We start from the raw sequence: 111,848 nt of genomic DNA, 5'->3' as shown, positions 1-111,848 counted from the left end.
CCCGGCCGTTCGCCGAGGCCGTCGCCTACGCCCGCGGCGAGCTGGCCGACGCCTTCCGGCTCCGTCAGCACCTGGACGACGCCCCCTACGAGGAGGAACGGATCCGCCGGCACGCCCTGGACGAGATCTGCTCCCGCTGCACCAGCGCCAACCGGCGCCTCGACGCCGAGTCCGAGGCCTTCGACCGGCTCCGGGACCTCAAGGCCAACGCCGCCGGCATCCTCGACCGCGCCGAGGCCACCGCCCGCGCCCTCGCCCCGCGCCTCGCCGCCGCCGAGGCCGCGCTCGCCGCCCTCGCCCGCTGCCGCGCGCGCAGCGCGCTGGCCCCCGTCGCGGAGCACGTCGCGGAGGCCCGCGACCGGCTCTCCTTCGCCGACACCGCGCTCGCCGAGGCCCGCACGGCCCTCCTGGTCGCCGACCCCGACCACGCCGCGGTCTCCGTGCGCGCCGCCGAGGCCGCCCTCTCCCAGGCCGCCACCCTCACCGCCGCCGTCCTCCGCCACACCCACGCCCTCACCGCCGCCACGACCCGGCTCCACGCCGTCCTCGCCGAGGCCGCCCACCGGCCCGACGCGGCCCCGGCCCTGAAGGCCGCCCGCCGCGCGATGGCCCACGGCCCCTACGACCCCCGCGAGGTGCTGCGCCTCCTCGACGAGGCCATGACCATCGAGGCGCGGGCCGCGCGCACGGTGCTGGCCGCCCGCGCGGAGGTGTCGGCGGCACGCGACTACATCAGCACCCACCGGGGCGCGATCGGCTGCCGGGCGCGCACCCGGCTGACGGAGGCGGAGCGGCACATCGCCCTGTGCGGCGACGACGTGCCGACCGCCGTCGCGAAGGCGACGCGCGCGATGGCCCTCGCGCAGCAGGCGCGGGCGCTGGCGGAGGACGACGTCGTCACGTACGGCACGTCGTACGACGCCGAGTCGACCCCGGAGCCGGCACGGGTGCTGGGCGGGGCGCTGCTCGGGGGAATCATCCTGGCGGGGTTGCTGCCCGCCACGTTCGGCGGCGGGGCGACCAGGGGCCGGCTGGCGGGGTGAGGATGCCCCGGTCCCGCCCTTTCACCGTTTCCTGGGGCAAGCCCCAGCCCCCCGTTCCGCGCTGACGCGCCCCGTAAGGGGCGCGGGGAACTGCGCGACCAGCCACGACGCACCCGCAGTCAAACTCAGTACAGGCTCAGCAACGCCTCCACCGCGTCCGGCGCGGGCGAATCCCCATCGGGGAGCCCCAGCTCGAACCACACGGTCTTGCCGTGGGGGATGCGACGGCTGCCCCAGGCGGCGCTCAGCAAGCCCACCAGCTGCAGCCCCCGCCCCCCCTCGTCCGTATCCCGCGCCCGCCGCCGCCGAGGCTGCACGTGCCCGCTGTCCCAGACCTCGCACACGAGCGTCCGGTCCAGCAGCAGCCGCAGCCGGATCTCGCCCTCGCCGTACCGCAGGGCGTTGGTGACCAGCTCGCTGACCAGCAGCTCCGTGGTGTCGACGAGATCCCCGAGCTCCCAGCCCTCCAGCTGCTCGCGGGCCAGCTCACGGGCCCGGGCGACCGAGCGGGGCTCGGGCGGCAGGGTCCAGTCGCCGACGCAGCCGGGGCTCAGGCCGCGCAGCCGGGCCATCAGCAGGGCGATGTCGTCCTCGCCGTGGTGGGTGTCCAGGGCGCTGAGGACGTGGTCGCAGACGTCCTCCAGGGGCCGCTCGGGGTCGGCGAGGGCCTCGCGGAAGGCGTGGAGGCCCTCGTCGAGGGGATGGTCTCGGGACTCGACGAGGCCGTCGGTGTAGAGGGCGAGCAGCGCCCCGTCCGGGAGCTCGATCTCGGTCTCCTCGAAGGGCTCGCCGCCCACGCCCAGCGGCATGCCGGGCGGCACCTCCAGGAGCATCGCGGGCTCCCCGGCCTCGACGAGGACGGGCGGCAGATGGCCGGCGTTGGCGACCGTGCAGCGCCGGGTGACCGGGTCGTACACGGCGTAGACGCACGTCGCGAGGTAGACCTCGGAGAGGTCGGCGGGGCGTACCGAGCCGCGCACGCCGCGCGAGGCGGACTGCTTGCCGCCGGGGCGGCCGAGGCCGTGGGCGATCTCGTCGAGGGCGGAGAGCACCTCGGCCGGCTCCAGGTCGAGCATGGCCAGGGTGCGGACGGCCGTGCGGAGCTCGCCCATGGCGACGGCGGCCCGCAGGCCGCGGCCCATGACGTCGCCGACGACGAGGGCCGTGCGGTGCCCGGGCAGCTCGATGACGTCGAACCAGTCGCCGCCGACCTCGGTGGCGGCGTTGCCGGGCAGATAGCGGCAGGCGATCTCGACGCCGGCGGCCTCCGGGTCGCCGGGGGGCAGCAGGCTGCGCTGGAGGATCAGGGCGCGCTCGTGCTCACGGCGGTAGAGGCGGGCGTTGTCGATGCAGACGGCCGCGCGGGCGGCGAGCTCGACGGCGAGGGCCGTGTCCCGCTCGCCGAAGGGCTCGCTGCCCTTCGTACGGGAGAACTGGATGATGCCCAGCACCGCGTCCCGGGCGACCATCGGCACGGCGAGGGTGGACTGCACGACGGCGCCGAGCCCGTCGCCGTCCTCGCTCTCACGGCCGGGCACGACCTGGACGTGGGCGGTGCGCAGGGCCTGGGCGCACGGCGAGTGGAAAGGGTAGCGGTGGACCTCTCCGACCTGGACGGGCTTGGCGCCGGTCCCGGCGACCGGCGCCCCGGAGACGGCGCTGGAGTAGGCCACGCGGCGCAGCTCGGCGCTGCCGTCGGCGAGCCCCGGCGGGGCCTCGTCGCCGGCGAGCAGGCCCTGGTAGAGGTCGACGGAGGCGAGGTCGCAGAACTGCGGGACGGCCACGTCGAGGAGTTCGCGGGCGGTCTTCTCCAGGTCGAGGGAGTTGCCGATGCGGGCGCCGGCCTCGTTGAGGAGGGCCAGGTTGCGGCGGACGCCGGCGGCCTCGCGCTCCGCGCGGCGCCGCCCGGTGACGTCGGTGGCGATCGCGGCGACCCCGATGGGGCGGCCGCTGCCGCTGTGCAGCCGGTAGAGCGAGACGGACCAGCGGCGGCGTTCGTTGTGGCCGGGCACGGGGCCGACGAGCTGGATGTCCGCCACCGGTTTGCCGGTGTCGAGGACCTGGCGCAGGGCGGCGGTGAGCCGGTCGGCCTCGGTGCGGGGCAGGAAGTCGTGCGGGGTGCGGCCGCGGTGCCAGGCGGCGGGGCGGCCGAAAGTCTGGGCGAAACTCTCGTTGACGCGCAGCAGGGTCAGGTCCGTGCCGAAGAAGAAGAAGCCGAGCGGAGATTGGCCGAAAACGGCTTCCGAGGCGGCGATGTCCGTCTCTATTCCGCGCAGCGCCCGGACGTCGACGGCGACGCAGAGCGCGGCACGGTCGCCGCGGCCGTTCTCACTGGGCATCACATAGATCTCGGCGAGGCCCTCCTGCGGGTCGTCCCGCTCGCCGCGCTGATAGGGCACCAGGCCCGTCCAGGCCCGGCCGTCGAGCCCGCCCTCGGTGAGGAAGGGCGCGGCGGGGGCCCGCCCGCGCCGGCCGTCCCGGACGGGGGCCAGGACCTCCAGGGGGTCCCGGCCGACGGCCTGCCGGGCCGTTATTCCGAAGAGCTCGGCGGCCCGCTCGCTCCATTGGTCGATCCGGCCGTCCGGGCCGAGGGAGAACGACGCCACGCGGATGTGGTCGTACAGGGAGCCGGGCGGACTGTTCTGCCACATGACCGTGGCGTCCCTGCTCTCTGGCCTGCCCGCCGTACCCGCTGGCTTTTCGCTCACGTGCCCGTCCCCTCCGGCTCTCGTGCTCGCACCGGCATCAGAAGGCCGAGTATCCAGCACAGGGGGCCTTCGGAACACGGACTTCACGATCACAGCACGGTCTCAACCCGCTATGTCTTCCCACCGGGTTACTAACCAGGCAGGGACAGCTCGAACCACACCGTCTTCCCGGTGTTGCCCGGGCGGGTGCCCCAGCGCCGGGAGGCCAGGGCGACGAGCTGGAGTCCGCGGCCGCCCTCGTCGTCCGCGTCGGCGACGCGTTCGCGGGGCGGGTCGGGCAGGGGGTCGGAGACTTCCACCAGAAGGGTGGGCCCCGCGTGGGAGTACATCCGCACCCCGATGGGGCCGCTGGCGTACCGCAGGGAGTTGGTGACGAGCTCGCTGACCAGGAGGACGGTGACGTCGGTGACGGAGTCCAGGCCCCATTCGCGCAGGGTGTCGCGCACGAGCGTGCGGGCGGTGCGGACGGCCGCGGCGTCGGCGGGGAAGCTCCACTCGGCGAAGCCGGGCGTATGTGCCAAGGTCCCCGTGCTGTCGCTCACGCCGACCACTTCCCAGACCGCTGACCGCAGACCTCTGACGTCTTCGACGCCTCTGGCCCTGACCCGTGGCCGCCTCCGGCATGTCCGCCTTTGGGGCCAATAATCAGCACATACCCGGTATAGGGGTCCGGCTATCTTCTTCAGCCGGGTCCAGGGGTGGCGGTTGCCGCATTCGGCGTAGCGCTCACGCGTCCGCCCCGGCGCGCAGCCGGGCCGCGGCCTCGGCGACGGCGGGGCGGTCCTGCTCCAGCCAGTCGACCTCGTCGACGCGCTCGGGGGTGAGCCAGCGCAGCTCGTCGTGGTCCTCCAGGGGGCGGGGCTCGCCCGCCAGCAGCCGGGCCGTCCACACCTGGAGGACGTAGCCGGGCTTCAGGGGCCATTCTCCGGCGATGCGCCCGACCGGCTCGGTCTCCACGCCGAGCTCCTCCCGGAGCTCCCGTACGAGCGCCTCAGGGGCCGTCTCGCCGGGCTCCAGCTTGCCGCCGGGCAGCTCCCAGCGGCCGGCCAGCTCGGGCGGGGCGCTGCGCCGCGCGGCCAGCAGCCGCCCCTGGTGAAACACCGCTCCCGCCACCACCACACGCACCGTCGTCATGGCGGTAAAGCGTAGACGCCGGGTGGTACCGAGATCTCTCGGTACCACCCGGCGTCCGGGAGGCCGTGGGCCCAGGTGACCGTGGGGGCCTAGGTGACCGTGTGGCCGACCCGCTCGACGACGTACAGCCTGCGGCTGCCCTCCGTGTCGAGCCGGTCGGCGACGCGCTCCGCTTCCGTCCTGGTGGCGTAGCGGCCGACCCGGTAGCGGTTGCCGTTCTCGTCCTGGCGGATCACCAGCCAGGGCAGGACCGGCCCGGTGTCAGTCATCGCTCCTGCCCTCCCGTCCCGCGCGCACCGGCGCACGCCCGTCGGTGAATCCTCCGGGGGTTCCCGGAGAAACCGCAGTACGCATATGCCCGAGCCTACGCCCGACCTTTACGCACCGGATACGGGTTTTCACGAAGAGGTACGCATTCGGCCACCCGTGGGGATTACTTGCTCTCGGCGAGCTCCGGCTCCTCGGCGGCCTCGGCCACCTCGGCGGCCAGGATTTCCTTCTCGACCTGCTCAAGCGTGGGGTTGCGCCACGCGCTGCGCACGCCCCACACGTAGAAGGCCAGCGCGATCAGGACAACGACGGCGATGTCGACGCCCTGCGGCAGGTAGCCCTTGCCGCCGAACTCGGTGCCGCCGGCCCAGGAGACCACGGCCATGACGAGCAGGTAGGCCACCATCCAGGAGCCGGCCTTCAGGTGCGGCTTGAGCTCGGCCCACGGCTTGCGCAGCTCGTACCAGGCCCAGATCGGCAGACCGATGGCCATGATGAAGATGACCTTGCCCGTCAGCGGCCAGCGGGCCCAGTACATGACCAGCGAGCCGAAGATCATCGCGATGGGGGCGATGACCGGCATGGCCTTCAGCTTGACCGGGCGCTTCATGTCCGGGGCGATCCGGCGCAGCGACATCACGGCGACGGGGCCGGTGATGTACGAGATGACGGTGGCGACACCGACGATCTCGGCGATCGAGCCCCAGCCGCGGAAGACGGCCAGGAAGATGAAGGAGATCACGAGGTTGAGCAGCAGGGCCGGCTTCGGGACACCGGTCTTGGGGTCGACCTTGCCGAAGACCTTCGGCAGGTGGCCGTTCTCCTGGACGCCGTTGATCATGCGCGAGGTGGTGGCCGCGTAGATCATGCCGGTGCCCGACGGGGAGATGAAGGCGTCTGCGTAGAGCAGCAGCGCGAGCCAGTTCAGGCCCCAGGTGATGGAGAGGTCCGCGAGCGGGGACTTGTAGGCCAGCGTGTTCCAGCCACCGGAGAGGTCCGCGGCCGGGACGGCCATCAGGAAGGCGACCTGCAGCGCGATGTAGATCACCAGGGCGATCAGGATCGAGCCGATGACGGCCTTCGGCAGCGACTTTCCGGGGTTGCGGGCCTCGGCGGCCATGTTCAGCGGCGACTGGAAGCCGTTGAAGGCCCAGACGATGCCCGCGACGGCGACGGCGCTGAAGACGGCGCTCCAGCCGTTGGGGGCGAAGCCGCCGTGGGCGGAGCCGATGTTGCTGGTGTCGAAGTGCGCGAAGACCAGCGCGCCCGCGGTGAGCACCGGGACGACGACCTTGAACACGGTGATCGCGTTGTTCGTCTTGGCGAACAGGGTGATCGCGAACCAGTTCAGGAAGAAGTAGAAGACCACCAGCACGCTCGCGGCGGCGAGACCGGTGCCGGTGAGCTCCTTGCCGTCGAAGAGGTGCTCGGCCCAGCCGAACTTCCACGAGCTCATGTACTGGATCGAGGCGGTGGCCTCACCCGGGATCACGGAGACGATCGCGATCCAGTTGGCCCAGGCGGCCATGTAGCCGGCCAGCGAGCCGTGCGAGAACTGGCCGTACCGCACCATGCCGCCCGCCTTGGGGAACATCGAGCCGAGCTCGGTGTAGGTGAGGGCGATGGTCAGCGCCACGACGGCGCCGATGACCCAGGCGAAGATGGCGGCCGGCCCGGCGAGCACGGCGGCACGCTCGGCACCGAACAGCCAGCCGGAGCCGATGATCGACCCGAGGCCGACGGCGGTCAACGCCGTCGTGCCGAGGGTCCGGCGGTAATTCGAGTGGGAACCCTGTTCGGTGCTCAAACCCCGGATCTCCTTTGCTTTCTACTCCCCCACGGCAGGACACAAACCGCGCCATCGTACGAGCGATTTGGCCGAGTTGGTTCTGCCAAAAGGCCCTGACCTGGGCCTATGTGAGGTTTGCAACACCGGGAGCCCCCATTTCAAATGGGGGCGAACCGGGACACAGGGCGCAGTTCCTACCGGCCGGTACGGTCCGGGGGGCGGGGTTTTGCGAGTTCGAAAACTTACTTGGGAGTCAGCAGGGAACCGTTTCACGCACCGTTCACGTCTACTTCACCGGCAGGTGGTAGGCGACCCGGTACCGCTCGGCGAGCATCACGACGTCGGCCGTCTCGACGGGACAGCCGCCCGCGAAGTACGTCCGCGAGACGACCACCACACAGTGCCCGGGCACCCCGCCGAGGGCCAGCGTCTCCCCGGCCAGCCCCGGCCGGGCGCTGACCTCCTCGGTGACGTTGTCCACGACAATGTCGATGGCGGCCATCCGCTCCACCACGCCCCGGCCCGCCAGCGGCCCCTCCTCGGGCAGCATCACCGGTGTGCGCCCGGTGACGGCCAGCGGCTCCCAGGAGGCCGAGAGCATGCACGGCTCGCCCGCGGAGCGGAAGAGGTAGTCCGTGCGCATCACCCGGTCGCCGGGGCCGATCCGCAGCCGCCGGGCGATCCGCGGCTCGGCCGCGACCTGCTCGCTGCGGGACTCCCAGGTGCCCTTGACCCGGTCGTCCCCCTGCTCCTGCCGGAACGGCGTGGACTCCCCCGCCGCCCGGTACCCCGTGCGCACCACGGGCCGCGAGACGGGCTGCTCGCGCACGTACGTCCCGGAGCCCGACCGGCCCTCGACCAGGCCCTCGGCCATGAGGACCTTGCGGGCCTCCAGGGCGACGGTGTCGGAGACGCCGTACTGCTCCCGGATGCGCGCCTGGGAGGGGAGCCGGGTATGCGGCGGCAGCTCGCCGGCGACGATTTTCTGCCGTAGATCACCGGCTACTCGAAGGTATGCGGGCTGGTCACCGAAGGCCACGTCCACTCCCAAGGGGTTGACAGTCCGCAACAGCTTGGCAACCGTAGGTTGCGATCCGCAACCTTAACCCAAGGATTCACAGAAAGTAGCGAAGTCCAGCTCAGAAAGGCCGAGTTGAGATCACGGGGCACATGCGGAGGGCACTCACCCGCGGCATTCCCGCAACTATGCGCAAACCCTCCGCCACGTTGCGGGCGGACATACGGCCACTTACCGTGATCTTGCGATGCTCTCGGTCATCACTGCTGGAGGTGCGGTGATCGTGCGGTGATCCCTCGGAGGGCGGCGGCACTCGCCCTCGCGGCCTTCGTGTGGTGGACGGCGCAACCGGCGTGGGCACAAGCCGCCGAAGCGACCGCCTGCCCGGCGATCCGGCAACCCGAGAAGATCGATCTCCGCTACAAGCTCACCTTCGACCAGCACCACATCGACTTCGTCGAGGTGCGACAGCTCACGAGCGTCGACATCCCGGCAGGTCAGTGGCCCCTCGCGAACGACCTGACGCTCAGCGCGGACAGCCCCAAATACCGGAACGCCATGCGCTGCCTCCTTCACGCGAACGCGGCGACGAAGAAGTTCGGCAAGTGGCATCCGGAGTGGCACGACGTCTCCGAGGCGACCAAGCAGCAGGATGTGGTCGCGGTGCGTTACGAGTCATGGAACCTGATCGGAAGCGCCGGTCAGTTCGAGGTGGGCCCGTGGACGGTCGACGCCGAACCGGACAAGGACTGGAAAGTCGCCCTCCACTCGCCGGACGTCCTGAGCGGGGCCTCGCGGAGGACGGTCGAGATCGACCCGGGCGGCCTGGAGATCAGCGACGCCCCCGGGGCGTCGAGCGCGAACGAGGCCCGGCGGGTGTGGACCGCACCGGGCCCGGACACCGCGGCCTCGGTCGCGCGGCCGAAGCAGCTCACGCCCCTCAGCCGTCACGATTCCTTGATCGCGTATCTGGGCGTCACCTCGTGGTGGGTCTTCGGCTCGGCCTTGATCGCCCTGTCGGCATGGCCCTTCCGCAAGAAGAAGAACGGTGACGACGACAGGACCGCTGCCGGAACCCTGGCCGACACGGCCATGCAATGGGCCGGGCTGAGTGCGGCCCTCGCCCTGACATTGGCCCTGCTGCTGCAGCTCTACCCCGCCACAAGCCGTTGGCGCGCCCTCATCGGAATCTCGTCGGGGCTCGCTCTCGTCCTCCTCGCGCAGCCATGGCTTCCCCTGACGGTACGCTCCGACGACAGCGAGAAAAAGGCGACGACGAGACGCGCGGTGTTCGTCACCGCATCCGCGGCCGCGGCGATCGGCCTGCTGGTGATCGTCTCTCCCCGGCTTTTCGGCCTCTCGTCGAAGCTCATACCGACGGCCCCGCCTCCTCCCCTGGCCATCGCCGGATTGGCGCTGCTGGAAGCGTCGATGCTGTGGCTGTGGTTCACCGCGATGGCCGCATGGGGCTGGCGTTTCGCACGGGACGGAAAGCTGGGCGGCTCGCCGACCGAGAACGGCCGGAACGCACCCGGACGCCACCTTCGCCGGGCCACGGCGACCGGAGCGGCACTCGCCGTGATCGCGGCCCTGGTGGTGCTCTGCCATGCGCTGTCCTTCGAAACCAGATGGCGGCGCGCCGACTGGCTGGGGGAAGCGGATGCGCTCTTCGGCAACGACCACGCGGGCGTCCTGGGCCAGCAGCTGGCGGAATTCCCGTCCTTCGGCCCCCTGTGGGCGTACACCCACACGTCCGTGCTGACGGCGATCGCGCTCGTGGCATTGCTCCATCTCAGCTCCTGGGCCGGATCCGGAGCCAAGTCCCTCGGGCCGAAGGGATGGGATCTGCTGTTGGTGGCCGCCATCTTCGCCGTCGTCCTCGCGTTGCGGGTGGCGAAGTTCGCGGGAAGCGCGGCGAATTTGTACGGACTCTGGCTGCCCCTGAACATGCTCGCGCTCTACGCCCTGGTGAAGGCCGGCCGCAGATGGTCGGTGCTGGGTCGAGTGGACCGAAAGGCAAGGAAATGCCTCGCGGCGAACACCGCGGACGCGGCGAAAGGCGAAAGCCGCGTCGCGGCGGAGCTGAGCACCCGTGCGGGGTACCAGCGGCTGATGGGCGACGCCCGCCGCTGCCGTGAACTGCTCCACCGGCTGCATCTCGTCGATCACGGGCACGCGGAGAGCACCAGGAGACGGACTCTGGAGAATCAGCTCAGCGAATTGCACCACTGGCGGCCGGCCGAATGCAGCCGCGACTGCCTGCCGGATCCCGTGTCCGTGGTCGACGTCGCCCTCTGCTGGGGCCCGCGCCGGCGCTGGTGGCGCAACGCCCTCAACGCGGCACGCTGGGCCGCCGTCTTCGGCGTCCTCCCGAGCATGGTCACGGTCTGGTACGAGAACGCCTACGACCCGGACCACTGGGCGCTCACGCTCGACCTGCCGACGGGCGTGCCGGACGTGGTCTGGAGGTTCCTGACCCAGGAGATCTCCTTCGCCGGCGCGGGGCTGGTCCTGGGCGCGTTGTGGCGGGTACTGCCCGGAGAGCGCGGCCCGGTGCGGGCGCTGAGCCTGTTCGTCGCCTGGCTCGTCCCCATCGGCGTGGTCGCCGCCTTCAGCCACGGCATCGACCGCAGGGCCCTGGGCCTGGCCCTGCTGAACATCGTCCTGATGCTCATGGTGCTGCCCCTGACGAGCATGTGGATGGACACCGACACGTTCAGCCGTGAACGGCCCTACTGGACGAAGCGCCTGAACCTCCTGGCGTCGGTCTACCAGGTGCACGGCCTCTCCGGGCAGATCGCCTTCCTGGTCATGCAGATGGCGGCCGCGGTGACGATCTGGCGGCAGATCGCGACGGGGTAGCGAAGGGGACCGCCCTCGTGGTTGTCGCATGACCGCACTGCCCGACTGCATGCGCCCGCCGCGCGCGAGTCGGGCAGGCCGGGGCGCGACTGATCAGGCTCGGGTGACCGGTGCCTGCAGTTCCGTCACCCAGTCGTCGCGGTTCTCGGGGCACTCCAGGTTGATCTCGCGGGGGTATCCGGTCGGCTGGTAGCCGTTGGCGTCGATCCAGCGGGCCAGGGCCTGGGCGGTGGGGAGGACGGTGTCCATCGAACCGCGGTGCACGATGGTCGCCGCCTGGTCGAGGGACGGCAGGTCGAGGACGCGGAAGTCGCCGTCCTGGAGAGGGGCGGAGACCTGGACGGCGGCGTGGACGGTGATCCTGCCGCCGCCCTCCGGGGCGTCCTCGTAGTAGGCGACACCGGGGCCCGTGGGGGCGATACCGGCCGCCTCCAGGAGCCGGAACAGCTCGTCGTAGAGCGGTCCGATGACCGGGCTGATGTCCTCGGGCCCGAAACTCGCGGCGGTCGCGGTCAGCTCCGCCACCCGGACGGAAGGGACGCTCTTGATGACAACGTCGTTCGTGGGCATGTGCCCCTCGCTCTCGATCGCTCGGAGCCTCGCCTCGACCTGGATCAGCCGTGCTCCCGCGGCGGCCATCGCGGTCTCCAGTTCGGCCCGCCGCAGCCGCAGCATGCCGCGCAGTTCCTCGGCGCTGACCTTCTCGTCCACGATGTCCCGGACCTGCTGGAGAGTGAATCCGAGGTCCTTGAGCGCGATGATCCGGTTGAGGCGCGCGAGCTGGGCCGCTGTGTAGTAGCGGTAGCCGCTGGCGGGGTCGACATGAGCCGGACGCAGCAGTCCGGTCGCGTCGTAGTGACGCAGCATCCGGACCGAGACGCGGCCGAGCCGGGCGAAGTCTCCGATGATGAACATGATGTCTCCGAGCTGACCGCCTGACACGGTGTGAGGGTCAAGAAGCTACGTGGCAGCCGGGGGAAAACCCGAAGGGGCCGGACCCGTGAGCGGGTGCGGCCCCTTCCGGTCGGGCGCGTCAGACGTTGAAGCGGAACTCCACCACGTCCCCGTCGACCATCACGTACTCCTTGCCCTCCATGCGGGCCTTGCCGGCGGCGCGGGCCTCGGCGACGGAGCCGGTGGCGACGAGGTCCTCGAAGGAGATGACCTCGGCCTTGATGAAGCCCTTCTGGAAGTCGGTGTGGATGACACCGGCCGCCTCGGGGGCCGTGGCGCCCTTCTTGATGGTCCAGGCGCGGGATTCCTTGGGGCCGGCCGTCAGGTAGGTCTGGAGGCCCAGCGTGGCGAAGCCGACGCGGGCCAGCGTGGCCAGGCCCGGCTCCTCGGCGCCGACGGACTGGAGGAGCTCCATGGCGTCCTCCTCGTCCAGCTCGGCGAGGTCGGCCTCCAGCTTGGCGTTGAGGAAGATGGCCTCGGCCGGGGCGACCAGGGCGCGCTGCGCGTCCTTGAAGGCGTCGTCGGTCAGCTCGTCCTCGTCGACGTTGAAGACGTAGAGGAACGGCTTCGCGGTCAGCAGGTGGAGGTCGTGGAGGAGCTCGGCCTTCTCGGAGCCCTGGACGATGCCGGCGGAGAAGAGCGTCTCGCCCTTCTCCAGGAGCTCCTTGGCCGCCTCGACCGCCGCGACCTTCGGGGCCACGTCCTTCTTGATCCGCATTTCCTTCTGCAGACGCGGCAGGACCTTCTCGATGGTCTGCAGGTCGGCGAGGATCAGCTCGGTGTTGATGGTCTCGATGTCGTCCTTCGGCGAGACCTTGCCGTCGACGTGGACGACGTTCTCGTCCTTGAAGGCGCGGATGACCTGGCAGATCGCGTCCGACTCACGGATGTTCGCCAGGAACTTGTTGCCCAGGCCCTCGCCCTCCGAGGCGCCGCGCACGATGCCGGCGATGTCGACGAAGTCGACGGTGGCGGGCAGGATCCGCTGCGAGCCGAAGATCTCCGCGAGCTTGGTCAGCCGGGCGTCCGGGACGCCGACGACGCCCACGTTGGGCTCGATGGTGGCGAACGGGTAGTTGGCCGCCAGCACGTCGTTCTTGGTCAGGGCGTTGAACAGGGTCGACTTGCCGACATTCGGCAGACCGACGATTCCGATCGTGAGCGACACGTGGCGACTTCCCGTTGTTCCCGTAGTAGCGAGGGTTCCGCGCCCCGTGACGCGCCCGGTCATCCAGTCTACGGGTCCGCGTCGCCGACCGGCCCCGGACGGAGGATTATCCGAACGCATGCCCAAGGTGGCGCAAACGGCGTGTCCAACGTGGGATTCCCCCGGCCCGCCTGCCTAGTTTGGTCGCGTGGAGCAACCGAGCACGCGCATCCCCCAGGGCAAGGTCCGCCGCGGCTCCCCCGTGCCCCGGCCCGCCGCGCCCCCCGGCCAGCGGCGGGGCGCCACCGCCCGGGGGCCCGCCACCGGGCGCTCCCCCTCCGCGCTGGACCGCCTGCCGGCCGCCCGGCTGACCGGGCTCGGCAGCGGGCTGCTCACGGCGCTGGGCATGCTCACGATCGGCGGCCTGGACGCGCTGGTGGGCGGCTCGCCCCGGATCTACGGCGTGTTCTTCCTGCTCGGCAGCGCGGCCTGCGCCCTGTGGGTGCGCCCGGCGGAGCTGATGACCGCGCCCGTCAGCGTGCCCATCGCCTTCGCGGTGGGGGCGCTGCCCCTGAGCGACGGCACGGGCGGCCTCGGCGGCCGGGTGATGAGCCTGGTGACCCTGCTGTCGCTGAACGCCGGCTGGCTCTACGCGGGCACCCTGCTGGCCACGCTGATCGCGCTCGTCCGCCGGGTCTTTCTCGTCAGGCTGCGGCGGCGGGAACGACTCCGGCAGCGGCAGCGGCCATCGCGGCCCCCACGATCCCCGCGCTGTTCTCCAGCCGAGCGGGGACGACCTCGGCGCTGACGCCCTCCAGCAGCGGCAGGAACTTCTCCGCCTTGCGGCTGACCCCGCCGCCGATCACGAACAGCTCGGGCGAGAAGAGCATCTCCACATGGGCGAGGTAGCGGCTGACCCGCTTGGCCCAGCGGCTCCAGTTGAGGCCCTCGTCCTCCTTGACCCGCGTGGACGCCCGCGTCTCGGCGTCGTGCCCGTGCAGCTCCAGATGCCCGAGCTCGGTGTTGGGCACCAGGCTGCCCCCGGTGAAGACCGCGCTGCCGATGCCCGTGCCGAAGGTCAGCACGATCACCGTGCCCGTGCGCCCCCGGCCCGCGCCGTGGGACATCTCCGCGAGCCCGGCGGCGTCGGCGTCGTTGAGGACGGTCACGGGCGCGCCGACGCGCTCGCCGAGCAGCCCGGCGGCGTCCTGGCCGAGCCAGCTCTTGTCGACGTTGGCGGCCGTCCGGGTCGTCCCGCCGACCACCACGCCGGGGAACGTCACGCCGACCGGCCCGACCGGCAGCCCGAAGTGCCGGACCACCTGCCGGACGCAGTCGGCGACGGCGTCCGGCGTGGACGGATGCGGCGTGAGCACCTTGAAGCGCTCTTCCGAGAGCTCACCGCGCGCCAGGTCCACCGGTGCGCCCTTGATGCCCGATCCGCCGATGTCCACGCCGAATACGTCCATGCCCAGCAGCGTAGGCGCGGACGGGGTGGTTCACCCCTCGACGGCGGCCCGGGCCTCGGCCCGCAGGTCGCGGCGGAGCTCCTTGGGGAGGGAGAAGGTGATGGACTCCTCGGCGGCCTTCACCGTCTCGACGTCCTCGAAACCACGCTGGGCGAGCCACTCCAGCACGCCCTCGACGAGGATCTCCGGCACGGAGGCACCGGAGGTGACACCGACCGTGCTCACACCCTCCAGCCAGGTCTCGTCGATCTCCTCGGCGTAATCCACCAGGTGCGCGTCCCGCGCGCCGGCGCCGAGCGCCACCTCGACGAGCCGCACGGAGTTCGAGGAGTTCTTCGACCCCACGACGATCACCAGGTCCGCCTCGGCGCCCATCTGCTTGACGGCCGTCTGGCGGTTCTGCGTGGCGTAGCAGATGTCGTCGCTGGGCGGCGACAGCAGGTTCGGGAACCGGCCCTTCAGGGCGTCCACCGTCTCCATGGTCTCGTCGACCGAGAGCGTGGTCTGCGACAGCCACACGACCTTGTCCGGGTCGCGCACCTCGACCTTGGCCACGTCCTCCGGGCCGTCGACCAGCGTGATGTGGTCGGGCGCCTCGCCGCTGGTCCCGATGACCTCCTCGTGGCCCTCGTGGCCGATCAGGAGGATGTCGTAGTCCTCCTTGGCGAAGCGGACGGCCTCCTTGTGGACCTTGGTCACCAGGGGGCACGTCGCGTCGATGGTGGCGAGCTTGCCGCGCTCGGCCTCCTCGTGCACCACGGGGGCGACACCGTGGGCGGAGAAGATGACGATGTTGCCCTCGGGCACCTCCTCCGTCTCGTCGACGAAGATCGCGCCCTTCTTCTCCAGGGTCTTCACCACGTACTTGTTGTGGACGATCTCGTGCCGCACGTAGACGGGGGCGCCGTACTGCTCGAGCGCCTTCTCGACGGCGATCACGGCACGGTCCACGCCCGCGCAGTAGCCACGGGGGGCGGCGAGCAGAACCTTGCGGGCGGGGGAAGCTGTCATGCGGTCCATCGTAAGGGCCCGCCCCCACCGGCGTGGCCCGGCCACCGCCCGGTCGGGGCGCCCGAATACTGACCCCATGGCCACCCCTCCCCCCTTCGCCGACGAGGGCACGCTCCATCGCGCCCTCGGCTTCCGCGACCTCGTGGTCTACGGCCTGCTGTTCATCGCCCCCATGGCACCGGTGGGCGTCTTCGGCACGCTGTCGGCGAAGTCGCACGGGGCGGTCGCGCTGGTCTACGTCATGGCGACGGTCGCGATGGCCTTCACGGCCCACTCCTACGCCCGCATGGTGCGCGTCGCCCCGCAGGCGGGCTCGGTCTACACCTACGCGCGCGTGGGCCTCGGCGAGGGCCCGGGGTTCATCGCGGGCTGGATGGCGATGCTGGACTACCTGCTGATCCCGGCGGTCGCCTACCTCTTCTCGGGCATCGCGATGCACGCGCTGGTGCCGTCCGTCCCGTCATGGCTCTGGACGGCGGCGGCGGTGGCCGTGACGACGGCCCTGAACCTGTGGGGGGTGCGGGCGGCGGCAGCGGTGGGGTTCGTCGTCCTCGCGGTGGAGCTGGCGGTGCTGGCGGTCTTCGTGGTCACGGCGGTTCTCGCCCTGGCGCAGGACGGGCCGCGCCGGGGCTGGCTGACGCCCTTCACGGGCGAGGGGGACTTCGACGCGGGGGCGGTCCTGTCGGCGGTATCGGTGGCGGTCCTGTCCTACCTGGGCTTCGACGCGATCGCGGCCTTCGCGGAGGAGTCGGCGGGCGGCTCGCCGAAGGTGGCGCGGGCGCTCGTCACGTGCCTGGCCGTGGCCGGGACCCTCTTCGTCCTCCAGGGCTATCTGGCGGCCCTGCTCGCCCCCATGTCCCCGGCCGAGCTGGCGGCGCGGCCGGCGGGCCAGGGCGCGGCGTTCTACGCCACGGTCGACGCGGCGACGGGCCTGTGGCTGCACCACCTGGTGGCGGCGAGCAAGGCGCTCGGCGCGGCCTTCGCCGCGCTGGCGGGCCAGGCGGCGGCGGGGCGCCTCCTCTTCGCGATGGCCCGCGACCGCCGTCTGCCCGGCCGCCTGGCGAAGGTCGACCGCGCCTCGGGCGTCCCCCGGCTCGCCGTCCTGGGCGCGGCGGCGGTCACGCTGCTCGCGGCGGTGTGGGCGGCCCAGCGGCCCGACGGGCTGGACCGGCTGGTGTCGGTGGTGGACGTGGGGGCGCTCACCGCGTTCGGGTTGCTGCACGTTTCCGTCGTGGGGTGGTGCGCGCGACAAGGCGCGGAGCGCCTGCTGTCCCGGCACGTGGTGGTGCCGCTGCTGGGGCTGGCCGTCGTGACCGCGGTGATCGCCACGGCGGCGACGGCCGCCCAGCTGGTGGGAGCGGTCTGGCTGGGCGCCGGCCTGCTCGTCCTGGCCGGCCAGGCGGCGCGGCGCCGCGGGGTGCCTGCCGGCTGATTTCCGGGTGCCCCCCAGTAGGGGTGCCCGCGCCTGGCGGCGCGGGTTCTACCCCACCCACCCGCCCGCCCGATCGCCCGGAACCGGATCGCTCAGCCAGGGGGCTGGGGTGACGTGAGGGGGCGGGGTGGGGTGGACGGGCCCTGGTAGGGGCGTGAAGAGCTCTTCGCCGCTGGAGCCAAGTGCGGGGCACCCCGTACCGAAGTGGCAGGGGCCGCGAAGAGCTCAGCCCCGTAAGGGCCCGTCCGCCCCACCCCGCCCCCGACCCACCAACCACCTGTCACCCACCCCCGCTACGCTCAACCGCATGGCCGCCCAAACGTCCCCCGACGCCCCCCTCCCCGTCGGGGAGGTGTCCCGCCTCATCGGCGGGTGGATCGACCGGCTCGGCGCCGTCTGGGTCGAAGGACAGATCACCCAGCTCTCCCGCCGCCCCGGCGCCGGCGTCGTGTTCCTCACCCTCCGCGACCCCTCCCACGACATCTCCCTCTCCGTCACCTGCTACCGCGCCGTCTTCGACCGCGTCGCCGACGTCGTCTCCGAGGGCGCCCGCGTCGTCGTCCACGCCAAACCCGAGTGGTACGCCCCCCGCGGCCAGCTCTCCCTCCGCGCCGCCGAGATCCGCCCGGTGGGCGTCGGCGAACTGCTGGCCCGCCTCGAACAGCTCAAGAAGTCCCTCGCCGCCGAGGGTCTCTTCGCCGCCGAACGCAAGCGCGCACTCCCCTTCCTCCCGCAGCTCATCGGCCTCGTCTGCGGCCGCGCCTCCGCCGCCGAGCGCGACGTGCTGGAGAACGCCCGCCACCGCTGGCCGGCCGTCCGCTTCGAGGTGCGCAACGTCCCCGTGCAGGGCGTCCACGCCGTGCCGGGCGTCATCGAGGCCGTCCAGGAGCTGGACGCCCACCCGGACGTGGACGTGATCGTCGTGGCCCGCGGCGGCGGCAGCGTCGAGGACCTCCTGCCCTTCTCGGACGAACAACTCGTCCGCACCGTGGCCGCCTGCCGCACCCCCGTCGTGTCGGCGATCGGCCACGAGCCTGACACCCCGCTCCTCGACCTGGTGGCCGACCTGCGCGCGTCGACGCCCACGGACGCGGCGAAGCGGGTCGTCCCGGACGTGGGCGAGGAGCTCACCCGCGTCCGCCACCTCCGCGACCGCGCGCTGCGCTGCGTCGAGTCGCTGCTGGACCGCGAGGAGCGGGGCCTGGCGGCCGCGCGGGCGCGCCCCTGCATGGAGCGCCCGCACCGCATGGTGGACGAGCGCGCGGAGCAGATCGACGCGCTGGCCGCGCGCGGCCGCCGCACGCTGGGCCACCTGCTGGACCGCGCGGCGTCCGAGCTGACGCACACCCACGCGCGCGTGGTGGCCCTGTCCCCGGCGGCGACGCTGCGCCGCGGCTACGCGGTGCTGCAGCACGAGGACGGCCGGGTCGTGCGCGCGGCGACGGAGGTCGGCCCGGAGGAGGAGCTCCGCGCCCGGGTAGCGGAGGGCGAGTTCGCGGTACGGGCCGTGGAGCCGGCGCCCGACGCGACGGACGAGCCGGCGCCCGCTGTCACACCCCCCGCCTAGGCTGTGGGCCATGGCGACGACAACGGACGCGGGTACGACGGACGACGCGCTGGGCTACGAGCAGGCGCGGGACGAGCTGATCGACGTGGTGCGCCGGCTGGAGGCGGGCGGCACGACGCTGGAGGAGTCGCTGGCCCTGTGGGAGCGGGGCGAGGCGCTGGCGAAGGTGTGCCGCCGCTGGCTGGAGGGCGCGCGGGCGCGCCTGGACGCGGCCCTGGCGGAGGAAGAGGCGGAAGAGTCGGCGGACGCCACGAGCTGACCGGCTCCCCGGAACAACACCTTCTCGATCCTGTGAGCCGGGTCTCACACACCCCCGATTTAGTTGAACCTTCACCCATCTAGTTGTAGATTCAACTTCATCGGCCGGGCGACCCCGCCCACCGGTAAGCCGCAAGGCGCACACGCAAGCCGCACTCCCCCGAGAAGGTGCACCCCCATGACTCTCGCCCTCGACGCCGCCGCCCAGGACCTGCTCTTCCGCGAGGCCCACACGGCCAACACCTTCACCGACGAGCCCGTCACGGACGAGCAGATCCAGGCCGTCTACGACCTGATCAAGCTCGCCCCCACCGCGTTCAACCAGTCGCCGCTGCGCGTCGTGCTGGTCCGCTCGGAGGAGGCCCGCGCCCGCCTCGTGCCGCTGATGGCCGAGGGCAACCAGCCCAAGACGGCCGCCGCCCCGCTGGTCGCGATCCTCGCCGCGGACAACGAGTTCCACGAGGAGCTGCCCACGCTGTTCCCGCACTTCCCGCAGGCCAAGGACGTGTTCTTCAGCGAGCGCCCGGTCCGCGAGCAGGCCGCCGCGATGAACGCCACCCTGCAGGCCGCCTACTTCATCCTCGGCCTCCGCGCCGCCGGCCTGGCCGCCGGCCCGATGACCGGCTTCGACTTCGCGGCCGTGCAGAAGGAGTTCCTGGACGGCGACCACAGCCCGCTGATGATCATCAACATCGGCAAGCCGGGCGAGGGCGCCTTCCACCCGCGCTCGCCGCGCCTGTCCTTCGAGCAGGCCGTCACCACGGTCTGACGTCGAACACCGGACGACGAACGACGAACGACGAACGACGAACGCGAAAGCCGTGGCCCGAAGGCCACGGCTTTCGCGTTCGTCCGCCTACCCCTTCGCGGGAGCCTTCAGCGCCGCCGCCATCTCCTTCAGCCGCTCCGCGCCCGCCGTCCCCGTGACGACGGTCGTCACACCGGACTCCCGGCGCACGAGCGCGTCGTACTTCGGCCCCTCGTAGCGCTGCCAGACGCTGTCGCCGATCTTCTCCGTGGCGTGGGTCTTCTCCGCGCGCTGGCTCACGTTCTCGATGAACGGGCCGGCCGGGGCGTCGCTCTGCTCGACCGCCACGTACTGCCGCTGCGGGTCGAGGAAGCCCAGGTGCCAGGCCGAGCCCTCCTTGTCGCCCGGCTTGTACGACACGGACGTCGCGCGCCAGCCGTCGCCGAGACCCTCGGGGGCGGCCACCGCGTAGGGCGCCGCGCGCCGGGCGGTGTCCAGCTCCACGCGGTAGTTCACCGTCCTGACGGGGTCCTTCTTCTCGTCATGGGGAATGAAGAGATAGCTGAATCCCGCTACGGGAACCACGACCGCCATCGAGAGCAGCATGTTCCGAATCGTCTGCGTCTTGCCGTTCCTACCTGCCACGCCCCCATCGTCCCCCATGCCGTGATCGATCTTGACGGCGACCTGCCCGCACCCCCTGGCCCACCCCCGACCCCATGCCCTTGACGCCGCTCATGCGTGGGGCCCTCTGCTCAATCTGGCAGTCAGCAGATAAAGTCATCATCACCCTCACCCTCCTGACCCAATCGGGGTAAGGAGGGGCCCTACGGCCGCCGCCGTACAGAAAGGTGCGCATCCGATGTCCGATCACCATCTGCCGTCCCAGCTCGAGGTCAGCCCGGAAGCCCCGGACCGCAACCTCGCGCTGGAGCTCGTCCGGGTCACCGAGGCGGGTGCCATGGCTTCGGGCCGCTGGGTGGGCCGCGGTGACAAGAACGGCGCGGACGGCGCGGCCGTGCGCGCCATGCGCTCGCTGATCCACACCGTCTCCATGAACGGTGTCGTCGTCATCGGCGAGGGCGAGAAGGACAACGCCCCGATGCTCTACAACGGCGAGCGCGTGGGCGACGGGACCGGCGCCGAGTGCGACGTCGCCGTGGACCCCGTGGACGGCACCACCCTCACCGCCAAGGGCATGGCCAACGCCGTCTCCGTGATGGCCGTCGCCGAGCGCGGCACCATGTTCGACCCGTCCGCGGTCTTCTACATGGACAAGCTGGTGACCGGTCCCGAGGCCGCCGACTTCGTCGACATCGACGCCCCGGTCGCCGTGAACATCCGCCGGATCGCCAAGGCGAAGCGCTCCGCCGTCGAGGACGTCACCGTCGTCGTCCTGGACCGCCCCCGGCACGAGGGCCTGGTCAGCGAGATCCGCGAGGCGGGCGCCCGGATCAAGTTCATCTCCGACGGTGACGTCGCCGGCGCGATCATGGCCGCGCGCGAGAACACCGGCATCGACCTGCTGCTCGGCGTCGGTGGTACGCCGGAGGGCATCATCGCGGCCTGCGCGATGAAGTGCCTCGGCGGCACCATCCAGGCCAAGCTGTGGCCGAAGGACGACGAGGAGCGCGAGCGCGCCCTGGCCGCCGGCCACGACCTGGACCGCGTCCTCCACACCGACGACCTGGTCAGCGGTGAGAACGTGTTCTTCGTCGCCACCGGCATCACCGACGGCGAGCTGCTGCGCGGCGTCCGCTACCGCGCCGAGACGGCGACGACGCAGTCGCTGGTCATGCGCTCCAAGTCGGGCACGATCCGCCTGATCGACTCCGAGCACCGGCTCTCGAAGCTGCGCGCCTACAGCTCGGTCGACTTCGAGCGCCCCAGCTGATCGTCCCGTCGTCCTGACCGGGCACACCACGGGCCGGGCCCCGCCGTCAGTCGGCGGGGCCCGGCCCGTTGGCGTGAAAAAAGGCGCGGGCTACCCCGCCGCCGCGATACGCGTGGCGCGCTGCAGCTCGGCCTCGCGGCGCCGGCGGCGGGCCAGCACCACGCGGCGCTCGGCTGCGGTGAGACCGCCCCACACCCCATAGGGCTCCGGCTGGAGCAGCGCGTGCTCCCGGCACTCCACCATGACCGGGCAACGGGCGCATACGCGTTTGGCGGCCTCTTCACGGGAAAGGCGGGCCGCCGTGGGCTCCTTTGATGGTGCGAAGAAAAGCCCGGCTTCATCCCGGCGGCACACCGCCTCCGAATGCCAGGGGCCGGCCTGTTCCCTGGCGGAAATCCGCTGGGCCGGAACGGCGGCTTCCTGCAGGGGCTGATGCGGTAGCAGCACGGTCTACTCCTGACGACGGCTTTGCTTGGCCGATTGAGTCACCTTTGCCCGTCTCGACGCGCACGGCCATTCGCACCCGCAGCCGTACGAGAGACGATGCACCAAGCTTTACCCGCTGTGCGCGAGCTTATTCACACCGTTGCCATGACCGGAATGACGTACGGACGCCGCCGGACTCGGCGGAGCGCCCGTACCGGAGGTCACCCCGAGGTCATCCCGGGGACTTCCGGAGGTTCTTCAGCCGCTTTCCGCGCTTGGTCTTCGCCTCCACACTGCCGAAGACCGCCGTGCCCCTGACCACGACGATCGGGGCGTCCGGATCCGGGGACTCCGACGTCCGCACGTCGAAGGTGCCGAAGACACCGGCGCCGGCACCGTGCACGGACACGTTCTCCGGCACCTTGATCTCGACACTGCCGAAGACGCAGTTGACGTTGACGACGATCTCCCGCTGCTCGAAGACCGCCTCCGTCAGATCGATGTCCACCCCGCCGAACAGCGCGAAGACATTGGTGCGCGGCCGGGGGCGCCAGCGCCCCTTGCGGGTCGCGCCGGCGAAGACGGCGACCAGGCTCTCCGCCTCGCTCACGGCGGGGCGCACGGAGGCGTCGTACGGGCGCGCGGGAGCCGGGGCCGCGGCGTGCCGCGCGCCGACGGGCAGATCGCGCACCAGCGGCTCCAGCTCGCCGACCGTCTTCGCCTCGTACGCCGCGCCGACCCGCTCCGCGTGCTCCTCGGCCGTGAGCCGGCCCTCGGCCAGCGCCTCACGGAGGATCTCGGCGATCCGGTCACGGTCGGCGTCGGAGGCGCGCAACGCGACGGGCGCCGCGGCCTCGGGGCTCTTGCTCAGCGACACCCGGTTCTCGGGGGAAGACTCGTCCACGGACAGCAGCGTAAGCCAGACGCGATAGATCGCGACAGTGGGCGGCGCGACGAACTGAGCCTTACCTCACAAACTCACCACGTCGTCCGCCCCCTACCCTGAGAATTGCGCTGTCGACGACGCCAGCCACCGTTTTCCGCAGAGTGAGTGAGGAATCTCCGCGATGTCTGCCGGCCCCGAGTTCGCCTACACCGACCTCCTGCCCCTGGGCGAGGACAACACGCCGTACCGTCTGGTCACCGCCGAGGGCGTATCGACCTTCGAGGCCGACGGCCGTACGTTCCTGAAGGTCGAGCCGGAGGCGCTGCGCAAGCTCGCCGCCGAGGCCATGCACGACATCTCGCACTACCTGCGCCCGGCCCACCTGGCCCAGCTGCGCAAGATCCTGGACGACCCCGAGGCCTCGCCCAACGACCGCTTCGTCGCCCTGGACCTGCTGAAGAACGCGAACATCGCGGCCGCCGGCGTGCTCCCGATGTGCCAGGACACCGGCACCGCGATCGTCATGGGCAAGCGCGGCCAGAACGTCCTCACCAAGGGCCGTGACGAGGAGGCCCTCTCGCGCGGCATCTTCGACGCCTACACCAAGCTCAATCTGCGCTATTCGCAGATGGCCCCGGTGACGATGTGGGACGAGAAGAACACCGGCTCCAACCTGCCCGCGCAGATCGAGGTCTACGCGACCGACGGCGGCGCCTACAAGTTCCTCTTCATGGCCAAGGGCGGCGGCTCGGCCAACAAGTCCTTCCTCTTCCAGGAGACGAAGGCCGTGCTCAACGAGGCGAGCATGATGAAGTTCCTGGAGGAGAAGATCCGCTCGCTCGGCACGGCCGCCTGCCCGCCGTACCACCTGGCGATCGTCGTCGGCGGCACGTCCGCCGAGTACGCGCTGAAGACCGCGAAGTACGCCTCCGCGCACTACCTCGACGAGCTGCCGGAGGAGGGCTCCCCGCTGGGCCACGGCTTCCGTGACAAGGAGCTGGAGGAGAAGGTCTTCGAGCTGACGCAGAAGATCGGCATCGGCGCCCAGTTCGGCGGCAAGTACTTCTGCCACGACGTCCGCGTCGTCCGCCTCCCGCGCCACGGCGCGTCCTGCCCGGTGGCCATCGCGGTCTCCTGCTCCGCCGACCGCCAGGCCGTCGCGAAGATCACCGCCGAGGGCGTCTTCCTGGAGCAGCTGGAGACGGACCCGGCGCGCTTCCTGCCCGAGACCACGGACGAGCACCTGGACGCGGACGGCGACGTCGTCAAGGTCGACCTCAACCGCCCGATGGACGAGATCCTCGCCGAGCTCACCAAGTACCCGGTGAAGACCCGTCTGTCGCTGACCGGCCCGCTGGTCGTCGCGCGTGACATCGCCCACGCGAAGATCAAGGAGCGGCTGGACGCGGGCGAGGAGATGCCGCAGTACCTCAAGGACCACCCGGTCTACTACGCCGGCCCCGCCAAGACCCCCGAGGGCTACGCCTCGGGCTCCTTCGGCCCGACCACGGCCGGCCGCATGGACTCCTACGTCGAGCAGTTCCAGGCGGCGGGCGGCTCCATGGTCATGCTCGCCAAGGGCAACCGCAGCAAGCAGGTCACGGACGCGTGCGGCACCCACGGCGGCTTCTACCTCGGCTCGATCGGCGGCCCGGCGGCGCGGCTGGCGCAGGACTGCATCAAGAAGGTCGAGGTCGTCGAGTACGAGGAGCTCGGCATGGAGGCAGTCTGGAAGATCGAGGTCGAGGACTTCCCGGCGTTCATCGTCGTCGACGACAAGGGCAACGACTTCTTCGTCGACCCGGCGCCGGCCCCGACGTTCACCTCGATCCCCGTGCGGGGGTAGTCGCACCCTGCGGCGGGCGTTTCCTCAGGGGGCTGCCGCCCCCTGAGGACCCCCGTCAGGGGCTACGCGAAGCGCTGTGACGGCGACCCGTCACACTTCTGAAGCCGGACCGGCTCCTTGGCCCCTGCCAGGCTCAGGCACAGGTCCTGCGCGGCCGCGGGCCGGAACGTCCCGCCGGACAGGCTGAACCGCTGGTTCGCCCCACCGTGGCAATCCCACAGCACGACCGCCGCCCCGGCGGCATACGTGCCGCCCGGCACGTCCACGCACCGGTCGTGCGTCAGCGCCGTGTGCAGCGAGCCGCGCTGCCCGTCGAACCACCACTGCTGGTTCCGGGCCCCGGAGCAGTCCCAGCCGCCGACCTCGGTCCCGTTGGCGGAACCCGCCCCGTAGGCGTCCACGCACGTCCCCGTGGCCGCGCTCCTCAGCGGCCGGAACGCGTCGTCCCACGCGCCCTCGTGCAGCACCGGCGACCCCGTGCTCGCCGGGTCCGCGCAGCTCGCCTCGCGCAGGCCCGAGCGGTAGAGCTGGGTGAGGCAGGACGCGAAGGCCGCGTGGCCGCGCACGTTGGGGTGGAAGGACTGCCGCACGGAGTTCTCGTTCGGCGGGAAGGGGTTCGTCACGTCGACGTACAGCCCCCGGGCCCAGGTGTTCTCCATGCACACCTCGTGCCCGTGGAAGAGCCGCGAGTTGTCGAGGTAGGTCGCGCCCGTCTCCCGCGCGGCCTTCCTCATGCCCCGCTCGAACGCGGGCACCGCCGTGTTCCGTCCCCACGCGGAGTCCGAGGTGTAGCCGACGCAGCCGCCGGGGAGCTTGCCGGGGTAGTCGGGGTTGTCCTCGATGTCGGGGCCGATGGGGCTCGGGTAGCCCATGACGACGAGCTTGTAGTCGCCGTCCGCGTAGCCCGCGTCCGTCATGACCTTGCGCAGGTCGCGGACGGTCGCCTCGACCTTGGGCACCAGGCCGTCGACGCGCGCCTGCCAGCCGGGCGCGTACTTGGGCTCGCACGGCCCCTGGAGGGTCAGGTAGCGGGTGACGCAGTCGGTGATGACCGGACCGAACTGGAGGTCGTCGTTGGCGCCGGCGACGAGCAGCACCAGCTTCACGCGCGTGTTGCGGGCCTTGACCGCGAGCGCGTCGCTCTGCACGAGCTCGTCCGCGTACTGCCTGCCGCCGCCGATGCGGATGTTGCCGGTGGCCGCGCCGGAGCAGGCGACGTTGTAGGTGACGTCCGCGGGGATGCCGGTGCGGTGGATGGCGGAGTCGGGCGAGCGGTGGCACCAGTTGTCCGGGCCGTTCGTGCCGGGCTCGTACGTGCCGACGCCCTCGCCGGAGATCTCGCTGTCGCCGAGGGAGAGCAGCGAGGACTTGCGCTGTGCGAGGGGGCGCTCGGCGGCGTCGCCGTAGAGCTTGACCGCCTCGGCGGCGCGGATCCTCTCCAGTTCGGGCGACAGGGGGGTGGACGCGGCCGCGCCGCGCGACCGGTCGGCCGCCGGGGCCGCGGTGGCGGACGTGACGGACAGCCCGCCGAGCGCCGCCGCGAAGGCGGCGAGCGCGGCGAGGGAACAGCGCAGGGTGGGTCTGCGTGTCCGGGTCATGGAGCCTCCCCGAGTTCTGTTGTTACTCGCGGTATTTAGTAGCCGCGAGCGACTTTTGGGAACACGGGGATCAGGACAAACGCTGTGACCGGCAGGAGGTAAGCGATGATGACCGACAGTGGGACGCCCGACAGCGGGACGACCGGCAGCGCGCGGTACCGGATCGAGCACGACTCCATGGGCGAGGTGAGAGTCCCGGCGGACGCCAAGTGGCGGGCCCAGACCCAGCGCGCCGTGGAGAACTTCCCCATCAGCGGGCAGCGCCTGGAACGCGCGCACATCGAGGCGCTGGGCCGGATCAAGGCCGCGGCGGCCAAGGTCAACGCCGAGCTGGGCGTGATCGACGAGGACGTGGCGGCGGCGGTCGTGGCGGCGGCCGGCGAGGTCGCCGAAGGCCGCTGGGACGACCACTTCCCCGTCGACGTCTTCCAGACCGGCTCCGGCACGTCCTCGAACATGAACGCCAACGAGGTCATCGCCACCCTCGCCACGGAGCGCCTGGGCCGCCCCGTCCACCCCAACGACCACGTCAACGCGAGCCAGTCCTCCAACGACGTCTTCCCGTCCTCCATCCACATCGCCGCGACGGCCGCCGTGACCGGCGAGCTGATCCCGGCGCTGGAGCACCTCGCGGCCGCCCTGGAGCGCAAGGCCGAGGAGTTCGCGGAGGTCGTCAAGGCGGGCCGGACGCATCTGATGGACGCCACGCCCGTGACGCTGGGCCAGGAGTTCGGCGGCTACGCCGCCCAGGTCCGGTACGGCGTCGAGCGGCTGCGCGCCTCGCTGCCCCGGCTCGCCGAACTGCCCCTGGGCGGCACGGCCGTGGGCACCGGCATCAACACCCCGGCCGGCTTCTCCGGCGCGGTCATCGCCGAGGTGGCCCGCACGACGGGGCTGCCGCTGACGGAGGCCCGCGACCACTTCGAGGCGCAGGGCGCGCGGGACGGCCTGGTGGAGACCAGCGGGCAGCTGCGCGTCGTCGCCGTGGGCCTGACCAAGATCGCCAACGATCTGCGCTGGATGGGCTCGGGCCCGCGCACCGGGCTCGCGGAGATCGCCCTGCCCGACCTCCAGCCGGGCTCCTCGATCATGCCGGGCAAGGTCAACCCGGTGGTCTGCGAGGCCGTCCTGATGGTCGCCGCGCAGGTCATGGGCAACGACGCGACCGTCGCCACGGCGGGCGCCGCCGGGAACTTCGAGCTCAACGTGATGCTCCCGGTGATGGCGAAGAACCTCCTGGAGTCCGTCCGGCTGCTCGCCGCCGTCTCCCGGCTGCTCGCCGACCGCACGATCGACGGCATCACCGCCAACGTCGAGCGGGCGCGCGAGTACGCCGAGTCCTCGCCCTCCGTCGTCACTCCGCTGAACCGGTACATCGGCTACGAGGAGGCCGCGAAGGTGGCCAAGAAGTCCCTTGCGGAGCGGAAGACGATCCGGGAGGTCGTGCTCGAATCGGGCTATGTGGACCGCGGGCTGCTGACGACGGAGCAGCTCGACGAGGCGCTCGACGTCCTGCGCATGACCCGCCCGTAGCCGAAACCCCTCCGCTCGTCCCTGCGGTATTCGTCACGGCGCATGGGTGTCCCCGGCACCTAAGATCTGCGCATGGCAGCGGAGACCACGGACACGACGGGAACGGCGGGCGCGGGTGGCGGCGGCGGGAACGGCCGCTGGGCACCGGGCGACCAGATCCTCTGGCGCTACCGAGGCAACGCCAGACCCGGCACCGGGGGCGGCATCCACATCTGCCGTCCCGTCACCGTCGTCGAGGACACCGCGGAGCTGCTCGCGGTGTGGATGGCGCCCGGCACGGACTGCGTCAAACCGCTGCTCGCCGACGGGACGCCCGTCCACCGCGAGCCGCTGGCCACGCGCTACACCAAACCGCGGACGACGTCGGTGACCCGCTGGTTCGGTCCGGGCGTGCTCAAGCTCGCCCGGCCCGGCGAGCCCTGGTCGGTCTGGCTCTTCTGGGACCTCGACTGGCGCTTCCGGAACTGGTACGTGAACCTCGAGGAGCCGCTCGCGCGCTGGGCCGGCGGCGTGGACTCCGAGGACCACTTCCTGGACATCGCCGTCTACCCCGACCGCAGTTGGGAGTGGAAGGACGAGGACGAGTTCGCCCAGGCGCGCCGGGCCGGGCTGATGACGGACGCTCAGGCGGAGCGGGTGCGGGCCGCGGGGCGCGCCGCCGTCGAGCTCGTCGAAGCCTGGGGCCCGCCGTTCACCGCCGGCTGGGAGCGGTGGCGGCCCGACCCGGCGTGGCCGGTGCCGGCGCTCCCCGAGGACTGGGACCGCGCGCCGGTGGACCGTGCGCCGGCGCGCGCCCCGGGCGTGAACCCGGTGTGAACCCAATGTGAGCAGGATGCGAGCCGGTGGGGCGACAGCGTGTGAATCGGGGCCCGAACCGCTTGCCGACTCCCCGCGCGGCAACCGTAGGATCGGCCTCCGCGATACTTCGGTCAGTACGGCACTGCACGACCCGGCACACCGGCACAACGGACAGACAGCACAGCCACAGTCAGCAGGAGGGGCGGAGCCGTGAGCGGTGACGACCAGCGGGACTACGACGGCTTCGCCCTGTTAGGGCTGGACCGCACCGGCCAGGCCGAGGCGTTCGACGCCATCGGCGACCGTTACGACGAGGCGTTCCCGCACAAGGACGGCCAACTGGCCGCCGGTGAGTGGCTGGCCGGGGCGCTGCCGCCCGGCTCCCGGGTCCTGGACCTGGGCTGCGGCACGGGCCTGCCGACGGCCCGGCAACTCGTGGACGCCGGCCATGAGGTCGTCGGCGTCGACCTCTCCCCCGGCATGCTCGACCTCGCCCGCGCCAATGTGCCGGACGCGACCTTCCACCTGGCCGACCTCGCCGATCTGCGCGACGGCCGGCTGGGGGTCTTCGACGGCGCGGCCGCGTTCTTCTCCCTGCTGATGCTGCCGCGCCCGGAGATCCCGCACGCCCTGCGGATGCTGCACGGCCTGCTCAGACCCGGTGGCCTGCTGGCCCTCTCCATGGTCGAGGCCGACGTCGACGACTACGCGATCCCGTTCCTCGGCAGCACGATCCGGGTATCCGGATATCTGCGGGACGAACTGCGCCAGGTCGTGCGTGACGCGGGATTCGACATCGCCGGGGAGAGCTCGCGGGCGTACGCCCCGGCGAGCACGGACGTACCACCCGAGATCCAGCTCTTCCTCGACCTGCGCCGCGTCTGACCCACGTGTGCCCGCCCGCCCCCGGGCGGGCGCACGGCCCCTACGGATGGAACCCCACGCGTGACGGAGCACTCCAACTCCCACGGAAGACCACGGCCCGCGCCGCGCTCCGGCGCCGACGCGCCGGGCGCGCCCGAGCACGCCGCCGTGCCCCGGCAGGGCGGCGCCCCGGCCGCCGAAGCGACCCCGGCGGCCCGCGGCGCCGCACACCCGGCCCCGGCGCCCCACGAGGCCCACGGCCCGGCGGCCACCGCCGATCGCGACGACGAACCGGCCCGCCGGAGCCCGGGCGTCGACGCCGACGTGCCGTCCGCGCCCCCGGCAGGCGAGCCCCACGCCGTCGCCGAACCCGATGCCGGTGCCGACGAGCCGACGGACGAGACCCACGCCCCGGCCGGCCCCGACGACGACGGACAGGGCCCCGGCCCCGAAGGCCGCGAACGACCCACGCCCGGCACCGACGAGCCGGCCGGCGCCGGAGGCCGGGCGGGCCGTCGCGCGGGCCGGAAGGCGACGGCCGCCGGCGCCGGGGGAACCGGCAGGGCCGGTGGCGGCGAGGCCCAGGGCGCCGCCTCCGGCGGCGCGCGCCGTGAGGCGAGCGGTGACGGGGCCGATCCCGGCATACCGCCGCACGGCGGCAGCGGCGGCGGGGGCGGCATCGGGCCCGCCGACAACGCGCGGGAGCGGGCCGGGACGTCCGGCGGCGGGGAGCGGCTGCGGTTCGTCGGGGCCGCGACGCGGCGGATCGCGCGCGGCATCGATCTGGACGAGATCGTGCTGGGGCTGTGCCGGGCGACCGTGCCGACCTTCGCCGACGCCATCCTCGTCTATCTGCGCGACCCCCTGCCCGTCGGCGACGAACGCCCCGTGGGCCCCGTCGTGCTGCGGCTACGCCGCACCGACCGGCTCCCCGAGTACGTCCAGGCCGGCGAGACCGCCGCCGAGGGCGAGGCCCCCGCGCCCGACCCGGGGCCGGAGCTCGCCGACTCGGCGGCGGAGCGCTGCGAGGTGCGCATAGGCGGGCCGCTCGCGGAGGTGCTGCGGGGTGTCAGGCCCGTCTTCGGGGACTCCTCAGCCGCGCGGGCGGCCCTGCCCGAGCTCCTCGGCGAAGGCCGGCACGTACCCGACCGGCACCGCACCATCCTGGCGCCGCTGCGCGGCCGCCGCCGGGTGATCGGCGCGGCCGTGTTCGTCCGCCGCCAGGACCGGCCCGCCTTCGAGGGCGACGACCTGCTGGTCGCCGCGCAACTGGCGACGCACACCGCCCTCGGCGTGGACAAGGCCGTCCTCTACGGCCGCGAGGTCTACATCGCCGACGAGCTCCAGCGCACCATGCTCCCCGACTCCCTCCCGCAGCCCACGGGTGTCCGGCTCGCCAGCCGCTACCTGCCGGCCGCCGAAACCGCCCGGGTCGGCGGCGACTGGTACGACGCGATCCCGCTGCCGGGCAATCGCGTGGCCCTGGTCGTCGGCGACGTCATGGGCCACTCCATGACCTCCGCCGCGATCATGGGCCAGCTGCGCACCACCGCGCAGACCCTCGCGGGCCTGGACCTGCCGCCCCAGGAGGTGCTCCACCACCTCGACGAGCAGGCGCAGCGCCTGGGCAGCGACCGCATGGCCACCTGCCTGTACGCGGTCTACGACCCGGTCGCCCACCGCATCGTCATCGCCAACGCGGGCCATCCCCCGCCGGTCCTGCTCCACCGGGGCGGCCGGGCCGAGGTGCTGCGGGTGCCGCCGGGCGCGCCGATCGGCGTGGGCGGGGTGGACTTCGAGGCCGTGGAGCTGGACGCGCCCGCCGGGGCGACGCTGCTGCTGTACACGGACGGCCTGGTGGAGTCCCGGATACGCGACGTGTGGACCGGCATAGAGCAGTTGCGCGAGCGGCTGATCGACACGGCCCGGCTGACCGGCCCGAACCCGCCGCCGCTGGAGCCGCTGTGCGACGAGGTGCTGGGCATGCTCGGGCCGGGCGACCGGGACGACGACATCGCCCTGCTCGCCGCCCGCTTCGAGGGCATCGCGCCCAGCGACGTCGCGTACTGGTTCCTCGACCCGCGCCCCCAGACGCCCCGCCAGGCCCGCCGGCTGGCCCGCCGGGCGCTCGCCCGCTGGGGCCTGGAGGAGCTGACGGACGGGGTGGAGCTGCTGGTCAGCGAGGTGATCACCAATGCCGTGCGGTACGCCGAGCGCCCGATAACGCTGCGGCTGCTGCGTACGGACGTGCTGCGCTGCGAGGTGGGCGACGACGTGCCGCAGTTGCCCAGGCTGCGTCAGGCCCGGCCCTCGGACGAGGGCGGCCGGGGGCTGTACCTGGTGAACAAGATGGCCCGGAGGTGGGGTGCGACGCGGCTGAGCACGGGGAAGGTGGTGTGGTTCGAGCTGCCGCTGCCGGCACACGGACGGTGACGCGAGCTCGCCGGTTCCGGACAGAGTCCGGACCCCTGTTGCCGACACTTTGTCGGCGCGGTTGACTGGCTCGGACGGAGGGCGGCTCCTCACGCGCCCTCACCGGTCCCCGTCCCGGGAGGCGTCCCCATGTCCGACTCGGCGCAGAACACCCCGTACACCACGAACAACGCCGGCGTCCCGGTGGAGAGCGACGAGCACTCGCTCACCATCGGTGACACCGGCCCCATCCTGCTCCAGGACCACTACCTGATCGAGAAGATGGCCCAGTTCAACCGCGAACGGGTCCCCGAGCGGGTGGTCCACGCCAAGGGCGGCGGCGCCTACGGCACCTTCGAGGTGACCAATGACGTCAGCCAGTTCACCAAGGCCGATCTCTTCCAGCCCGGCCGGCGGACGGAGATGCTGGCCCGCTTCTCGACCGTGGCGGGCGAGCAGGGCTCCCCGGACACCTGGCGGGACCCCCGTGGCTTCGCCCTCAAGTTCTATACGGCACACGGTAATTACGACCTGGTCGGCAACAACACCCCGGTCTTCTTCGTCCGCGACCCGCAGAAGTTCCAGGACTTCATCCGCTCCCAGAAGCGCCACCCGCGCACGGGCCTGCGGAACAACGACATGCAGTGGGACTTCTGGACCCTCTCGCCGGAGTCGGCCCACATGGTCACCTGGCTGATGGGCGACCGGGGCATCCCGAAGACCTGGCGGCACATGAACGGCTACAGCTCGCACACGTTCATGTGGGTCAACGGCGGCGGCGAGAAGTTCTGGATCAAGTACCACATCAAGACCGACCAGGGCATCGACTTCCTCACCCAGGCGGAGGCCGACGAGCTGGCGGGCTCGGACGCCGACAAGCACCGCCGGGACCTGTACGAGGCCATCGAGGGCGGCAACGCCCCCTCCTGGACCATGTACGTCCAGGTCATGCCGTTCGGTGACGCGGCGGACTACCGCTTCAACCCCTTCGACCTCACCAAGGTGTGGCCGCACGGCGACTACCCGCTGATCGAGGTCGGGCGGATGACGCTCGACCGCAACCCGGAGGATTTCTTCGTCCACATCGAGCAGGCCGCCTTCGAGCCCTCCAACCTGGTGCCCGGCATCGGCCCCTCGCCCGACAAGATGCTGCTGGGCCGGCTCTTCTCGTACCCGGACACCCACCGCTACCGGATCGGCCCGAACTACGCCCAGCTGCCGCCCAACCGCCCGCACTCGGCCGTGAACTCGTACGCCAAGGACGGCCCCATGCGCTACGAGCCCGCGAACACGGCCCGCCCGTACGCGCCCAACTCCTACGGCGGCCCGGCCGCCGACACCGACCGTTTCGGCGAGATCGCGGGCTGGGCGGCCTCGGGCGAGATGGTGCGCGAGGCGTACAAGCTCCACCGCGAGGACGACGACTGGGGCCAGGCCGGCACGATGGTCCGCAAGGTCCTCGACGACGCGGCCCGTGAGCGGCTGGTCTCGAACGTCGTCGGCCATCTGAAGGCGGGCGTGAGCCGCCCCGTCCTGGACCGGGCGTTCCAGTACTGGCGCAACATCGACAAGAACGTCGGCGACGCCATCGCCACCCGCGTCAACGGGACCTGACCGTTCCGCCCGGAAACGGACCGGCCGCCCTTCCCCCGTGGGGAAGGGCGGCCGGTTCGTCCGGGTCACGGCAGCTGTTGCTGTCCGGCCCCGTTGGAGTGGACGTCGGGGTCCGGCTTGGTGGTGTCGGTCGGACGGGTGGTGCCCGTCTTCGTCGGGATCGGCGGGGTGGTCGGCGTGTGCTTGTCGCCCGTCGGCGTCGGGTCCTTCGACGGCGTCTGCTTGCCCGACGAGGACGGGTCCTTCGACGGGGTCTGCTTGCCCGAGGCGGTCGGCGTCGGCGTGACCTTGCCCTGGCTGGGCGTGCCGGCCGGGGTGCGCGGCGGGGGCGGCGGCGCGTAGCCGTCCTCGGTCTCCAGGTCGAACTTCGACTCGTCGTCGTCACCGAAGACGGCGGAGTTGTACGCGTTCCAGATCTTCGCCGGGTACGTACCACCGTTCACTCGGCCGCCGCCACCGGTGTTCATCAGGGTGACCTGCTTGCCGCCCTGCCCCTCGCCGAAGAGGCCGACGGTGGTGACCAGGCCCGGGGTGTAGCCCGCGAACCAGGCCGACTTGTCGTCGTCGGACGTACCGGTCTTGCCCGCCACCTGGTAGGCGCCGCTGGCGACGACCTTGGCCGTACCGTCGTTGACCACCTGGGTCATGACGGAGGTCAGGCCGTCGGCGGTGTTGCGGGAGACGACACGGTCACCGACGGCGTGCGGCAGCGAGAACTCCTGGCCGCCCTGCGTGGCCGACTTGATGACGCTCGGCGTGACCTTCTTGCCGTGGTTGTCCAGCGTGGCGTAGACGCCGGCCATCTCCATCGGGCTCGCGCCCATGGCACCGAGCGCCATGGCCGGGGTCTCCTGGAAGTCGCCCTTCATGCCGAGCTCGGTGGCGGTCTTCTTGACCTTGTCCATGCCGACGTCGACAACCATCTGCGCGAAGACGGAGTTGACCGAGTCGTTCATCGCCTGCTGGACGGTGATCGGACCGTAGCTCTGCTGGTCCTCGTTCTCCGGCGCGTAGCCGCCACCGCCGGGGCCGACGACCGGCCGCTGGTTGGTGCCGTCGTAGATCGTGCTCGGCGTGACCGGCCGCTTGTCCTGGGTCTTGGACTCGTTCTGGAGGGCGGAGGCCAGGATGATCGGCTTGAACGTCGACGCGGGCTGGTAGTCGGCGCGGGTGGCGTTGCTGATCTGGTGCTGGACGAAGTCCTGGCCGCCGTAGAGCGCCACGACCTTGCCGGTCTTGGGGTCCACGGAGACCGCGCCGGCCTGGACGTGGCCGTCGACCTCACGGGACTTGGGGTCCAAGTCGTCGATCAGCTGGTCCTTGACGGCCTTCTCCAGGGCCTTCTGCTTCTTGGAGTCGATGCTGAGCGTGATGGTCCAGCCGCCCGCCGCGAACTCGCTCTCCTTGCGGCCCTGGGCCGCCAGGTCGCGGATGATCTCGCGCTTGGCCGCCTCGACCAGGTAGCCGTTCTGGCCGGAGAGGCCGAGGGCCGCCTTGGGCTTGCCGGGCTCCTTGAACGTCATGCGCTGACGCTCGTCGGGCTTGAGCCACTTCTGCTCGACCATCTTGTCGAGGACGTAGCCCCAGCGGGCCTTGGCGTTCGCCTTGCCGGCCTCGGTGGCGGTGGCCCAGTCGTACTGGCTCGGCGCCTGCAGCAGGGCGGCCAGGTAGGCGCCCTCCTCCAGGGTGACCTTGTCGATGTCCTTGTTGTAGTACGCCCGCGCGGCGGCCTGGATGCCGTAGGCGCCCCGGCCGTAGTAGCTGGTGTTGAGGTAGCCCTCGAGGATGTCGTCCTTGGACTTCTCGTCCTGGACCTTCAGCGAGATGATCAGCTCCTTCACCTTGCGGGTGACGGTCTGACGCTGGTCCAGGTAGTAGTTCTTGACGTACTGCTGGGTGATCGTCGAACCACCCTGCTTGCCACGGCCCATGACCGTGTTGACGATGCCTCGGGCGGTGCCCTTCAGGTCGACGCCGGGGTCGTTGTAGAAGTTCTTGTTCTCCGCGGCGACCACCGCGTGCTGAACGACCACGGGGACCTTCGACAGCGGGACTTCCTCGCGGTTGACCTCACCGATGCGGGCGATGGTCTTGCCGTCGCTGGTCTTGTAGATGTTGCTCTGCAGCTTGGCCGCCGAGTTGCCCTTCGGCACGTCCACGTAGAGGTAGAGCGCGTAGAACGTGCCCAGCCCGAGGGCTATGACGGCCACGAAGTAGGCCAGCAGCATCTTCCATGTGAAGAACCGGCGTATGCCCTTCTTCTTGGGCTTCCCGCCGCCCTGTGCAGGGCGACCGCCCTTCTTCTGCGCCCGTCGCGCGTCCGCTCGGCCCATCTCTCCCGTAGCTCCAGTCCGTCCGCCCCCAACCCAGCTCACGAAGCTAACACCGCAACTGTCATCAAACGCCCATCGATCACGGCAATAACGGACGTGACATACAGCACCCCGGTTGGCGGGAACCGGGCACGGAGTCGTGCGGAAAACCGTACAGGGCCTCGATCCCCCGCTTAATGTGCTATCACTTTGATAGGGCCGCACGGCGGCTCTCACGACCGACCGAAACGGGGGGACCCTCATGTCCGAAGCCATCACCACCGCGACCTCGCGACCACGCGTCCAGGAGCACCCCGCCGCCGACATAGGCGGCGGCACGGCCCTGACGGTGGGCCTCGCGGGCCTGCTCGCCGGCGTGGGCACCGTCGCCGCCGGCGCCGTCACCAGCTCCCACGTGGCGACCGGGGTGACGGTCGCGCTGGTCGCCGGCGGCATCCTGATCGGCCTGGCCTCGCTGGTCGTGCTGTCCGGGCTGTGCACCGTCGCACCGGGCGAGGCCCAGGTCGTCCAGCTCTTCGGCCGCTACCGGGGCACCATCCGCACCGAGGGCCTGCGCTGGGTCAACCCCTTCACCAGCCAGGAGAAGCTCTCCACCCGGGTCCGCAACCACGAGACCCCCGTACTGAAGGTCAACGACGCCTACGGCAACCCCATCGAGCTGGCCGCCGTCGTCGTGTGGCGGGTCGAGGACACCGCGCAGGCGATGTTCGAGGTGGAGGACTTCCAGGAGTTCGTCGCCACCCAGACCGAGGCGGCCGTCCGCCACATCGCCATCGAGTACCCCTACGACGCCCACGACGAGGACGCCCTCTCCCTGCGCGGCAACGCCGAGGAGATCACCGAGAAGCTGGCCGTGGAGCTCCACGAGCGCGTCGAGGCGGCCGGCGTGCGCATCATCGAGTCGCGCTTCACCCACCTCGCCTACGCTCCGGAGATCGCCTCGGCGATGCTCCAGCGCCAGCAGGCGGGCGCGGTCGTCGCGGCCCGCAAGATGATCGTCGAGGGCGCGGTGGGCATGGTCGAGATGGCGCTGGAGCGCATCACCGAGCAGGACATCGTGGAACTGGACGACGAGCGGAAGGCGGCGATGGTGAGCAATCTGATGGTGGTGCTGTGCGGTGACCGGGCCGCCCAGCCCGTGCTGAACACCGGCACCCTCTACCAGTGACGGAGGAAGCGGAGCCGGACCGGCCCGCGCGGCGGCCGCAGCAGCGCAAACAGGTGCTGCTGCGGCTCGACCCGTCGGTCCACGACGCGCTGGCCCGCTGGGCGAGCGAGGAGCTGCGCAGCGCCAACGCCCAGATCGAGTTCCTCCTGCGCAAGGCCCTCGCGGACGCGGGCCGGCTGCCCAAGGACGTGACCGCGATCCGCAGACGCGGGCGTCCACCGAAGGCGGAGTAGCGGTCCTGACGCGGCCGTACGCACCGGAGTGCGTACGGCCGCGCCGGCCGCTCCGGCCGGGACGCGCGGCAGGTCCTCGCCCGGGCGGCGTAAGGCGCCGCCACCGGTCCGCAACCGTCTGACCAGCGCGTATCCCTCGTCGGCGCCCAGCCCCACACCTCTATACACACCGTGTATACACGCGGTGTAGAGTCGCCCGCATGTCCATCGCGCACACCCTTCTCGGCCTCCTGGAGGCCGGCCCCCGCCATGGCTACGACCTCAAGCGCGCCTTCGACGAGCGCTTCGGCCACGACCGCCCCCTGCACTACGGCCAGGTCTACTCGACCATGTCGCGGCTGCTGAAGAACGGGCTCGTCGAGGTCGACGGCGTCGAAGCCGGCGGCGGCCCCGAACGCAAGCGGTACGCCATCACCGACGCCGGCGTCACGGACGTCGAGCAGTGGCTCGGCCGGCCCGAGAAGCCCGAGCCGTACCTCCAGTCGACGCTCTACACCAAGGTCGTCCTCGCCCTGCTGACCGGCCGCCCCGCCGACGCCGTCCTCGACGCCCAGCGCGCCGAGCACCTGCGGCTGATGCGCGACCTGACCCGCCGCAAGAGCTCCGGCGACCTCGCCGACCAGCTGATATGCGACCACGCCCTGTTCCACCTGGAGGCCGACCTGCGCTGGCTGGAACTGACGGCCGCCCGGCTCGACCGGCTCTCGAAGGAGGTCCAGGCATGATCCCCGCCGGTTCCCTCCTCGCCGCCTCCGGCCTGCGCAAGGCGTACGGGCTGACGACCGCGCTCGACGGCGCGGACTTCTCCATCCACCCCGGCGAGGTCGTCGCCGTCATGGGCCCCTCCGGCTCCGGCAAGTCCACGCTCCTCCACTGCCTCGCCGGCATCCTCCGCCCCGACGCCGGCACCGTCCGCTACGACGGCCGCGAGCTGTCCGCCCTCTCGGACGCCGAGCGCAGCGCCCTGCGCCGCACCGAGTTCGGCTTCGTCTTCCAGTTCGGCCAGCTCGTACCCGAGCTCACCTGCCTGGAGAACGCCGCCCTCCCGCTGCGCCTGACCGGCACCAAGCGCAAGGACGCCGAGGCCGCCGCGCTGCGCTGGCTGGAGCACCTGGAGGTCGCCGACGTCCGCCACCACCGGCCCGGCCAGATATCCGGCGGCCAGCAGCAGCGCGTCGCCGTCGCCCGCTCCCTGGTCACCACCCCACGCGTGATCTTCGCCGACGAGCCCACCGGCGCCCTCGACTCCCTCAACGGCGAGCGCGTCCTGGAGCTGCTGACCAAGGCCGCCCGCGAGACCCGCGCCGCCGTCGTCCTCGTCACCCACGAGGCGCGCGTCGCCGCCTACTCCGACCGCGAGGTCGTCGTCCGCGACGGCCGGGCACGCGACATGGCGGGTGTCCATGGCGCCGCCTGAGCCCACGGCGGGCCCCGGCTCCCCGGGCTCCGGCTCCCCAAGCCCCGACTCCCCGGGCCCCGACTCCCCAAAAACTGGCCGCCCCCGCCCCACCGGCCCCACGGGCCCGGCCGCCTGGGCCCGCGACCTGGCCATGGGCGCCCGGTTCGCCGTCACCGGAGGCCGCGAGAGCCTGCTGCGCACCGCGCTCGTCGCCATCGGAGTCGGCCTCGGCGTGGCCCTGCTGGCGATCGCCGCGTCGGTGCCCCACCTGTCCGCCGCCCGGGAACACCGCGAGAACGCGCGCTCCGTGAACGACGAGGGCAACAGCCGGAGCATCAAGGCGAGCGACCGCACCCTGCTCTACCAGGCGGTCACCACCGACTTCCACGACAAGCCCCTGGAAGGCGCCCTCCTCCAGCCCGAGGGCCCCCGCGCGCCGCTCCCGCCGGGCGTGTCGGCCCTGCCCGCCCCCGGCGAGATGGTCGTCTCCCCGGCACTCGGTGACCTGCTGCGCTCCGCCGACGGCAAGCTGCTGCGCGAGCGGTTCCCCTACCGTGTCGCGGGCGTCATCGGCGACTCGGGCGTCCTGGGCCCCGACGAACTCTTCTACTACGCGGGCAGCGACCGGCTCCGCCTGGACGCGCCCCACGGGCCCGGCATCCACGACGCCACCGTGCGCATCGACCGGTTCGGCCACGAGGAGGGCGGCGAGCCGCTCAGCCCGGTGCTCGTGGTGCTGATGAACATGACGTGCGTGGTGCTGCTGCTGCCGATCGGCATCTTCATCGCCACGGCCGTCCGCGCCGGCGGCGAACGCCGCGACCGGCGACTGGCCGCGCTGCGGCTCGTCGGCACCGACATCCGCGCCACCCGCCGGATCGCCTCCGGCGAGGCGCTGTGCGGCGCCCTGCTGGGCCTGGTCGTCGGCGCGGGGGCCTTCCTCGTCCTCCGCGACTTCGCCTCCGGCATCACGATCCGGGACGTCGCCGTCTCCCCCGCCGACCTGGTCCCGTCCCCCGCCCTGGCAGCGCTGATCGCCGTCGCGGTACCGGCCGTCGCCGTCCTCGTCACCCTGATCACCCTGCGCCGCGTCACCATCGAACCGCTGGGCGTCATGCGCCACACCGCGGCCCGGCGCCGCCGCCTCTGGTGGCGCCTGCTGATCCCGGCGGCGGGCCTGGCCCTGCTGCTCCCGCTCTTCGGCGGCGTGACGATGGACCCGTACGCGGGCGACTCCAGCACCTACCAGGTGGCCGGCGGCGGCATCCTCGTCCTGATCGGCATCGCGGCCTTGCTGCCCTGGCTGCTGGAGGCCGGTGTGGCCCGCTTCCGGGGCGGCCCGGTCTCCTGGCAACTGGCCACCCGGCGTATCGAGTCGAACCCCGGCCCGGCCGCCCGCGCGGTCGGCGGCATCACCGTGGCCATGGCCGGAGCCATCGCCATCCATATGCTCTTCGCGGGCGTCCAGGGCGAGTTCGAGGAGGGCCTGCCGACGCACTCCCGGATGTCGGGCGTCTACCGGGGAAGCACACCCGCCGAGGTCCGGAGCTACACCAACAGCTTCCGCGCCACCCCGGGCGTCCGGGAAGCGCTCGTCACCGTGGACCAGTTCGCGCACAAGAGCAACGACGCGGCGAGCAGCGCCACCGGTGTGACCGTCGGCGACTGCGACACGCTGCGCCGGCTGGCCAAGCTGGACTCCTGCCGGGACGGCGACGTGTTCGTCGCGGACGCACCCGAACCCGGACTCGGCCGCTCGGCGGAATTCCCGCCCGGGACCCGGCTGTTCATGGAGGACAGGCCCTACGGGAGCGACAGACGCAACGGGCGCGAGCCCCGGACGTACGAGTGGACGATCCCCGCGTCCGCCCGGGTCGTCCAGGGGCTCAAGGACCCGACGGGCATGTACCACCACGGCGTGCTGGCCACCCCGTCCACCATCGACTTCGCGGCCCTGCCCGACCCCACGACCATGGTGGCGATCCAGCTCGAACCGGGGAACCTCGAAGCCGTCGAACGCGTCCGCAACACGGCCGCCGCCATCGACCCGTTGATGCGCGTATACCGCATGGGCGGCGTGCGGAAGGAATCCAACTACGCCATGCTCCAGCAGGCTCTGCTCGTCGGCACCGGCCTCTTGCTGGCGCTGATCGGCGCGGGTCTCACGGCGACGACGCTGGAGCAACTGCGCGAGCGCAGACGCCTGATGTCCACGCTCGCGGCCCTGGGCGCACGGCGTACGTCGGTCATCGGCTCGGTGCTGTGGCAGACCGCGATCCCCGTGGTCCTGGGCACGGCCCTCGCGGTGGCGGGCGGCCTGGGCCTGGGCTGGGTGATGCTCCAGGTGGTCAACGGCACGGTCCGCGACTGGCTCGACTTCCTGCCGGTGGTGGGGGTGGGCGTAGGCATGATCGCCCTGGTGACGACCCTCTCCCTCCCAGCCGTCCACCACATGACCCGCCCGAACGGCTTGAGAACGGAGTGAGTGGGATGCGGGCCACTGGCCCGCATCCGCCCCGTAAACCTCAGCCCCCAACCACCCGCACGGGCAACCTCGCCAACTCCTTCCGCAACGCCGCGGCGAACGCCTCGAACTCCCCCTGCCGCGCCGCCCCCACCCGCATCGCCAACGCGATCCGCCGCGAAGGCGCCGGCTCCGCGAAGTACCCCGTCGCGAGCCGGTCGCTCCGCCCCGTCTCCACCCGCAACGCGGTCCGCGGCAGCAGCGTGACACCCAGCCCGCCCCCCACCAGCTGCACGAGCGTGGAGAGCCCGGCCGCACTGGTGGTCGTCTGGATCCCGTCCGTGCGCCCGGCCTCGTGGCACACGTCGAGCGCCTGGTCCCGCAGGCAGTGCCCCTCGTCGAGCAGCAGCAGGTCGAGCTCGCGCAGCGCCTCGCGCGGGATGTCGTGCCGCCCGGCCAGCCAGTGATCACACGGCGTGACGAGGACGAAGTCCTCGTCGAAGAGCGGGATCTCGCTCACGCCGGGCACCCCGAGCGGCACGGCGAGCAGCAGCAGGTCGAGCCGCCCCTGGGTGAGCCCGTCCAGCAGCGAGGACGTCTGCTCCTCGTGGACCTGGAGGTCCAGGTCCGGGTACGAGTCGTGCACGAGCCGCAGAACGATCGGCAGCAGATAAGGCGCGACCGTGGGAATCACCCCGAGCCGCAGCACCCCCGTGAACGGCGCCCGCGCGGCATCGGCTTCCTCCATCAGCGCGCCCACCGCGTCGAGGACCGTGCGGGCGCGGGCGGCCAGCCGCTCACCCGCCGGGCTGAGGAGCACCTTTCTCGTCGTACGCTCGAGAAGCTGAATGTCGAGCGTCTCCTCCAGGGCCGAGACGGCGCTGGAGAGCGCGGGCTGGCTCATGCCGATGGCCGTGGCGGCGTCGCGGAAGTGGAGATGCTCGGCGACGGCCACGAAGGCGCGCAGCTGCGCCAGGCTGGGCTGGCGGGGGCGCGCCGGAGACCCTCCGGGCCCTCGTTCCGGCCGCCCCTGGGTTATGGACGACGACATCACTGATAACCACCTCCGATCAACATCACCCAGTCTAGCTATTTCCGCTATCAATGCCTCCTGTGGCACTGTGGTTCCTGTCCAACCCGCAGGAAACCCCACGAACGGGAGGTTTCCTCGTTGCAAGGAGAGCGCGTGCTCACTGTCGGTGACAAGTTCCCCGAGTTCGACCTGACCGCCTGTGTGGACCTCGACGCGGACAAGGCCTTCGCGCAGATCGACCACAAGACCTACGAGGGCAAGTGGAAGGTCGTCTTCTTCTGGCCGAAGGACTTCACCTTCGTCTGCCCGACCGAGATCGCCGCGTTCGGCCAGCTGAACGACGAGTTCGCCGACCGTGACGCCCAGATCCTCGGCGTCTCCGGCGACTCCGAGTTCGTGCACCACGCCTGGCGCAAGGACCACAAGGACCTGCGCGACCTGCCCTTCCCGATGCTGGCCGACGCCAAGCACGAGCTGATGCAGGCCTGCGGCGTCGAGGGCGAGGACGGCTACGCCCAGCGCGCCGTCTTCATCGTGGACCCGAACAACGAGATCCAGTTCGTCATGGTGACCGCCGGTTCCGTCGGCCGTAACCCCAAGGAGGTCCTGCGGGTCCTCGACGCCCTGCAGACGGACGAGCTGTGCCCCTGCAACTGGAACAAGGGCGAGGACACCCTCGACGCCGTCAAGCTCCTCTCGGGCGAGTGAGCTGATCTCCCATGGCCCTCGATGAGCTGAAGTCCGCCATACCGGACTACGCCAAGGACCTGAAGCTGAACCTCGGCTCGGTCATCGGCAACTCCGACCTGCCGCAGCAGCAGCTGTGGGGCACCGTCCTCTCCTGCGCGATCGCGACCCGTTCGCCGATCGTCCTGCGCGAGCTGGAGCCCCAGGCCAAGGAGAACCTCTCCCCGGAGGCGTACACCGCCGCCAAGGCCGCTGCCGCGATCATGGCGATGAACAACGTCTACTACCGCACCCGGCACCTGCTGTCGGACCCGGAGTACGGCAACCTGCGCGCGGGCCTGCGGATGAACGTCATCGGCAACCCGGGCGTGGAGAAGGTCGACTTCGAGCTGTGGTCCCTGGCCGTCTCCGCCATCAACGGCTGCGGCATGTGCCTCGACTCCCACGAGCAGGTGCTGCGCAAGGCCGGCGTGAGCCGTGAGGTGATCCAGGAAGCGTTCAAGATCGCCTCGGTCCTCCAGGCCGTCGGCGCCACGCTGGACGCCGAGGCCGTGCTGAACGGCTGAGCCTTCGCTCCACACGGAACGGGCCCCCGACCGACCGGTCGGGGGCCCGTTCCGTCATGCGCGGCGACGCGCGTCAGGAGGAGACCTCCGGTGGGGTCTCCTCCTTCGCGTACGCCCGTAGGTATCCGACGACCGTATTGGTCACCGCCACCAGCGGCACCGCGACGACCGCGCCGCCGATGCCCGCGGTCATCGAGCCCGCGGCGACGGCGAGGACCACGGCCAGCGGGTGGACGCGCACGGCGCGGCCGAGGATGAAGGGCTGGAGGACGTGGCCCTCGATCTGCTGCACCGCGAGCACCACGGCGAGCACCATCGCCGCCGTGAAGACGTCCCGCGTGACGAGCGCCACGACGACCGCCAGGGCGCCGGAGACGACGGCGCCGACCAGCGGGATGAAGGCGAACAGGAAGATGAAGACGGCCAGCGGCACATACATGGGCACCTTGAGGAAGTAGAGCCCTATGCCGATGAAGATCGCGTCGATCAGGGCCACTATCACCGTGCCGCGCACATAGGCCGTCAGCGTCGCCCAGGCGCGCGGGCCCGCGCCCGCGACGCCCTCGCGGGCGGCCTCGGGCACCAGCTTGAGGAGCCACTGCCAGATGCGGGGGCCGTCGTAGAGCAGGAAGAGCGTGCTGAACATCGCGAGCAGGATGCCCGTGAGCACCTCGATGATGACCTGCACGCCCTCTATGCCGGCGGAGGTGATGTCCTTGGTGCTGGTGCCGATGGCCTCGCTGAGCTTGTCGGCGATGTTGTTGATCTGGCCCTGGGTGACGTGGAACGGGCTGTTGAGCAGCCAGCGCTTGAGCTCGGTGATGCCGTGCTGGACCTGCTTGGACAGGTCGTCGAGGTTCTCCGTCACCTGCCAGACCACGAACCAGCCGACCAGGCCCATGACCACGAAACCGGACAGGAACGTCAGGGCCGTGGCGAGCCCGCGCGGCACACCGCGCCGCTTGAGCAGGGCCACGGTGGGCTGGAGCAGGGCGGTGATCAGCAGTCCGGCGACGAAGGCCAGCACCACCAGCCGCACCGCGCTGATCACCCGCATCAGCACCCACAGGGTGCCCGCGAGCACCAGCAGCCGCCAGCCGACCTCGGCCGCGACCCGGACGCCCCAGGGGACGGCGGCGACGGGATCGGGACGTGCCGCGGGCGCGGCATGGGCCACCGGGACGGACGGCGGCACGGCTCCGGCACCGGATCCCGTCGCCGGATCGGGCACGGGACCGGATACCGGTCCCGCCGGGGCGGCCCCCGGCGCGGAGGGCGAGGCGGCGGCGGACGGGGAGACGGGCGTGGCGGCGGACGCGGCGGACGCGGGCATCGGCGTGGCTACGGCACCGTGCACGGCCCCGGACACCGGGCCGGACGCCTGGCCGGCCGCGGGCTGCGCCTCGGCGGTCGCCTTGCGGGCCTCGAGCCGTTCGCCGAGCCGTACCAGACCGGAGCCCAGCCCGCCCAGCCATTGTGGCAATCTGGACATTTTTCTTCCTCTACCCCCACTCCCCCGTGGCCATACCCGTCGACGTTACCTGGCCGGTGGGACAACGAAGCCCCCGACCTTCGCAGGTCGGGGGCTTCCGCTGGTCAAGAGGCGGCGGCGGGGCCTAGTACCACTGGTTGGCCTGCCAGAACGACCAGGCGCCACAAGGGCTGCCGTAGCGCTCGTTCATGTAGCTGAGGCCCCACTTGATCTGGGTGGCCGGGTTGGTGCGCCAGTCGGCGCCCGCGGACTCCATCTTGGTGCCGGGCAGCGCCTGGACGAGACCGTAGGCACCCGAGGAGGCGTTGGTGGCGGTGTAGTCCCAGGTGCTCTCGTTGTTCACGATGTTGCTGAAGCACTGGAACTGATCGCCCGGGACCATCTGCCGGGCCATCGCCTGGACCTCGGCGACGGAGTAGGAGCTCTTGGCCGCGAAGGACGAGGCATCGCGGGTGGCGGAGCGGCTGGAGACCTGCTCCTTCTCCTCGCGCTCCTTGGCCTTCTTCTCGGCCTCTTCCTTCTCCTTGGCCTCGGCCGCTTCCTTCTTCGCCGTGGCGTCCTCGGCGGCCTGCTTGCGCGCGGCCTCCTCGACGTCCTTCTTCGCGGCGTCGTCGGCGACCTGGGCCTGCGTCTCCGCCTGCTGCGTGAGGGAAGCGGTCTGCGCCTGGACGTTCTGTCCCGAGGGGATGGCGGCGAGAAGCGTCGTGTCCGCTGCGGTGGCCTCGACGTGATCCGTCGTGCCCTGATCGTTGCCCGCTGCGACACCGACGACGGCGCCCACGGTGGTGACCGCGGTGGCGGATGCCACGGCGAATCCCCGGACAGAAATCCGGCTCACACGTTTTCCTTCCAGCATCGCCCGCATAGGTGACCTCGCGGACGCGACGTGCCCCTGGCGCGGGCCTCCGTCAGTACCGGTCCTGATGAGGACCGGCCGGTCACTGGAGGCACTGACCCGGTGGGCCCTCCTTGCGGAGGTCCGCGAACGCTCGGGCGGCATACGGCGACGCTGTTCTGTTGTCCGTTCCGCATCGCCCCCGGAGGGGCTCAAGTGCCGTATGCGGGGCCTGACAGGAAGCAGACTCTGCCTGAACGCCACGCTCCGAGGCAATTCTTGGTCACGTGGGAAAGCTCACACCCCGTTTATCCCTACGGCTTTACGGAAACAGCGGCGGCGCACGACGGCGCGCGGCTAAGCTCCTCGGCTTCGCCGCGCGCCCGCCGGGACGGAGCCGGTCAGATCCGACCGTCCTCCAGCAATTCGGTCACCAGCGCCGCGATGGGCGAACGCTCCGACCGCGTCAGGGTCACGTGCGAGAAGAGGGGATGCCCCTTGAGCTTCTCGACCACGGCGACCACGCCGTCGTAGCGCCCGACGCGGAGGTTGTCGCGCTGGGCCACGTCATGGGTGAGCACCACCCGGGAGTTGGCCCCGATCCGCGACAGGACCGTGAGCAGCACGTTCCGCTCCAGCGACTGGGCCTCGTCGACGATGACGAAGGCGTCGTGCAGCGAGCGGCCACGGATGTGGGTGAGCGGGAGGACCTCCAGCATGCCCCGCCCCACGACCTCCTCGATCACCTCGGAGGTCGTCACGGCCGAGAGGGTGTCGAAGACCGCCTGGGCCCAGGGGCTCATCTTCTCGGCCTCGCTGCCGGGCAGATACCCCAACTCCTGCCCGCCCACCGCGTACAGCGGCCGGAACACCATCACCTTGCGGTGCTGACGGCGCTCCAGCACCGCCTCCAGGCCCGCGCACAGCGCCAGGGCCGACTTGCCCGTGCCCGCGCGGCCGCCCATGGAGACGATCCCGATGTCCGGGTCCAGCAGCATGTCCAGGGCCACCCGCTGCTCGGCGCTGCGGCCGTGGATGCCGAACGCCTCCCGGTCGCCGCGCACCAGCCGCACCTCGCCGTCCGCCGTGACCCTGCCGAGCGCCTTGCCGCGCGCGGACTGGAGCACCAGCCCGGTGTGCACGGGCAGTTCGGCGGCCTCGGGGACGTACACGCGCTCGGCGGTGAAGAGTTCGTCCACCTGCTCGGCGGTGACGGTGAGCTCCGCCATCCCCGTCCAGCCGGAGTCGGTGATGGCGAGCTCGGCGCGGTACTCCTCGGCCAGCAGTCCGACCGCGGACGCCTTGATGCGCAGCGGCAGGTCCTTGGAGACGACGGTGACGTCGTACCCCTCGGCCTGGAGGTTGCGGGCGACCGCGAGGATGCGCGAGTCGTTGTCACCGAGGCGGAAGCCGGCGGGCAGTATGCCCGGATCCGAGTGGTTGAGCTCCACCCTGATCGTGCCGCCGAGCTCGCCGGTCGGGATCGGCGAGTCGAGCCGGCCGTACCGCACGCGGTACTCGTCGAGCAGGCGCAGCGCCTTGCGGGCGAAGTAGCCGAGCTCGGGGTGGTGCCTCTTGGCCTCCAACTCCGTGACCACCACGACGGGCAGCACGACCTCGTGCTCCTCGAAGCGGGACACGGCTCCTGGGTCGGCCAGCAGGACGCTGGTGTCGAGGACATAGGTGCGCCGGTCGCCATCACGGCGCTTCTTGCTGTTCACCACGGGTGGACGAACCCCCTCGTGCTTCAGGTAAGGGCGCACCGCCGTTGTGAGAAACGGTGGCGCGGGAGATGGGCCGGGGCCTGGCCCTCCAGGGTCGCCGGTCGTCATCCGGCCCACCGTCCTTGCCGTGCGGGCGCTCCGGCCCGCTCGGTCCGCACGGTCGTCGTCCTGGTGCAAAGGGCCTCCCGGGCGGGCGGCCCCGTGCCGCCCACTGGCAGAGCGACGGTCGCGGTTCCGACCGTCGGCCTGCTGGGGATATTCCCGCTGTACCGCGTGAGCATGCAACGGCATATGCGTCGCGCAGGTGAACGATTGATCCGTCGTTACCCGTACGTCAGTTCGTCAGACGTGGGAACGGGCGTTCCGTCAGCACCCGTATGCGGGGACGTAGCCGGGCCCCTGCCCGGCCGCCTGTTCGGCCGTCTGGTTCAGCCGCCGTAGCGGCGGTGGCGCGCGGCGTAGTCGCGGAGCGCGCGGAGGAAGTCGACCTTGCGGAAGGCCGGCCAGAAGACCTCGCAGAAGTAGTACTCGGAGTGGGCGCTCTGCCAGAGCATGAAGCCGGACAGCCGCTGCTCGCCGCTGGTGCGGATGATGAGGTCCGGGTCGGGCTGGCCGCGCGTGTAGAGGTGCTTGGTGATGGCGTCGATGTCGACGGTCTCGGCCAGCTCCTCGTGGGAGACGCCGTTCTCCGCGGCTTCCAGGACCAGGGAGCGGACCGCGTCCGCGATCTCCTGCCGGCCGCCGTAGCCGACCGCGACATTGACCAGTATGCCCTCGCGGTCGATCGTGTCCTGCTCGGCTTCCTTGAGGACCGACTGGGTCCGGGCCGGGAGGAGATCGAGGGTGCCCACGTGGTGGACGCGCCAGCGGCCGTCCGCGGCCAGGCCGCGCACCGTGTTCTCGATGATGCCGAGCAGCGGGCTGAGCTCCTCGGCCGGGCGGTCCAGGTTGTCCGTGGAGAGCATCCACAGCGTGACGACCTCGACGTCGGTCTCCGCGCACCAGCCGAGCAGCTCGGAGATCTTGTCCGCGCCCGCCTGGTGGCCCTGCTCGGTGGTCCGGCCGTCCGCGCGCGCCCAGCGGCGATTGCCGTCGAGGATGACACCGATGTGCTTGGGCACCTGGGCGTGGTCGAGGCGGCCCTCCACCCGGCGTGCGTAAAGCCTGTACACCAGGTCGCGCAACTTCACTCTTCCTGCCCCTCCATGCCACGGCGGTCGCCCCGAGGGCGCCACACTACTGCCAGCGTGTCGCGAGGACCCAACTCGGCCTGTCACAGGACCGTGATAGTCAGATGCACATGACCGATCCCTCGCTCTACCGCGCGGCCGAAACGCGCTACGACTCCATGGAGTACCGGCGTACGGGCCGCAGCGGGCTGAAGCTGCCTGCCATCTCCTTGGGACTGTGGCACAACTTCGGTGACGACCGCACCCTCGACTCGCAGCGGGCCATTCTGCGCCGGGCCTTCGACCTGGGCGTCACCCACTTCGACCTGGCCAACAACTACGGGCCGCCGCCCGGTTCGGCCGAGCTCAACTTCGGGAAGCTCTTCGCCCAGGATTTCCGGCCCTACCGGGACGAAATCATCATCTCCACCAAGGCCGGCTATCTGATGCACCCCGGCCCGTACGGCGAATGGGGCTCGCGGAAGTATCTGCTGTCGTCGCTCGACGCGTCGTTGCGCCGGATGGGTGTCGATTACGTCGACATCTTCTATTCGCACCGTTTCGACCCGCACACCCCGCTCGAGGAGACGATGGGCGCCCTGGCGTCGGCCGTCCGGCAGGGCAAGGCGCTGTACGCGGGCATCTCCTCGTACAACTCCCAGCAGACCCGTGAGGCCGCCCGGCTGCTGCGCGAGATGGGCGTGCCCGCGCTGATCCACCAGCCGTCCTACTCGATGATCAACCGCTGGACGGAGGACGACGCGCTGCTCGACACCCTGGAGGACGAGGGCATGGGCTGTATCGCCTTCGCGCCCCTCGCCCAGGGCCTGCTCACGGACAAGTACCTGCTCGGCGTCCCGGAGGGCTCCCGCGCCTCCCAGGGCAAGTCGCTCGACCCGGGGCTGCTCACGGAGGACGTGGTGCGCCGGCTGAGCGGCCTGAACGAGATCGCGGCGCGGCGGGGGCAGTCCCTGGCCCAGCTGGCGCTGAACTGGGTGCTGCGGGACGAGCGGATGACCTCGGCGCTCATCGGCGCGTCCAGCGTGGCGCAGCTGGAGGCCAATATCGCCGCGCTGGGCGCCGCCCCGCTGGACAAGGCGGAACTGGCCGAAATCGATGCCCTGGCGGTCAGCACGGAGGGCGTGAACATCTGGGCCCGCCGGGGAGATTCCTAGTTCGTCAGCGGCCGGAATCCCGGTCCGCGTCCTCTTCGGGATACCCGGCGATGGTTGGCCAGGCCATGATCATCGCATTGGCGTGGCACAACTCGACACGGAGAGTGACGAGGGGGAAAGAAAACGGGCCGGTCCGTGGGGGGGATACGGACCGGCCCGAGGGGGGGTTTCCACCATAACCGGTCCGAGGCCCTCCTTGCTGCATCGGCGGGGGTGACAATGCGTGGCGTGCTGACTTGCGGCCAAGAAGTTGATCTTGTGCGGGCCGTTTTGCGGAGCCGGGTCGAGCCCCCTCGAACCCTTCATTGCTGGGCTGAAGGCGCAGAACCGGCCATCCGGTCGCTATCCGGAATCCGGCCCACCGCTCCTCTGAAAATGTCTTGCAAAGTCATCATCGGCTTGACGTGATTCCGCATTCCGGACGTCATTGACATCACGGCGAAGTCACGGGGACATCACGCGAGCCTCTCGACGGGCTTCGGACGAACCTCCGGCGGGCTCCCGATGGGCCCTCGCCGCCCTGAAGGGAAGGTCGGGAGCGAGGGTGAGGGCGCCGATCACGGCCATACCGGCCCCGAGCCACAGCGGCGCGCGAAGACCGAAATCGGCTATCGCCAGTCCGCCGACGAACGACCCGATGATGATCCCGAAGGTGATGAAGGACGAGTGGACGGTGTTGACCAGCGGCCGGGCATTGCCGACCCGCTGCACACGCGTCACCATCGCCGGATTCATGGTCACGCCGACCAGGCCGATGCCCATCATGAACACCACCGTCGGCGCCTTGAGATGGGCCAGCAGTGCGAATCCCGTGAGAAAGACCAGGTTAAGGACTAGACCAAAGAGCAGGACGGTCACGGTGTGGCGATCGGCGAGCCGCCCGACGATGTTGTTGCCGATCACGGTCGCGGCCCCGTAGCCGATAAGCAGCAGCGGGACGGTGCCGGCGCCGAATCCCGTCACCTCGGTGAGGATCGGGTTGAAATAGGAGAACGCGCAGAACGTCGCGCCGATGACGCAGGTGCTGGTGGAGAGGGCACGCCAGAGCCCGCGATTCCGGAAGACTCCCATCTCCTCGCGGAGACTCCCGCCGTCCTCGGCGTGTGGCACGTCCGGCACCCCGGCGAGCGTGCACAGCGCCGCGAGGAGGGCGAGGCCCGTGATGACCCAGAAGGCGGCGCGCCAGCCGAGCCGCTCCCCGATCACCGTGGACATCGGCAGCCCCAGCAGCGTGCCCAGCATCAGGCCGTTCATCAGCACGGCCACCGCCCGGCCCCGCACCTCGGGACGGGTCAGCTGGGCGCAGAGCGAGATGGCCGTGCCGAAGAACGCCTGCGAGGCGACACCCGTGATCACACGCGCCGCCACCATGACCCCGTAGCCGGAGGCCGTGGCGGCCAGCGCGTTGCCGAGCAGGAAGACCACGAAGAGCACGGCCAGGGCCCGCTTGGGGCGCAGCCTCAGCACGGCGACGGTCAGGAGGGGCCCGCCGAGGGACATGGCGGCCGCGAACGCGGTGATCAGATAGCCGATCTGCGGGATGGTCGCGTCCAGCCCGTCGGCCATTTGCGGCATCAGTCCGGCGACGACGAATTCGCTGGTCACCATGGCGAAGATGCCTAGTGCCAGTACGTATACGGCTCGGGGCATGGCAGCTCCCTGATTCTTGTTTTGTATCGGTCAGTTCAAAATTCGGGCATGCGCGGGCGCGCGCGGACGGGGGTGAAGAAGGCGATCGGGTGTCAGATCGCGTCGAGGGCGGTACGGGCGATGGCGCGCAGCGCCGCCTCGCCCGCACCGGCGCGGGCCGCGACCCGGATGCCGCCGACGGTCGCGGTCACGAAGTGCGCGAGCGCGCTCGCGTCTTTCGCCGGGTCGATCTCGCCGGCCCGCTGCCCGGCCTTCAGGGCCGCGGTGAGCGTGTCGTGGCGGCGGGCGTAGTCACGCTCCAGCTCGTGCGCCACCTCCGGGTCGCGCGAGGCCAGTTCGACGGCGGTATTGACGTAGAGACAGCCTCGGCCGCCGCCGTCCGCCCCGGCCTCCTCCGCGAGGACGTTGTCCAGCAGGGCGCGGACCTTCTCGCGGGCGGGGACGTCCTCCTCCAGCAGCGCTGCCAGTTGATCGCTTTTGCGACGCATGTACAGCGCGAGGGTGCGGAGGAAGAGGTCACGCTTGCTGTGGAAGGTGTTGTAGATGCTGCTGCGGCCCAGACCGGTGGCCTCGCACAGATCCTGGGTCGAGGTCGCCTCGTATCCGGCGGTCCAGAACGCCTCCAGCGCGGCGTCGACCGCCCGCTCCTCGTCGAACTTCCTCGGTCGGGCCATGAAGTGACCGTAACAGCTTTTGGATCAGTCGGTCCAATACTGGTGCGCCCGCTAGACGACCTGGAAGTCGCCCATCATGGCCATGTCCTCGTGTTCGAGGTTGTGACAATGCAGCATGTAGCGACCCCTGTAGCCGGCGAACCGTGCGAGAACCTCCACCACCTCGTACGGACGGACGTCCACGGTGTCCTTCCAGCCCGCGTCCGCGGCGGCGGGCGGCCTGCCGCCCCGGGCAACGACCTGGAACTGGGCGAGGTGGACATGCACGGGGTGGTGGAAATCGCTGCTGAAACGCCACCGCTCCACACTGCCCAGGCGCGGGGATGCCAGCACGGCGCCGGTGCGGAACGGCCGGCCGTTGATGGTCCACATCTGCCGGTCCTCGCCGCCCTCGCCGGTGGGGGTCCGGCGGAAGTCGAAGACCCGCACCGGCATCGCCGCGCTCGGCGAGAGCCTCTCGAAGGAGGCGGCGAGCCGGGCCGGGACGCGGCTGTCGTCCCGCTCCCCGCGCCGTCCCCGGCGCACGACGTGGAACCGCATGACGTCACGCATGCCGCCCTCGGCGGCGGAGTTGCGCAGGGTGATCCGGCTGCCGACGGGAAAGCCGGCGAAGTCGACGACGACGTCGCAGCGTTCGCCCGGCGCCATGTCGACCGCGGCGAGTGACTGGGGCGCGGCCAGCAGCCCACCGTCGCTGCCGATCTGGACGAACCGGCCGGGCCTGCCTTCGTCGGCTTCGAGGCGGAGCCGGTAGCGGCGGGCGTTGGAGGCGTTGAGGAAACGGAAGCGGTAGCGGGTGGCGGACACCTCAAGGACGGGCCAGGGCGCGCCGTTGACGAGCTGGACGTCGCCGAGCACCCCGTCGGGAAAGGCGTCGTGACCGTGCCCGGGGGCGCCTGCGGGGGCGGGGGCGGGGGCGGGATAGCGAAAGGAACCGTCCTCCTCGAAGGAGCGGTCGCACAGCATCAGCGGGACGTCGCGGTCACCGCCAGGCAGCGGCAGCCTCGCTTCTTCCTCGTCGCCGATGAGGAAGAAGCCGGCCAGGCCGCGCCAGACCTGCGGGGCGCTGAAGTCCATGCGGTGGTCGTGGTACCAGAGCGTCGCGGCCCGCTGCGGCAGCGGGTACTCGTAGGTGCGGTAGCCGATGGATACCCGCCCGTCATGCTCGTCCCCCATGCTGTCGTGGGCTTGGCTCGGACCGCCGGGTGAGCAACGGGCGGGCAGGAGCAGGTCGGTGGGGTAGCCGTCGGACTCCGGAGGGGTGACGCCGCCGTGCAGATGCGTCACGGTCGGGACGGCGAGGCTGTTGCGCACCCGGAGTACGGTCCTGCGCCCCGAGCGGGCGACGAAGGTCGGGCCGGGGAAGATCCCGTCGTACCCCCACACCGTGGTCTTCCGGCCCGGCAGGATCTCCATGCGACCCTCGCGCTGCTCGACCTCGTAGACGTCGGCTCCGCCCTCGCCGCGTACCGGCCGGGCGACCGGCGGAACCGGCAACGGGACGCCGAACGGCTTGGGCGGCGGCCCCTCGCTCGCCAGCACCCGGCCCGTCGACGCCCCGGCCAGGCGGGCCCAGCCCGCCGCACCAACGGTCATCGCCGCGCCGACCCCGGCCGTCAGGCCGAGGAACCCGCGCCGGCTGCTCAGCCTGCCCAGGCGCCTCATCCGGCCACCTCCAACGGCCGGCCCGTCTGCTGCGCGGCGCGGGTGCTGGCGTGGGTGCGGGTACTGGCGCGGGTGCGGGTGCGGGTGCTGGGCCGGTGGGTGAACGCCCAGCAGGCCAAGGCCGTCGCGCAGCCGAAGACGGCCATCCCCAGCGGTATGTGGCCCGCGAGCACGCGGGCCTCGCCGAGCCCCCGCTGCACGCTCACCAACGCCACCAGCACCGCGCTCGCCACCACGGGCCAGCCCGGACCGCGCAGGCGCCGCCACACCAGCAACGCCGCCACCGTCTCCAGGACGGTCAAGGCGCTCAGCACGTCGGCGTTGGCCGCGTGCCAGGCCAGGAGGTCGAGATTCCCGGTGACGAAGAGACCGGCCAGGGCTGCCTGCGCGAGCGTGTCCAGCAGCACGAGCACGGCCGTGGCGCGCAGCAGCCGCAAGGGCCAGCGACGCCCGTACCCCTTCCGCACGCTCACCGGGACCGGGCCTCGTCACCCTGGGCCCGCCCGCCCTGCTCGCTCCGCTCGTACGCCTGGAAGCCGTCCTCGACGCCCAGGAAGATCTCGCCGAAGGTGAGGTAGCCCTCGGCGATGACCGGTGTGTCGCGCAGGGCCTCGATCAGGAAGTAGTACGCGCCCAGGTCCTCCGTCTCCAGCACGACGAAATCCGAGAAACGGCCGCTGAACGCCTCGGCGTCGAAGAACCGGGCCCGGACGCGGTCGGCGTAGGCGGCGAAGGCGGGCTCCAGATGCGCCTCGCGCATCGCGTTGCGCTGCTCGCGCGACAGCGCCAGCCACCGCTCGGTGACGGTGTAGGTGAGGACGATGCCGTACTTCATGGGACTCCCCCGACAAGCATTTGCTAACGGTGTTAACTTTCGAGGGAAAGGTAAAGTGATAGGCGTTAACTTTGTCAAGGGAAGCGTCGAGGGAAGGCGGGCCGAGCCCCATGTCCAGCACCACGGGAGCCCGTACCGGCCGCAAGCACCGCGTTCGCGAGGAGGCGCTGGCGGAGATCCTGAGGACGGGGCGGCGACTGCTGGTCGAGGAAGAGCCGGGGGCCGTCACGCTGCGGGCCATCGCCCGCGAGATGGGCATGACCGCGCCCGGCCTGTACCGCTACTACGCGGGCCACCGCGACCTGATCCAGGCCCTGGCCTCGTCCCTCTACGACGAGCTGGCCACCGCCCTCGCCACGGCCCGCGACCGCCACCCGGCCGACGAGCCCGGACGACGGCTGCGCGAGGTGTGCCGCGAACTGCGCCGCTGGGCGCTGGACCACCCCCGCGAGTTCGGCCTGCTGTTCGCCAAGCCGGACGCCGACGCCGACACCACGCCCGGCACCACCGCCCACGACTCCAGCTGGCGCTTCGGCGGCGTCCTCCTCGACCTGATGGTCCAGCTGTGGCGGAACGGCGGCGTCCAGCCGCCGCCCACCGCCCTGGACCCCGCCTGGGCGGCCCAACTCGAGGAGGTCCGCGAACACCTCTCCGGCGAACCCGTGCCCCTCGACGTCATCTACGTCTTCGTCGCCTGCTGGGCCCGTCTGTACGGAGCAGTCGCCGTGGAAGCCTTCGGCCACCTCGACTTCGCCCTCACCGACCCCGAACCCCTCTTCGAGCACACCCTCGACGACATCCTGACCACACTGGGCGCCACCCCCGACGCCGACCACCGCTGAGAACCGCTGCAATACTGGGGCATGCAGGAAGAGACGGCACGCTCCGCGATCGACACGTTCATCTCCGCGTTCAACGCCTCGGACGACAGCTATGTGACTGCCCTGCTCTCCCAGGCCCTGACCTCGGACGTGGTCTTCTGGGGGCCGTTGGGTCGCAGCGAAGGAATCGCTGCGGTCGAGCGGTTCGTGCTGGACATCCGGCGCCACCCGGCGGGGACCGGCACGATGGTGCGCTGCTCGGCGGTGGACATGCCCGACGAGTGGGCCCGGTACCAGTGGGTCTTCACCACGCCCAATGGAGGCCCCCGCCTGGCGGGAACGGACGTCGTCCATCTGCGGCGAAGCCTCATCGACCAGGTCATCGTCTTCGCGGGGGAGATCGAGCCGTCCGCCTCCTGAGTCGCCCTTCTGCCGCTGTCCCTCGCTTCAGCCCTTGGCTCGTAGGGCGCCTGCCAGGACGCCGGCCCAGGCGCCTGCGATCAGGAATGGGCCCAGGGGTATGGACGCGCCTCGGGGGACGCGGCGGGTGACGCGTAGGGCGTTGCCGTAGCAGGAGGCGAGGAGCATGCCTGCCAGGGCGCCCTGGAGCAGGGGCCACCAGCCGTACCAGCCGAGGGCGCAGCCCAGGCCCGCGGCGAGTTTCACGTCGCCGAAGCCCATGCCGCTCGGGTGGAGGAGGAACAGCACGAGATAGCCGCCGCCCAGCGCCAGCCCGCCCAGGAGGGCGTGGGGCCAGGAGCCTGCCGCGCCCGGTATCAGCGAGGCCGCTCCGAGCAGGAGCGCCGTCCCCGCCGCCAGGGGCAGGGTCAGGACGTCCGGCAGGCGGTGCACCTGCCGGTCGACGCCCGCCAGCACCACCCCCACGGGCACCGCGAGCAGCCACACGGCCAGCTCGGGCCGTATCCCGACCGCTGCCGCGAGCCCCCCGCACACCACGGCCGTCATGACCGCCGGCCACCACGGCGGCGCCGGCGCGCCCGGCCCGTACCTCTCTCCGCACACGCCGCAGCGCGCCGCGCCCACCCAGCCGCCGACGGCGTGCCCGCACGGGGCCGTGGATCTCCACCCCTCCTCCGGCTCCACGGCCAGCCGGAACCGCGCGCGCCGTGTCAACACCCCGGCGAGGGCGCCATACACAGCGGCAACGGCGATCAACACAACGTCCATGCCCCGAGGTTACGTACGTTCGCCGATTCTCGCCGGGGCCTGTGGATAACCTTGGCGCATGGCCCGCCACCAGGACGGTTTCACTCAACTCCACGTCGTTTCCAGCGGGATGATCACACCGCTGGAGATCGCCGCCTCCTACCGGGCCCGGACACGCGGCCTCCTCGGCCGCGATTCCCTCACGGGCGCCCTCCTCCTGACCCCCGCCTCCGGCGTCCACACCTGGCGCATGCGCTTCCCCATCGATGTCGCGTATCTGGACCGGCACTTCACCGTGCTCACCGTTCGCACCATGCGACCCGGGCGCCTCGGGCTTCCCCGGATCAGGGCCCGTCACGTCCTGGAAAGCGCGGCGGGCGCGATGGCGGAGTGGGGCCTGGCGCCCGGCGTGCGCGTCGAGATCCTGCCGTCCGGCTGACCCCCGGGCCCGCCACGGCCCCTCCCCGCCCCCCGTCTGCGCCGGGCACGGAACGGGTAGTACGGATTTATCCGGCACGTCCCTTCTGTGTGCGCGCCTCACGAGGAGCCAGTCACCATGAGCGCTACATCCCCCGGCCCTGACGCCCTCCTGCGAATCGCCTCCGGCTTCATGACCGCGAAAGTCCTGCTCACCGCCAGTTCCCTCGGCCTCTTCTCGGAGCTGGCCGAGCGCCCGCTCACCGGCGACGAACTACGCGCCCGCCTCACCCTTCACCCCCGTTCCGCGCATGACTTCCTCGACACCCTCGTCGCCCTCGGCCTCCTGGAGCGCACCGGCGGTGCATACGCCAACACCCCCGCCACCGCCCGCTACCTTGTCCGCGGCGAACCCACCTATCTCGGCGGATTCCTGGAGATGACCGATGCCAGGATGTACGGGCTCTGGGGCCGGCTCGAAGCGGCGCTGCGCACGGGCGAGCCGCAGAACGAGATCGAGTCCGGCGACGAGGACATCTACGCCACCCTCTACGCCGACCCCGATCGCCTCGCCGCCTTCCAGCAGGCCATGACGGGGCTGTCCATGGGGTCCGTCCTCGCCCTGGTCGACGCGATCGACTGGTCCCCCTACCGCACGGTCGCGGACATCGGCTGCGCCGAGGGCTTCCTGCTCACCAGGCTGCTCCGCCGCCACCCACACCTCCGGGGCACCGGCTTCGACCTGTCCGCCGTCGCGCCCGCCTTCCAACAGCGGCTCGCGGAGTCCGGCCTCACAGACCGGCTCGCCTTCCGCGCCGGGGATTTCTTCACCGAACCGCTGCCACAAGCGGACGTGCTCATCTTCGGCCACATCCTCAGCAACTGGGACCTCCCCACGTGCCGGACGCTGCTGCGCAAGGCCCACGAGGCGCTGCCGGACGGCGGACTCGTCGTCATCTACGAGACGCTCCTCGACGACGACCGCCGGGAGAACGTCGACGGTCTGCTCATGAGCCTCACCATGCTCCTGGAGACCCCCGGCGGCTTCGAGTACACCGGCGCCGACTGCCGGGGCTGGCTGGCCGACGCCGGATTCCGCGAGAGCCATGTGCGGCATCTGTCCGGGCCCGAGTCGATGGTGATCGGCAGGAAATGACCCTCGGCGTCCCTGGCCAGGCTGTTATCCGCACCGCCCCCTGGCCCCCCGGCCGTCGCCCGTCCCACCCGTCACCCGTCACGCCGACGTGCCAGCAGCGCCCACGCCCCCAGCCCCAGCAGCAACGTCGTCCCCGTGCCGATCCCCACATAGCCGATCGTCCGCAGCCACTCCTTGCGCGGGCCGGTGCCGGCCGAGGCCACCAGTTCCCCTCCCACGCCGCCCTCGCCGCCCGGGTGGCCGCCGCTCCCCTGCGACCGTCCGACGCCCTGGTCGGCCTTGCGCGCGCCCGCGACGTCCACCCGCAATGTGACCGGCACACCCGCCCCACGTGAGCCCTGCCGCACCTTCGGGCTCAGACTCACCTGGAGGTAGTACCAGCCCGCGAAACGCATGCCCCGCACGACCTCACCACCGCCACCGGCACCACCGCCGTACGCCGCCGGGGGCGTGGCCAGCGAGACGGTGGCCGGTTTGCCCTGGTAGCCGGTGGTCTTGTTCATGACGAAGCCGCGCGCGGCGTTGTTCAGCCCCAGCCGTACGCCGCCGATCACCATCGGAACCCCCTTGTCCGCCCCGCCGAACTCCGCGTCCGCGAAGAGTTGTTCCCCGGCGTCGACCGATACGCGGTAGAACCGCGTGTCCCCGGGCCTGAGCTCGTCGCGCCACGTCCCCGGGCGCAGTTCGGCGGCGTCGTTGAAACCCGTGCCGCCCGCGATGCCCTCCGCCGCGCCCTGCGGCGGCTTCGGCGGCGCCTGCGAGCTCCACGCCCCCGGCGCCGACAACGTATCGGCGGATTCCGTGCGTTGCGGCGGCTCCGCCACGTACTTCAGCTCGATCGGTACGGCCGAGGCGTCCCCGCCCAGCGCGTCCCCCCGCTCCACGACGAACCGGTACGAACCCGGCGCCCCGCACGCCGCGCCCGGCTTCACCACGCGTTCCGCGTAGTCCGCGACGGGGTACGCGCCGCCGACCGACAGGAACGACCGGTGCCGCACCGTCCCGCACTGCGTCCCGTCCGGCGCCTGTAACGACACGTCGATCCCGTCCCGCAACCCCATCGCGCTCCCGGCCTTCGGTACCGCCACCGCCGACACGTACGCGCTCGACTGAGCGTCCAATTCGACCGTGTAGTACTTCGTTTCCTTCGGCTTGATGCTGTCGGTATACGTACTCGCGCCCGCCTTCAGCTCAGGACCGCGATCAGCGCTGTTTTCAGCTCCCTGCACGGCAGTCGCCCCCGAAGCCATCCGGTACGCCGCCGGCTCATCCGCCGCCCCGGCCGCCTCCGCCTTACCCGCAGCCCCGACGAGCACTCCGAACGCCGTCGCCACCACGACGAGCCCGCCCCTCATGTCCCGCCTCCCTCACCGCTCCCCGCTCGGGCGGCCCCATCCTGCCCTGCCATCCCGCATACGCGCGACCGCTCCAACTCGTATACGGTGAACGATCAGTTCCGGCCAAACGTGTGGCTGGATTGATCCGTATCTCTCGGTAAGGAAACCTATGCGTCGTCGCATATCCGCACTTGTCCTGACCGCCGTCATGGCCGGCACCGGTGCCGCCCTCGTCACCGCCCCCACCGCCCAGGCGGCCGCCATCACCTGCGACGTGGCGAAGCTCCACCGCGACGCCGACGTCCTGAAGCAGAAGGCCGCCCGCCAGAAGCGCGCGGGCCAGCGCGAGGCCGCCCGCCGCACCCTCGCCCAGGCCGACGCCCTCATGCGCCGCGCCGCCCAGTGCGACGCCTCGGAGCGCAACGCGTCGCACCACTTCTGACAGGTTGCCGCCCAGGGCCGAACCACCGCGTCGCGGTGAACCGACCCTGAACCTGCGGCACCTTCTGTCAGCAGAGCGCCGCCGCGTAGTCGGCTGCCCCTTGGCGTGGGAGGTTCACCCATACCCGGGTGCCCTCCCGCGCCGGGGCCGGGCGGATCACCCCCCAGCTCCCCTTGCACTCGTGCACCACGCACGCGAGGAGATAGAGCATCTTGCTGCGGCGCGCCGCGCACTTCGCGGACCCGTCCGGATCCACGTGCCGCGTGTGCGGATCCCACACGACGATCCTCACCCCTTCCTGCTGCCAGCCGACGGACAGGCACAGGACCTGTCCGGGCTCGAACAGCGCCGCACACGCGACGAGTTCGCCGGTTGCCTGGAGGGCCGGTGGCAGCAGGTCCGCCAGCCCGTGCGCGGTCAGCGCGTTGTGCACGCTCGTGCGGGCCACCGCGACCGCGTGCGGTTCGCCCGGGATGGCGTAGCTGTAGGCGAGCGATTCCGGGGAGCGGGTGGTGGGGGTGAGTGAGAGGTGGTCGGAGGGGTCGGTTGCGCTCGGGGTGACGGATGGGCAAATGCTTGCGGATGGCATGGCGACGACTCCCGTGTGGGTGGTCTGAGCTTGCGGAGTTCGCACGCGCGCTGCGGCGTACGCCGGTGGCTTGTCTCCCTGACGCGGGCACGTCCCTCCCAGGGACGGAGAGTTCGGGCATGCCCACGTGATGCGCTTCCGGCTGCGCCGGGCTTCTGCGGTGCACTACCGAAGCTAACGAGTGCGTGACACGCGTGCCACGCCGGAGGTGGCTATTACCCCTATCGGGTGAGGTGTTGACGTCCGTGCACGGCCCCACAGCGGCGCGCTGTAGGAATGGACCATGCCACCCAGGAAGACACCCACTGAACGGCAGAAGCGGCTGGGCGCCGAGCTGCGCAGAATGCGTCTGGCGGCAGGCCTCTCCACCGACTACGCAGCCGGATTGCTGGGCATCGACCGCACGAAGATCTCCAACATCGAGGCCGGTGTGCGTGTCATCACGCCCGATCGCCTGAGGACGTTGGTCTGCAACTACGCATGCGATGACCATGCCTACATGGCCGCCCTTGAGGCCATGGCCGCAGACCGCGAGCGTGGCTGGTGGGAGCGGTTCCGAGGATCTCTGCCAGCAGGTTTGCTGGACATCGCCGAGTTGGAGTGGCACGCCGCACGGGTACGCACTTCACAGGTCATGCACCTGCCCGGCCTCCTCCAGACCGAGGAGTACGCGCGAGCGATCTTCGAGGCGGTGCTTCCGCGTCTGCCAAGGCTGGAGGTCGAGCTGCGTGTGGCTCATCGGATGGAGCGGCAGCAGATCTTCGAGCGCGACAGGCCCCTTGAGTACGTGGGCTACATCCACGAAGCAGCGCTGCGCATGCAGTTCGGCGGCAGGAAGGTGACCAAAGACCAGTTGAACTACCTGCTCAGCGCATCCGAGCGCGATGGCACCGTCCTGCGCGTACTGCCCGTCGAAGCAGGAGCGCTCCCAGGTGCCGGACACGCCACCTTGTACGCCGAAGGGCCGGTGCCCCAGCTGGACACCGTCCAGCTCGACCAAGCCCACGGCCCGGAATTCCTGTTCGCGGAATCACAACTCGCGAAGTGCCGTGCGCACCTCGACTGGATGGATGGAGCTTCGCTGGACCCTGCACGGTCCCAGGACTTCATTAGAACCATCGCACGCGACTTGTGAGGAATGCATCCATGAACCACATCACTTGGGAAGCCCCCTACTGCGGCGAGGGCAACAACTGCTTCCGAATAGGAACCGACAGCGCTGGCCACGCCTACATCGCCGTCGCCGGTGCCGAAGACCGCTACCTCACCGACAGCCGCGAGGCGCTGCGCGCCCTCATCCGCGACATCAAGGCGGGCAAGGCCGATCACCTCCTCTAGCGCGACCGGAAACCCTTTGCCCGGGCCAGGAGGCAGTCGGTACCGTCCGGTCTCGTTCTCCGGCCCTGGTGCTTGTCCGAGGTCGCCGCCGTCCTCGACACCACCAGGTCGGTCGACTGGGCGGACGACTTCCCCGCCGAAGGCGACAGCGGCCTGGCGGTGGGCTCGATCGGACCGTTCTGGCCGCCCAGTGAGGGAACCCTCGAAATCGGATACGGCATCGTGGCCTCCCGCCGAGGCCGGGGCTACGCCCCCGAGGTCACCCGGGCTTTCGCCGGGGTCGGTGGCGTGCCGCCGGCCCCCGCGTGGCAAGGGCGCCGTTCAGGCCGCTCCCAGCTCCAGCCGGTCCCGCAGCCCCGCGGCCGTGAAGGCGTCGGCCAGATGCGTGCGCCCCTCCGTGAAGTGGCCCCAGCTGTCGAAGTGGACGGGCACCACGCGTCCGGCGGCCAGGATGGCGGCGGCCTCGGCGGCCTGGGCGCTGTCGAGGGTGAGCAGAGCACCGTCGAGCAGCGCGGTGCGGGCGGCGCCGGCGAAGAGGACGGCGGTGTCGACGGGGGCGAAGCGGTCGGCGATCCGCCGGACCACGTCCAGCGAGGCGTTGTCACCGCTGACGTAGACGGTGGGCAGGTCGGGGGCGGTCAGGACGAAGCCGATCACCTCGCCCGTGACGGGCTCGCAGCCCTCGGGACCGTGCTGGGCCGGAGTGGCGGTGACGGTCAGGGTGCCGCCGTCGGGGCGGGGCAGGTCGACGGTCTCCCAGGGAGCCAGGCCCCGGGCGGTGCCGCCGAGGCGGCCCGCGCCGCCACGGGTGGTGAGGGTCAGGGGGACGTCGGCCAGCAGCGCACGGCCCGAATGGTCGAGGTTGTCCGGGTGCTCGTCGTGGGAGAGCAGGACCACGTCGATCGGGGCGAGTCGGGCCGGGGTGACGGCGGTGGGGGCGGTCTTGGTGAGGGCGCGGCCGTCGCCTATGGGGTACTCGCCCGGGGCGTCGAAGGTGGGGTCGGTGAGGAACCGCAGGCCGCCGTACTCGATCAGGGCGGTCGGGCCGCCGAAGACGCTGACGGAGGTCTGCTCGGTGGGCCTGCCGGTTTCCGACGTCATGTCATTTCCTCACGGGTTGAAGGAATGTTTTCCGTGAGGTGACGGTAGGCGAGCCTCACGGAAACGCGCAAGGCTTAACATGAGAACCATGAAGGACGCAGCGCCCGACGAGCCCGCCCCGCCGCCCGCACCCGGCGCGGAGCAGTACCCCGCACTCGACTTCGCCAACACCGCGCTCGCCCTGCCGGGCGGCCTGTTCCCGGACCTCCTCGGCTCGCCCGAGGCGGCGGCGCGATGGCTGGCCGAACGCGACCTCGTGCCGGCCGGCACCGAGCTGCGCGAGGTGTGCGCGATCCGGATACGCGCCCTCCGGGATCAGCTACGGGCCCTGCTCACCTCCAGGATCGACGCCCTGCCCCCGCCGGACGGGACCCTGCGCGCCGTCAACGACGCGCTGACCGCCGCCCCCGCGGCCGCGCTGCTGCGCTGGGATCCCACGCGGGGCCTGCACCGTGTCCAGGCGCATCCCACCGAGCAGGTCGTCGACCACGCCCTCGCGGTCCTCGCCGCCGACGCCGCCGACCTGCTCACCGGCCCCGACGCCGGACGGCTCGCCGCCTGCGGCTCGCCGCCCTGCCGGCGCTACCTCCTGCGCACCCACGCCCGTCGCCACTGGTGCTCGGTGCGTTGCGGCGACCGTGCCCGCGCGGCCCGTGCCTACGCGCGACGCACTCGGAGCGAGGGCGCGTGAACCGGTGCGCGGTGGCGGGCCTTGGAATACGCCCCTGGTCCTAGGCCCAAAAGGCGAGCCGGTCCCGTCGATATACAGAGGCGCGGACCGCACTCCACCGCCTACCGTCGAGCCGTACGGAATGTTGAACCCGAAAGGGTTGGACCCAAAGGGATGGACCATGACGCAGGCCGACTCCGGACGCGGGTGGCACGGTGATCAGCTGGACCTCGATGCCTACCTGGCCCGTATCGGGTACGAGGGGGAGCGGGCGCCGACGCTGAAGGTGCTGCGGGGGCTGCAGCGGGCGCACGTCACGTCGATCCCGTTCGAGAACGTCAACGCCGTGCTGGGCGTGCCCGTGCTGCTGGATCTCGAGTCCGTGCAGGACAAGCTGGTGCGCGGCCGGCGCGGAGGCTACTGCTTCGAGCACGTCGTGCTGTTCGCCGCCGCGCTCGAGCGGCTCGGGTTCACGTTCACCGGGCTGATAGGCCGGGTGACGATGGGTGCGCGGAAGGTGCTGCCGGCCACACACGCCCTGCTGGCGGTCACGGCCGCGGACGACGACCGGCTGTGGCTGTGCGATGTGGGATTCGGCGCCGGGCCGCTGGGACCGGTCGAGATCGCCGACGGGGTGGAAGCCGACCTCGACGGATGGCGGTTCCGGATGGAGCGGCGGGACGGCACGTTCGGCATCGACGACTGGTGGCTCCACCAGTACCGGGCGGACGGCTGGGAGGACCGGCACACGTTCACGCTGCGACCGGCGTACCCGATCGACTACGTGGTGGCCAGCCACTACGTCGGCACGCACGCGCGCTCGCCGTTCGTGAAGCGCCTGTTCGCCCAGAAGTTCAGCACCACACGGCACCACCGGCTCGACGCCACGACGTGGACCACGTTCCGGCCCGACGGTTCGTCGACCGAGCGGAAGGTGGAACCCGACGAGCTGGGGCGGGTGCTGGATGAGACGTTCGGAATCGTGCTCGGCACGGAGGAGCTCGCACGGCTGCGCGAGGAAGGGCTCGACTCGGACTGACCCGGGAGAGCCGGGACCCCTACTTCCTGGGGAAGCTCACCTCCACTCGGCGGTTCTTGCGCCGGCCGTCCTCCGTGGCGTTGTCGGCGATCGGGTACTGCTCGCCGTAGCCGCGGATCTCGTACTGGATCGTGGCCGAGCCCAGGTCCTTGGCCAGCTCGCGCTGGACCATGTTGGCGCGCTCCTTGCTGAGGGAGACGCCGTGGTCGGCGTCGCCGAGGTTGTCCGTGAAGCCGAAGACGCGCAGGGCGGTGGCCTTCTGCTTCTTCACCTCGTCCGCGATCGCGCGGATGCGGGCGCGGGCCGCGTCGCCCAGGTCGGCGCTGTCCTTGTCGAAGATGACCTCCGCCTGGAGGGCGAAGGTGACGTCGACGTTGGTGTCCTCGCGGCGCTCGCCGCCGTCGTCCGTCTCCACGACCGACTTGATGTCGAGGACGCGCCCCGGGGCGAGCTTCCTGCCCGGCCGGAGCTTGAGGCCCGGGGCCGTGGGGTCGAGTCTCACCGGCGGGGTGGTGTTCGCCTGGCGGCCGGGGCCCGCGTCCGCGTACGCGTTCACCGCCGCCGGGCCCGGCATCGTGACAGCGAAAGCCAGCGTCACCGCCAGGAATGTCCCCAAGGGAATCGCTGCCGGAGTCACGCCGCTCACCCCGCTCACCCCGAGATCCTGATCCGCACGGACGGCATCGCCGGCAGCTGGAAGTCCACGTCCGTGACGGACGCGGGCGGCGCCGGGAACTGGGCGAAGACGGGACGGCTCTCACCGGGACGGATGTTGACGAGGCCCGTGGTGCACAGGCACTCGCCGTCCGTGTCGCGCAGGACCAGATACCGCTTCTTCCCCGCCGAGTCGATCAGCGAGGCGCCCGAGACCGAGGACTGCGACTTCATCTCCGTCTCCTTCGAACGCCAGGTCAGCGGCGTGTACGGCTTGCTGCCCCGGTTGGCGACCGTGCCGTTGACGGTGACGAAGCCGCCCTTGTCGCGGACGGCCGACGTGAGGGTGACGACCACGCCGTCCGGGCCCTTGATCTCGCCCAGCTTCGCGCCGCCCGACGACGACGCGGGCTCCTCCGACGACTTCGGCCCGGTGTCGGCGCCGGAGCCTCTCGCCGCGTTCAGGTCGATCGTCTTCTTTCCGTCATCGTTCCCCTCACCTCCGCAGCCCGCCAGGGCTAGGGATATGACGACCACAAGGGCCGCACCTGCGATACGAGAGCTCATGGTGCCGTTCCTTCACTGGTCGGACGGACGGTGGGATCACTCTGCGAGGCGTACGGCGAACAGGTCCGTCGCCTTCACCGTCGCCTCGGGACGCCTGGGGTCGATCACCAGCACCTTCCCGCCGTCGCAGGTGAGGTCGATGACCGGAGGAGGGGACGGGGAGGGGCTCGGGGATGGGGATGTCGTGGGTGCGGATGTGGGCGTAGGGGCGGGTGTCGGTGTGGGGGGTGCCGGACGGGCGTCGCAGCGCGGGGTCACCGTCGCCTTCGCCGTCGCCGTCGCGCGCTTGTCGCCCGTACCGGGGACGACGGACTCCCCCACCGTCCGCTCCGACGTGACCGTCACCGTGAACGAACCCGGCTCACCGCCAGGGTCGCAAGTGATCGTCGGCTGGGCGCCGTTCAGCCGTGCGTAGGACTCCGCCGCCTCGCAGGCCCGGCCGTCCCGGCCGCCCCGGCCCGCCAGCCAGTCGACCCAGCCACCGGTGCCCCCCGCGCCGCCCGTGCCGACCGCCAGCAGGAAGCCCGTACGGAGCTGGTCGCGGTAGTCCTGGGCGGCGGCCAGGGCGGCCGCGTCGGCGGCGGTCTGGGCGGCGTTCTTGACGGCGCCCGCCCGGCCGACGGCGAAGAAGGCGAGCGCGAGGAAGAGCAGGGCCGCCACGGCCGTGATGTACAGCGGGAACGCCTGCCCCGCGTCGCCGCCGTGGAACCGCCGCTCGGCCGGCCGGTTCAGCCGGTGATGCGGCTGATCTGGTTGGTGATCGCCGTCGCGATCATCGTGCCGAAGTCCGTCGTCGTCAGGACGAGGATGATGGCGACGACCACGGCGATGATGCCCAGGTACTCGACCGAGGTCTGCCCCCGGTCCCGGTCCCGGGTCCAGTTCCAGTCGTCTGCCGACAGTCGCTGGATTACCTTGAGCCTCATGTTCTCCTCCTAGGGAGATCTCCGTACGGACCGTACGGTCCCGTTCCCTTCCCTCACCGGGAAGTTGGGACACCATCTGTCTCACCCCCGTTCGGCGGCGATGCCCTCGGACGTCGACGCCGACGACTGTCCCACATCCGATTGCAGGCGCGAAGGCCCTTCACGCTCTTCCCTCAACTCCCCCAACGGATGGACCGGGTGGTCCCCGGCGGGCTCGGAGCAGGGGGCGGCGTGGTGCGGGGATATGTGTATGTGCTGCGAGGCGTGCGTCATGGCGGTGGTTCTCCTCTCACAGGTGGTGATCACCAGTTGGCCCTCACTCCCCCGTGATGGAGCCGAAATCCGTGCCCGAGCCCAGGAAGAACCCCGCGATCAGCAGGATCACCGTGCCCGGGACCATGAACGTCGTGATGACCATCGTCGCCTTGGGCACCGCCCTGGCCGCTCGCCGCCGGGCCAGCTGGGCGTCCGTGCGGCGCATGTCCTTGGCGATGCCGATCAGGGTGTCGGCGATGGGCGTGCCCAGTTCCTCGCCCTGCTGGAGGGCGGTGACGAACTGGGCGACCTGCTCGGAGTCATTGCGCTTGCGCAGCTCGTCGAAGGCCTGGCGGCGGGCGACGCCCATGTCCAGCTGACGCAGCACGATCCGCAGCTCGTCCGCCCACGGGCCCTCGTAGTGCTCGGCCACCCGGTCGAGCGCCTGCCGGAAGCTCAGCCCGGCGCTCACGACGACGGCGAGGACGTCGAGGAAGTCCGGCAGGGTCCGTTCGATGGCGGCCCGGCGCTCCCGCACGGCGGCCCTGATGCCGACCTCGATCCAGAACAGGCCGAAGGCGACCATCAGCACGGCGAGCAAGGGCTGGCCCTTGGCCAGCATCACCAGCGCCCCGACGAAGCCGAGCGCGCCGTAGACGGCCCGGCGGGCCGCGTAGCGGTCGACGGTCAGGCCGGCCGGGTTGCCGGCGCGGTCGATGCGGCGCCGTACGGCCGCGACGCGCTTCTCCCCCATCAGGCGGAGCACCAGCGGCGCGTGGCGCATGCCGAGCCGGTCGACGGCCGAGCCGACGGCCGTGGTGCGCGTGGAGCCGACTTCGAGGGCCAGGACGAGGTCCGGCGGCAGCCTGGCCTCGCTGCGGACGAGCGCGATGCCGTAGCAGGCGCCCACGACGGACACGCCGGCCAGCAGCGCCAGCAGGATTCCCACGCCGTTCATCTCCCCACGTCCCGAGTCCCCACGTCCCGGGCCCGGCTCATACGTCGATCCTCGACATCCGGCGGATGAGGAAGAACCCCACCCCGTAGAGGCAGAAGGCCGCCACGACCGCGGCCTGCCCCAGCCAGCTTCCCGTCATCCTGTCCAGCGATCCCGGTGCGATGCGGTCCATCAGCAGCAGCGTCCCGATGCCCATCAGCGGTACGACGTAGGCCGTGACCGTCACTTGCGAGAGCTGCGTCCGCACCTCGCGCCGGGTCTCCTTGCGCTCTTCGAGGGTGGTGGTGAGATTGCGCAGGGAGCTGACGACCGTGCCGCCCGCGCGATGGGAGAGGACGAGCGTGGTCACGAGCACCACCAGTTCGCGGGAGGGCAGCCGCCGGGCGAGCTCGCCCAGGGCGTCGTCGACGGAGTGGCCGACGGCGAGCCCGTCGGCGACCTTGGCGAGCTCCTCGCCCGCCGGGGCCTCCATCTCCTCGGCCGCCATGCCGAGGGCCGTGCGGAGGGCGAGCCCGGCCTGGGTGGCGTTGGCGAGGATCCGGGAGAGCTCGGGAAGCTGGTTGATGAACTTCTCGGTGCGTTTGCGCCGCTGCCACACCAGGAACGCGTGGGAGGACCAGACGGCGACGGCGGCCGCCAACGGCCCGAAGAACGGCGCGAGGAGCAGCGCGGCGGCGATCCACAGCGCGGCCGCCGCGCCGATCGCCGCGGCGGTGAACTCGCCCACGGTGATGTCCAGTCCGGTCGCCGCGATCTCCCACTCCAGCCGTCGGCCGGGGCGGGTGGCCCTCAGCCACCGGTCCAGGCGCCGGAAGGGCCGGGCGGGGCCGGCGGGGGGTGGGGCGGGGGCGTCGGAGAGCCGGTCGACGAGCGCCTGGTGGCGGTCCCTGCCGGTGACGTACGTCCGTACGCCCGCGACGGCCAGCGTCCCGCACAGCGCGGTGGCGCCGACGGTCAGCAGCGCGAGCTCGTCCAGGTGGTCCATGTCCGCTTCCTCGACTACCTATTCCCTCTGATGCCTTGCCGGCTCTGTCCGGTTCCTGTTCCCGCTCCGGTTCCTGTTCCGGTCCCCATTCCTGCTCCCCGGACGGTGAGTTCCTGGGGGAACGCGGCGACGCCGAAGGCCGGTGGGACGGGCTCGTTCGCGAGCCGTAGCCGCTCGGCGGCGCGTTCGGGGAGCGGGAAGTGCGTGAACGCGCCGCGTACGACGCGGTCGGCGCCGATGGGCTCGGCGTCGAAGCGGGCGACGGTGACGAGGCGGTGGTCGCCACGCCCGTCGGTCCCGTACCCGTCCGTGGACGCGGTCAGCAGGGCGATCTCCGCGATGCGGCGCGTGCCGTCCGCGTGGCGGACGAGCTGCACCAGACAGTCCACGGCGCTGTCGATCTGGTCGCGCAGCGCCTCGTAGGGGATCTTGACCTCGGACATCGACGCCAGCGTGCGCAGCCGCATCAGCGCGTCCTCGGCGCTGTTGGCGTGGACGGTCGCGAGGGAGCCGTCGTGGCCGGTGGACATGGCCTGGAGCATGTCGAGGGTCTCCCCGCCGCGCACCTCGCCGACGATGATGCGGTCGGGGCGCATGCGCAGGGAGTTGCGGACGAGGTCGCGGATGGTGATCCGGCCCTTCCCCTCGACGTTCGGGGGGCGGGACTCCAGGCGGATGACGTGCCGCTGTTGCAGTTGCAGTTCGGCGGCGTCCTCGACGGTGATGATGCGTTCGCCGTCCGGGATGAGGCCGGAGAGGGCGTTGAGGAGCGTCGTCTTGCCGGCGCCGGTCGGCCCGGAGACGACCACGTTGAACTTCGCCCGGACGAGCGCGGCGAGCAGCATCAGCATGGGCTCGTCCAGCGTGCCCATCGCGATCAGCTCCTGGAGGGTGTACGCGCGGGGGAAGCGGCGGATGGTGAGGGTGGCGCCGTTCAGCGCGAGCGGCGGGATGATGACGTTGACGCGCTCCCCGGTGGGGAGCCGGGCGTCGACCATCGGATTCGACTCGTCCACGCGGCGGTTGACGGTGGACACGATCCGCTCGATCGTCTGCATCAGCTGCTCGTGGGAGGCGAACCGTACGGGGACGGGCTCGACGCGGCCGGCGCGCTCGACGAAGACCTGGTCGGGGCCGTTGACCATGATCTCGGTGATGGACGGGTCCTCCAGGAGCGGCTCCAGCACGCCCAGGCCGAGGGCCTCGTCGACGACCCTGCGGATCAGGCTGTCGCGTTCGGCGGTCGACAGGACGGGGCCCTCGCGGCTGATGATGTGGCCGAGCACGCGCTCCAGGCGCGAGCGGCGCTCGTCGGCGGCGAGCGCGGACATCTCGGCGAGGTCGATCTCCTCCAGCAGCTTGGCCCGGTAGACGGGGACGAGATGGCCGGGCTCCCGGCCGTCGGGGCGGGCCTCGGGGGTGGCGGTGATGCGGGCGCGGAGGCTCATGGGGCGGTCCTCGCCAGGGGACAGGCCATGGTGGCGCTGCGGGTGACGGTGAAGCCGGTGCCGGGGAGGAGGGGCGGGACGTCGACGGTCACGGTGGCCGTCGCCCGGTCCTCGCCGGGGGCGCAGGAGGTGGCGTCGACGTCCGCCCTGGCCGCGACCCAGGGGCTCACGGCCGCGCGGGCGGCTGCCGCCGGGGCGGTCTTCGGGGTGTCGACGGTGGCGGTGCGGGCGGCCGCGCGGGCGGCGGTGCCGGCTTGCTGGGTGGCGTAGGCGGCTATGCCCAGGTAGGCGGCGGCCAGGGCGAGGCTGAGGAGGAGGGGGAGGAAGCCGAGGAACTCGATGGAGGCCGATCCTTCGTCCGGGGAGTGGTTTTCTCCCCGGACCCGCCCCTTCCCGTTTCTTCCAGGGGCTCCGCCCCCGGACCCCCGCTCATCGAACGCCGGAGGGGCTGGATTCATCAGTCCTCCCTCGCCACGCCCGCCGTGCTTTCCACCGTCCATGGCCAGTCGGCGGCGCCCGGGAAGAGGAGCGGGACCTTCACGCGGACGCTCGCGCTGTAGACCCCGGCCGCCGGGCCCGGTCCGCAGGACGGTTCCGTGTGCCAGGACTTCGGCATGTCCGCGCGGGCCGCCGCCGCGCAGTCGCGGCCGACGACGCCCGCGCGGGCGCCCTTGTCGGCGGCGTGCCCGGCCAGGGAGTAGCTGTAGCCGACCAGGACGCACTGCCAGACGACGGCCAGCGCGACGAGGATCAGCGGCAGGATCCCCACGAACTCGACCGCGACCTGACCCCGGTCGCCGAAACGGTCTCCGAAGCGGTCGCCGGAACGGTCGCGGCGCCGGAAGCGGCCGCCGGCCGGGGGGACCGGGGAGAGCTGCTCCGGGCCCGTGCCCGGGCCCGGGCCCGTGCCCCCGCCGGTGGGGGTCGTGGCAGCGCCGCCCTCTATGGCACGGCGCCTCCGCAGGCCGCCCAGCGCTGCCGGGCGTTCGGCGGCGCCCGTCCGGGCCGGGGACGTGGCCAGGCCCAGTTCGCCGGCCAGGGTCCACAGGGCCTGGCGGACGCCGGAGCGGGCGTCGAGGTCCTGCATCCGGCCGGAGTCCACGGCGCCCTGGAGCTCCTTGTAGCCGGCCGGGATGGTCGTACGGGCGGCGCGGGTGCCGGTGGAGCGGGCGATGAGGGGCGGCTGGATCTCCGCGTTGCGGGTGTGGCGGTTGACCACGGTGGTCGTCTCCTCGGCCGTACGGATCTGAAGCCGTTCCCAGAGCCGGACCATGCGCTTGGCCGCCCTGACGGACACCACGTCCGGTGTGGTGACCAGTAACGCCAGGTCGGCCGCCTCGATGACGGCCGCGCCCGCCGCGGTGATCTGGGTGCCGCAGTCGGCGACGACGAGGTCGTACCGGCCGCGCAGGGCGGCGGTGATCTGCCGGGCGGCGGGTTCGCCGACGTCCTCGCCGCGTTCGCCCTCGGCCGGGGCGAGGAGCAGGCCGAGGCCGGTGGGGTGGGGGAAGACGGCGTCCGCCAGGACGCGCGGGGTGATGTCGCTGATACCGGCGAGGTCGGCGATGGACCGGCGGAACTGGACGTCGAGGTAGGAGGCGACGTCGCCGGACTGGAGGTCCAGGTCGGCGAGGGCGACGGCCCGGCCGGCGGCGGAGGCGGCCAGGGCGAGCTGGACGGCGGTGACGGTCGTGCCGACGCCGCCCTTGGCGCCGACGACGGCGACGAGCGTGCCGCCCGCCCGGTCGGAGGCGGCGCTTCCGTCAGCGGTTCCCTCGGCCGCCGCGCCGAGATGACGGCGGACCCCGCCGGCCCAGTGCGCGGCGGCCTGGACGCGGGCGCCCAGTTCCTCGTAGGTCGGCGGCAGTATGGCGAGGCCGCGCGCGCCGACGTCCATGGCGGCGGCGTAGAGGGCGGGCCCGGCGTCCGCCGACATGAGGATCACGCCGGTGGCGGGGAAGCGCAGGGCGATCTCGCGGACGATTTCGAGGGCGGGCGCGGGCCCGAGGCGTTCGTGCACGAGGACGACCTCGGGCAGGTGGGCGATACCGCCCGCGCCCAGCGCGGCGAGCGCCTCCAGCAGGCGGGCGGAGTCGCCGACGCCGGGCAGGACCGCCACGCCGGGAAGTCCGGCGAGCACTCCGGCGACGGCACGGGCGGTGCCGGGGTCGCCGACGGCCGGGAGGATTCTGATCGTCACCGGGAGCCTGCCTCCTCCATCCACACTCGGGTCCTCGAATCCTCGGGTCCGGCTACTTGTCACCGTCGAGGGTGTACGTGCGGTCGCCGCCGCCGACGGGTTCCTGGCTGCCGGGGGCGACGAGGGCGAGCCGGACGTGCGAGGCGAACGACTCGGCGTAGGCGACGCGCTGGGCGTCCTTGGTGTCCAGGGCGAAGGTGATCGGCACGGCCTCGCCCGCCTGCCGGGTGGTGGCGGCGGACCGGCTGTCGCCGTCCCGTTTGAAGGGCGTGAGCTTGCCGACGTCGATGACCTGGGCGCCGCTGACGATCACCTTGGAGACGGGCTTGGCGCCCTGTTCCTTGGCGTCGAAGGTGGCGTAGATGTTGACCCGCGCGCCCGGCTGGATCTTGCCGGCGACGCCCGTGGCCGCGTCGATCATGATGGCGATCTCCTGCTTGCCGGGGGCGAGGGCGGGCCGGGCGACGATCATGTCGCTCTGGAGCAGCGAGCCCTTCCGCAGCGGGGTGACGGCGATCTTGCCGTGGACGGCGGAGAGGTCGGTGACGGCGGTGACGGGGAGCCAGCGCCTGGGCATGGAGATCTTCTCGAACTCGTCCGTGTCCAGGTCGCGGTAGGCGGGGATGTCGGTCTTCAGCCGGTACGCGGTGATCTCGGGTCCGGTCTTCGACTCGGCGTCGTGGATGACCGAGAACACCCCGGCGAACGCGCCGACGGCGCAGAGGGCCGACAGGAGCAGCAGGACGATGCCGCGTCGCTGGCGTGAATTCATGGGGTGACGAACCTCGTTCGGACCGGGGTCGGGGGCGGGACGGGCATCTGGACGAGCGTCGGGACGGGCATCGGGGCGGGCATCGGACGGTCGCGCCCGCTCAGCGGCCGCTCGTCGCCGGGGCGGCGTGGCGGGCGCCGGGCCCCCGGGCGGCGGGCGGGCCGAGGGCGTGGGAGTGGGCGGTGCGGTCGCCGGTCGCGCCGGGCTCGCCCGTCGCGGCGTCCGCGCGCGGCACGGGCGCGGAGCAGAAACCGCAGCGGTCACCGATGAGTTCGAGGCCGCACCAGCGGCACTCCTCACGGCGCACGGAGGTGACGAGCTGGTAGAGCACGGACGGGTCGGGGATGGCGGCCGCGAACTCGACGGCCCGCCGGTTCCCCCACCAGCGCCGGGAGTCGGCGGGCAGCGGGAGGATCTCCTGGACGCCCTGGACGCGCCAGCCCGGGGCGAGGGTGTCGGTGACCCAGTCCTCGCCGGTGGCGGAGCGGGGGCGGGAGCGGGCGACGGTCAGCCGGGTGGCGAAGCCGGGGCCGTCGGGGGTCTCGCCGGGCCCGGTGCGCAGCAGTCTGCGGGCGGGGTTGACGAGGACGCCGAAGCGGGTGCCGGGGACGAGGGAGCTGACGTGCGCGCCGATGCCCACGTCCACGCGGTCGCAGCGGGCGACGGAGGACAGCTGGGCGCCCGCGTAGATGTAGTGGGTGAGCAGCCGGGCGGCGGAGGCGAGCACGCCGGGGCTGAGGTCGGAGACCGACAACTGCCGTAACTGCCGGGCCAGGACGCCGACGGCGAGCGGTGGCAGGGCGACGGGCAGCAGGGCGACGCGGTCGCTCTCCAGGACCGAGCGCACGGTGTGCAGCCGGCGGACGTAGGCGGCGGGGAGGGAGTCGGGGTAGAGGACGACGAGGTGCCCGCACTGTTCGAGCAGGAGGGCGGCCTGGGTGACGGCGGTCTCCAGGGGCTGCTCCTCGGGGGGCCGCAGCACGGCGGCCGCCGGGACGGGCCCGCCGGGCGGGGGGAGCACCAGATCGGAACTGGTGACCGCTATCGCAATCGGCACGTCGGCTTCCCCGTTCACTCCGGCCGCGGGGGCTCCGGCGGTCGCAGATCGATACTGCCCAGTGCTGGCGCCTCCGCACTTTATCCACGAATGGAGCGGCTGAGAACAGTTCCTCGATGTTTGCCCCACGGGGTGGTGGCGGTGGTGCCGAAGCCTTGACGAAAGCATTGGTCTGGACCACATTGGCGCCACGGACGGTGGCCACCGTTCCGTATGAACACCCCCCCATCACACCTCATAACAGCGTCAACTTCCTTCCCACCGGAGGCAGTAGTGGAACGCATACCCCGCCATCGGCACCGGCCACGTTCGCCCCGCCCGCCCCTCAGACGCCGACTCGGACGACGCTTCGGTGGCGCCCTCGCCGCCGTCGCGCTCGCGGCCGGCGGCCTCGTGGCCCTGGGCGGTACGAGCGCGGGGGCCGCCCGGGCCGCCGCCCCGGCCGCCGACGGCCCGAATCTCGTCAAGAACCCCGGCTTCGAGTCCGGCCTCTCCTCCTGGAGCTGTACCGGCGGCAGCGGCACGACGGTCGCCTCCCCCGCGCACTCCGGCTCCGCCGCGCTCCGGGCCGCCCCCACCGGCTCGGACACCGCCACGTGTGCGCAGAGCGTGAGCGTGCGGCCCAACTCCTCGTACACGCTGAGCGCGTGGGTGCGGGGCTCGTACGTCTACCTCGGCGCGAGCGGGACGGGCACCACGGACGTGTCGACGTGGACGCCGAACGCGGCCGACTGGCAGCAGCTCACCACCGGTTTCACAACCGGAGCGAACACCACCTCCGTCACGGTGTTCACCCATGGGTGGTACGGGCAGCCCGCCTTCTTCGCCGACGACTTCACCCTCACGGGTCCCGGCGGCGGCGACCCGGGCGATCCCGGCGGCCGGGTGCCCGACGCGCCGGTCGGGCTGACGGCGGGCGCTGTCACCGCGTCGTCCGTGGCCCTGACCTGGCAGGCCGTGCCCGGCGCGACCGGCTACACCGTCTATCGGGACGGCGCCAGGGCACTGTCGACGACCGCCACGTCCGCCACCGTCACCGGGCTGGCGGCGGCCACCTCGTACCGCTTCCAGGTGACGGCATCCAACGCCGCCGGCGAGTCGGCCGCCTCGGCGGCCGTCACCGCCACGACGGCCGGGGGCGGGGGCGGCACCCCGGGCGTGCCCCGGCACGCGGTGACCGGCTACTGGCAGAACTTCGACAACGGCGCCACCGTCCAGAAGATCGCCGACGTCCCGGCCACGTACGACATCATCGCCGTCGCCTTCGCGGACGCGACGACCACACCCGGGGCCGTCGACTTCGCCCTCGACCCGGCGTTGAAATACCCGGAGGCGGCGTTTAAAGCGGACATCGCCGCCAAACAGGCGGCGGGAAAGTCCGTCGTCATCTCCGTCGGGGGCGAGCGGGGCGCGGTGAGCGTCAACGACGCGGCGTCCGCGAACAACTTCGCCGACAGCGTGTACGCACTGATGCGGAAATACGGCTTCAACGGCGTCGACATCGACCTGGAGAACGGGCTGAACCCGACGTACATGACGCAGGCGCTGCGCGCGCTGTCGGCGAAGGCGGGCGACAAGCTCGTCATCACGATGGCGCCGCAGACGATCGACATGCAGTCGACGTCCTCGGCCTACTTCAGGACCGCGCTCGACATCAAGGACATCCTGACTGTCGTCAACACGCAGTTCTACAACAGCGGTTCGATGAACGGCTGCGACGGGAACGTGTACGCGCAGGGCTCGGTGGACTTCCTGACCGCGCTGGCGTGCGTCCAGCTGGAGGGCGGGCTGGACCCGTCCCAGGTGGGTCTGGGGGTGCCCGCCTCACCGCGCGGAGCGGGCAGCGGGTACGTGGCGCCGTCCGTGGTCAACGCGGCCCTGGACTGCCTCACCAAGGGGACGGGCTGCGGTTCGTTCAAGCCGCCGCGTACGTACCCGGGGCTGCGGGGCGCGATGACGTGGTCCACGAACTGGGACGCCACGGCGGGCAACGCCTGGTCGGACGCGGTGGGGGCGCACGTCCACGGGTTGCCGTAGGCGAGCGCGCGCCGGGCGGGCTGGGCCTCCCGGCCCGCCCGGCACCGCAGGGGCGAGCCGGTCAGCGGCGGGTCAGCTCCTCCCCCGCCGGCTTCGGGAGCTCGCAGCCCGGCAGGTCGAGGTCGACCTTGTTGCCGGTGCCGACGCACTTGGTGATGCCGTACGTCTGCTCGGCGTAGTTGATGCCCCGGCGGACGGTGACGGTGCCGTTCTCGTCGACCTCGCACGGGTTGTTCATCGTGCAGCGCTCGCCGTTCTCGTTGCCCGTGTTGTTGATGGCGACGACCTTGCCGGAGTTCGCGTCGATGACGGGCGAGCCGGACGTGCCACCTATGGTGTTGCAGGACGGCGTGTAGCGGAGCGAGTCCTTCCAGGTCCAGTCGGCCTCGCGGAGCTGGTGGACGAACCCGTCGACGTTGCAGGAGTAAATGCGCTTCCAGTAGCCGGAGACGACCTTGATGGGCGTGCCGGCGACGGGGTGGTCGCCCGAGAGACGGAGGGCGTCGATGCCGTACTGCTGCTTGATCCGCGCGTAGGTGGTGTTCAGCTCGTAGAGCGTGACGTCGGTGTCCGTCATCGTCGCGTACGAGACCTTGGTGGCCTGCAGCGTGGCAACCTTGCCCGCGGTGGAGTTGAGCAGGCCGAAGGTGCGGCTGGAGGGCTGGTCGACGAGGACCTCGCCGGGGCCGGGCATGCCGGTCTCCAGGCAGTGGCCGTTGGTCATCACGAGGGCGGGGTCGTTGTCCGCCGAGCTCGGCATGCGGATCAGCGAGCCGGAACAGTTGCTCAGCGCCACGGTGCCGGCGAAGTCGACGGCTTTGGTCTTGGCCTTGGCCTGGGCGGCGGCCGGTGCGGCCGGCGCGGCCGTGGCGGGTCCGGCGCCGACGCCGGCGACGGTCGCCCCGGTGAGCAGCAGCGTCGTGAGCGCACCGACGAGAGGTCGTCTCATGGGGGGTGGTCCTCTCCGTTCAGAAGTGCATCCGGTTTTGACGTGTGCATTGTTGGGGCCGTTGTGGGCGCCCGGCAATCAAGCGGTCTGAAGTGGTGGGGAAGTTGGCTTGTTTCCCTCGCACACTTCTCCTTGACCTGCTCATGACATCCCTCGAACACTGGGGAGGATCGACACAGCGAACACCCCCCTCATTCGTCGCACGAACGCCCCTCAGGAGGCCGCATGCGACCCCACACCCCCCGTACCCGCAGGAGCCACGGCCGGTGGGCCGCCGCCACGGGCGCCGCCCTGCTCACCCTGGCCATGGCCGCCCCGGCGTCCTCGCACGGCGCGGACCGCCCGGACCGCTCGAACGGAACCTTCTCGAACGGCACCCGGACGGACGGCACTCACGCGGATGAGATCCGTGCGAACGACACCCGCTCGTACGAGGTCGCCGGGCCGAGAACCGCCGCCCAGCGCACCGCCGTCGCCGCGACCGGCGTCTCGGTCGACGCCGTGCGGAAGGACTCCGTCGTCGTCACCGCCAACGCCGCGCAGGCCGAGCGCATCCGCGCCATGGGCCACCGGGTGACGGCCCTGCCCGGCGCCCCGGACCGCGGCCGCGCCGCCCGGCCGTACGACTTCCCGCCGGCGGACTCGAAGTACCACAACTACGCCCGCGCCATGGCGGAGATCGACGCGGACATCGCCGCGTACCCGTCCCTCATGAGCAAGCAGGTCATCGGCAAGTCCTACGAGGGCCGGGACATCATCGCCGTCAAGGTCACCAACGGCTCGGCAACGACGGACGCCGCCAGGCCCGAGGTCCTCTTCACCCACCACCAGCACGCCCGCGAGCACCTGACCGTCGAGATGGCGCTGTACCTGCTCAAGGAGTTCGGCTCCCAGTACGGCAAGGACGCGCGCGTCACCAAGATGCTCGACAGCCGGGTGATCTGGATCGTGCCCGACGTCAATCCCGACGGCGGCGAATACGACATCGCCACCGGCACCTACCGCGGCTGGCGCAAGAACCGTCAGCCCAACGCCGGTTCGAACTCCCGGGGCACGGACACCAACCGCAACTGGGACTACAAGTGGGGCTGCTGCGGCGGCTCGTCCGGCAGCACCGGCTCGGAGACCTACCGCGGCTCCGGCCCGGAGTCGGCCCCCGAGGTGAAGGTCGTCGCGGACTTCGTCCGCAGCCGCGTCGTCGGCGGCAAGCAGCAGATCAAGGCCGCCATCGACTTCCACACCTACAGCGAGCTGGTGCTCTGGCCGTTCGGCTGGACGCACGACGACACCGCGCCCGGCATGACGCAGGACGACCGCGACGCGTTCGCGACCGTCGGGAAGTCCATGGCCGCGAGCAACGGCTACACGCCGGAGCAGTCCAGCGACCTGTACATCACGGACGGGTCGATCGACGACTGGCTCTGGGGCAACCAGAAGGTCTTCGCCTACACCTTCGAGATGTACCCGGACGCGAGCGGGGCGGGCGGCGGCTTCTACCCGCCGGCGTCGGTCATCGACCGCGAGGTGGCGCGCAACCGGGAGGCGGTGCTCCAGCTCCTGGAGAACGCGGACTGCATGTACCGGTCGATCGGGAAGGAGCAGCAGTACTGCTCGTGAGCGACTGACCGGCTAACCGGTCAACCCAGTACCGCGAGCGCGTCGATCTCGATCAGGAGGCCCTTCGGCAGGCCGACGTAGACCGTCGTCCGGGCCGCAGGGGCCTCCTTCAGGTCGGCGAAGTAGTCGTTCCAGATCTCGTTCATCTCCGCGAAGTGCTCCGTGTCCGTCAGATAGACGCGCAGCATCACCACGTCCTCCCAGCTCGCGCCGCCCGCCTCCAGCACGGACCGGACGTTGGCCAGCGTCTGGAGCGTCTGCTCGCGCAGGGTCGGGCCGGCGACGACGGGGCCGTCCTGCCCGGGCTCGGCGGGCAGGAAGCCGACCTGCCCGGCGACCTGGAGGATGTTCCCCTTGCGCACGCCGTGCGAGAACGTGGCGGGCGGGGTGGTGTGGCCGGCGGGGGTGACGGCGGTCTTGGAGATCTTGTCGCTCATGGCATCGCTTTCGTCGGGGAAACGGTGGACGGGAGTGAGATTCCGGAGTACTCGGCGCTGATCGCGTCCGCTGTGCGGCGCAGCAGCGGCAGCAGGGCGAGGAGTTCGTCGGAGGAGACGACGACGTTGGGCGCCGACACCGAGCAGGCGGCGACGACCCGGCCGTCCGGGCCCCGGACGGGAGCGCCGACACAGTTGATGGACTCCTCGTGGCCGCCGAAGTCGGTGGCCCAGCCGCGTTCCCGTACGGCGGCCAGCTCCTGGAGGAAGGCGGTGGCGTCGGGGGTGGAACGGGCGGTGTAGGCGGGGTAGTCGAGGCGCGCGGCGACGGCGCGGCGCTCGGGCTCGGGGAGGTCGGCGAGGAGCAGCTTGGCCACGGCCGCCACGGTGATCGCCACGGGCTTGCCGATGCGGGAGTACATCCGTACGGGGTAGCGGCTCTCGACCTTGTCGATGTAGAGGACCTCGTCCTCCTCGTACACCGCGAGGTGGACGGTGTGGCCGCACTTCTCGTTGAGGGCGACGAGGTGGGGGTGGGCGATCTCCCGGATGTCGAGGCTCTCGACGGCCTGCTGGGCGAGGGCGAAGAGGCGGGCGCCGAGACGGTAGCGCTGGTCCTGCTGCCGGTAGACGATGCCGTGCTCGTGGAGGGTGCGCAGCAGGCGCAGCGCGGTGGACTTGTGCACGCCGAGGCGGCCCGCCACCTGTTCGAGGTTGGCGGGGCCCTCCGCGAGCAGCGGCAGGATGCTCAGGGCGCGGTCGACGGTCTGACTCATGTGCGGGGGTTGTCCTTCGTCCGTGTGTCCGTGGTCCAGCCCGGGCCGAGTCGCAGTCTTCCCCAGGCGGCGGCGTCCAGTCCCGCCAGGGCGTCCGCGAGGGCGGCGGGCGGCGGTTCGGCGAGGTCGCCGGGGACGGTGAGGGCGGCGGCGGCCATGAGGTGGCCGTACCGCAGGCGTGCGGGCAGCGGGAGTCCGCGCAGGGTGGCGGAGAGGAAGCCGGCCGCGAAGGCGTCGCCCGCGCCGACGGGCGCGACGACGTCGACGGCGGGCGCGGGCACGGAGACGACGGCTTCACGGGTGTGGGCCGTGGCCCCGGCGGCGCCCTGTTTGACGACGAGCACGGCGGGTTCGGGCAGGGCGGCCCGTATCGCGTCGGGGCCGCCGTCGATGCCCCAGGCGGCCTCGGCCTCGTCCTCGCCGACGAAGACGATGTCGCAGGCACGGGCGAGCTCGGCGAGGACGCGCGGGCTCGTTCCGGTGTTCCGCCACAGCGCGGCGCGGTAGTTGACGTCGAAGGAGAGCAGCGGGCCAGGGCCGGGGCCCCGGACGACGAGCTCGCGGAGCAGGGCGAGGCAGTCGGTGGAGAGGGCGGCCGTGATGCCGGTGAGGTGGAGGATCCGTCCGGCGTGGGCGGTCGTGCGGGGGATCAGGGCGGGCGACATGGCGGAGGCGGCCGATCCGGCGCGGTAGTAGAGGGTCTCGGCGTGGTGCGGGGCGGTCGCGCCGGTGGTCGTGGGCCGCTCCCCCGCCGTCCGGAAGTACACGCCGGTGGGGCGGGCGGGGTCGTACTGGACGTGCGTGGTGTCCACGCCGTGGGCGGCGACGGCGGCCACCAGGTGGGTGCCGAAGGCGTCGGCGCCGACGCGGCTGATCCAGCGGGCGCGGTGGCCGCTACGGGCCAGGACGCAGGCGACGTTCGACTCGGCGCCGCCGATGCCGCGGTCGAAGGACGGCACGTCGGCGAGGCGTCGCCCGGCCCCCGCCGGGCCCGGGCGGAGGACGACCATCGACTCGCCGAGGCACACGACGTCGGGGCCGCTCACCACATCCCCCTACCGTTGACCCGGCACTTGCGGGGATGTTAGACACCCTGCAGCGCCACACGCAATGAACGTTGCGGTAATTGCAACGCACCCACCGCACCGCACCCTCGCACCTTTGGGGAGGCCCCATGGCCAGCACGGCCCGCACGGCCGGCACGCCCGCCGCCATAGCCACCGACGCCGTCGCCGGGCTCGCCCGCGAGCGGGTGGACCACCGGTTCAAGGGGCTGCCCCCGGACGCGGACGGCCGGAGCGTCGGCGAGCTGGCGGCCGAGCGGCGCTCGCTGTTCACCGGCGGCTTCACCACGCCCGTGCTGGCCCTCTCCGCCGAGGCGCTGGACCACAACCTCGGGCTCATGGAGCAGTGGTCCGCACGGCACGGCCTGGCCTTCGCGCCGCACGGCAAGACGTCGATGGCCCCGCGGCTCTTCGAGCGCCAGCTCGACCGCGGCGCCTGGGGCATCACCGCCGCCACCCCCGCGCAGGTCCGCGTCTACCGCGCCTTCGGCGTGCGGCGGATCTTCCTCGCCAACGAGGTCGTCGACGCCGCCGCGCTGCGCTGGCTCGCGGCCGAGCTGGCCGCCGACCCGGAGCTGCGGATCGTCACCTACGTCGACTCCGTGCGCGGCGTCGAGCTGATGGACGCCGCCCTGCGCGACGCGGGCGCGGGCCGCCCGCTGGACGTCGTCGTGGAGCTGGGCGCGGAGGGCGCCCGTACGGGCGTCCGTACGGAGGCGCAGGCCGAGGCCGTCGCGGACGCGGTGGCCGCCACCGGCACCCTGCGCCTGGTCGGCGTCGCCGGCTACGAGGCCGAGATCCCGGACGCGGACGCCGAGACCGTCGACGCGTGGCTGCGCCGGCTGACGGGGCTGGCGGTCGCCTTCGACAAGGCGGGCCGCTTCGCCGGGGTCGAGGAGATCGTGGTCAGCGCGGGCGGCAGCGCGTGGTTCGACGCCGTGGCGAGTGTCTTCGCGGAGCTTCCGGCGCTGTCCGCGCCGGTGCTCAAGCTGCTGCGCTCCGGCGCGTACGTCACCCACGACGACGGCCAGTACCGCCGCAAGACCCCCTTCAACCGCCACCCCGACGAGGGCGCCCTCCACCCCGCCTTCCGCCTCTGGGCCCAGGTCGTCTCCCGCCCCGAGACCGGCATGGCCTACCTCAACGCGGGCAAGCGCGACGTCTCCTACGACCTGGACCTCCCGGAACCGCAGGTTGTCCGCTCCGCCCGCGACGGCTCCCTCCGCCCGGCCACGGGCCTGACCGTCACCCGCCTCGCCGACCAGCACGCCTTCGTCTCCCTCACGGGCGAGGAAGCGGAACGGCTGGAGGTCGGCGACTGGGTGGGCCTGGGCCTGTCGCACCCGTGCACGGTCTTCGAGAAGTGGCCGCTCATCCCGCTGGCGACGGCGGACGGGACGGTCACGGAGTACGTCCGAACGTTCTTCTGACCGACGTTGCCCGGTTGTGGGCAGTCGTTCCGCTGGGGCGGAACGGGTGGGCACAACCGGGCCACCGGCCCGCAGGGAACCCGCATGGACCTCGTCATCCGCGACGCCCGCGTCATAGACGGCACCGGCCGCCCCTCCTACCGCGCCGACGTGGCCCTTTCCGAAGGCCGGATCGCCGAGATCCACCGTCCGGGGGTGGGCCCCAGACCGTGGGCCCCCCGCATCCTCGACGCGACGGGCCTGGCGCTGGCGCCCGGCTTCATCGACATGCACGCCCACAGCGACCTCGCCCTCCTGCGCGACCCCGCCCACACCGCGAAGGCCGCGCAGGGCGTGACCCTGGAGGTCGTCGGCCAGGACGGCCTGTCCTACGCGCCCGTCGACGACCGCACCCTCGCCGAGGTGCGCGCCCAGATCACCGGCTGGAACGGCGACGGCGCGGACGTCGACTTCACCTGGCGCACCGTGGGCGGCTACCTCGACCGCCTCGACCACGGCTTCGCCGGCGAGGGCATCGCCGTCAACGCCGCCTACCTCGTCCCCCAGGGCACCGTCCGCATGCTGGCCGTCGGCTGGGAGGACCGCCCGGCGACGGCCGCCGAGCTCGACCGGATGAGGCGCCTGGTCGCCGAGGGCCTGGAGCAGGGCGCGGTGGGCCTCTCCTCCGGGCTCACCTACACCCCGGGGATGTACGCCGACGACGCCGAGCTGACCGAGCTGTGCCGGGTCGTGGCGGAGTACGGCGGCTACTACTGTCCGCACCACCGCTCGTACGGGGCGGGCGCGCTCCGGGCGTACGCGGAGATGATCGAGCTCTCCCGGACGGCGGGCTGCGCCCTCCACCTGGCGCACGCCGTCATGAACTTCGGGGTGAACGAGGGCCGCGCCCCCGAGCTGCTGGCCCTGCTGGACGCCGCGCTGGCCGACGGCGCGGACATCTCCCTCGACACCTATCCCTACACCCCAGGCTCCACCACGCTCGCCGCGCTGCTCCCGGGCTGGGCGGGCGAGGGCGGCCCGGAGGCGATCCTGGCACGGCTGCGCGACGACGCGACGGCGGCCAGGATCCGGCACGCGCTGGAGGTGACGGGTTCGGACGGCTGCCACGGGGTGACCGTCGACTGGGAGAGCGTGGAGATCTCGGGCGTCTCGGACTCGGCCCTCGCGCCCTATGTCGGCCGGAGCATCGCCCGCTCGGCGCGCGAGCGCGGCGAGGAGCCATGGACGACGGCCCGCCGGCTCCTGCTCGAAGACCGACTGGGCCCCACGATCCTCCAGCACGTCGGCCACGAGGGGAACGTCCGCACGATCATGCGGCACGCGGTGCACACGGGCGGCAGCGACGGGATCCTGCACGGCGCGAAACCGCATCCGCGCGCCTACGGAACGTTCCCGCACTACCTCGGCCACTACGTCCGCGAGCTGGGAGTGCTCTCCCTGGAGGAGTGCGTGGCGCATCTCACGTCGCGTCCGGCGGCCCGGCTGAGGCTGCCGGACCGGGGCTCGATCCGCGAGGGACACCGCGCCGATCTCGTTCTCTTCGATCCGGAAACGGTTGCGGCCGGTGCCACTTTCGAAGCCCCACGGACGCTTCCGACCGGCATTCCTTATGTCCTGATTGCCGGACGCTTTGTGATGGAAGACGGACGCCGGACGGACGTACTGGCCGGACGGACAGTACGGCGCACGCCGACGAGCTGACCAGGGCGTTACGGGCGAGGATGCCGTGACGGGAGTGACGGAAGAAAGCGCGCGCACGGCGTGTGGCGCCCCCGTATGGTGGCCGTCATGCAGGTGATCCAGTCAACGAAGCTCGCCAACGTCTGCTACGAAATCCGTGGCCCGGTGCTCGAGGAGGCCATGCGGCTGGAAGCGGCAGGTGAGCGCATCCTCAAGCTGAACACCGGCAACCCCGCGATCTTCGGCTTCGAGTGCCCGCCCGAGATCCTCGAGGACATGCTGCGCAACGTGGGCGACGCCCACGGCTACGGCGACGCCAAGGGCCTGCCCGCCGCCCGCCGCGCGGTGGTGCAGCACTACGAGACCAAGGGCATCGAGCTGTCCGTCGAGGACGTCTACCTCGGCAACGGCGTCTCCGAGCTGATCCAGATGGCGATGCAGGCGCTGCTCGACGACGGCGACGAGGTCCTCGTCCCCGCGCCGGACTACCCCCTGTGGACCGCGTCCGTCTCCCTCGCGGGCGGCACGGCGGTGCACTACCGCTGCGACGAGCAGTCGGACTGGATGCCGGACCTGGCCGACATCGAGAGCAAGGTGACGGACCGCACCAAGGCGATCGTCATCATCAACCCCAACAACCCCACGGGTGCGGTCTACGACGACGAGATGCTGCGGTCCCTCACGGAGATCGCCCGCCGTCACAATCTGATCGTCTGCTCCGACGAGATCTACGACAAGATCCTCTACGACGGCGTCACCCACACCCCGACCGCCGCCATCGCCCCGGACCTGCTGACCCTCACCTTCAACGGCCTGTCCAAGGCGTACCGGGTGGCGGGCTACCGCAGCGGCTGGATGGCGGTCTGCGGGCCCAAGGCCCACGCCGACAGCTACATCGAGGGCCTGACGATCCTCGCCAACATGCGGCTGTGCGCCAACATGCCCGCGCAGTACGCGGTGGCCACCGCGCTCGGCGGCCGGCAGTCGATCAACGACCTGGTGCTGCCGGGCGGCCGGCTGCTGGAGCAGCGCGACGTGGCGCACGAGCTGCTCACCCAGATCCCGGGCGTCACCTGCGTCAAGCCGAAGGGCGCGCTCTACGCGTTCCCCCGGCTGGACCCCAAGGTCTACAAGATCAAGGACGACCGGCAGATGGTCCTCGACCTGCTCCGGGCCGAGAAGATCATGGTGGTCCACGGCACGGGCTTCAACTGGCCGGAGCCGGACCACTTCCGCCTGGTCACCCTGCCCTCCGCCAAGGACCTGGCGGACGCGGTCACCCGGATCGGGAACTTCCTGGACGGCTACGGACAGCCGTAAAGCCACCCCACCCTGTTAACGAGACAACTTTAGACTGGGTCTAAGTTAGGATGGCCTTCAGAGGTAACTCAGGAGGCCATCCATGTACGAGCCGACCCGCACCAAGCACACGGTTTGCACGCACGGGCCGCACCGCTCCCGCGAGGAGGAGCTCACCATCCGGCTCGCCGGCCACCTCACGGCCCTGCTCACCGTGACGGACGAGCTCCGCGCGCTGACCCCGTCGCCCGAGCTGGACGACGCCGCGCGCCGACTGGCCCTGCGCGTGCGGCACCTGCGCGGCAGCGCCCCGCTCCGCGCCCGGCCGACGACCCCCACCGCCACCCCGCCCCGCGTCACCGCCCTCCACCAGCGCGCCCACACCCTCGCCGGCCAGGCCCTGGTCGTCGCCACCCAACGCGGCGACGCGACGGGCGCGGCTCTGGCGGCGGAGCGCCTCCACGCCCACGCGACGGAACTGGGCATCACGGACGGGATGTAGCGCCCGCGCCGACTTCCGAGCAGGGCAGAGCGGGTGCGGCGCGGTTGGGGGAGCAGGTCACGAGGGCGACGGAGTGGAAGACGGTGCCGTTGAGGCAGTGGCCGAGGGATACGTCGCCTCCCCAGCTGCTCCGTTCCATGGAATGGCGACGGCCCCGCCCGTCGGTCGCGAGGGCAGGGCCGTCAGTTCAGGTGGGGCCGGTGGATCAGGCGGACAGTTCGAACCTCGGTGGGCGGAAGCCTTGAAGGTGGGTGCTCCGGCTTCCCTGGGTCCGGAGCGATGCCCTCACCGCCCAGGGCGGCACCCCAGCCAAGGGGCGGACCGGGGGAGAGAACCTGAGCACGCCGGCCCAGACGGGACACGTCCTGTCCCTGTTCAAGCCTTGTCCGGTCGGGGGCCGACCTGTCACTCCGCCGGGGAGACGGACCAGTGACAGGAACCATCACGCCGCAGACGTTCCCCGGCGTGGGCACTGTCCCGCGTGTCGGTACACCGCCACGGGCGGACCAGCAGCCCGCTCAATGGTTCCCCTGCGGACCGGATCGAGAGGCTTCACGTCGCGGCGGCAGACGGAGCACTTCGCTCCCTGGGGCGCGTAGGTCACGTACTCCCATTCTTCGGTCCCGGCCGCCATCGCGTACCCCTTCACTGCCGTCTGTGTGTGTCAGGAGTCGATGGTGTCCGGGTCGGGGCGTCGGGATCTAGCCGGTTTCCTGTTCGTGCAACAACTCATCCCGGATACGCACCAGCATGGCGCGCATGTCGTCACCGGACAGAGCCGTCGACGCGAAGCGCTCGAACTTCTCGACATACAAGGAAACATCCCGGGGATCGGTGACAACGATCTCGGCGTGGATCGTCTCGACCGTCACTGTCCTGTCGTCCCGGATGACGAATGCGTGGTTGGCGATGTCCTGCTGTGGCACCGACAGGGGAACGGTCCGAATGTCGATGTTGGGGAGGCGCGAGAGGGAAACGAGTCGGTCCAGTTGTTCCGCCATCCTGGCGGCCGACACAATCCGCCATCGCAGCACGGACTCGGTGATGACGAAGTGGAGGTCCTTGGCTGAGTCGTAGAGCACCTGCTGGCGGTCGATCCTCGCACTGATGGTGCGGGTGAGAACCTCCTCGCCAAGGTTGTGCCGGGCAAGAATGGCCCGGATGTATTCGGGGGTTTGCAGCAGGCCCGGGATCAGGGCTGGTTGAAAGAGGCGCAGCACGGCCATCCGGTCCTCCAGCGATCTCGTCTGCTCCTGCGCCTTGTGCACGCCCATCCGGCGGACCAGGCGCCAGGCCGTGGTTTCCGTGGACGCCGCCCGGGCGACCTCCAGGTACTCGGCCTTGACCTCGTCCGAGACCCCGATGGCGGTAAGGATGCGTTCGACGTCCGCCGGGGACGGTGCGGCCTTGCCCGTTTCAATCTTGCTGAGCTTGCTTGTGGACATCACAGCGCTGCGGGCGACGGTTTTGGCCTCCTTTCCGGATGCCTGCCGAAGCGCCCGCAGCGCTGCTCCGAGCTGCCCTTTGTTCACGCGCCGGCGTGCTTCTCCCACCAGTCGGAGAACGGCTCGGCGTGCGCCAGCGCTGTATCCCGGATGGTGACGAAGTCTTGTGCCCGGCTGTCAGGCATCGTTTCCCGCCCTGAGACGGCTCCCGTGTCGTCGTAATGCATGACGACTGCCGTCCTCTCGTCGAAGAGCCAGAAGTCTTCTGCTCCTTCGAGCGGGTTGGGCTTGTCCGTCGCATCGAGGATGAAGAACTCTTCACCCCCGATCACGTTCTTCCGGTACCCCCAGCCCAGTTCGAACCGCAGATACGGTGTGAGAGGACGCGACAGAATGTGCACGCGATAGACGCGCTTACCGAGGCGAGTGAGGGTCCGGAGCTCCGACACCCATGCTTCGTTGTAGTCGTCGGGCTGAGGCTGCCCGGAGAGGAAGGCTCGGTAGGCGTCCACGTTGCCCGATCCGCTGTAGTCGGCGAGGGTCTCCAGCCTGAATGCTTCCCGCTCGAAGGAGTCGAACAGCTCCCCGAGAGTCTTAAGCGTCACGAAGGCCCTTCCGGATCAGATCGAACACGAGCTGCATCGGGATCTCCACGAGGGTCTCGTGCGCCGGAATTTCCAGCCCGTGATCGGTAGGCGTCTCCCCCTGCACCAAGAAGGTGTCCCTGTCCGTGGCGTAGATGGTCGGGCAGTCCTTGATGTCGCACGTGCTCACGAGCTTGGTGACCTTCACGCGGCTCCCTCCCCGGTCTGCTCCGGTGTGTCCGGTTCGATGCTTCCGACCTCACAGGGTGAGGCGCAAGCGGTTCCGGTTTCCGAAACGGGAAAGCGGGGCGGGAGGGGGTGAGCGGCGGCGCGTCGTAGCCTCACCGCTACCCGCATGGGCGCAGCGCCGCTCGTGCTGTCGCCACGCCCCATGTGGCAGCAGAATGGGGCGTCTCCGTGGCGGTCGGGGTGGTGGTTTCCGCTGCCTGTTCCCGGCGGCAGGCCGGGCACAAGGTCTCCTCCGCCACCGGGCGGAACAGGCGCGGCTGGACGTGCTCGCCCCGGCATTCGCGCATGCTCGCCACGCGCGGCTCGATGGCAGGGGTTTCCTGGACCCGCTGCTCAGTGAACGACGGCATCGGCGGCAGCTTGCGCGTCAGGCGGTTGCGGGCGAGGGCCGCTGCCGAGTGGACGCGTTCGGGAAGTCCCGAGGTCAGCGCCTCACGGAGGTCGGTCAGCGAAGCGCCGCGCAGGAACCACTCGGCGGCCAACGGGGCGAGCTCGGCCACCTCCCGCCCCGTCAGGCGAAGTTGGCGTTCGCGGTGCGAGACGGAGGAGAGCGCCAGGGCGCCGCGCTCGATCAGCCGGGAGGGTCGGGAGGGAGGGTTCTGCGTGTTCTCCTCAGTGTTGTTTTGGGAGCGACCGACGGACCGGTCGTCCGGCTCACCGATGGCCGGTTCCACGGCCGTCGGCGGCTCGGCGGGACGGCCCCCGTCCCGAACCACCAGCGCCTCCTCGGCGCTCAGCGGTACGTTCGAGACGAGCTGCCTGGTCGCCCAGCGGCCGTGCGGGCCCTGGCCGCGCCACTCGTGGACGTACCCCTCCGTGATCAGCTCCCGCTTCGCGCGCTGGAACGCCGTCTTCTTGATCCCCGCCCGCTTCGCCGTCTCCGACAACGGCTGGTCAACGCCGTCGGGGAGCGAGAGCTGCCAGATCAACAGGCGTACGGCTTCGGCCGATAGACGCGGATGGCGGATGATGCCGTTCGAGACCTGCGTGAAGAAACGCGCAGGAGGGATAGCATGCTTGTGCATTCGCGAGTCTCCTTGGGATAGCACCTCGCGGGTGTAGACCCCCTTCGCCGGTTGCAGCCGGCGTCGGGGGTCGCTTCGTTACCGTACGAAGCGACCCGATTACCGCGACCGTAGCGCATCCCCACACTCGGACGCGGACCTTCCGGTGGAACTCAGGCAGTCCGACGACACGGCTGTGCCCCGCCCGGAGGCGGGGCACAGCCGTCGGAACGCCGGCGTCAGGGCGCGGGCGTCAGCCCAGTCGCTGGACCAGCGCCCGGTACTCGTCCCACAGTTCCTTCGGCGTGTGGTCGCCGAAGGTCTCCAGGTGCTGGGGCACCAGGGCCGCCTCCTCGCGCCAGACGTCCTTGTCGACCGTGAGGAGCAGGTCGAGGTCGGCCTCCGGGATGTCGAGGCCGTCGGTGTCGAGGGCGTCGCGCGTCGGAAGGATGCCGATGGGGGTCTCGACGCCGTCGGCCGTGCCGTCGAGGCGCTCGACGATCCACTTCAGGACGCGGCTGTTCTCGCCGAAGCCCGGCCAGACGAAGCGGCCGCCCGCGTCCTTGCGGAACCAGTTGACGTAGTAGATCTTGGGGAGCTTCGACTGGTCCTTGCCGGCGCCGACCTTGATCCAATGACCCATGTAGTCACCCATGTTGTAGCCGCAGAACGGCAGCATGGCGAACGGGTCGCGGCGCAGCTCCCCGACCTTGCCCTCGGCGGCCGCGGTCTTCTCGGAGGCGACGTTGGCGCCGAGGAAGACGCCGTGCTGCCAGTCGAAGGACTCCGTCACCAGCGGGACGGCCGTGGCGCGGCGGCCGCCGAAGAGGATGGCCGAGATCGGGACGCCCTTGGGGTCCTCCCACTCCGGGGCGATGATCGGGCACTGCGACGCCGGGACGGTGAAGCGGGCGTTGGGGTGGGCGGCCGGGGTGTCCGAGGACGGCGTCCAGTCGTTGCCCTTCCAGTCGATGAGGTGGTCGGGGGCCTTCTCCGTCATGCCCTCCCACCACACGTCGTCGTCATCGGTGCGGGCGACGTTGGTGAAGACGGCGTTGCCCCAGAGGGTCTTCATGGCGTTGGCGTTGGTGTGCTCGCCGGTGCCGGGAGCGACGCCGAAGAAGCCGGCCTCGGGGTTGATGGCGTAGAGGCGGCCGTCCTCGCCGAAGCGCATCCAGGCGATGTCGTCGCCGATGGTCTCCACCGTCCAGCCGGAGACGGTGGGCTCCAGCATGGCGAGGTTGGTCTTGCCGCAGGCGGAGGGGAAGGCGGCGGCGACGTACTTCGGCTCGCCGTGCGGCGGGGTGAGCTTGAGGATGAGCATGTGCTCGGCGAGCCAGCCCTCGTCCCGGGCCATCACGGAGGCGATGCGCAGGGCGTAGCACTTCTTGCCCAGCAGGGCGTTGCCGCCATAGCCGGAGCCGTAGGACCAGATCTCGCGTTCCTCGGGGAAGTGCGAGATGTATTTGGTGGAATTGCAGGGCCAGGGCACGTCCTGCTCGCCCTCGGCCAGCGGGGCGCCCAGGGTGTGGACGGCCTTGACGAAGAAGCCGTCGGCGCCGAGCTCGTCGAGGACGGCCTGGCCCATGCGGGTCATGGTGCGCATCGAGACGGCGACGTAGGCGGAGTCGGTGATCTCGACGCCGATCGCGGAGAGCGGCGAGCCGACGGGGCCCATGCAGAAGGGCACGACGTACATGGTGCGGCCGCGCATGGAGCCGCGGAAGATCCCCTGCTCACCGGAGAAGATCTCGCGCATCTCCGCCGGGGCCTTCCAGTGGTTGGTCGGGCCCGCGTCCTCCTCCTTCTCGGAGCAGATGAACGTACGGTCCTCGACGCGCGCCACGTCGCTGGGGTCGGAGGCGGCGTAGTAGGAGTTGGGGCGCTTGACCGGGTCGAGTTTCCGGAAGGTCCCCTTGGCGACGAGCTCCTCGCACAGGCGCTCGTACTCGGCCTCGGAACCGTCGCACCAGACCACCTGGTCCGGCTGGGTGAGGGCGGCGATCTCGTCTACCCAGGAGATCAGCTCCTGGTGGTTGGTGGGGGTGGTGGGAGCCGCACTGGTGCGCGCCACGATCGCTCCGTCCCGCCGGAACCCGCTGTCCGGCGTCGCTATTGAGGGTGGAACGGCCCATGGGCACCGGGGATCGCCGGTGCCGGACCGTCTCTGCACATTGGTTGCCCCTTGGGGGCCGCGACCCAGACGCTTCGTGACCGCTCATCCGGTGCCGCCCGCACTCATTTGATCATCCGACTCATCATCCGATCTGTCCAGGGGGCGCCCCCGTGACCATCACCACCCGATACCCGCCCGTAACCTACGGTTGCGTAGGTAGCATGACGGCCATGACACCCGCGCCCGACACAGCGCCCTCTCCGTCCTCCGGTTCCCCCGGGGCGCCGCATGCCGCAATCCTGAACGCCAGTTCGTCCGATTCCGGTTCGCCAGCCGCCGACGTCACCGGCGTGGCCGAGGCCGTCGCCGCGGCGGCTCCGGCCAAGCCACGGCTGCGCGGCTGGCTGCACGCCGGGATGTTCCCCGCGGTGCTGGTCTCCGGCGTCTTCCTCACCGCCCTGGCGGACAGCACCCGGGGCAGAATCGCCTGCGCGGTCTACGTCCTGACCGCCTGCCTGCTGTTCGGCATCAGCGCGCTCTACCACCGGGGCGACTGGAGCCCGCGCGCGGCGGCCGTGCTGCGCCGGCTCGATCACGCCAATATCTTCCTGATCATCGCGGGTACCTACACACCCCTGACCATGCTGCTCGTCCCCGGCGGCCGGGGACGGCTGCTGCTCTGGGCCGTATGGCTCGCCGCCGCCGCCGGAATCGCCTTCCGCGTCTTCTGGGTGGGCGCGCCGCGCTGGCTCTACACCCCCTGCTACATCGCGATGGGCTGGGCCGCCGTCTTCTTCCTGCCGGACTTCCTCCGCAAGGGCGGCATCGCCGTCCTCGTGCTGGTGATCGTCGGCGGCCTGCTCTACTCGGCGGGCGGCGTGATCTACGGGATCAAGCGCCCGAACCCCTCACCCCGGTGGTTCGGGTTCCACGAGGTGTTCCACTCACTCACGCTCGCCGCGTTCATCACCCACTACGTGGGCATCTCGCTGGTGGCCTATTCGCACGCCTGAGCGCGAGCCCGGGTGGGCACGACGCACTCTGCGGCCCCCGCGCGGCGGCCGCGGCCTCGACGCCGCGGCCACCCGCCACGTCAGCCCGCCCACGCCGGCCACGACCACGGCCAGCACGGCGACCTCCCCGACGAACACGTACCCGGTGACGCTCAACACGGCCACCAGCAAAGCGGCAACGGTCATGACATACCCCCTCCATCACCTTTTGGCTGACTCCCCGCTCCCCTGCCCCGCACACAGCGTCACACACCCCACTGACAATCAGCGTCCCGTCAAAGCCGGCCACTCCCGCGCTCGGTGTGGTCCGTGAAAAGACCGATGCCGGAGAATGCGGCCATGGCCACAGCCCACTCCTCCCCCGCGGCGCCGACCGCGCCCGTCCTCGGGCTGCGCGAGCGGAAGAAGATCCAGACCCGCCGCGCGATCCGGGGTGCCGCCTACCGCCTCTTCGAACGGCAGGGGTACGACGCCACGCCCGTCGACCAGATCGCCGAGGCCGCCGACGTCTCCACCAGCACGGTCTTCCGCTACTTCCCCACCAAGGAGGACATCGTCCTCACCGACGAGTACGACGCGGTGATGGAGGCCGCGATCCGCTCGCGCCCGGCGGACGAGCACCCCGTCGAGTCCATCCGGCACGGCGTCACCGGCGCCGTCCGCCAGCTCGTCGAACGCGACATCGCCGAGCTGCGCCAGCGCACCCGGCTCGTGCACGAGGTGCCCGCGCTGCGCGGCCGGACGGCGGAGGGCATGGCGGAGTCGGCCCGCGTGCTCTGCGCCGTCCTGGCCGGGCGCACGGGCCGGTCGCCCGGCGACCTGGAGCTGCGGGTCGTGGTCGCCGCCGTCCTCGGGGCGATGCAGGAGGCGACGATGCACTGGGTCGAGCAGGGGCAGACGGACGACTTGCCGTCGTTGATCGACCGCGCGCTTCGGGTGCTCGCCCGTGGGCTGACGCTTTAGCGCTCCGCCGGGAACGCGGTCCGGTCGCTGCGGGCCGGTGGGGGCTGGTCGCGCCCGCGCGGCGGTAGCCGCATATCGACACTGCCCCGCGCCCCTTCGGGGCGCCCCGGACCCCCTCAGCCGCCCAGTTGTCCCGACAAAGCCTCCGCGTCCGTCGTCGGGGCGTCGCACGTGAAGGCGCGGCATACGTACGCCGCCGGGCGGGCGTCCAGGAGGGTGCGGCCCGCGAGGAGGGGGATCTCCTCCGAGCCCGGCTCGCCGACCGCGACGACCAGGCCCGGGGCCGTCGACAGCAGCGCGGTGCGGTGCAGCCGCGCCGTCGCCGGGTGGTCCGCCGGGCCCACCACGGCCACCTCGCGGGGCCCGTCCAGCAGCGCCTCGGCGACCGCCAGGCCCCAGCTGATGAAGCGCGGCGCCTTCGGCCCCAGCGCCGTCACCACGCCGAGCGCCTTCTCCGCCGCCTCCCGGTGCCGGGCGCTGCCCGTGTACGCGGCGTACGACAGGAGCGCCCCGGCCGCCGCCGTCCAGCCCGACGGCGTGGCGTTGTCGGTGGGGTCCTGCGGGCGGCGGATCAGCTTCTCGGCGTCGTCGGCGGTGTCGAACAGCGCGCCGTCGGGCGTGGTGAAGCGGTCCAGGACGGTGCCCAGGAGCAGCCCGGCGAAGTCGATCCACACGCCCTCGCCCGTGACGCCGGCCAGCGCGAGGAAGCCCTCGGCGACGTCCGCGTAGTCCTCCAGGACGCCCGCGTGGGTGCCGGGGGCGCCGTCCAGCGAGGTGCGGGCGAGTCGCCCGTGCCAGTCCATGTGGACGCGGACGATCAGGTCGGCGGTGTCCGTGGCGGCCTGGATCAGGTCGGGACGGTCGAAGTAGGCGCCGGTCTCGGCGAGCGCGGCGATGGCCAGACCGTTCCAGGCGGCGACGATCTTGTCGTCGCGGCCGGGCCGGGGCCGCCGGTCGCGGGCGGCCAGCAGCCGCGCCCGGACGGACGCGACCTTCCCCGCCTCCCACAGCCGCTCGGTGTCGGGGAGCTGGAGGACGGACGCGCCCTCCTCGAACGTGCCCTCCTCGGTGACGCCGAAGTGCTCCGCCGCGAGCGCCGCGTCCGCCTCGCCCAGCACCTCGCGCAACTGCGCGGGCGTCCAGACGTAGTACGCGCCCTCGACGTGCCGGCCGCTGCCGTCGTCGCTGTCGGCGTCCAGCGCGGAGGCGAAGCCGCCCTCGGCCGTGCGGAGTTCGCGGATCATGAAGTCCGCCGTCTCCAGGGCCACGCGCCGGGCGAGCTCCGAGCCGGTGGCCCGCCAGAGGTGGGCGTACGCCCGGCAGAGCAGGGCGTTGTCGTAGAGCATCTTCTCGAAGTGCGGGACCGTCCACGTGGCGTCGACCGCGTAGCGGGCGAAGCCGCCGCCGAGCTGGTCGTAGATCCCGCCGCGGGCCATGGCCTCGCAGGTGGCCGTGGCCATCTCCAGGGCGGCCTCGGAGCCGGTGCGCACGTGGTGGCGCAGCAGGAACTCCAGCGTCATGGACGGCGGGAACTTGGGGGCGCCGCCGAAGCCGCCGCGCGTGGCGTCGAAGTCGCGGGTCAGCCCGAGGAGGGCGGCGTGGAGCTCCTCCGGGCCGGGGGGCCGGACGGCGTCCACGGCGAGGGAGCGCTCGGAGAGGTCGCGGACGATGCGCCGGGCGACCTGGCCCACCTCGTCGCGGCGGTCGCTCCAGGCGGCCCGGACGCCCTCCAGGACCTGCCGGAAGCCGGGCATGCCGTGCCGGGGGCCGGGCGGGAAGTAGGTGCCGAAGTAGAAGGGCTCGGCGTCGGGGGTGAGGAAGACGGTCATGGGCCAGCCGCCGTGGCCGGTGGCGGCCTGGACGGCCTCCATGTAGACCGCGTCGACGTCCGGCCGCTCCTCGCGGTCGACCTTGACGGAGACGAAGTGCTCGTTGAGGTAGGCGGCCGTCGTCTCGTCCTCGAAGGATTCGTGCGCCATCACATGACACCAGTGACAGCTCGAATACCCCACGCTCAGGAGCACGGGCACGCCTCGGCACCGCGCCTCGGCGAATGCCTCGGGCGACCAGGGCCACCAGTCGACGGGGTTGTCGGCGTGCTGGAGGAGGTAGGGGGACGTCTCGTGCGCCAGGCGATTGGGCATGGGCCCATCCTCGCGCACGAGGGGCTCCGGGGCGGGCTCCGGCGGCGCCGGACGGGCCGCTGGGCCCGTCCGGTCATGCCGTCGTGAACGCCACCGTCACGATGCCGCCGTGAACGCCGCCGCCGTCAGGCCGTCGTCTTGCCGGTCTCGCCCGACGGGTCGGGCGCCTCCTCGAAGTCCACCCGCTTCATGTGCTTGTTCATGGACTTCATCAGAAACCACACGGCCCCGCCGATGACGGCGAAGACGATGAAGCCGAGGACTCCGGGGGTGACCTTGTTCTGGTCGAGATCCGCGGCGGCAAGCGTAAGGGCGCTCATCATCATGGGGTCAATTGTTGCGGATGCCCGCGAAGAGGTCGTCCTCGGGGAGGGAAGTGTCGACGAGGGACTTCGCCAGCTCGTACTCCTCGGTCGGCCAGACCTCGCGCTGGATGTCCATCGGCACCCGGAACCAGCCGCCGTCCGGGTCGATCTGCGTGGCGTGGGCGATCAGGGCCTTGTCGCGGATCTCGAAGAAGTCGGCGCACGGCACGAACGTGGTCAGGGTGCGCTCGCGGCCCATCTCGTCCCAGCGCTTGAGCCACTCGCCGTACGGGGACTCCAGGCCGCGCTCGATCAGCGCGTCGTGGAGGGCCTGGGTGCGCTGACGGTTGAAGCCCTGGTTGTAGTAGAGCTTCTGCGGCTGCCAGGGCTCGCCGGCCTCGGGGTAGCGCTCGGGGTCGCCCGCGGCGTCGAAGGCCACCATCGAGATCTTGTGGGTCATGATGTGGTCGGGGTGGGGGTAGCCGCCGTTCTCGTCGTACGTGGTGATCACGTGCGGGCGGAACTCGCGGATCAGCTTCACCAGCCGGCCGGCCGCCTCCTCGACGTCCTGCAGCGCGAAGCAGCCCTCGGGCAGCGGCGGGAGCGGATCGCCCTCGGGGAGACCGGAGTCGACGAAGCCCAGCCACTCCTGCTTGACGCCGAGGATGTCGCGGGCCTCGGCCATCTCCTTGGCGCGGACCTCGTGGATGTTCTTCTCGATGTACGGGTCGCCCTGGAGCTTGGGGTTGAGGATGGAGCCGCGCTCACCACCCGTGCAGGTGGCGACCAGCACGTCCACCCCCTCGGACACGTACTTGGCCATCGTGGCCGCGCCCTTGCTCGACTCGTCGTCGGGGTGGGCGTGAACGGCCATCATTCGCAGCTGCTCAGTCAACGCTCGGTCCTCAGTCACTGGTCATGGCCCCTCCCATTGGACATCCGGGGCGCCTCCTATAGTGACCGAAGCGGGACGCGTTTCATTCCGCGTTCACAAATCGGCGCCCAGGAGGAACGATCATGGCTGCGGAGCGCGATGCCCTGCCCGAGGGCCGCTACGGCCGCTCGGCGGACGAGCGCGCCGACCGCAAGCTGAAGATCGTCGGGGCGGTGCTCGGCGCGGCGCTGCTCGGCTTCGTCGGCTGGGCCGGTGTGCACTACATCACCTCGTCGGAGGTGACCGGTCAGCTCATCCGCTCGAAGACCGTCTCCGACACGGCCGTGCAGGCGGTCGTGGAGGTGCGCAAGGAGAAGGACGCCGTCGCGGTGTGCACCCTGCGCTCGCTGGGCGCGGACGGCGGCGAGGTGGCCCGCAAGGACGTGACCTTCGACCGGCGCGAGGACCACTTCAGCCAGCTGGTGGAGATCCGGACGACGGCCCACGCCAGCGCCACGGAGCTGGAGGGCTGCCGGACCGCCTCGCGGGGCTGACACCGCCGGGCGTACCGCCGAGTGTTACCCGGAGATACCGCGCTGACCTGCGTTAACAGGATTCTTGCGCGTTTTCTCCCGCTTACTCCTTCCCCCCTTCGGGACGTAATTGTTAGGCTCGTGGTTTCGCCCCGCTTTGAAGGTGCACCCTTCTGAGTAGGGCGTTCATTTGTATCGAGATGCATCCCCAGCATTCCCCAGTACCGACGAGGAGCACCTGTGACCCAGACCAGCGACAACGTCACCTGGCTGACTCAGGAGGCGTACAACCAGCTCAAGGCCGAGCTGGAGTACCTGTCTGGTCCCGCTCGCACCGAGATCGCCGCGAAGATCGCGGCGGCCCGCGAGGAAGGTGACCTGCGAGAGAACGGCGGGTACCACGCGGCCAAGGAGGAGCAGGGCAAGCAGGAGCTCCGCGTCCGGCAGCTGACGCAGCTCCTCGAGAACGCCAAGGTCGGCGAGGCCCCCGCCACGGACGGCGTGGTGGCCCCCGGCATGGTCGTCACCATCGCCTTCGACGGCGACCCGGACGACACCCTCGACTTCCTGCTGGCCTCCCGCGAGTACGCCAGCTCGGACATCGAGACGTACTCCCCGCAGTCCCCGCTCGGCAGCGGCGTCAACGGCAAGAAGATCGGCGAGGACGCCCAGTACGAGCTGCCGAACGGCAAGAAGGCCATGGTCCGCATCCTGGAGGCCAAGCCCTACAGCGGCTGAGCGCCCCCGGAGCGACGCGCCGGAGCCCCGGACCCGTGCACGGGTCCGGGGCTCCGGCGTATCCGCACCGCGTTCACGCCGTCGCCGAGCGGTATTTCCGCACCGACAGCGCCCGGAAGACCCCGATGATCAGCAGGGACCAGAGCACCGACGCCCACACCGGGTGCTGCATCGGCCACGCGGCCGGCACCGGATAGCCCTGCGGCACGTTGCCGAACAGCTCCCGGGCGGCCTGCACGGTGGCGCTGAAGGGGTTCCACTCGGCGATGGTGCGCAGCACGGTGGGCATATTGCCCGAGGGCACGAAGGCGTTGGAGATGAAGGTGAGCGGGAAGAGCCAGATCAGCCCGCCCGAGGTGGCCGCCTCCGGGGTCCGGACGGACAGCCCGATGAGCGCGCCGATCCAGGAGAACGCGTAGCCCAGCAGGAGCAGCAGGGCGAAGCCGCCGAGCGCCTTGAGGACGCCCTCGTGGATCCGCCAGCCGACGATGACCGCCACGATCGCCAGGACGACGAGCGTGAGGGCCGTCTGCACCAGGTCGGCGAGGGTGCGGCCGGTGAGCACCGCGCCCCGGGCCATGGGCAGGGAGCGGAAGCGGTCGATGAGGCCCTTGTGCATGTCGTCGGCGATGCCCGCGCCCGCGCCGGCCGTGGCGAAGGTGACGGTCTGGGCGAAGATGCCCGCCATGAGGAACTCGCGGTAGGTGCTCGGGTCGGTGCTGCCGCCCACGGCGATCGAGCCGCCGAAGACATAGCTGAACAGCACCACGAACATGATCGGCTGGACGAGGCCGAAGACGACGACCTCGGGGATCCGGATCATGCGGATCAGGTTCCGCTGGGCGACGACCAGGGAGTCGCGGACGGACTGGACGGCCGCCCCGCCGCGTGCCGCGGGCACGGGCCGCCGGGGCAGGGTGGTGCCGGTCACGGTCATGGCCCCGCCACCTCCTTCGCCTCTGCGGGACCGGGCTCGGAACCGGGCTCGGGGCCGGATGCGGAACCGGTCCCCGATCCGCCCGGGCCGGGTTCGTCGCTCGCGGCCGCGTGCCCGGTGAGCGAGATGAAGACGTCGTCGAGGGTCGGGCGGCGCAGGGCGATGTCGTCGATCTCGATGCCGCGCCCGTCCAGCTCCCGGATGACCTCGGCGAGCAGCTTGGCGCCGCCGGAGACGGGGACGATGACCTTGCGGGTGTGCTCCTCGACGGTGGGCTCGCCCTTGCCGAAGGCGCGGATGACGCCGAGGGCGGGGGCGATGTGCTCGCGCTCGTGGACGACCAGTTCGACGCGCTCCCCGCCCGTGCGCGCCTTGAGCTGGTCGGAGGTGCCGCGGGCGATGACCCTGCCGTGGTCGATCACGCAGATGTCGTGGGCGAGGTGGTCGGCCTCCTCCAGGTACTGCGTGGTGAGCAGCAGGGTCGTCCCGCCGGCGACGAGCTCCTGGATGACCTCCCAGAGCGCCTGGCGGTTGCGGGGGTCCAGGCCGGTGGTGGGCTCGTCCATGAACATCACGGGCGGGCTGACGACCAGGGCGGCGGCGAGGTCGAGGCGGCGGCGCATGCCGCCGGAGTAGGTCTTGGCGGGCCGGTCGGCGGCCTCGGCGAGGTTGAAGCGCTCCAGGAGCTCGCCGGCGCGGGCCTTGGCGTCGCGCCCGCTGAGCTGGTAGAGCCGGCCGACCATCCGGAGGTTCTCACGGCCCGTCAGGTATTCGTCCACGGCGGCGAATTGGCCGGACAGGCCGATGGCGTGCCGGACGTCGTTGGGTTTCCTCAGTACGTCGATGCCCGCCACCACGGCTTTACCGCGGTCGGGTTTGATCAGGGTGGTGAGCACGCGCACGGCGGTGGTCTTGCCGGCGCCATTGGGGCCGAGCAGTCCTAGAACGGACCCTTCCGGAACGTCGAGATCGACGCCGTTCAGAGCCGTGACGTCGCCGAAGGTCTTGACCAGGCCTTCGGCGTAAATAGCGCCTGGCATGGATGTTCTCCCCGTTTGGGTGACGTAATAGTTGATTTTACGTTCATCGGTGGCGATCCGCCCTCTGAATGAATGCCACCGGATAATGCGTGACCCTTACTTCCGGATATCGGGGGCGGCCCGGATATCCGGGGACGGTCAGGAGGACAGCGGATAACCGGCGGTGCGCAGGGCCTGGCGCACCTCCGCGCGGTGCTCCGGGCCCGCCGTCTCCAGATGGAGCTCGACCTCGGCCTCCGTCAGCCCCAGGCGGGGGTCGGTGCGTTCGTGGGCGATGTCGACGACGTTGGCGTTCGCGGCGGAGAGCACCTCCAGCAGCGCGGCGAGCGCCCCGGGGCGGTCCGGCAGCGGCAGCCGCAGCGACAGGTAGCGGCCCTCGGCGGCCATACCGTGGCGCAGGACGCGCTGCAACAGCAGCGGATCGACGTTGCCGCCCGACAGCACGGCCACCACCGGGCCCCGGTCCCGGAACGAGCCGGGGTCCGCCAGCAGCGCCGCCACCGGGCTCGCGCCCGCCGGCTCGACGACGAGCTTGGCCCGCTCCAGACAGAGCAGCAAGGCGGCGGCGATCCCGTCCTCGGAGACGGTGCGCACCTCGTCGACCAGCCGCGCGACGATCCGGAACGGCACCTCGCCGGGGCGGGCGACGTTGATGCCGTCCGCCATCGTCGCCGGGTCCGCGACCGCCACCGGGTGGCCGGCGGCCAGCGACGGCGGGTACGCGGCGGCGCCCGCCGCCTGGACGCCCACGATCCGCACGTCCGGCCGCAGCGCCTTGACCGCCACCGCGATCCCGGCGATCAGCCCGCCCCCGCCGACCGCCACGACGACGGTGCGCACCTCGGGGCACTGCTGAAGGATCTCCAGCCCGACCGTGCCCTGACCGGCCACGATGTCCGGGTGGTCGTAGGGGTGGACGAGCACCGCGCCCGTCCCTTCCGCCCACGCGCGGGCCGCGCCCAGCGCCTCGTCCAGGCCCTGCCCGTGGACGCGCACCTCGGCGCCGTACTCGCGGGTCGCGGCCATCTTCGGCAGCGGTGCGCCCTCCGGCATGAACACCGTCGACCGCACCCCCAGCAGGGAGGCGGCCAGCGCGACGCCCTGCGCGTGGTTGCCGGCGCTGGCGGCGACGACGCCCGCCGCGCGCTCGGGGGGCGTCAGGGCGGCGATCCGCGCATAGGCGCCGCGGATCTTGAACGAGCCGGTGCGCTGGAGGTTCTCGCACTTGAGGCGGACGGGCGCGCCGACGAGCCCGGACAGATGGCGGCTGCTCTGCAGGGCGGTGACCCGGGCGACCCCCGACAGCGTCTCCCGCGCCCGGCGCACATCGTCGAGGGTCACCGGACGTGCGGCCATGTCCTCAGTATCGCGCCGCGGCACGGGCCCGGCCGGAGCGGATAAATGGGGCATACAGCAAGGACGTAAGGGGCGATCCGGGCGGCGCATACATACATACCGACCGGTTTGCGGAGCACTGGTACAACAGCGTGCGGGGACGCGTACTCTGTCCCCCATTCTCAGCGATTCCAGCTCCGCATCCCCTGCCCGCCGTACGAAGTGAGCCCCAGGCCATGCCCACCTCTCAGGACATGACGACCGACCTCGCCCCCGGTGTCCTCGACGCCCTCCAGCACCAGGTGGCCGTCTTCGCCCGCCGCGCCGAGCAGACCCGGCTCGGGGGCGTAGGCCGGGTCCACAACTCCATGGACCGCGCCGCCTACCTCCTGCTCAACCGCCTCGACCAGGAAGGCCCCATGGGCGTCAAGGCGCTCGCCGCGGGCATGGGCATCGACTCCTCGACCGTCACCCGCCAGGTGGCGCCGCTCGTCGACACCGGTCTGGTCAAGCGCACCTCGCACCCCGAGGACGGCCGCGCCGTCGTCCTTCAGCTCTCCCCGCGCGGCAAGGCCCGCCTGGAGGAGGTCCGCGCCTCCCGGCGCGAGCTGATGGCGCTGTGCACCCAGGGGTGGTCCGAGGACGAGCGGGACGTCTTCTGCACCCTGCTCACCCGCTTCAACTCGGCCCTGTCCGACATCCACTTCACCCAGCCCCAGCAGGTTCCGCCGGCCTCTTGACCGGACCGCGCGGCTGTCCTCTTCTGGAGGGGTGCGAGCCTCTTCTGGAGGGGTACGAGAGCGGCGGGACGCCCGGGAGCGCCGCCGCGCCCGGGAGTTCGAAGCGTTCGCCGGCGGCGCGGGCGGCAGGCTGCTGCGCACCGCGCTGCTGCTGACCGGCGACCGGGAGGCCGCCGAACGACTGCTGACCCGCGCCCTCGCCCGCACGTACGCCGCCTGGGACGGCCTCGGCGGCGAGGATCCGTACGAGCGCACCCGCCAGGAGCTCGTGGCGCGCTATGCCCGCTCCCACTCGGCGAGGTGTCATCGCCCGGGTGACGGGGACGGGCCGTTGGCCCGGCTCACGTCGCGGGAGCGGCTGGTGGTCGTCCTGCGGCTGTACGAGGGGGTCGCCGAGGAACAGACGGCGGCGGCGCTCGGGGTGTCCGTGGAGCGCGTGCGCGCGCTGTGCGCGCGGGCCGTCCTCACGGTGGCCGCGTGAGCGGCCAGGACCGCCGGGAGGCGGAGGTCCGGCGGCTGCTGGACGGGCCGCGGCCGGCGGTGCCGGCGGAGGTGGTGGCACGGGCGGCCGCGCGGGGCGCGCGCATGGTGCGCAGACGGCGCGCGCTGCGGCGGGCGGGGTGGGTGTTGCTGCTGCTCGCCGTGGTGGCGTTCGGGGTGTGGGCGGCGGCCGAAGAGCCGTGGCGGGCGCGGCCGTCGGGGACCGCGCCACCGTTGTGGGGCGGGGACTGAGGATGCCCCGGTCCCGCCCCTTCTCCCCCAGCTACCGCTGGGAGGTGCCCCCAGTTTCCCGGGGGCTCCGCCCCCGGACCCCCCGCTCCTCAAACGCCGGAGGGGCTGAGAATCAGCCCCTCCGAAGAACGTCAGCCGAGCGCCTGCGTCAGGTCGGCCAGCAGGTCGTCGGCCGACTCGATGCCCACCGAGGCGCGGACCAGGTCCGCCGGGACCTCCAGCTGGGAGCCGGCGACCGAGGCGTGCGTCATCCGGCCCGGGTGCTCGATCAGGGACTCGACGCCGCCCAGGGACTCGCCCAGCGTGAAGAGCTTGGCGCGGTTGCAGACCTCGACGGCCGCCTCCTCGCCGCCCGCGACGCGGAAGGACACCATGCCGCCGAAGGCGCGCATCTGCTTGGCCGCGACCTCGTGCAGCGGGTGCTCGGGCAGGCCCGGGTAGTAGACCTGCGTCACCTTCGGGTGCGAGACGAGCAGGTCCACCACGCGCTCGGCGTTGGCCGTGTGGCGGTCCATGCGCACGGCGAGGGTCTTGATGCCGCGCAGCGTCAGCCAGGAGTCGAAGGGGCCGGCGACGGCGCCCATCGCGTTCTGGTGGTAGGCGAGCTCCTCGCCCAGGCCGGTGTCCGCCGTGATCAGGGCACCGCCGACGACGTCGGAGTGGCCGCCCATGTACTTGGTGGTGGAGTGGACGACGACGTCCGCGCCCAGGGACAGCGGCTGCTGCAGGTAGGGGCTGGCGAAGGTGTTGTCGACGACGAGCTTGGCACCGGCCTCGTGGGCGACGCCCGCGACGGCGGCGATGTCGGTGATGCCGAGCAGCGGGTTGGACGGGGTCTCGACCCAGACCGCCTTGGTCTCGGGCCGGATGGCCGCGCGCACGGCGTCCGGGCTGGAGGTGTCGGCGACCGACCACTCCACGCCCCAGCGGCTGACGACCTTGGCGAAGAGACGGAACGTTCCGCCGTAGGCGTCGTTCGGGATGACCACGTGGTCACCCGGCGCGAGCAGCGTGCGCAGGAGGGTGTCCTCGGCGGCCAGGCCCGAGGCGAAGGCGAGGCCCCGGACGCCGCCCTCGAGGGCCGCCAGGTTCTCTTCCAGGGCCGTGCGCGTGGGGTTGGCGCTGCGGCTGTACTCGTAACCGCCGCGCAGACCGCCGACGCCGTCCTGCTTGTACGTGGACACTTGGTAGATGGGCGGTACGACGGCCCCGGTCAGCGGGTCCGCTTCCTGCCCGGCGTGGATCGCGAGGGTCTCGAAGCTGTGCTGGTCGCTCATTCACCCGAGAGTAGTGCCCGTTCGCCCGATCGCTCCTGTTCACTTGTAACCGGCAGATGAACGATTCGCCGGTTTGTCACGTTGTACCGTCGTCCAGCCTCTTCCTTCGGCCCGTCCGGCTTCTTCCGTCAGCCTCTTCGTTCATCAGGACAGTTCATGGAGATTCTGCTTATCCTCCTCGCCGTCACCGTGATCTGCGGTGTCGTGGTGGCCCCCGCGATCCGGCGGTACCGGGCCGTGCGAGGTGTCGTCCAGGGCGCCGAGGCGGCCACGGACCCGGTCGGCGGGCTCGGCCTCGTCCCGCCCGAGCGGCTCGACGTACGGCTGCCCGGCCCGGACGAGGAGCTGCTGGCCGCCGTGGCGGAGGCCCGCCGCACCCAGGACTGGAAGCCGGCGGCCGACCTGCTGGCCCGGACGCCCGCCACGGGCGACGCCGAGCTGCGCTGGCAGCGGGTGCAGACGCTGGCCGGCGCGGCGGCCCAGGAGCTGGCCGAGGCGCCGGGCACGGGCGGGATGTGGCTGCGGCACTGGCGCGTGGTGGCGCCCAAGGACGCGGGCGGCGCGGCGGTGCAGGCGGAGTTCCTGGTCCAGCAGGCGATGCGGAACCCGTCCTCGCAGGACTTCCGGATGATCCTTGAGGAGGCGCGCACGGTCTGCTCCGAGGCGGCCCTGCTGGCGCCGGGCGACCCCGTCCCGTACATCGTCGAGCTGGGCGTCGCCCGGGGGATGGGCGCGAGCGAGGCGGAGTTCCAGTCCGTCTGGGAGACCGTGACCACCCGCGCGCCGGGCCACATGGGGGCGCACCTGAGCGCGCTGCGCTACTGGAGCGCGAAGTGGCACGGCTCCCGGGAGCAGGCCGAGTCCTTCGCCCGGCGCGCGGCCTCCACCGCGCCGGAGGGCAGCCTGCTGCCCGCGCTGCCGCTGTTCGCGGTCTTCGACCACCTGCCCGACGTGCAGCTGGTGCGCGGCCTGTTCCAGAGCGCGGTGGTCGGCGACGCGATCGAGGCCGCCCAGTACGCGGTGCACCACGCGCCGGAGAACCACCCGGTGCTGCCGCACGTCCGGCACCTGCTGGCGTGGTTCCTGGTCCGGGCCGAGCGTCACGCGGAGGCCCTGGAGCAGTTCCGGAAGGTCGACGGCCACATCGGGGCCCTCCCGTGGACGTACGAGCCGGACCCGGTGGCCACGTACACCGCGTACCGGGCGATGGCGGTGGCGGGGGCGCGGCAGGGACCGGTCTGACCTCGGACGGGCGCCCGGGTCGTCGCACAGTCGTCGCACATATGATCCCCACATTCCGTTTCTCGCGGATCTTTCGCACCTTTCGAACCCGTGTGGGGGTCTTCGCCCAGTGGGCACATCTCTGCGTGCGCTGCGCGCGCTCGTCCTCCTGGCCGGCTTCTATCTGATCGCCGTCCTCATGCTCGGCGTCCTCGTGGCCGCCGACGTCGCCGCGACGCTCTGGGCCCCCGGCCTGGCCATGGTGAAGGTGTACGTCTGTTCCGTCGTGCTCGCCGTCCCGGTGCTGCGGGGCGTCTTCCTGTTCAGCACCGCCCGGGCGAAGGAGCCGGACGGACTGCCCGTCACCGAGGCCGGGCAGCCGGAACTCTGGCGTACCGTCCGCTCCCTGGCCGAGCGGACGGGCACCCGGGCGCCCGACGCGATCGTCCTCACCGGCGACGTCAACGCGGGCGTCACCGAGGACACCCGGCTGCTCGGCCTGCTCCCCGGCCCCCGCCGGCTCTACCTCGGCGCCCCGCTGCTGACCGGGCTGACTGAGGCCCAGCTGCACGCCGTCATCGCCCACGAGCTCGCCCACTACGGCAACACCGACACCCGCCTGGCGGGCATCGCCCTGCGAGGGCGCGCCGGCGTGCTGCACACGGTGGAGACCTTGCGGGAGCGGGAGGAGGAGCGGATCGCCGAGGAGCGGGCCATCCAGGAGAAGGCGGCCGAGGAAGCCGTCCGCAAGGGCCGCAAGCCCAAGAAGATCGACGCCGGCCGCGCGGGCACCGGCTACCGCCTGATGGTCAAGCCCTTCCTGGCGTACGCGGCGTTCTACCTGCGCGCCACGCACAGCACCGGCCGGCAGCAGGAGCTCGCCGCCGACCGTCTGGCCGCCCGGGTCGCGGGCCGGGACGCGACCGCCTCCGCGCTGCGCGAGACCGCAGCCCTCGACGCCGCCCACGACTTCTACATGAGCCGCTACGCCATCACCGGCGTGGACATCGGCCTCCTGCCGCCGCGCGGCGAGGTCTTCGGCGGCCTCCACCGGCTGCTCACCGCCCCCGGACGGCAGGAGGGCCTGGCCGGCCTGCGCGACGAACTGCCGCCGGCGGAGCCTTCCCCGTACGACACCCACCCGCCGGTGGCCGTGCGCGTGGAGCTGATCGAGGCGCTGCCCGACGACGGCCGGGCCCTGGACGGCCGAACTCTGGGGGACGCCCGTCCCGCGCTGGGGTTGCTGCGCGATCGCGAGCGGGTCATGGCGGACCTCGAGGGCGCGGTCCTGACGCCCAAGGCGCGGGCCATGGCGCGGGTGGACTGGCCCGAGCTGATCCACCGCTCCGTCCACGCCCGGACGGAGGAGGCGGCCGAGCCGCTGCGCACGGCGCTGGGCGCGACGGGCGCCCGGGCCACCGGGGCCGGCGCGCTCGCCGACCTGTCCGTCCTCCTCGACCTGGCCGACGCCGGACGGCTGTGGGAGGTGGCCGACCACCTGCCCAAGTCGCCGGAGGCCGCCAGGGCCGGCGGCCGCGCGGCCCGCGAGTTCGCGCGGCCGGCGCTGTACGCGGGGCTGCGCGAACTGACCGAGCTCGCGCTGGCCGAGTCGGCGGGCGCGCGCTGGGAACTGTCGTGGTCGGGCCCGCCGGAGCTGCGACTGCCGGACGGCGGGCCGACGGACGTGACCGCCGAACCCCTGGCCGGGATCGTGGCCGACGCGGTACGCCCCGTCGTGGCGGACGAGCCGGACACGAGAAGCCTGCGCGAACTGATCGACTGCTCGACCTGATCGCCTACGCGGGCTGATCGCCTACGCGACCTGATCGACCTCCCCACCCCCGCTCGACCCACCCCCGTTCGATTGGACGACCCCCACCCCCATGCTCCTGATCTCCCTCATCGTCGTGGCCGTCCTGGCCGTGGCCGCCGCCTTCTGGATCCGGCGGCAACTGCACTGGGCCCGCATAGGCCGCTACATCAACGCGGCGGGCATGCTGCCCGAGGAGCGGCAGATCACCGACCGGACGGGCCCGGACCCCGAGGGGGACGCCCTGCGGGAGGCCGTCTCGCGCGGCGAGTGGCGGGCGGCCGCCGAGGCGCTGGCCGCGGCCGGCACGGACTGGGAGCGGCGCTACGAGATCGTCGCCACCCTGGCGGAGGCGGCCGCCGAGGACGACGCCTGGCTGAGGGCCTGGCGTGCGGAGTTCCCGGACGACCCGGGCGCGGCCGTCGTCCACGCCGACGCGAAGATCTCCCTGGCGTGGGAGATCCGTGGCAGCGCCAGGGCGAACCGGACCACCGCCGAGCAGTTCGCCGGCTTCCACCGGGTGCTGGGCGAGGCGCGCGAGGACTTCGCGCGCGCCGTCGCGCTGGCCGACCCCGCCGACCCCACCCCGTACGCGGCGCAGATCCCGCTCTACATGGGCACGGGGGCCCCGCACGAGGCGATGGGCGAGCTGTGGGCGGAGATCACCGCGCGGGCGCCGCACCACTACCAGGCGCACAAGGCCGCGCTCCAGTACTGGTGCGCGAAGTGGCGGGGCTCGGAGGAGCTGGCCCGCGACTTCACGGCGAGGGCGGTGGCCGCGGCCCCGCCCGGCAGCCTGCTGACGGTGCTCCCGCTGATCAGCTGGTACGAGCACAAGGACACCGCCGCCACCGAGGCCGACTACCGCTCCCCGGAGCTGACGGCCCTGGTGGACGCGGCCCTCCACGACGTGGCGGCGGCCCGCCCCGGCCACCCGCGCGTGGCGGGCGCCCGCCACCTGCTGGCGTACTTCCTCACCCGCCAGGGGCGCCACGAGGCCGCCGTCGCGCAGTTCCGCGTGATCGACGGCTACGTCGGCGCCTTTCCGTGGACCTACTCCACCGATCCAGCCGAATTCTTCTGCGCCGTGCGCACCCAGGCGCTGGCGGGCGCTGCCACGAGCGGCCAGCGGAATCCCGGGGGCGGCGCGTACGTTGTCCCGGACGGACCGCCGAAGCGAGGAGCCCTGTGATGTTCGTCAGCCGCCACCGGAACCACCTCCCCACCCCCGAGGAGACCCTGCCCGGCCGCCCGGCCCCGGCCTTCCCCCTCCAGGAGCGCCACAGCGTCCTGGACACGCCCCTGGCCGCCCCCTACCCGGAGGGCCTGGCCGTCGCCGACTTCGGCCTGGGCTGCTTCTGGGGCGCGGAACGGAAGTTCTGGCAGACCGAGGGCGTCTGGACGACCCTGGCCGGCTACCAGGGCGGCACCACGCCGCACCCGACGTACGAGGAGGTGTGCAGCGGCCTGACGGGCCACACGGAGGTCGTCCGCGTCGTCTTCGACCCGTCCCGCGTCTCGTACGAATCCCTGCTCAAGCTCTTCTGGGAGTCCCACGACCCCACCCAGGGCAACCGCCAGGGCAACGACCGCGGCACCCAGTACCGCTCTGCGGTCTACACCCACTCCCCCGACCAGCAGGCCGCGGCCGAGTCCTCGCGCGAGGCCTACCAGTCGGTGCTCAGCGCCTCGGGCTACGGCGCCATCACCACGGAAATCCTCCCGGCGGCCCCCTTCTACTACGCGGAGTCCTACCACCAGCAGTACCTCTCGGACGCCAAGAACCCGACGGGCTACTGCGGCATCGGCGGCACGGGCGTCTCCTGTCCGGTGGGGATAGCGGCCGCCCCGGAAGCCACGAACGAGTAACCCGCCTCACGGCAACGCGCCGACCGACGACCAGGTGGTCACAGGGGTGGGTCCGGGAGGAGCCGTATCGCTTCTCCCTCACTCGTTCGAGCGGTGGAAATGCGCTCACGCCCGATACGCTGAGCCACGGCGATCAGAATCACGCCCATGGGAGCAGCCATGACCACCTCCGCCGCCGGGCAACCGCTCATTCCCCAGCCCCCGGCCACGGTTGCCGCGCTGCGGCAGGCCCTCAGCCAGATCGCCCCTGCCGCGCTGCCGGCCTTCACCCGGGAATTGGACCAGGCGGCCGACCAGTCGCGGCAGGGCTCCGATCTGGCGCCACTCCAGCGGTTCATCGCCCAGTGGGCCGTCTATGTCCACATCCAGCGCCGGCCCGACCTGGCAGCGGACCTGCGCCGGTGGGAGGACGTCGCCGCGTCGGGCGACGCCGCCCAGGCTCGACAGGCCGCCTCCGAGATCGGGCGGATCCTGGACGAAGCCCACGCGGCCACAGGCCTCTCCGCCCGGTGAGTCCGGACTGGCGCTGGGAGTACGCCCCAGACCAGGACCACGTGGTGAGCGGTATCGCCGTTCACGTGGTGGCGGAAGTGGAACGTCTGGCCGGTCAGCTCGTCGAGCTCGCCAGTACCGGCGTCGATGTCGGCGATGTCGGCAACGGCCCCCGACCGGGCGGCCTGCGCCGCATGGACGCCATCGGCGGCTGGTTCTACTTCCTGGTGGCACCACGCGACGCGCTGATCATCATCGTCCGTATCGTGCCCCCGTTCGACGCGCTGTAGCCATCCTCACCGAAGGTCTCTCGCGCCCGGGGGCTGCCTGACGCGAGAGACGGGGATCGCGCCGATCGTGGGGGCGTCAAACGAGCAGCCACGCTGAAGCCACCGTCCGGCCTCCGCCGTGTGCCCGGTGGGCTGGCTTCGTGCACAGTCAGCCCTTTTACGGCTGTTTTCGGTCAAGTAGCCCCATAAGACCATGAGCCTCTGCGTGATTCGTCACGATTCAGGACATGGCGACTTCGGGGGCAAGGAGCAGTCGGCTCGGCGGGCTAGGGCAGTGGTGGGGTGTCCTGGTGGGGGCACTGCTGCTCGCCGCGTGGTTCAACAGGGCGGCAGGACCTGCCGTGGTCATCGTTCTCTCCGCCGCTGTGCTGCTGTGGTGTTCCTTCCAAGCACCCGTGACATGCGGCGCGGGCGTGCGAGGCCGGGAAGACGGCTGCCGCAACAACGCGACGGGCCTTCTTCTGGGATGCCATATCCGCCAGCACCGGTGGCAGAAGCTCAAGATGTTGATCGTCCGACGCAAGGTGCGTGCGTTCTGCTCGGGGCTCTTCTCTGATGGCAAGGCCGCACTCGTAACACTTGCTGCGATCGGCAGCATCTTGTCAGCTCTGGTGGCCTTGATCCCTGGCATGACCATCCACTGACCACGCTCGAGGTATGAGGCCATCAGCCCAGGTAGGGACGCTCCCGGCGCTCCAGGAAGTGCCGGATGCGGAGCTGCTGGGTGTGGTGCATGGGGAGTTCGGTGATCTCGTCGGGGTGGACGAACCGGAGCTCGGTGGACTCGTCGGAGATCGCGAGCTCCCCGCCCGTCACGCGTGCGGTGAAGCAGACGTTGAACTGCCGCCGTACCTCCCCGTCGGAGTAGGCGATCACGTGGCGGGGGTCGGTGTAGGTGCCGACCAGTCCCGTGATCTCCACGTCCAGCCCGGTTTCCTCCTTGACCTCGCGCACGGCGGTGCCGGGGAGGGAGTCGGTCATCTCCATGCCGCCGCCGGGCAGGGCCCAGAGGTCGTTGTCGCGCCGCCGCTGGAGCAGGATGCGGCCTTGCGTGTCGGTGACGACGGCGGAGGCGGCCACGACCATGCTGTTGGGCTCGGGGGCCGCCGGGTCGTCGTAGTACTCGGTGCGGGACACGATCACTCCTCCTGGACGGGCGTCGCCGTCGCCCACACCGCGTCGAAGCTCTGCGCGTAGGTGTCGAAGACCCCTCCGCCACCGTTGCGGCGGAGGTGCCAGACAGGCGCCGCGAACGCGTTCGCTCCCCAGATGTGGGCGTTGACCAGTAGTTGATCATCCGCCCGGTAGAGGGAGTTGTACAGCGTCGTCCCGTGGGTGCGGATCTCGATGCCGGGGACGCCGACCAACGGCCGGTAGTGCATCAGGGCCAGTCGGCACCGGGACTCGATGCCGTGGCCGAACCGCTCTTCCTCGCCGCGCTGCCGGACGTTCTCGGTGTCGGCGTCGCCCAACGCGATCCGGACCGAGCATCCTTGGGCGGCCCGCTCGCGAAGGAGATCGTTGAGGCGGGGGTACGCCTCGTGCAGGAAGACGGCGGCGTAGACGAGTACGTCGATGTGTTCGCGGGCCTGGGCGAACAGGTCGGTGTAGCGGGACACCGGAACGTCCGCGCGCTGGTCGTAGAGCGCGACCAACTCAGGACTGACAGCGCGGGCGGCGCGCGCCTGCCGGAGCGCGGGCCAAAGTGCGTGCACGTCTTCTCCTAACGCCTCCGCCGCCTGGACAGCCGTCGCGCGACGGGGCACACGCCCCTGATTCACCCAGCGCTCAACGGACTTGGGATCGACTTCCGTCGTCTCCGCGAGGGTGGCGTACGTCCATCCTCCGGCTGCCATGGCGGCTCGAAGCCTCTCGTTCGGCATCTCAGTCTCTCCCGGCGTCGGGGACATCACCAGGGACGTTCTACCGTCTGCGGGACGTCCTGGAATGGGGTTTGGAGGAGGTTTCCCCGTCCCGATCACCGGCGCGATCCTCGCTGCGTGAGCGACAGCAGAGCCACATGGGCTCAGGTCCGCTGCTGCACCTGCGGTTCTCCTGCGCTCA

109 protein-coding genes (1 of these 109 running past the window's edge) are annotated in these 111,848 nt (G+C 71.6%); 51 read left to right on the top strand and 58 right to left on the bottom strand.

The genetic code is table 11. The annotated features are described in order from the left end of the window. Positions 1–1,043 carry the 3' portion of a TPM domain-containing protein gene (locus ACX9I7_RS18115; RefSeq protein ID WP_387566747.1) on the top strand. It extends 886 nt beyond the left edge of the window, so only the last 1,043 of its 1,929 coding nucleotides appear in the window; the start codon falls outside the window, past its left edge; it ends in the stop codon at positions 1,041–1,043. Positions 1,044–1,168: 125 nt separating this feature from the next. Here ACX9I7_RS18115 and ACX9I7_RS18110 read toward each other — a convergent pair whose 3' ends face one another. The 6 genes from ACX9I7_RS18110 to ACX9I7_RS18085 form a co-directional block, all read right to left on the bottom strand. After that, positions 1,169–3,694, bottom strand: coding sequence for a SpoIIE family protein phosphatase (locus ACX9I7_RS18110; RefSeq protein WP_387567306.1), 2,526 nt, complete (start codon positions 3,692–3,694; stop codon positions 1,169–1,171). 188 nt (positions 3,695–3,882) lie between these two features. Beyond that, positions 3,883–4,302, bottom strand: a complete 420-nt coding sequence (locus ACX9I7_RS18105) for an ATP-binding protein (protein WP_126915833.1) — start codon at positions 4,300–4,302, stop codon at positions 3,883–3,885. Positions 4,303–4,477: 175 nt separating this feature from the next. Then, entirely contained in the window at positions 4,478–4,885 is a 408-nt protein-coding gene (locus ACX9I7_RS18100; RefSeq protein WP_411950210.1) for a (deoxy)nucleoside triphosphate pyrophosphohydrolase, read from the bottom strand. Between the two features lie 89 nt (positions 4,886–4,974). After that, complete coding sequence (locus ACX9I7_RS18095) at positions 4,975–5,154, bottom strand: SPOR domain-containing protein (RefSeq protein WP_126915831.1); 180 nt, start codon at positions 5,152–5,154, stop codon at positions 4,975–4,977. Positions 5,155–5,318: 164 nt separating this feature from the next. Continuing rightward, on the bottom strand, positions 5,319–6,962 hold the full coding sequence (locus tag ACX9I7_RS18090) for an APC family permease (protein ID WP_387566755.1): 1,644 nt from the start codon (positions 6,960–6,962) through the stop codon (positions 5,319–5,321). A 268-nt stretch (positions 6,963–7,230) separates the two neighbouring features. After that, entirely contained in the window at positions 7,231–7,983 is a 753-nt protein-coding gene (locus ACX9I7_RS18085; protein WP_126918188.1) for a GntR family transcriptional regulator, read from the bottom strand. 267 nt (positions 7,984–8,250) lie between these two features. Between ACX9I7_RS18085 and ACX9I7_RS18080 the strand changes: the two genes are divergently transcribed. Continuing rightward, complete coding sequence (locus ACX9I7_RS18080) at positions 8,251–10,824, top strand: DUF6185 family protein (RefSeq protein WP_459387883.1); 2,574 nt, start codon at positions 8,251–8,253, stop codon at positions 10,822–10,824. A 93-nt stretch (positions 10,825–10,917) separates the two neighbouring features. On the opposite strand, the gene ACX9I7_RS18075 is transcribed toward ACX9I7_RS18080, so the two are convergent. Further along, positions 10,918–11,739, bottom strand: a complete 822-nt coding sequence (locus tag ACX9I7_RS18075) for a MerR family transcriptional regulator (RefSeq protein ID WP_387566760.1) — start codon at positions 11,737–11,739, stop codon at positions 10,918–10,920. A 118-nt stretch (positions 11,740–11,857) separates the two neighbouring features. Continuing rightward, a complete protein-coding gene (gene ychF, locus ACX9I7_RS18070; protein WP_459387882.1) occupies positions 11,858–12,946 on the bottom strand; it encodes a redox-regulated ATPase YchF in 1,089 nt (362 codons plus the stop codon). Between the two features lie 187 nt (positions 12,947–13,133). Between ychF and ACX9I7_RS18065 the strand changes: the two genes are divergently transcribed. Continuing rightward, positions 13,134–13,733 (top strand): DUF6542 domain-containing protein, encoded by a 600-nt coding sequence (locus ACX9I7_RS18065; protein WP_358624437.1) that lies wholly within the window; start codon positions 13,134–13,136, stop codon positions 13,731–13,733. Here the strand turns inward: ACX9I7_RS18065 and ppgK are convergent. Both ppgK and ACX9I7_RS18055 read right to left on the bottom strand, forming a co-directional pair. After that, entirely contained in the window at positions 13,630–14,394 is a 765-nt protein-coding gene (ppgK, locus tag ACX9I7_RS18060) for a polyphosphate--glucose phosphotransferase (protein ID WP_459387881.1), read from the bottom strand. The genes ACX9I7_RS18065 and ppgK overlap by 104 nt on opposite strands. Positions 14,395–14,424: 30 nt before the next feature. Further along, positions 14,425–15,414 carry a 4-hydroxy-3-methylbut-2-enyl diphosphate reductase gene (locus tag ACX9I7_RS18055; RefSeq protein WP_358624443.1) on the bottom strand — a complete coding sequence of 330 codons (990 nt, stop codon included), beginning with the start codon at positions 15,412–15,414 and terminating at the stop codon, positions 14,425–14,427. 67 nt (positions 15,415–15,481) lie between these two features. Here ACX9I7_RS18055 and ACX9I7_RS18050 point away from each other — a divergent pair, with 67 nt between their 5' ends. The 4 genes from ACX9I7_RS18050 to ACX9I7_RS18035 all read left to right on the top strand — a co-directional run bounded on the left by ACX9I7_RS18050 (position 15,482) and on the right by ACX9I7_RS18035 (position 19,431). Further along, on the top strand, positions 15,482–16,837 hold the full coding sequence (locus tag ACX9I7_RS18050) for an APC family permease (RefSeq protein WP_387566769.1): 1,356 nt from the start codon (positions 15,482–15,484) through the stop codon (positions 16,835–16,837). Between the two features lie 307 nt (positions 16,838–17,144). After that, positions 17,145–18,404, top strand: coding sequence for an exodeoxyribonuclease VII large subunit (gene xseA / locus ACX9I7_RS18045; RefSeq protein WP_459387880.1), 1,260 nt, complete (start codon positions 17,145–17,147; stop codon positions 18,402–18,404). Between the two features lie 10 nt (positions 18,405–18,414). Then, on the top strand, positions 18,415–18,663 hold the full coding sequence (locus ACX9I7_RS18040; protein WP_459387879.1) for an exodeoxyribonuclease VII small subunit: 249 nt from the start codon (positions 18,415–18,417) through the stop codon (positions 18,661–18,663). A gap of 177 nt (positions 18,664–18,840) precedes the next feature. Continuing rightward, complete coding sequence (locus tag ACX9I7_RS18035; protein ID WP_387566778.1) at positions 18,841–19,431, top strand: malonic semialdehyde reductase; 591 nt, start codon at positions 18,841–18,843, stop codon at positions 19,429–19,431. A gap of 87 nt (positions 19,432–19,518) precedes the next feature. On the opposite strand, the gene ACX9I7_RS18030 is transcribed toward ACX9I7_RS18035, so the two are convergent. Next, entirely contained in the window at positions 19,519–20,055 is a 537-nt protein-coding gene (locus tag ACX9I7_RS18030) for a DUF4245 domain-containing protein (RefSeq protein ID WP_229820141.1), read from the bottom strand. Positions 20,056–20,272: 217 nt separating this feature from the next. Here ACX9I7_RS18030 and glpX point away from each other — a divergent pair, with 217 nt between their 5' ends. Beyond that, positions 20,273–21,304: a class II fructose-bisphosphatase gene (glpX, locus tag ACX9I7_RS18025; RefSeq protein WP_387566783.1), complete on the top strand. Its 1,032-nt coding sequence runs from the start codon at positions 20,273–20,275 to the stop codon at positions 21,302–21,304. Between the two features lie 90 nt (positions 21,305–21,394). On the opposite strand, the gene ACX9I7_RS18020 is transcribed toward glpX, so the two are convergent. Together ACX9I7_RS18020 and ACX9I7_RS18015 are read right to left on the bottom strand one after the other, a co-directional pair. After that, the gene (locus ACX9I7_RS18020) at positions 21,395–21,751 is read right to left on the bottom strand and encodes a WhiB family transcriptional regulator (RefSeq protein ID WP_358624456.1); all 357 of its coding nucleotides are present in this window, start codon (positions 21,749–21,751) and stop codon (positions 21,395–21,397) included. A 211-nt stretch (positions 21,752–21,962) separates the two neighbouring features. Beyond that, positions 21,963–22,634, bottom strand: a complete 672-nt coding sequence (locus tag ACX9I7_RS18015; protein WP_459387878.1) for a DUF1707 SHOCT-like domain-containing protein — start codon at positions 22,632–22,634, stop codon at positions 21,963–21,965. Between the two features lie 163 nt (positions 22,635–22,797). Here ACX9I7_RS18015 and ACX9I7_RS18010 point away from each other — a divergent pair, with 163 nt between their 5' ends. Further along, a complete protein-coding gene (locus ACX9I7_RS18010; protein WP_459387877.1) occupies positions 22,798–24,462 on the top strand; it encodes a fumarate hydratase in 1,665 nt (554 codons plus the stop codon). A 62-nt stretch (positions 24,463–24,524) separates the two neighbouring features. Here the strand turns inward: ACX9I7_RS18010 and ACX9I7_RS18005 are convergent, their stop codons facing one another. After that, complete coding sequence (locus ACX9I7_RS18005) at positions 24,525–26,060, bottom strand: ricin-type beta-trefoil lectin domain protein (RefSeq protein WP_459387876.1); 1,536 nt, start codon at positions 26,058–26,060, stop codon at positions 24,525–24,527. 108 nt (positions 26,061–26,168) lie between these two features. On the opposite strand from ACX9I7_RS18005, the gene ACX9I7_RS18000 reads away from it, so the two are divergent. From ACX9I7_RS18000 to ACX9I7_RS17980, 5 genes are all read left to right on the top strand, one after another. Next, positions 26,169–27,593, top strand: a complete 1,425-nt coding sequence (locus ACX9I7_RS18000) for a class II fumarate hydratase (RefSeq protein WP_387567308.1) — start codon at positions 26,169–26,171, stop codon at positions 27,591–27,593. Between the two features lie 72 nt (positions 27,594–27,665). Next, positions 27,666–28,409 (top strand): cytidylyl-2-hydroxypropylphosphonate hydrolase, encoded by a 744-nt coding sequence (gene fomD / locus ACX9I7_RS17995; RefSeq protein WP_387566793.1) that lies wholly within the window; start codon positions 27,666–27,668, stop codon positions 28,407–28,409. Positions 28,410–28,601: 192 nt separating this feature from the next. Next, on the top strand, positions 28,602–29,276 hold the full coding sequence (locus ACX9I7_RS17990; protein WP_459387875.1) for a class I SAM-dependent DNA methyltransferase: 675 nt from the start codon (positions 28,602–28,604) through the stop codon (positions 29,274–29,276). A gap of 60 nt (positions 29,277–29,336) precedes the next feature. After that, positions 29,337–31,688, top strand: a complete 2,352-nt coding sequence (locus tag ACX9I7_RS17985; RefSeq protein ID WP_459387874.1) for a SpoIIE family protein phosphatase — start codon at positions 29,337–29,339, stop codon at positions 31,686–31,688. A 129-nt stretch (positions 31,689–31,817) separates the two neighbouring features. After that, complete coding sequence (locus tag ACX9I7_RS17980; RefSeq protein ID WP_459387873.1) at positions 31,818–33,281, top strand: catalase; 1,464 nt, start codon at positions 31,818–31,820, stop codon at positions 33,279–33,281. A gap of 65 nt (positions 33,282–33,346) precedes the next feature. Here ACX9I7_RS17980 and ACX9I7_RS17975 read toward each other — a convergent pair whose 3' ends face one another. Next, on the bottom strand, positions 33,347–35,614 hold the full coding sequence (locus ACX9I7_RS17975; RefSeq protein ID WP_387566804.1) for a transglycosylase domain-containing protein: 2,268 nt from the start codon (positions 35,612–35,614) through the stop codon (positions 33,347–33,349). A 241-nt stretch (positions 35,615–35,855) separates the two neighbouring features. Between ACX9I7_RS17975 and ACX9I7_RS17970 the strand changes: the two genes are divergently transcribed. The 5 genes from ACX9I7_RS17970 to ACX9I7_RS17950 all read left to right on the top strand — a co-directional run bounded on the left by ACX9I7_RS17970 (position 35,856) and on the right by ACX9I7_RS17950 (position 40,899). After that, positions 35,856–36,782, top strand: coding sequence for an SPFH domain-containing protein (locus ACX9I7_RS17970; RefSeq protein WP_387566807.1), 927 nt, complete (start codon positions 35,856–35,858; stop codon positions 36,780–36,782). Beyond that, on the top strand, positions 36,779–37,015 hold the full coding sequence (locus tag ACX9I7_RS17965; RefSeq protein ID WP_358624477.1) for a type II toxin-antitoxin system antitoxin: 237 nt from the start codon (positions 36,779–36,781) through the stop codon (positions 37,013–37,015). The genes ACX9I7_RS17970 and ACX9I7_RS17965 overlap by 4 nt, the downstream gene beginning before the upstream one ends. Positions 37,016–37,215: 200 nt before the next feature. After that, a complete protein-coding gene (locus ACX9I7_RS17960) occupies positions 37,216–37,740 on the top strand; it encodes a PadR family transcriptional regulator (RefSeq protein ID WP_358624480.1) in 525 nt (174 codons plus the stop codon). Further along, positions 37,737–38,432, top strand: coding sequence for an ABC transporter ATP-binding protein (locus tag ACX9I7_RS17955; RefSeq protein WP_387566813.1), 696 nt, complete (start codon positions 37,737–37,739; stop codon positions 38,430–38,432). Before ACX9I7_RS17960 ends, ACX9I7_RS17955 begins: the two co-directional genes overlap by 4 nt. After that, a complete protein-coding gene (locus ACX9I7_RS17950) occupies positions 38,419–40,899 on the top strand; it encodes an ABC transporter permease (protein WP_459387872.1) in 2,481 nt (826 codons plus the stop codon). Before ACX9I7_RS17955 ends, ACX9I7_RS17950 begins: the two co-directional genes overlap by 14 nt. Positions 40,900–40,939: 40 nt before the next feature. On the opposite strand, the gene ACX9I7_RS17945 is transcribed toward ACX9I7_RS17950, so the two are convergent. Further along, a complete protein-coding gene (locus ACX9I7_RS17945; RefSeq protein WP_387566819.1) occupies positions 40,940–41,929 on the bottom strand; it encodes a LysR substrate-binding domain-containing protein in 990 nt (329 codons plus the stop codon). A 135-nt stretch (positions 41,930–42,064) separates the two neighbouring features. Between ACX9I7_RS17945 and ACX9I7_RS17940 the strand changes: the two genes are divergently transcribed. Both ACX9I7_RS17940 and ACX9I7_RS17935 read left to right on the top strand, forming a co-directional pair. Beyond that, positions 42,065–42,619, top strand: a complete 555-nt coding sequence (locus ACX9I7_RS17940; protein WP_189451664.1) for a peroxiredoxin — start codon at positions 42,065–42,067, stop codon at positions 42,617–42,619. An 11-nt stretch (positions 42,620–42,630) separates the two neighbouring features. Further along, positions 42,631–43,164, top strand: a complete 534-nt coding sequence (locus ACX9I7_RS17935; protein WP_126915797.1) for an alkyl hydroperoxide reductase — start codon at positions 42,631–42,633, stop codon at positions 43,162–43,164. 73 nt (positions 43,165–43,237) lie between these two features. On the opposite strand, the gene ACX9I7_RS17930 is transcribed toward ACX9I7_RS17935, so the two are convergent. The 4 genes from ACX9I7_RS17930 to ACX9I7_RS17915 all read right to left on the bottom strand — a co-directional run bounded on the left by ACX9I7_RS17930 (position 43,238) and on the right by ACX9I7_RS17915 (position 48,405). Beyond that, complete coding sequence (locus ACX9I7_RS17930; RefSeq protein ID WP_459387871.1) at positions 43,238–44,656, bottom strand: AI-2E family transporter; 1,419 nt, start codon at positions 44,654–44,656, stop codon at positions 43,238–43,240. A 124-nt stretch (positions 44,657–44,780) separates the two neighbouring features. Next, positions 44,781–45,494: an aggregation-promoting factor C-terminal-like domain-containing protein gene (locus tag ACX9I7_RS17925; protein WP_459387870.1), complete on the bottom strand. Its 714-nt coding sequence runs from the start codon at positions 45,492–45,494 to the stop codon at positions 44,781–44,783. 398 nt (positions 45,495–45,892) lie between these two features. Next, positions 45,893–47,215 carry a PhoH family protein gene (locus ACX9I7_RS17920; RefSeq protein ID WP_126915794.1) on the bottom strand — a complete coding sequence of 441 codons (1,323 nt, stop codon included), beginning with the start codon at positions 47,213–47,215 and terminating at the stop codon, positions 45,893–45,895. A gap of 428 nt (positions 47,216–47,643) precedes the next feature. Then, positions 47,644–48,405: an isoprenyl transferase gene (locus ACX9I7_RS17915; RefSeq protein WP_387566830.1), complete on the bottom strand. Its 762-nt coding sequence runs from the start codon at positions 48,403–48,405 to the stop codon at positions 47,644–47,646. A 110-nt stretch (positions 48,406–48,515) separates the two neighbouring features. Here ACX9I7_RS17915 and mgrA point away from each other — a divergent pair, with 110 nt between their 5' ends. Further along, positions 48,516–49,559 carry an L-glyceraldehyde 3-phosphate reductase gene (gene mgrA / locus ACX9I7_RS17910; protein ID WP_459387869.1) on the top strand — a complete coding sequence of 348 codons (1,044 nt, stop codon included), beginning with the start codon at positions 48,516–48,518 and terminating at the stop codon, positions 49,557–49,559. A gap of 444 nt (positions 49,560–50,003) precedes the next feature. On the opposite strand, the gene ACX9I7_RS17905 is transcribed toward mgrA, so the two are convergent. The 5 genes from ACX9I7_RS17905 to ACX9I7_RS17885 all read right to left on the bottom strand — a co-directional run bounded on the left by ACX9I7_RS17905 (position 50,004) and on the right by ACX9I7_RS17885 (position 54,383). Next, positions 50,004–51,209, bottom strand: a complete 1,206-nt coding sequence (locus ACX9I7_RS17905; RefSeq protein WP_459387868.1) for an MFS transporter — start codon at positions 51,207–51,209, stop codon at positions 50,004–50,006. A 92-nt stretch (positions 51,210–51,301) separates the two neighbouring features. Further along, a complete protein-coding gene (locus ACX9I7_RS17900; protein WP_459387867.1) occupies positions 51,302–51,883 on the bottom strand; it encodes a TetR/AcrR family transcriptional regulator in 582 nt (193 codons plus the stop codon). A gap of 51 nt (positions 51,884–51,934) precedes the next feature. Further along, positions 51,935–53,548, bottom strand: coding sequence for a multicopper oxidase family protein (locus ACX9I7_RS17895; protein WP_459387866.1), 1,614 nt, complete (start codon positions 53,546–53,548; stop codon positions 51,935–51,937). Next, a complete protein-coding gene (locus ACX9I7_RS17890; protein WP_459387865.1) occupies positions 53,545–54,021 on the bottom strand; it encodes a hypothetical protein in 477 nt (158 codons plus the stop codon). Before ACX9I7_RS17890 ends, ACX9I7_RS17895 begins: the two co-directional genes overlap by 4 nt. Beyond that, a complete protein-coding gene (locus ACX9I7_RS17885) occupies positions 54,018–54,383 on the bottom strand; it encodes a darcynin family protein (protein ID WP_387566848.1) in 366 nt (121 codons plus the stop codon). Before ACX9I7_RS17885 ends, ACX9I7_RS17890 begins: the two co-directional genes overlap by 4 nt. Before the next feature lie 110 nt (positions 54,384–54,493). Here ACX9I7_RS17885 and ACX9I7_RS17880 point away from each other — a divergent pair, with 110 nt between their 5' ends. Together ACX9I7_RS17880 and ACX9I7_RS17875 are read left to right on the top strand one after the other, a co-directional pair. Then, positions 54,494–55,225 carry a TetR/AcrR family transcriptional regulator gene (locus ACX9I7_RS17880; protein ID WP_459387864.1) on the top strand — a complete coding sequence of 244 codons (732 nt, stop codon included), beginning with the start codon at positions 54,494–54,496 and terminating at the stop codon, positions 55,223–55,225. Between the two features lie 21 nt (positions 55,226–55,246). Next, a complete protein-coding gene (locus ACX9I7_RS17875) occupies positions 55,247–55,624 on the top strand; it encodes a nuclear transport factor 2 family protein (RefSeq protein ID WP_189451676.1) in 378 nt (125 codons plus the stop codon). Between the two features lie 27 nt (positions 55,625–55,651). On the opposite strand, the gene ACX9I7_RS17870 is transcribed toward ACX9I7_RS17875, so the two are convergent. After that, positions 55,652–56,392 (bottom strand): prepilin peptidase, encoded by a 741-nt coding sequence (locus ACX9I7_RS17870; RefSeq protein WP_459387863.1) that lies wholly within the window; start codon positions 56,390–56,392, stop codon positions 55,652–55,654. Positions 56,393–56,450: 58 nt separating this feature from the next. Here ACX9I7_RS17870 and ACX9I7_RS17865 point away from each other — a divergent pair, with 58 nt between their 5' ends. Beyond that, positions 56,451–56,810, top strand: coding sequence for a DUF192 domain-containing protein (locus tag ACX9I7_RS17865; RefSeq protein ID WP_459387862.1), 360 nt, complete (start codon positions 56,451–56,453; stop codon positions 56,808–56,810). A 117-nt stretch (positions 56,811–56,927) separates the two neighbouring features. Continuing rightward, on the top strand, positions 56,928–57,944 hold the full coding sequence (locus tag ACX9I7_RS17860) for a methyltransferase (RefSeq protein ID WP_459387861.1): 1,017 nt from the start codon (positions 56,928–56,930) through the stop codon (positions 57,942–57,944). A gap of 71 nt (positions 57,945–58,015) precedes the next feature. Here the strand turns inward: ACX9I7_RS17860 and ACX9I7_RS17855 are convergent, their stop codons facing one another. After that, positions 58,016–59,065, bottom strand: a complete 1,050-nt coding sequence (locus ACX9I7_RS17855) for a hypothetical protein (protein WP_387566863.1) — start codon at positions 59,063–59,065, stop codon at positions 58,016–58,018. Positions 59,066–59,450: 385 nt separating this feature from the next. Here ACX9I7_RS17855 and ACX9I7_RS17850 point away from each other — a divergent pair, with 385 nt between their 5' ends. Beyond that, a complete protein-coding gene (locus ACX9I7_RS17850) occupies positions 59,451–59,723 on the top strand; it encodes a hypothetical protein (RefSeq protein WP_387566865.1) in 273 nt (90 codons plus the stop codon). Positions 59,724–59,790: 67 nt separating this feature from the next. On the opposite strand, the gene ACX9I7_RS17845 is transcribed toward ACX9I7_RS17850, so the two are convergent. Further along, on the bottom strand, positions 59,791–60,312 hold the full coding sequence (locus tag ACX9I7_RS17845) for an ATP-binding protein (protein WP_459387860.1): 522 nt from the start codon (positions 60,310–60,312) through the stop codon (positions 59,791–59,793). A 283-nt stretch (positions 60,313–60,595) separates the two neighbouring features. On the opposite strand from ACX9I7_RS17845, the gene ACX9I7_RS17840 reads away from it, so the two are divergent. Both ACX9I7_RS17840 and ACX9I7_RS17835 read left to right on the top strand, forming a co-directional pair. After that, on the top strand, positions 60,596–61,447 hold the full coding sequence (locus tag ACX9I7_RS17840) for a helix-turn-helix domain-containing protein (RefSeq protein WP_392754873.1): 852 nt from the start codon (positions 60,596–60,598) through the stop codon (positions 61,445–61,447). An 11-nt stretch (positions 61,448–61,458) separates the two neighbouring features. Then, positions 61,459–61,650 carry a hypothetical protein gene (locus tag ACX9I7_RS17835; RefSeq protein ID WP_459387859.1) on the top strand — a complete coding sequence of 64 codons (192 nt, stop codon included), beginning with the start codon at positions 61,459–61,461 and terminating at the stop codon, positions 61,648–61,650. Between the two features lie 321 nt (positions 61,651–61,971). Here the strand turns inward: ACX9I7_RS17835 and ACX9I7_RS17830 are convergent, their stop codons facing one another. Then, positions 61,972–62,751: an MBL fold metallo-hydrolase gene (locus tag ACX9I7_RS17830; protein WP_459387858.1), complete on the bottom strand. Its 780-nt coding sequence runs from the start codon at positions 62,749–62,751 to the stop codon at positions 61,972–61,974. A 79-nt stretch (positions 62,752–62,830) separates the two neighbouring features. Between ACX9I7_RS17830 and ACX9I7_RS17825 the strand changes: the two genes are divergently transcribed. Further along, positions 62,831–63,442 (top strand): ABATE domain-containing protein, encoded by a 612-nt coding sequence (locus ACX9I7_RS17825; protein WP_358624546.1) that lies wholly within the window; start codon positions 62,831–62,833, stop codon positions 63,440–63,442. A gap of 160 nt (positions 63,443–63,602) precedes the next feature. Then, positions 63,603–64,460 (top strand): arylamine N-acetyltransferase family protein, encoded by an 858-nt coding sequence (locus ACX9I7_RS17820; protein ID WP_459387857.1) that lies wholly within the window; start codon positions 63,603–63,605, stop codon positions 64,458–64,460. A 19-nt stretch (positions 64,461–64,479) separates the two neighbouring features. Here the strand turns inward: ACX9I7_RS17820 and ACX9I7_RS17815 are convergent, their stop codons facing one another. From ACX9I7_RS17815 to ACX9I7_RS17765, 11 genes are all read right to left on the bottom strand, one after another. Next, positions 64,480–65,034 carry an OmpA family protein gene (locus ACX9I7_RS17815; protein WP_189451791.1) on the bottom strand — a complete coding sequence of 185 codons (555 nt, stop codon included), beginning with the start codon at positions 65,032–65,034 and terminating at the stop codon, positions 64,480–64,482. A gap of 77 nt (positions 65,035–65,111) precedes the next feature. Next, the gene (locus tag ACX9I7_RS17810; RefSeq protein ID WP_387566884.1) at positions 65,112–65,681 is read right to left on the bottom strand and encodes a hypothetical protein; all 570 of its coding nucleotides are present in this window, start codon (positions 65,679–65,681) and stop codon (positions 65,112–65,114) included. Between the two features lie 36 nt (positions 65,682–65,717). Further along, entirely contained in the window at positions 65,718–66,413 is a 696-nt protein-coding gene (locus ACX9I7_RS17805; protein WP_387567310.1) for a pilus assembly protein TadG-related protein, read from the bottom strand. Then, complete coding sequence (locus ACX9I7_RS17800) at positions 66,410–66,607, bottom strand: Flp family type IVb pilin (RefSeq protein WP_387566887.1); 198 nt, start codon at positions 66,605–66,607, stop codon at positions 66,410–66,412. The genes ACX9I7_RS17805 and ACX9I7_RS17800 overlap by 4 nt, the downstream gene beginning before the upstream one ends. A gap of 316 nt (positions 66,608–66,923) precedes the next feature. Then, positions 66,924–67,820, bottom strand: coding sequence for a DUF5936 domain-containing protein (locus ACX9I7_RS17795; protein ID WP_387566890.1), 897 nt, complete (start codon positions 67,818–67,820; stop codon positions 66,924–66,926). A gap of 37 nt (positions 67,821–67,857) precedes the next feature. Further along, complete coding sequence (locus ACX9I7_RS17790) at positions 67,858–68,805, bottom strand: type II secretion system F family protein (protein WP_387566893.1); 948 nt, start codon at positions 68,803–68,805, stop codon at positions 67,858–67,860. 14 nt (positions 68,806–68,819) lie between these two features. After that, complete coding sequence (locus ACX9I7_RS17785) at positions 68,820–70,253, bottom strand: CpaF family protein (protein WP_459387856.1); 1,434 nt, start codon at positions 70,251–70,253, stop codon at positions 68,820–68,822. Next, on the bottom strand, positions 70,250–70,711 hold the full coding sequence (locus ACX9I7_RS17780; protein ID WP_459387855.1) for a TadE/TadG family type IV pilus assembly protein: 462 nt from the start codon (positions 70,709–70,711) through the stop codon (positions 70,250–70,252). The genes ACX9I7_RS17785 and ACX9I7_RS17780 overlap by 4 nt, the downstream gene beginning before the upstream one ends. After that, positions 70,711–72,453: a nucleotide-binding protein gene (locus ACX9I7_RS17775; protein WP_459387854.1), complete on the bottom strand. Its 1,743-nt coding sequence runs from the start codon at positions 72,451–72,453 to the stop codon at positions 70,711–70,713. Before ACX9I7_RS17775 ends, ACX9I7_RS17780 begins: the two co-directional genes overlap by 1 nt. A gap of 52 nt (positions 72,454–72,505) precedes the next feature. Then, positions 72,506–73,225: a Flp pilus assembly protein CpaB gene (gene cpaB, locus ACX9I7_RS17770; protein ID WP_459387853.1), complete on the bottom strand. Its 720-nt coding sequence runs from the start codon at positions 73,223–73,225 to the stop codon at positions 72,506–72,508. A gap of 100 nt (positions 73,226–73,325) precedes the next feature. Beyond that, positions 73,326–74,282 (bottom strand): hypothetical protein, encoded by a 957-nt coding sequence (locus ACX9I7_RS17765; RefSeq protein ID WP_387566908.1) that lies wholly within the window; start codon positions 74,280–74,282, stop codon positions 73,326–73,328. Positions 74,283–74,495: 213 nt separating this feature from the next. Here ACX9I7_RS17765 and ACX9I7_RS17760 point away from each other — a divergent pair, with 213 nt between their 5' ends. Further along, entirely contained in the window at positions 74,496–76,319 is a 1,824-nt protein-coding gene (locus tag ACX9I7_RS17760) for a chitinase (protein ID WP_459387852.1), read from the top strand. Positions 76,320–76,380: 61 nt separating this feature from the next. Here ACX9I7_RS17760 and ACX9I7_RS17755 read toward each other — a convergent pair whose 3' ends face one another. Then, positions 76,381–77,268, bottom strand: coding sequence for a trypsin-like serine peptidase (locus ACX9I7_RS17755; RefSeq protein WP_459387851.1), 888 nt, complete (start codon positions 77,266–77,268; stop codon positions 76,381–76,383). 225 nt (positions 77,269–77,493) lie between these two features. Here ACX9I7_RS17755 and ACX9I7_RS17750 point away from each other — a divergent pair, with 225 nt between their 5' ends. Continuing rightward, on the top strand, positions 77,494–78,885 hold the full coding sequence (locus tag ACX9I7_RS17750) for a M14 family metallopeptidase (RefSeq protein WP_387566916.1): 1,392 nt from the start codon (positions 77,494–77,496) through the stop codon (positions 78,883–78,885). Positions 78,886–78,905: 20 nt separating this feature from the next. On the opposite strand, the gene ACX9I7_RS17745 is transcribed toward ACX9I7_RS17750, so the two are convergent. Genes ACX9I7_RS17745 through ACX9I7_RS17735 form a run of 3 tightly spaced genes read right to left on the bottom strand, consistent with a single transcriptional unit; the run spans position 78,906 to position 81,108 of the window. After that, on the bottom strand, positions 78,906–79,322 hold the full coding sequence (locus ACX9I7_RS17745) for a RidA family protein (RefSeq protein ID WP_387566919.1): 417 nt from the start codon (positions 79,320–79,322) through the stop codon (positions 78,906–78,908). Continuing rightward, positions 79,319–80,098 (bottom strand): IclR family transcriptional regulator, encoded by a 780-nt coding sequence (locus tag ACX9I7_RS17740; RefSeq protein ID WP_387566922.1) that lies wholly within the window; start codon positions 80,096–80,098, stop codon positions 79,319–79,321. Before ACX9I7_RS17740 ends, ACX9I7_RS17745 begins: the two co-directional genes overlap by 4 nt. Next, entirely contained in the window at positions 80,095–81,108 is a 1,014-nt protein-coding gene (locus tag ACX9I7_RS17735; protein ID WP_387567312.1) for a sugar kinase, read from the bottom strand. The genes ACX9I7_RS17740 and ACX9I7_RS17735 overlap by 4 nt, the downstream gene beginning before the upstream one ends. A gap of 164 nt (positions 81,109–81,272) precedes the next feature. On the opposite strand from ACX9I7_RS17735, the gene ACX9I7_RS17730 reads away from it, so the two are divergent. The 4 genes from ACX9I7_RS17730 to ACX9I7_RS17715 all read left to right on the top strand — a co-directional run bounded on the left by ACX9I7_RS17730 (position 81,273) and on the right by ACX9I7_RS17715 (position 86,073). After that, positions 81,273–82,592: an alanine racemase gene (locus tag ACX9I7_RS17730; protein WP_387566925.1), complete on the top strand. Its 1,320-nt coding sequence runs from the start codon at positions 81,273–81,275 to the stop codon at positions 82,590–82,592. Between the two features lie 84 nt (positions 82,593–82,676). Further along, positions 82,677–84,293, top strand: a complete 1,617-nt coding sequence (locus ACX9I7_RS17725; RefSeq protein ID WP_459387850.1) for an N-acyl-D-amino-acid deacylase family protein — start codon at positions 82,677–82,679, stop codon at positions 84,291–84,293. Positions 84,294–84,380: 87 nt separating this feature from the next. Next, positions 84,381–85,592 carry a pyridoxal phosphate-dependent aminotransferase gene (locus ACX9I7_RS17720; protein WP_387566930.1) on the top strand — a complete coding sequence of 404 codons (1,212 nt, stop codon included), beginning with the start codon at positions 84,381–84,383 and terminating at the stop codon, positions 85,590–85,592. A gap of 82 nt (positions 85,593–85,674) precedes the next feature. Continuing rightward, positions 85,675–86,073: an SCO4983 family protein gene (locus tag ACX9I7_RS17715; RefSeq protein ID WP_459387849.1), complete on the top strand. Its 399-nt coding sequence runs from the start codon at positions 85,675–85,677 to the stop codon at positions 86,071–86,073. 701 nt (positions 86,074–86,774) lie between these two features. Here ACX9I7_RS17715 and ACX9I7_RS17710 read toward each other — a convergent pair. The 5 genes from ACX9I7_RS17710 to ACX9I7_RS17690 form a co-directional block, all read right to left on the bottom strand. Further along, positions 86,775–87,605, bottom strand: coding sequence for a helix-turn-helix domain-containing protein (locus tag ACX9I7_RS17710; protein ID WP_387566939.1), 831 nt, complete (start codon positions 87,603–87,605; stop codon positions 86,775–86,777). After that, positions 87,602–88,123 carry a DUF6879 family protein gene (locus ACX9I7_RS17705; RefSeq protein ID WP_459387848.1) on the bottom strand — a complete coding sequence of 174 codons (522 nt, stop codon included), beginning with the start codon at positions 88,121–88,123 and terminating at the stop codon, positions 87,602–87,604. Before ACX9I7_RS17705 ends, ACX9I7_RS17710 begins: the two co-directional genes overlap by 4 nt. Then, a complete protein-coding gene (locus ACX9I7_RS17700; protein WP_387566944.1) occupies positions 88,113–88,310 on the bottom strand; it encodes a hypothetical protein in 198 nt (65 codons plus the stop codon). Before ACX9I7_RS17700 ends, ACX9I7_RS17705 begins: the two co-directional genes overlap by 11 nt. A gap of 139 nt (positions 88,311–88,449) precedes the next feature. Continuing rightward, positions 88,450–89,376, bottom strand: coding sequence for a hypothetical protein (locus tag ACX9I7_RS17695; RefSeq protein ID WP_459387847.1), 927 nt, complete (start codon positions 89,374–89,376; stop codon positions 88,450–88,452). A gap of 232 nt (positions 89,377–89,608) precedes the next feature. After that, entirely contained in the window at positions 89,609–91,429 is a 1,821-nt protein-coding gene (locus ACX9I7_RS17690; protein WP_387566947.1) for a phosphoenolpyruvate carboxykinase (GTP), read from the bottom strand. A gap of 263 nt (positions 91,430–91,692) precedes the next feature. Here ACX9I7_RS17690 and trhA point away from each other — a divergent pair, with 263 nt between their 5' ends. Together trhA and ACX9I7_RS17680 are read left to right on the top strand one after the other, a co-directional pair. After that, positions 91,693–92,484 (top strand): PAQR family membrane homeostasis protein TrhA, encoded by a 792-nt coding sequence (gene trhA, locus ACX9I7_RS17685; RefSeq protein WP_387566950.1) that lies wholly within the window; start codon positions 91,693–91,695, stop codon positions 92,482–92,484. A 339-nt stretch (positions 92,485–92,823) separates the two neighbouring features. Beyond that, entirely contained in the window at positions 92,824–93,447 is a 624-nt protein-coding gene (locus ACX9I7_RS17680) for an acyl-CoA-like ligand-binding transcription factor (RefSeq protein WP_387566953.1), read from the top strand. A 116-nt stretch (positions 93,448–93,563) separates the two neighbouring features. Here ACX9I7_RS17680 and ACX9I7_RS17675 read toward each other — a convergent pair whose 3' ends face one another. The 3 genes from ACX9I7_RS17675 to mca form a co-directional block, all read right to left on the bottom strand. Further along, positions 93,564–95,591 (bottom strand): thioredoxin domain-containing protein, encoded by a 2,028-nt coding sequence (locus ACX9I7_RS17675; RefSeq protein ID WP_459387846.1) that lies wholly within the window; start codon positions 95,589–95,591, stop codon positions 93,564–93,566. 125 nt (positions 95,592–95,716) lie between these two features. Then, complete coding sequence (locus ACX9I7_RS17670) at positions 95,717–95,911, bottom strand: RAMP4 family protein (RefSeq protein ID WP_387567314.1); 195 nt, start codon at positions 95,909–95,911, stop codon at positions 95,717–95,719. A gap of 10 nt (positions 95,912–95,921) precedes the next feature. Beyond that, entirely contained in the window at positions 95,922–96,791 is an 870-nt protein-coding gene (mca, locus tag ACX9I7_RS17665) for a mycothiol conjugate amidase Mca (RefSeq protein WP_126915746.1), read from the bottom strand. 122 nt (positions 96,792–96,913) lie between these two features. Between mca and ACX9I7_RS17660 the strand changes: the two genes are divergently transcribed. After that, on the top strand, positions 96,914–97,324 hold the full coding sequence (locus ACX9I7_RS17660; RefSeq protein ID WP_189451712.1) for a DUF4307 domain-containing protein: 411 nt from the start codon (positions 96,914–96,916) through the stop codon (positions 97,322–97,324). A gap of 219 nt (positions 97,325–97,543) precedes the next feature. Next, positions 97,544–98,041, top strand: coding sequence for a transcription elongation factor GreA (gene greA / locus ACX9I7_RS17655; RefSeq protein WP_387566961.1), 498 nt, complete (start codon positions 97,544–97,546; stop codon positions 98,039–98,041). 73 nt (positions 98,042–98,114) lie between these two features. Here the strand turns inward: greA and ACX9I7_RS17650 are convergent, their stop codons facing one another. From ACX9I7_RS17650 to ilvA, 3 genes are all read right to left on the bottom strand, one after another. Beyond that, positions 98,115–98,978 (bottom strand): ABC transporter permease, encoded by an 864-nt coding sequence (locus ACX9I7_RS17650; protein WP_387566964.1) that lies wholly within the window; start codon positions 98,976–98,978, stop codon positions 98,115–98,117. After that, positions 98,975–100,018, bottom strand: coding sequence for an ATP-binding cassette domain-containing protein (locus ACX9I7_RS17645; RefSeq protein ID WP_459387845.1), 1,044 nt, complete (start codon positions 100,016–100,018; stop codon positions 98,975–98,977). The genes ACX9I7_RS17650 and ACX9I7_RS17645 overlap by 4 nt, the downstream gene beginning before the upstream one ends. Before the next feature lie 138 nt (positions 100,019–100,156). Then, the gene (gene ilvA / locus ACX9I7_RS17640) at positions 100,157–101,374 is read right to left on the bottom strand and encodes a threonine ammonia-lyase (RefSeq protein ID WP_387566970.1); all 1,218 of its coding nucleotides are present in this window, start codon (positions 101,372–101,374) and stop codon (positions 100,157–100,159) included. Positions 101,375–101,589: 215 nt separating this feature from the next. On the opposite strand from ilvA, the gene ACX9I7_RS17635 reads away from it, so the two are divergent. From ACX9I7_RS17635 to ACX9I7_RS17625, 3 genes are read left to right on the top strand one after another with little or no spacing between them, the layout of a single operon-like run. Beyond that, a complete protein-coding gene (locus ACX9I7_RS17635; RefSeq protein WP_189451716.1) occupies positions 101,590–102,093 on the top strand; it encodes a MarR family winged helix-turn-helix transcriptional regulator in 504 nt (167 codons plus the stop codon). 31 nt (positions 102,094–102,124) lie between these two features. After that, positions 102,125–102,574 (top strand): sigma factor-like helix-turn-helix DNA-binding protein, encoded by a 450-nt coding sequence (locus ACX9I7_RS17630; RefSeq protein ID WP_387566973.1) that lies wholly within the window; start codon positions 102,125–102,127, stop codon positions 102,572–102,574. After that, positions 102,571–102,825, top strand: a complete 255-nt coding sequence (locus ACX9I7_RS17625) for a hypothetical protein (RefSeq protein WP_387566976.1) — start codon at positions 102,571–102,573, stop codon at positions 102,823–102,825. The genes ACX9I7_RS17630 and ACX9I7_RS17625 overlap by 4 nt, the downstream gene beginning before the upstream one ends. Before the next feature lie 131 nt (positions 102,826–102,956). Here ACX9I7_RS17625 and ACX9I7_RS17620 read toward each other — a convergent pair whose 3' ends face one another. After that, positions 102,957–104,102 carry a cystathionine gamma-synthase gene (locus ACX9I7_RS17620; RefSeq protein ID WP_386724891.1) on the bottom strand — a complete coding sequence of 382 codons (1,146 nt, stop codon included), beginning with the start codon at positions 104,100–104,102 and terminating at the stop codon, positions 102,957–102,959. 156 nt (positions 104,103–104,258) lie between these two features. On the opposite strand from ACX9I7_RS17620, the gene ACX9I7_RS17615 reads away from it, so the two are divergent. The 7 genes from ACX9I7_RS17615 (at position 104,259) to ACX9I7_RS17585 (ending at position 110,428) form a co-directional block, all read left to right on the top strand. Continuing rightward, positions 104,259–105,344: a hypothetical protein gene (locus ACX9I7_RS17615; RefSeq protein ID WP_387566979.1), complete on the top strand. Its 1,086-nt coding sequence runs from the start codon at positions 104,259–104,261 to the stop codon at positions 105,342–105,344. Between the two features lie 109 nt (positions 105,345–105,453). Continuing rightward, positions 105,454–107,115, top strand: a complete 1,662-nt coding sequence (locus ACX9I7_RS17610; RefSeq protein WP_459387844.1) for a M48 family metalloprotease — start codon at positions 105,454–105,456, stop codon at positions 107,113–107,115. 91 nt (positions 107,116–107,206) lie between these two features. Then, on the top strand, positions 107,207–108,325 hold the full coding sequence (locus ACX9I7_RS17605; RefSeq protein WP_459387843.1) for a hypothetical protein: 1,119 nt from the start codon (positions 107,207–107,209) through the stop codon (positions 108,323–108,325). Then, positions 108,325–109,002 carry a peptide-methionine (S)-S-oxide reductase MsrA gene (gene msrA / locus ACX9I7_RS17600; protein ID WP_459387842.1) on the top strand — a complete coding sequence of 226 codons (678 nt, stop codon included), beginning with the start codon at positions 108,325–108,327 and terminating at the stop codon, positions 109,000–109,002. The genes ACX9I7_RS17605 and msrA overlap by 1 nt, the downstream gene beginning before the upstream one ends. A 159-nt stretch (positions 109,003–109,161) precedes the next feature. Then, positions 109,162–109,515, top strand: coding sequence for a DUF6247 family protein (locus ACX9I7_RS17595; protein ID WP_387567316.1), 354 nt, complete (start codon positions 109,162–109,164; stop codon positions 109,513–109,515). Next, positions 109,512–109,784 carry a hypothetical protein gene (locus tag ACX9I7_RS17590; RefSeq protein ID WP_387567012.1) on the top strand — a complete coding sequence of 91 codons (273 nt, stop codon included), beginning with the start codon at positions 109,512–109,514 and terminating at the stop codon, positions 109,782–109,784. Before ACX9I7_RS17595 ends, ACX9I7_RS17590 begins: the two co-directional genes overlap by 4 nt. Before the next feature lie 290 nt (positions 109,785–110,074). Then, the gene (locus ACX9I7_RS17585; RefSeq protein ID WP_459387841.1) at positions 110,075–110,428 is read left to right on the top strand and encodes a hypothetical protein; all 354 of its coding nucleotides are present in this window, start codon (positions 110,075–110,077) and stop codon (positions 110,426–110,428) included. Positions 110,429–110,450: 22 nt separating this feature from the next. Here ACX9I7_RS17585 and ACX9I7_RS17580 read toward each other — a convergent pair whose 3' ends face one another. Further along, positions 110,451–110,921, bottom strand: a complete 471-nt coding sequence (locus ACX9I7_RS17580) for an NUDIX domain-containing protein (protein WP_459387840.1) — start codon at positions 110,919–110,921, stop codon at positions 110,451–110,453. A gap of 2 nt (positions 110,922–110,923) precedes the next feature. Beyond that, a complete protein-coding gene (locus ACX9I7_RS17575; RefSeq protein ID WP_459387895.1) occupies positions 110,924–111,667 on the bottom strand; it encodes an XRE family transcriptional regulator in 744 nt (247 codons plus the stop codon). Between the last annotated feature and the right edge of the window lie 181 nt (positions 111,668–111,848).

This window comes from Streptomyces sp. L500, assembly GCF_054551825.1.
This window is presented reverse-complemented; position numbering and strand designations above follow the sequence as displayed.

Excerpts from the sequence above, each read along its gene's own strand:
- mgrA (WP_459387869.1), top strand. The coding sequence starts at position 48,516 with ATGACCGATCCCTCGCTCTACCGCGCGGCCGAAACGCGCTACGACTCC.
- ACX9I7_RS17680 (WP_387566953.1), top strand. The coding sequence starts at position 92,824 with ATGGCCACAGCCCACTCCTCCCCCGCGGCGCCGACCGCGCCCGTCCTC.
- ACX9I7_RS18110 (WP_387567306.1), bottom strand. The coding sequence starts at position 3,694 with ATGTGGCAGAACAGTCCGCCCGGCTCCCTGTACGACCACATCCGCGTG.
- ACX9I7_RS17620 (WP_386724891.1), bottom strand. The coding sequence starts at position 104,102 with ATGAGCGACCAGCACAGCTTCGAGACCCTCGCGATCCACGCCGGGCAG.
- xseA (WP_459387880.1), top strand. The coding sequence starts at position 17,145 with ATGGCCGCCCAAACGTCCCCCGACGCCCCCCTCCCCGTCGGGGAGGTG.
- ACX9I7_RS18100 (WP_411950210.1), bottom strand. The coding sequence starts at position 4,885 with ATGACGACGGTGCGTGTGGTGGTGGCGGGAGCGGTGTTTCACCAGGGG.
- ACX9I7_RS17595 (WP_387567316.1), top strand. The coding sequence starts at position 109,162 with ATGACCACCTCCGCCGCCGGGCAACCGCTCATTCCCCAGCCCCCGGCC.
- ACX9I7_RS17880 (WP_459387864.1), top strand. The coding sequence starts at position 54,494 with ATGTCCAGCACCACGGGAGCCCGTACCGGCCGCAAGCACCGCGTTCGC.
- ACX9I7_RS17695 (WP_459387847.1), bottom strand. The coding sequence starts at position 89,376 with ATGCACAAGCATGCTATCCCTCCTGCGCGTTTCTTCACGCAGGTCTCG.
- trhA (WP_387566950.1), top strand. The coding sequence starts at position 91,693 with ATGACGGCCATGACACCCGCGCCCGACACAGCGCCCTCTCCGTCCTCC.
- ACX9I7_RS18040 (WP_459387879.1), top strand. The coding sequence starts at position 18,415 with ATGGCGACGACAACGGACGCGGGTACGACGGACGACGCGCTGGGCTAC.
- ACX9I7_RS17960 (WP_358624480.1), top strand. The coding sequence starts at position 37,216 with ATGTCCATCGCGCACACCCTTCTCGGCCTCCTGGAGGCCGGCCCCCGC.
- ACX9I7_RS17935 (WP_126915797.1), top strand. The coding sequence starts at position 42,631 with ATGGCCCTCGATGAGCTGAAGTCCGCCATACCGGACTACGCCAAGGAC.
- ACX9I7_RS17735 (WP_387567312.1), bottom strand. The coding sequence starts at position 81,108 with ATGGTCGTCCTCCGCCCGGGCCCGGCGGGGGCCGGGCGACGCCTCGCC.
- ACX9I7_RS18010 (WP_459387877.1), top strand. The coding sequence starts at position 22,798 with ATGTCTGCCGGCCCCGAGTTCGCCTACACCGACCTCCTGCCCCTGGGC.
- ACX9I7_RS17980 (WP_459387873.1), top strand. The coding sequence starts at position 31,818 with ATGTCCGACTCGGCGCAGAACACCCCGTACACCACGAACAACGCCGGC.
- ppgK (WP_459387881.1), bottom strand. The coding sequence starts at position 14,394 with ATGGACGTATTCGGCGTGGACATCGGCGGATCGGGCATCAAGGGCGCA.
- ACX9I7_RS17825 (WP_358624546.1), top strand. The coding sequence starts at position 62,831 with ATGAGAACCATGAAGGACGCAGCGCCCGACGAGCCCGCCCCGCCGCCC.
- ACX9I7_RS17650 (WP_387566964.1), bottom strand. The coding sequence starts at position 98,978 with ATGACCGTGACCGGCACCACCCTGCCCCGGCGGCCCGTGCCCGCGGCA.
- ACX9I7_RS17870 (WP_459387863.1), bottom strand. The coding sequence starts at position 56,392 with ATGGACGTTGTGTTGATCGCCGTTGCCGCTGTGTATGGCGCCCTCGCC.
- ACX9I7_RS18050 (WP_387566769.1), top strand. The coding sequence starts at position 15,482 with ATGGCCACCCCTCCCCCCTTCGCCGACGAGGGCACGCTCCATCGCGCC.
- ACX9I7_RS17815 (WP_189451791.1), bottom strand. The coding sequence starts at position 65,034 with ATGCCGGGCCCGGCGGCGGTGAACGCGTACGCGGACGCGGGCCCCGGC.
- ACX9I7_RS17820 (WP_459387857.1), top strand. The coding sequence starts at position 63,603 with ATGACGCAGGCCGACTCCGGACGCGGGTGGCACGGTGATCAGCTGGAC.
- ACX9I7_RS17875 (WP_189451676.1), top strand. The coding sequence starts at position 55,247 with ATGCAGGAAGAGACGGCACGCTCCGCGATCGACACGTTCATCTCCGCG.
- ACX9I7_RS18075 (WP_387566760.1), bottom strand. The coding sequence starts at position 11,739 with ATGTTCATCATCGGAGACTTCGCCCGGCTCGGCCGCGTCTCGGTCCGG.
- ACX9I7_RS17945 (WP_387566819.1), bottom strand. The coding sequence starts at position 41,929 with ATGTCGTCGTCCATAACCCAGGGGCGGCCGGAACGAGGGCCCGGAGGG.
- ACX9I7_RS17955 (WP_387566813.1), top strand. The coding sequence starts at position 37,737 with ATGATCCCCGCCGGTTCCCTCCTCGCCGCCTCCGGCCTGCGCAAGGCG.
- ACX9I7_RS17675 (WP_459387846.1), bottom strand. The coding sequence starts at position 95,591 with ATGCCCAATCGCCTGGCGCACGAGACGTCCCCCTACCTCCTCCAGCAC.
- ACX9I7_RS17575 (WP_459387895.1), bottom strand. The coding sequence starts at position 111,667 with ATGCCGAACGAGAGGCTTCGAGCCGCCATGGCAGCCGGAGGATGGACG.
- ACX9I7_RS17850 (WP_387566865.1), top strand. The coding sequence starts at position 59,451 with ATGCGTCGTCGCATATCCGCACTTGTCCTGACCGCCGTCATGGCCGGC.
- ACX9I7_RS17860 (WP_459387861.1), top strand. The coding sequence starts at position 56,928 with ATGAGCGCTACATCCCCCGGCCCTGACGCCCTCCTGCGAATCGCCTCC.
- ACX9I7_RS17800 (WP_387566887.1), bottom strand. The coding sequence starts at position 66,607 with ATGAGGCTCAAGGTAATCCAGCGACTGTCGGCAGACGACTGGAACTGG.
- ACX9I7_RS17865 (WP_459387862.1), top strand. The coding sequence starts at position 56,451 with ATGGCCCGCCACCAGGACGGTTTCACTCAACTCCACGTCGTTTCCAGC.
- ACX9I7_RS17895 (WP_459387866.1), bottom strand. The coding sequence starts at position 53,548 with ATGAGGCGCCTGGGCAGGCTGAGCAGCCGGCGCGGGTTCCTCGGCCTG.
- ACX9I7_RS17750 (WP_387566916.1), top strand. The coding sequence starts at position 77,494 with ATGCGACCCCACACCCCCCGTACCCGCAGGAGCCACGGCCGGTGGGCC.
- ACX9I7_RS17795 (WP_387566890.1), bottom strand. The coding sequence starts at position 67,820 with ATGAACGGCGTGGGAATCCTGCTGGCGCTGCTGGCCGGCGTGTCCGTC.
- fomD (WP_387566793.1), top strand. The coding sequence starts at position 27,666 with ATGGCAGCGGAGACCACGGACACGACGGGAACGGCGGGCGCGGGTGGC.
- ACX9I7_RS18055 (WP_358624443.1), bottom strand. The coding sequence starts at position 15,414 with ATGGACCGCATGACAGCTTCCCCCGCCCGCAAGGTTCTGCTCGCCGCC.
- ilvA (WP_387566970.1), bottom strand. The coding sequence starts at position 101,374 with ATGGCCGCACGTCCGGTGACCCTCGACGATGTGCGCCGGGCGCGGGAG.
- ACX9I7_RS17810 (WP_387566884.1), bottom strand. The coding sequence starts at position 65,681 with ATGAGCTCTCGTATCGCAGGTGCGGCCCTTGTGGTCGTCATATCCCTA.
- ACX9I7_RS17845 (WP_459387860.1), bottom strand. The coding sequence starts at position 60,312 with ATGCCATCCGCAAGCATTTGCCCATCCGTCACCCCGAGCGCAACCGAC.
- ACX9I7_RS17745 (WP_387566919.1), bottom strand. The coding sequence starts at position 79,322 with ATGAGCGACAAGATCTCCAAGACCGCCGTCACCCCCGCCGGCCACACC.
- ACX9I7_RS17645 (WP_459387845.1), bottom strand. The coding sequence starts at position 100,018 with ATGCCAGGCGCTATTTACGCCGAAGGCCTGGTCAAGACCTTCGGCGAC.
- ACX9I7_RS18000 (WP_387567308.1), top strand. The coding sequence starts at position 26,169 with ATGACCGACAGTGGGACGCCCGACAGCGGGACGACCGGCAGCGCGCGG.
- ACX9I7_RS17835 (WP_459387859.1), top strand. The coding sequence starts at position 61,459 with ATGAACCACATCACTTGGGAAGCCCCCTACTGCGGCGAGGGCAACAAC.
- ACX9I7_RS18095 (WP_126915831.1), bottom strand. The coding sequence starts at position 5,154 with ATGACTGACACCGGGCCGGTCCTGCCCTGGCTGGTGATCCGCCAGGAC.
- msrA (WP_459387842.1), top strand. The coding sequence starts at position 108,325 with ATGTTCGTCAGCCGCCACCGGAACCACCTCCCCACCCCCGAGGAGACC.
- ACX9I7_RS17950 (WP_459387872.1), top strand. The coding sequence starts at position 38,419 with ATGGCGCCGCCTGAGCCCACGGCGGGCCCCGGCTCCCCGGGCTCCGGC.
- ACX9I7_RS17755 (WP_459387851.1), bottom strand. The coding sequence starts at position 77,268 with ATGAGACGACCTCTCGTCGGTGCGCTCACGACGCTGCTGCTCACCGGG.
- ACX9I7_RS17725 (WP_459387850.1), top strand. The coding sequence starts at position 82,677 with ATGGACCTCGTCATCCGCGACGCCCGCGTCATAGACGGCACCGGCCGC.
- ACX9I7_RS17840 (WP_392754873.1), top strand. The coding sequence starts at position 60,596 with ATGCCACCCAGGAAGACACCCACTGAACGGCAGAAGCGGCTGGGCGCC.
- ACX9I7_RS17605 (WP_459387843.1), top strand. The coding sequence starts at position 107,207 with ATGCTCCTGATCTCCCTCATCGTCGTGGCCGTCCTGGCCGTGGCCGCC.
- glpX (WP_387566783.1), top strand. The coding sequence starts at position 20,273 with ATGTCCGATCACCATCTGCCGTCCCAGCTCGAGGTCAGCCCGGAAGCC.
- ACX9I7_RS17790 (WP_387566893.1), bottom strand. The coding sequence starts at position 68,805 with ATGGACCACCTGGACGAGCTCGCGCTGCTGACCGTCGGCGCCACCGCG.
- ACX9I7_RS17885 (WP_387566848.1), bottom strand. The coding sequence starts at position 54,383 with ATGAAGTACGGCATCGTCCTCACCTACACCGTCACCGAGCGGTGGCTG.
- ACX9I7_RS17730 (WP_387566925.1), top strand. The coding sequence starts at position 81,273 with ATGGCCAGCACGGCCCGCACGGCCGGCACGCCCGCCGCCATAGCCACC.
- ACX9I7_RS17785 (WP_459387856.1), bottom strand. The coding sequence starts at position 70,253 with ATGAGCCTCCGCGCCCGCATCACCGCCACCCCCGAGGCCCGCCCCGAC.
- ACX9I7_RS17900 (WP_459387867.1), bottom strand. The coding sequence starts at position 51,883 with ATGGCCCGACCGAGGAAGTTCGACGAGGAGCGGGCGGTCGACGCCGCG.
- ACX9I7_RS17715 (WP_459387849.1), top strand. The coding sequence starts at position 85,675 with ATGTACGAGCCGACCCGCACCAAGCACACGGTTTGCACGCACGGGCCG.
- ACX9I7_RS17760 (WP_459387852.1), top strand. The coding sequence starts at position 74,496 with ATGAACACCCCCCCATCACACCTCATAACAGCGTCAACTTCCTTCCCA.
- ACX9I7_RS17905 (WP_459387868.1), bottom strand. The coding sequence starts at position 51,209 with ATGCCCCGAGCCGTATACGTACTGGCACTAGGCATCTTCGCCATGGTG.
- ACX9I7_RS17635 (WP_189451716.1), top strand. The coding sequence starts at position 101,590 with ATGCCCACCTCTCAGGACATGACGACCGACCTCGCCCCCGGTGTCCTC.
- ACX9I7_RS17660 (WP_189451712.1), top strand. The coding sequence starts at position 96,914 with ATGGCTGCGGAGCGCGATGCCCTGCCCGAGGGCCGCTACGGCCGCTCG.
- ACX9I7_RS17720 (WP_387566930.1), top strand. The coding sequence starts at position 84,381 with ATGCAGGTGATCCAGTCAACGAAGCTCGCCAACGTCTGCTACGAAATC.
- ACX9I7_RS17670 (WP_387567314.1), bottom strand. The coding sequence starts at position 95,911 with ATGAGCGCCCTTACGCTTGCCGCCGCGGATCTCGACCAGAACAAGGTC.
- ACX9I7_RS18035 (WP_387566778.1), top strand. The coding sequence starts at position 18,841 with ATGACTCTCGCCCTCGACGCCGCCGCCCAGGACCTGCTCTTCCGCGAG.
- ACX9I7_RS17615 (WP_387566979.1), top strand. The coding sequence starts at position 104,259 with ATGGAGATTCTGCTTATCCTCCTCGCCGTCACCGTGATCTGCGGTGTC.
- ACX9I7_RS18005 (WP_459387876.1), bottom strand. The coding sequence starts at position 26,060 with ATGACCCGGACACGCAGACCCACCCTGCGCTGTTCCCTCGCCGCGCTC.
- ACX9I7_RS17830 (WP_459387858.1), bottom strand. The coding sequence starts at position 62,751 with ATGACGTCGGAAACCGGCAGGCCCACCGAGCAGACCTCCGTCAGCGTC.
- ACX9I7_RS17975 (WP_387566804.1), bottom strand. The coding sequence starts at position 35,614 with ATGGGCCGAGCGGACGCGCGACGGGCGCAGAAGAAGGGCGGTCGCCCT.
- ACX9I7_RS17780 (WP_459387855.1), bottom strand. The coding sequence starts at position 70,711 with ATGAATCCAGCCCCTCCGGCGTTCGATGAGCGGGGGTCCGGGGGCGGA.
- ACX9I7_RS17970 (WP_387566807.1), top strand. The coding sequence starts at position 35,856 with ATGTCCGAAGCCATCACCACCGCGACCTCGCGACCACGCGTCCAGGAG.
- ACX9I7_RS17740 (WP_387566922.1), bottom strand. The coding sequence starts at position 80,098 with ATGAGTCAGACCGTCGACCGCGCCCTGAGCATCCTGCCGCTGCTCGCG.
- cpaB (WP_459387853.1), bottom strand. The coding sequence starts at position 73,225 with ATGAATTCACGCCAGCGACGCGGCATCGTCCTGCTGCTCCTGTCGGCC.
- ACX9I7_RS17930 (WP_459387871.1), bottom strand. The coding sequence starts at position 44,656 with ATGTCCAGATTGCCACAATGGCTGGGCGGGCTGGGCTCCGGTCTGGTA.